Below are 115,343 nucleotides of genomic sequence, written 5' to 3'. Positions count from 1 at the left end.
ATGATGCGCGAGCTGTTACTGGAGAAGTTTCCGGAGTTGGAGAATCATCAGCCGACGTACGTCGACTTTCGCAAGGGCGACGTGCGGCATTCACAGGCGGATATTACGAAAGCCACCAAATTACTTGGTTTTGAGCCGTCCCACCGCATTGAGGAGGGACTCAAGCAAGCGATGGACTGGTATATCGCTCATCTTACACCTGAGAAAGAGAAAACAGACGTGTCGACATGCCTTCGCATTGATTGCACGTGAGTCTTCGTCAGTCAAGCCGACATTTTTTCAAGCTATTCATCCCATTTTCCCGCTTGCTTCAACTGGTTCTTCAAGCCGGGTAACGGGAATTCCAGTTCATACGCTTTCTTTGCATAAGTTTTCGCCTGCTCGTAATCTTTCTGTTTCAAATAGAGCAAGCCGAGATTGTAGTTGATAGTGGCATTTTCGGGCTGGAGGTCGATCGCTATCCGAAGCTGTTCGGTAGCTTCATCAGCTTTTCCAGCTTTCAGCAAATAATTGCCGTATACCATTCTTACTACGGCATCGTTTGGTCTGAAGCGGATGGCGCGATCAAAGAAGCATCCGACAGAATATTTTGCCCCAACGGGTTTTAAGGTTTTTTCTCTCAGAGAAAGCTTGCCGAATGCTGCGAGCGCGCGGTGATGGTTGGGGAACATCAAAAGGGTATAACTCAATTCTCCCCCAAGCGTTCCGCTATTTCCATAGCGCAAATTTTCTATGTTGGGCGTAAAATGAAAATCCTCAACCGTTTTCAGGTTCTTTTTGATTTCTGGATCCGTATAATCGCCTCCTGCTCCTCCGACTATCACTTCTCCACAATAAGGAGGGGTCGCAGCCTGAAGAGTTGTGGAGGCTGTTAAAATTATCAGTGTTGCAATGCTCAATATAACTTTCATAGTTGCTCCTCTCAACTTTCAATTAACCTGTTTTGACCTGGATCGGGCTATGCAAGCGATAGATAAACCCTGCATCCCTCTGGCTTATCAAGTAATAGCAAATCCTCATCCCCGGTAGCGAGTTTCTCAACGTTCTTTTCTATAGTCTTTCGGCGCCAGTCTTTATTGTTTGCGCGAGAAAGCAATGGGTGAGAGTATTTTTATAATGCCATCCTCCCGGAGCAAATATTCCTCCGTCTTTAGCATCCCTTTGTCAAGCTACGGGTGGTACTCAGTACATGCTAATATTAGGAGAACTTGCTGGAATCTGCTGGAAATGATTTTAAGAAATCCCTTCTCAGCAGGTATCTCTGATACAGTCCTCTTAGAAATCCCCGTGGCAACTGTAGGGATGACCAACTTTGCAAAAGTGGTTTATTCGAAAGGTCTGGTGAGGTAAGGTAGATAAGCGCGATTATCAGTACATGTATCACCATGACTGAATCCAGTGGCGCGTATGGACTGCTACCTCATCTCGCCACTTTCGCCGGGAAAAAGTGTGGTTCGCTTCCGGTAATTCGAGACTCGATACGCGTGGAGACGCCAGGAGTTTTTTCCACTCGTGCGAACTCTTGACCAGATCCAGAAACTCACGCGCTGTGAGGTCATTGCCACTTATAACCACGAGTACTTTCCCTTCAAAACGGCGAAGACCCTGAAGCATCCGTTCCGGCAGTGGGGCAAGACTGGAAGATTTATCATAAACTGTTTGCTGAACAGCGGCGGTAGTTTTTTTTCTTCTCTCAAGGGCTTCCGCGATAATTCTTGAAAATGACCGAACTGCTGCGGAATAATGAAAATTTCCCCGCCATATCTTGCTCCAGAGTTCTGCTTCAAAAAGGCGGGCCCGATAGTAATGTTTCAGATAGGTTTTAGCGACACCTTGATTCGTTCTTACCCATGGATTTAGCAAAGCCAGCCCGGTTATCCGCGGGTCTTTGTAAGCATAGAAAAGGGCTGCCGACGCTGCATCGCATAGTCCCCAGATTATCAGGTCGTTGAGCGCCGGAACTTCCTTGAAAAACTGATCAACCGCGCAGCGCAGGTCATCCTCGAAATCTTCAAAAGTTCTCATGTCTCCTTCGCTATCCCCCATACCCCGACAATCAAAGCGCAGGACGGGAACTCCATGAGCGGCAAGATCTCGGGCAAACAGGGTGAATTGGCGATGACTTCCCGCTCGATATTGAGGGCCGCCTACCACCACCAGCACGCCGCGGCACGAGACTTGCTCAGGTAAACTCAGGATTCCGTATAACCAGGAATCATTACATTGAAAAGTAAGGGCGCGTTCCTCGAAAATCATAGCGACTCTTCAGCAATAATATTTGCTGTTGCCGAAACTAACTCAGCACATTCGGCAATCTCCTGGGTGGCCCAAAACGGTAAACAAGGCACGAGGTGCAAATGCAGATCAACTTTTTTCTGCTTCCATGCCGTTACAACTTTGGCTCCAGCAGGTGTCATGGGTCGCCCGGGTTCGGACACGATTTCGAACCAATGAATCGGTCGCTTCATTACGATCAGTTCAGCTGCTCTAAGGCTATCAATAGCTGCCGCCAGATCTGGGGCAAGCTCATAACCAGCCACTTCAAGCGTATTTCCAGCTTTCAGGGAAATGCGCATAGTATTCGTTCCCGCCGTTTTTTCTATACCGGCATCGGCCGAAAGAATTTCATTTGCTAGCCGGAGCCGCAAGAATTGGTTAAGGAAGGATTCTCCGTTGATTACCGGTTGCCACAGAATGATCCGATCGATTGTGCTGTCCAAACTCCTGGCAAAGTCCAGCGCAAGTAACGCGCCCAGCCGCAGACCCCAAAGACTGACTGGAACTGAAATCCTCTCTTCGAGCCAATTCTTCGCAATGGCCAAGTCTTGTTTCCAAATGTTCCAACGCGCATCCCGGAATTCGCCGCTGCTATCTCCACAACCGAAGAGGTCCATCTGCAGTACGCCAAACCCCATCGCCGCGAACGTTCTTGCCTGCATCGCAGCCATGCGGCGGGATTTGTTCATTTCCTCACCGAAGGGGTGAACGTAGATAAATACTCCCCGGCATTCCCTATAGGGACGGGGATTGTGGTAAAGACAGAAACGCATCCCAGAGTCTACCTTGAGGAAAAAGGGCTCTGCAGGAGCGGCCTGTGGAATTCCCTTCATTCAGCCAGTTTCTGCTCGACGAACTGGGCTAGACTGCCAACAGTTTCAAAAGTTTTTGCGCTGATCTCATCGTCATCCACCGTAATGTCGAAGTGCTCTTCGAGAGCAGTGATTACGTTAACAACTGCCATCGAATCCAATTCGGGGATGCTCCCCAGCAAGTGTGAATCCTCTTTGAGGGAATTCTTCCGCTCACCGAGACTCAATACATCCGATAGAATGTTTTTCACTTCTTCAACGTGCTGCATGCTTACTCCATAGTAGGTTTATCTTCGTAGGTTTCAGATAGTTGTCCCGAGGCCTCGCGTGTCAAGGCGAAACTCCGGAAACGAGTCGGGGTGGGAAGACAATGAAAATAGGGTGATATAGAGGCGAAAGTGAATTGCCACTGGCCTGCAAAAAGATTTGCTACCCAGAGGCAAAGTTCCAAAATGGGCATGAGCATGGGCATGGAGCGAGCCCGAATTGAATGCTGAGATGCGACACGACGTAAAATACCATTTTCAGTCAGGATGCGGCTTGCCTCTTCCCATAGACGCGGAAAGGCAAGCCCGAGCCGGAACTCCGGTGCTACGTACATCGAAATCCCAAGCCGTCTGTTCTGCCGGTAATGGACTATAACGGGCACCACCCCATCTTCCTGAAAGTAGTGGCAGCTATCATGTAATAGCCACAGGAAGCCAATAAAGTGCTGTTTCTTCAAGGCTACAAGGTACTTTGCGCCTTGCCTGAATCTCGCCCCAATCTTGTTGGCCGACTTGGGAAATTCCCACACAATCTCGTCCTGCTATTGATGTCATTGCACATATCAAAAACTTAACTCAAGAATTCCAAATACCGAAACTGCCAAACTTTATTAGGATTTCGCATCTTGCATGCTTACGGTAGACGCTACTCGTATTCTTCGTGAACTTCTGGTACGTGGAATACCAAATCAAGGGGTATTTCATGCATGTTTTTATTATTCTCGGCAAGTTCGGTAACTCCATTTCTGGCCCCGGCTAATCGGCGATCGATACTCCCTTGTCAGAAAAAAATGCAGTTCCCACTATAGGATTTCTCCATGCTTTCTTCTTGATGCTGGCAATTTTGCTGCTCTTGATAAAAATCCGTTAATAGTACTATAAGTCACGCAGCGTTACTTCTTGAAGGTAAAAACCGCTTTACTTTTCAACAGATTTTCTTGTACCCTCCAACTCATCTTTGGGGAGGAAACAATAGCATGAAAAAACTGGCGGTATTCAAAAAGAAAAAGCTGGGAGAGGACTCAGCAGGTCGGAACAATGTTCGTTCGGCTAATCTAGCGCTTCCTGTTTTACTCCTGAGCGCTTCTTTCCCGCTGTTTATGGGGCAGGCAAGTGCCGAAACCTCCTTCGAGCGTTTGTCGGCGTTGCTGGCGGCAACGCCTCCAGGTGGGTGGGTCAAGGCAAACACCAATTTTTATTCTGATGCCTGGGCAACTGGTCTCGATGCGGTACCGAATAGTTGGCCTGTTCCCGTCGTTCGCGCCTGGAGTTCATTCGCCTGGGATTCCACTCGTGGGGACCTGCTGCTATGGGGCGGCGGCCACGCGAATTATGCTGGTAACGAGATGTATGTGTGGGATGGCGCCACAGGGAAATGGGGGCGTGGCTCTCTAGCAAGCAGACTGGACGCAAATGGTTTTGTTGTCGACAACGCAGCGCCGCAATCCGCACATACTTACGATAATAATCTCTACCTTCCCGTCAATGACATGTTTCTTACTTTCGGGGGAGCCGCAGCACCGGGGGGAGGAACTTTCCAGAAAAAGGAAGGGACGACGGTAAGCCGTGCCGGGCCTTATCTGTGGGATCCGACCAAAGCGGATCCGAACAAGGTCGGTGGTACAACCGGTTCGGGTTGGAACACTGTCAATATCGCGGAAGGCGGCAATATGTGGATTGATCGCCAAGGGAGGTGGACGGGAACTGAGGCACCGGGATACATTAACGGAACGACTGCCTACCGCACTGAAAACGGTAAGGATACGGTCTATCTTACAGCAGATGCGTCTGCATCCGGATTTCCCTCACTTTACCGCTACACGTTGGGAGACGTGAGGAACGGCGGCCATGATACATGGGAAAGAGTGGGCACTACATGGAACACCGCCGGATACCAAGGTGCTGCAACAATTGATCCAACACACAGCCTTTACATTAGAACAGCTAATCCCAGGCCCAACTATACATCAGACTTGGCAGTATGGGATTTGGACAACTCCAATGCTGCCAATCCCAACGCGAATGCCGATATCGGCATAAATCTGGTAAAGGCCGATGGGAGTGACTTCGTAATGACATCGCATTTCGGTATTGCCTATGATTCAGCCCATAACACAATCGTGCTGTGGGACAGTTCCAGTGGCGGTGGAACGGTTTGGTCCGCTGATGTTCTCACCGATACAAATGGCAACATCGGGTCCAACACTACCTGGATTATTCACGAAATGGAGAGTGCCACAGTAGATCATCCTCATGGCAATTTCCAGGTTGGGGTTCTTGGTAAATGGAAATATGATCCCGTGCTGGGGGCATTCATAGCGCTCGATGAGGTTGTCAGCGAGAAGGGAGGGGCGCAGGATGCTGCCGTATGGTTATACAAACCGGCCGCAGCAGTTATTCCAGAACCGGAGACTTACAGCCTTTTACTCGCCGGGCTCGGTCTTATCGGGTGGGCTGCTTACAGACGTGGTGCTCAATTGTGATACCTTGACAGTAAAGAAATACGGGTAATTACTGGGCGGTATTTATAATCGATTTTGAGACATCGAAACTCTCAACATGTCGAGAGTGATCAAGCGCGAGTGCTTACTAAGTCCTTACTTCCAGCTTATCCGGGTAGGGACTAAATTTGACCCCTTCCATAGCAGCACGAAATATCGTATTTGTTGAATGATGGGTTCTCTCCCGGAGTGTTAGTATCAGCAAATGGTCGAGTCTCCTGGTTCTCACGCCGAATTCCTTGTCCGTAGTGTTACCGCCAAACTTCTACAGATCTATCCTACGGCGTTAGATTTCGCTCCTGAGAGTTATCTTGACGAACTCACTGCGGGTCGAACTTATGGGGGATATCACAATATCCCTTCAGCATTCCATGCCGCCAGCGCCGCAATTGAGCTGGAGGTAGGCTCGACTGCGGTCGAGCTCTATCACAAGCTGGTGGTTGCAATATTGATTGTCCATTTCTATGAACAGCCTAGGTGGAAACTCATTCCAGCCTCGGTTGCGTCGCAGTATGACGTCGAGTTTAGACGTATCCTTGCCCAGTTCGACACAAACCCGAGCGGATTTTATACTCGCGAGAACGATTTGTTCATGAAGGACTTGGCGATTTGCCGGGGCAAGTTAATCCCATGCGGAGCGGAGCTTGTGGACGAATTTTCGGGTGTGCCTAGAAGAATTACAGTTCGCGCCGGGCCGAAGCAGTTCATTTCTGCCCTCTGGTTTTTCACTGGGCGAAGTGGAGGTTTTCGTCCATTCTACGAACTGCATATGGATCCTAGGGCCCGTAGAGAGTTCACAGCCGAAGGTTGGGACCGCTGCTTTTTAAGAATCGCAGATCTGCTTGAGATACACGTGGAGATCAAGGGTGTTTTTGGCAGTAGCTGGTGGTACGACCCTGAGATAGAGAGGATTACTCCTCGCATTGGGTATCTGCGCCGCCGGCCTCTGGAAAACGGGGCCTCTATTTTCCGGATGGGAAGTGATCAAGCTGCGGTGATAAACGCCACCAGTTTTTCACGTCTCCGCAGGGAAAAGTATGCAACCGGAGAATACGTACCGACGAACTATCTGATGGTTTGGGGCCGTGATGATTTGCTTCGTTGGGCAAAACGCTCACGTGCGGAAGGCCTTCGAGCATAGACATCCATGTCGCTGCGCCATTCCGTACTGACCTTAGTCAAATTGCTTGGTGGCTTCGCCTTAGCAAGGAGAATGACTGCTAGAGGACTACGTATACTTTGTTATCACGGCATATCAGTTCATGACGAGCATTGTTTCCAGCCTAAATTATTCGTTCGCGAAGATACATTTCGTAAACGGATCGCGTATCTCAAGCGGCAGCGCTACTTGGTACTTCCGCTTAACGAAGCCTTGGCGCTAATGTATCAAAAAGCTCTTCCGCCCCGGACATTGGTCATAACGTTTGACGATGGGTGGCTTGGGATCGGCCTGAAGGCAGTGCCTGTATTGCGGAAGTATGGATTCCCTTCGACTCTATATGTGACCACTCGGGATGTTGTGGACGAGACCCCTGTCTTCGATGTTGCGCTACGTTATCTGATCTGGAAAGGGCGAGGAAAAGCTTTGGATCTGGGTTTACTCGGTCTGGGGCCCGGGGCCATCGCTTTGAACTCACCTGAAGAAAGGGAACATGCAGCATGGCGCCTCAGCCAGGCAGTCATGGAAGATGGCAGCGATAGGAAAGTTTTGCTTGCGAAACTCGCAGAGGCGTTGCGTGTGGACTGGAACCAAAGTGGAACCTGTTCTCTTTTTCGGCTGATGACCATGGAGCAACTCGCAGGACTTCCCGCCCAAGGTATGGATCTGGAACTGCATACACATCGCCATCGTTTCCCGGTTGACGATCCCGAACGCATCGAAATGGAGATCAGCGATAACCGCGCGGTGCTCCAGCAAATTGCCAATAACCCACTCCGGCACTTTTGCTACCCTAGCGGAGAATTTCATCCCTCGCGGTTTCCATTACTGAGAGAGTTGGGGATTGAAAGCGCTACCACCTGTCTTTCCGGATTCAACTATGCGAATACCGAACCGCTTGAGTTACGGCGTTTTCTTGACGGTGAGAATATCTCACAGGTGGAGTTCGAAGCCGAGGTATCAGGGTTTCTCGAGCTTATGCGAAGGTTCCGCCGGCTCATCCGTCCCCGGCGAGGTAAGACCGAACATGGTATTATTTCCTACTAATAAACTTACGCGTGTTTAGGACGTTATTCCTCGGACCGGGCGAATACGTTCATCATTACCATGCGCAAGCAACCGCACTCAGTCAGTTGATCCTATTTGTACTGCATGGCTTCAGATGATTGCGAAGGTGGCTTTGACAAGGCGCTGTGGACGATGCAGAAAATTCCGCCCCTGAGTGCTTCAGTCTATTGAAGTCCCAGTAACAATCCAGCTTTTTACTAAAACTGGTCACACAAGTTAAGGAATTGCCTCTTTCCGTGGATACTCTATGGCAGCTTTAAAAGTTGTAGTGATTTTGCCGACCTACAACGAGCGGGATAACATTGGCAGAATGATTGATGCGCTACAGGTTCAGGCTCGGGAGTTTCCTCATGATATGCACATTCTTGTGGTGGATGACGATTCACCTGACGGCACGGCAGAGGTGGTTCGGGCGAAGCAGGCTACACATCCGAATGTGCATTTGCTGATGGGAAAGAAGGCGGGGCTTGGAGCTGCTTACATTCGCGGGATGATACATGCGATGGATGGGCTTCATGCCGATGTCGTGTTCGAGATGGATGCTGATTTCTCGCATAAACCCGAGGATGTACCTCGGCTTATGGCTGCGCTAGATGGGGGAGCAGATTTTGTAATCGGCAGCCGTTATGTGAAGGGTGGTTCCATTCCGAAGGAATGGGGTTTTTTACGCCGCATGAATTCCCTAGGCGGTAATATCGTTGCACGCTACGTTGCCGGGATATACAAAATTCGAGACTGCACAGCAGGCTTCAGGGCGATCAAAACCTCTCTCCTCAGAAAAGTCACCTTTGACGATCTTCGAGTTCAGGGATACGCCTTCCAGGTTGCCCTGCTGCACAAGGCCGTATCTCTCGGTGCAATCATAAAAGAAGTTCCCGTGGACTTCGTAGATCGTACCAAGGGTGAATCGAAGCTCGGAATCTCGGACATCATCGAGTTTATCCTGAACGCCTGGTGGATACGTCTCCACAGCTCAAAGACCTTTATCAAGTTCGCCATAGTAGGATTGTCCGGCGTTGTTGTGAATCTTGGCGTGTTTACACTGCTCCTCCAGGCAAATGTAAATAAATATATCGCTTCCCCTATCTCAATCGAAATATCGATTATCACGAACTTTCTATTGAACAATTACTGGACTTTTCGCTGGCGCAAGTCTCAAGATCACATTCGCGTCAAGGGCCTGAAGTTCAACATGGTGTCTCTCGTATCTCTGGGGGTAAGTTATTCCACTTTTGTGGTCCTATCGGTTCTGTTCCCTGGGACTTCCCCGGAGCTTCACCAGCTTGTCGGTATCGCCCCCGCCATGCTCATAAATTACTTCCTGAATTCTTATTGGACATTCAAGAATGCTCCCGCTTCCAGGAATTGAGCTAACTGGAAAGAGTGGATTTTCGCAAACGTTTCCAATTGCTTTCGGTTCTTTATTCAATAAAACCCTATTAAGCAAGTCAGATCTCCTTGTCAATACGCTGGGTCAAAGTGGGCTTCTCTCGCAGTCCTTCGGCCCCATCAGATCGGGGTTCTGTCAGATAAAATTCTACGGCCTGATCGCTGGGAGAATGATCAATTTGCACTCGACCAGGCAAGGGTAAGGCGTATTACTACAGAGCTACGCACGTCGTGTGCTACGATCCAACCAGACGCATTCTGACTGCCAACTTGCAAACTGATTAATGGTTTCTTACCTGAAAAGTACCATATGAGCTCGATCTTTACCTCATCCATGAGCGCCAGGCTTTACAATATTGCTATCCTCGGTCTTGGCCTGCTATTAATCTGGGAGTTTCAGGACTTGGTAAAGTTTCATTCGACGCACTTATTGCCGAATGGACCGAGCTCTGACTTCTCTGTGTATTATTACGCAGCCCAGAGGGTTCTCAACGATTCAGCAAGCCTATATGAATTCGGAGCAACTCTTAATCTTGCCGGTTATACTTACCCTCCTCTCGGTGTTCTGCTCTTCGCTCCTTTTACTCTCTTTGACTATCACACTGCCTATATCCTGTTCCAATTCGTCAGTGTGATGGCGTTAATGGGAGCTATCTGGTGCGCCCTGGATGTGCGAAACCGTATTTTTCCCCAACTCCCCATCGATTACTCGCGGTCTACATTTTTCGCCTTGCTGATACTGGCAAGCGGTCCCGCATTTACTACCTCTGTCAGTGGTCAAGTCAACTCTATTGTACTCGTCCTATGCCTTGGCGGAGTCTTGATGGGAATGCTGCGGAAACCGGCAGTCGGGGGGATGGTGTTGGCATTCGCATGCTGGATCAAGATATATCCCGTGCTGCTCGTTGTAGCAATGCTGAGCATCAAGTCCTTGCGTCTTACGGCATTCGTCTCCGTTATGGCCTGTGTACTCTTACCTATAGCGATGATCCCGTTGATTCCCCTCGTGCTCTACGATCAATATTTCTTACAACTGCTCCCTGTTATGGCAGGAAAGGTCACTAGTAACCTTTCCAATCAGTCCATTACTGCGACCATTATCCGCTTTTCGGTACCTGTCGATCAGTGGAGTGAGTGGATAAACGTTGATGTTCCTAGTTGGGTCAGGGGGTTAAACGGGTCCATCCTCATTGGGGTAATGGCAATGTTTAGCTTCACTCGGATTTCTAAGTTTCCTGATCCTCTTCTAGTAACCCTTTTATCGCTCGCTTTCATTCCATTGATAGCACCATTGGGTTGGGGGCATTCGTACTTGTTTTCCATGCCTCTGGTCGCCTACTGTATCGTTTATTGCGAACAGATGGCAATACGAGCCGTAGCAGCAGTTGCCTGGCTTCTTCTACTAGTTCCTGCATATTCGATATTAAGCCCATTGCGCGAGTTCGGGGCGCCTGTCGTGGAGATTTTGTATTTTCGATACTTCATAGCCGTGTGGGCAGTGATTTTGTTTGCACTGGCATGGGTCTACAATCCCAAAAGCTTGTCTGTTGAGGGACGCAGTAAATGCTAATGGTGCATGCAACAACATAGTAGTAAGTGGAGAGAAATGGGCCGTTGCAATGAGGAATAACGCTGCTTTATATCTCCGTCACTTTGTTAATAGGTATTCGCTCGTTTCATGAGTGCCCACAGCTTTGAACATACTTCCAAATCCACATAGTAACAGTAACATCGAGGGCGCCAATCGTTTTCAACGTCAGCACGCAGTTGCTGCTCCCTTGTTTCGCCTCCTCGATTCGCCCGTTTTCCTACCGGTGTGCTTCATACTTTTCGTGGCATTGCGCGTAGCTCTGATTTTCTTTGTGCCCATTGAGATGACTTCCGATGCAAGCTGGTACTTCAGCCGGGCGGTTAGCATAGCGAGTGGCGAGGGCTATTCGGAAGCTGGATATCCAACAGCATATTGGCCGGTTGGCTATCCTGGTTTTCTTGGTATCCTTTTCTATCTTTTCGGCCAGAATCAACTGGTCGGACAGATAGCTAATTTAGTCATGGCGGCGATCAGTTTTTTTTTGCAATTGGAACTGACAAGACGAATTTTCCGGAGTGAAGCCGCAGCGCGCCTGGGCGTCCTCCTGCTTACCCTATACCCGAATCATGCAGCTTATACATCTTTCATATTAACTGAAATTTACTTTACCTTTTTACTGCTTCTGGGCGTATACCTCTACATCACAAGGAGTCACTGGTTCTGGATATGGATTTGCGGCATTGTCTTCGGGCTGGCAGCGCTGACTAAACCGCAAGTGGTGTTCTTGCCTGGCCTGCTGGTACTTTTTCATGTATTCAGCAGGGAGAGAAAGGATAAGCTACGACATCACCTCATCAAGGGATTTGCAATCTATCTTACAATGGCCATGGTGCTGATTCCATGGGCAATACGGAACACTCAGATTTTCGGGGAGCTCGTCCTGATCTCCACTAACAGTGGCGCAACGCTCCTGACTGGTAACAATCCCACAGCGAGCGGAGGCTACGAGGAAAATGATCCGTTGGTAGCCCAGCGCGATTTCTCGGTTCAGGATCAGGTGGAATCGGACCGCCGCGCGAGGAAGCTGGCAATCGATTGGATAAGAGAAAACCCCATGCGGTTTGTAGAACTTGTCCCTTTGAAGATATGGCACCTGTGGTCCAGAAATGGCGAAGCTGAGTGGGCCTATCAGACGGGCTACCGGTACTATGAGCAATATAGGGATGCGTTCCGTACTGTGAGATGGGTAAACCAGATCTTTTATGCTCTGCTGCTTGTGGGCTCGTTCGCAGCAGCTTTCCTGTTGATAAAGCATCGCGATAAAGTCGTCTGGCCTTGGGTGCTTATCGGATATTGCCTGATGATTTACCTGACCCTGATATCGATAGTCTTTTCCGGGCAGCCCAGATTTCATTTTCCGGCCATGCCATGGATCATCATGTATGCAGCCTGGGCAACCATTACAATTACGATAGGTCAGCCTCGGGAACGATATGACGTCTACGTATCCTGAACATCAGATTTCTAGGGCCTGCAACCCCTTTGAGACGAGCAGGCATCCGCTTGACGAATCGAATGCAGTTCACCCGGTAAAGAGGGCGCCATAATCCGATCTTTTCCAGATCGCCCCATGCAGCGCGTCTCTTTGTTCAGAAAAGTAAATCGTATCCATTTGAAGCCGTAATTAAGTAGTATTTGATATCAAGACGCAGAAAGATGAACAAGGAATCCGGATCTGACCATATGCTACCGGAAATCAGCATTGTCTCCACCATGTACCGGTCACGACCGTTTCTTGACCGGTTTCTTGCCGAGTGCCTGCAAGCCCTGTCAGACATAAGATGTGATCATTTTGAGATATTGCTCGTCAATGACGGTTCACCGGATGACTCCCTGGCTTACGCGGTCGAGCGCCGGGCAAACATTCCGCAATTGGTGGTGATCGATCTTTCGCGGAACTTTGGGCATCACCACGCTATACAAGCTGGATTATGGCATGCGCGGGGAAATCTCGTTTTCCTCATCGACTGCGACCTGGAAGTGTCGCCCCTGGTGCTGGTAGAGTTTTACGCCAAACTATGCGAGACAAAATCCGACGTCGTTTTTGGCTATCAGGAAATGCGCAAAGGGGGACGGTTTGAACAGATGAGCGGAGGACTATTCTGGAAGGGGTTCAACCTGCTCAGCGATGTAAAGATCCCCGAAAATATTCTTACGGAACGGATCATGACGCGCCGTTATGTGGAAGCGCTACTGCAGATGGGCGACCGGAATCTTTTTCTCGGTGGAATGATGAGTTGGGCGGGTTTTCAGCAAATTGGCCTGCCTGTCGTCAAGAAACAGCGCAAAGGCCAAAGCACATATACTCTCATGCGACGTATCGGACTGATGATCAATGCAGTGAGTTCGTTCTCCGCTCAACCGCTGATCTGGCTATTCAATATAGGCATAGCTATTACCCTGTTGAGTTTCTCATTTGCATTCTATCTTGTATTACGAAAGCTGGTTTTTGACGACACCCTCATGGGTTTTACTTCAGTAATGACTATGATGATGCTCAGCCTCGGCATTATGACCACAGCCATCGGGGTTGTAGGTATTTATCTGGGAAAGGTATTCAACCAGGTGCAGAACCGGCCAACGTACATCGTCAAGGATATTTACCGCTAACATCGCAAATTTATTGACTTCAAAAGCTCCACTATCTTATTTATCCGCTTCCTTCACATCCACGGATGGTTATGAGTCAACAACAAGACGACCGTTACTATGCAAGAGAAGAACTTGAGGGAATGGGGTTCAGGAAGCTGGGGCGCGATGTACTGATAAGCCGGACTTCCCGGCTATATATTCCGGAATATATATCTATCGACGATTATTCCATTGTGGACGATTTCTGTATCGTATCAGGCAATGTCGAGTTGGGCAGAAATGTTCACCTCGCGCACGGGTGTAGGGTGATCGGAGGCCGCGAAGGAATAAGAATGGATGATTTCTCAGGTCTGGCATTCGGGGTAACGATATTTGCCCAATCGGATGATTATAGCGGCGACGCACTGACAAACCCCACAGTACCGATGAAGTTCCGCAAGATTATGAGGGCACGCGTTGAAATCGGGCGGCATGCAATTGTGGGCGCAGGCAGTATCATTTTTCCGGGTGTGATATTGGGAGAGGGGTCATCGGTTGGTTCATGCAGCATGATCACAAAGTCGACTGAGCCGTGGGCTGTATATTTTGGGGTTCCTGCAAAAAAGATTAAAAATCGCCATCGTAATCTTCTGGACCTGGAACAGGAATATTTAGCGGAGCAGCTAAACGAAGCTCGAGACGCGATGGAGCCAGATCAGGCTGGCTCAATTTCGCATTAGATAAATCGTTAAATGCTTGATCATGCATCGTCGAGGAGTTTTGAGTTTCCCTGTCCATAAGCCGTTGAAGCACGATGAATGAAACATTAAATGAAAACCGGATAAAAGGGAGCGTCGCAAAAGCAGAACGCCGAGTCGCCATCCTACAATCCAACTATATACCCTGGAGAGGCTATTTCGATCTCATCCACGACGTCGACCTTTTTATCTTTTATGACGACGTCCAATATACGCATTCCGACTGGCGCAACCGCAACAAATTGCTGACCGAGAATGGACCGCGATGGCTGTCGATACCTGCTGGCCACAATCTGAAGAGTCTGATCTGCGAAGTGGAAATTCCGGATCAGCGCTGGAAACAGCAGCACAGAAGCATAATCGAACAGAACTACCGAAGTGCTCCTTTCATCAAGGAATCACGATCGCTGCTGGATTTTCTGTATGAAAATTCGATAACAAATCTTTCCGACTATAACCAACGCGTAATCAGGCATCTGTCCGATATCCTTGGTATTCAAACCCAATTTACTGATAGCAGGCTCCTTGGAATCAATGGCAGGAAAACTGAGCGGTTAATAGGCATTCTCGAGAAAGTCGGGGCAACGACATACATTAGCGGTCCTTCGGCACGGGATTATATCGATGAATCTCTGTTTGATGAGGCTGGTATCAAGCTGGACTATAAGGAATATCCTGCTTACCCCACTTATCTGCAATGTTTTTCGCCATTTGCACCGTTTGTTACTATCCTAGATCTGATTCTGAACGTGGGGTCCGATTCGCCTCGTTATATCTGGGAATGGCGTAAGCAAATATAAAGAGCGGCCGTAATTGACCCAGGATAAGTGATACGATTAAAAGTTGCGTCAACGTGATCTCTGGTTCTGTTCCATCCGATGATCCACTTTCCATAAGCTGCTGCGCCTGAGGTAAAGATGAAGGAACGATTCGATATGGCAGGACATATTTATATCCTGTTAACCCTGCTGTTTACCGTGTATGGTCAACTGGTGCTCAAATGGCAGATGGGGCGGAGCGGCAGCATGCCGGAAGGAGGAGTCGATAAGGTTCTTTTTCTGCTCCAGCAGTTTCTCAACCCATGGATCATCTCGGGTTTGTTTGCGGCTTTTCTTGCCTCGCTTGCCTGGATGGCAGCCATGACACGTTTCGAGCTCAACTACGCTTATCCTTTCATGAGCCTAGCGTTTGTCATCGTCATGCTCTTCTCTGTGCTTTTCCTCAATGAATCGCTCACTCTCCGAAGTGTCCTGGGCACGGTTATGGTTGTCAGCGGGTTGATTGTCATAGCGCGCGCCTAAGAGCGGACCTTACCCAGACACGCCTTTCATCCATGATTCCCTTTAATAAGCCCTATATGACTGGCAAGGAGCTATGGTATGTCAGCCAGGCTCATGCCAACGGACATCTTGCCGGCGATGGAGTTTTTACGAAAAAGTGCAACGCATGGCTGGAACGCCGCATCGGGTGTCAAAAAGCATTGCTGACGCATTCCTGTACGGCCGCGCTGGAGATGGCAGCCATTCTTGCGCAGATCGGAGCCGGTGATGAAGTCATTATGCCGTCCTATACTTTCGTCTCGACCGCCAACGCATTTGCATTGAGAGGAGGTGTGCCTGTATTCGTGGACATCCGGCCTGATACGTTCAATATCGACGAGGCCTTGATCGAGGCTGCCATCACCCCGAAAACCAAAGCGATCGTTGCTGTCCACTACGCAGGAGTGGCATGCGAGATGGATGTCATCATGTCAATCGCCGAACGACACGGTCTGCTGGTGATCGAGGATGCCGCGCAAGGCATTATGTCAACCTACAAGGGGCGGCCCCTGGGCAGTATCGGGCATCTGGCGGCGTTGAGTTTCCACGAGACCAAGAACATTATTTCCGGGGAAGGGGGGGCTTTGCTGGTGAATGACTCCCGTTTTGCAGAGCAAGCGGAAATAATCAGGGAAAAAGGCACTAATCGCAGTCAGTTTTTTCGCGGCCAAGTGGATAAGTATACCTGGGTGGATTTTGGCTCATCCTATCTTCCCAGTGAACTCATTGCTGCCTTTCTCTGGGCCCAAATAGAAGAGGCGGACGCAATCACCCAACGCCGCCTCGACATCTGGGATGTTTACCACGATAATTTCGAGGTTTTGGAAAAACAGGGCAAGATCCGGCGCCCGATTATTCCTTCCGATTGTGTTCACAACGCGCATATGTACTATCTCCTGTTGCCGGACCTGGATAAACGTACTGCTTTTATCGAGGCACTCAGGCAAAAAAAGATAGGAGCGGTCTTCCACTACGTTCCTCTTGACAGCTCTCCCATGGGGGAAAAGTGGGGTCGCAAGTCAGGTGTATTAACGCAGACCCAACAGCTGAGCGACCGCCTGGTGAGATTGCCGTTATGGCTGGGGCTGGAAGAGCATCAGAGTGAAGTGATCCGGCAGGTTGCGGCGGAGCTATAAAAAAATGATCCATCCATATCCTGCGGATACCAGCCTCGACCAAGCCTCATCCAGGTGGCGCTTGGATTCGGGTGATGCGCTATCCTTATTGATCCTGTGGATAGGAGTCTGCCTCCTTTTCTGGAGGGCGCTCGATGCCGGAGAGTTCTGGTGGACAGATGAATCACGTCACGCCATGAACGGCGTTTTCTTTCTTGATCTCTGGCGCGACCTGCCCTTCCAGAAACCTTACGAATATGCGCTGCAGTATTTCGCCCAATACCCGGCACTGGCGCTCAACTGGTATCCTCCTTTCTTCCCCATGGTGGAGTCGGTTTTTTTTGCGCTGTTTGGCATCACGGAATCGGCAGGACGAATCACCGTCCTCATGTTCGCTCTGGCGGGAGCCACGGCGTGGTATTGCTGGGCGCGGCCTATCTGGGGCCGAGAAGCCGCGGCACTCTCGTGCCTGCTCTATCTTTCCGCTCCCGGGGTGCTGGACTGGACCCGTTCTGTCATGCTGGAGGTCCCTGCGATAGCGATGATCATTATCGGGATATGGGCGTTCGAACGCTATTTGAACCAGCCCCGCCTCCGTCGAGCAGCCGTTGCCGGTCTATCACTCAGCTGCATGCTGCTGCTCAAGCAGACTACGGTTTTCATCCTGCCCGCTCTTATTGCGTATGCGCTGCTAACCGGACGGGCGCGTCTGCTTTGGCGGAGGGAAGCGGCAATAGCTTATGTCATGGTAGGTATGGTTGGTCTTGCACTCGCTCTCCACGCCATGAAATTTGGCGCGGTGCCGGTAAATGCACTCGCCGATCAGTTCGGCTCCAACCGCGCGCAATTGTTCAGCCTCCGGCGTTGGACCCATTTTTGGTCGGCGCTGTGGGATGTCTCAGGGCCAGGCCTCGGTATCGCTATTCTGGTGGGAATTCTATTCCGCTTGCGAGTGAAGGGGGTGCCTCAAGACCTGCTGTTATTTTTGTGGCTGGCGGCGTCGTACCTGTTTACGACGGTGGTGGTCGGCAGCGGTGAAGGAAACGTTCCTCGCTACACGATGTACGCTCTGCCTGCGCTGGCGTTGCTCGCCTGCATGCCGGTCAGCCGGGGCATATTGAATAACTCCACTGTCCGCCTGATTGCATTCGTACCTTTGGCGATACTCGCCGGGTGGAACGTGTATGCAGATTCCGTCAAACCCCACCCCTATGTTTCCGGATACGAGCGTGCAGCCGAGTTTGTCGCGCGCCAGGAGGATCCCGGTATGATTCTGTTTGCCGGAAAACATGATGGGGACTTTATTTTTCACCTCCGCGCACTGGACCCGGAAAAAAATAAAGCAGTGCTTCGGGCGGACAAGATACTAGTTTCGATGTCAGTGCATAAGGCGTTCGGAATGGTCTCCTACGTCGAATCCGTGGAGGATGTCATCGCGCTGATCGACCGTTTCGGAGTGGGTCTCGTCGTTATAGAGAGCCGTGATGTGGTGGATTTCCCTGAATTCAAGCTCCTGGCCAAAGCCGTGGATGATCCGCGGTTTCGCCTCATCAACGAGACGCCCGTATTGACCAACGTGCCGGAGTTTGCCGACTTGTCGGTCAAAGTTTACCGTTACCTCGATAAAAAAGAGCAGGCGGGCGATCTCGTGATTCCTATGCCTCACATGGGCATAGAGATCAAGCTGAAAGCGAAACCTGGTGCTTCCGGGTGAATTGTTCAGGGGTTCCTTAGGTAAACTTTCATTGATGCGCATCCTTCACATTCTCGACCATTCCATCCCGCTTCACAGCGGCTATACTTTCCGCACACTCTCAATTCTCCGGGAGCAACGGGCTTTGGGGTGGCAGACTTTCCACCTGACGAGCTCCAAGCAGGAAAACTGCAACGTGTTGCAAGAGGATGTCGAAGGCTGGCATTTTTATCGTACCCTCCCGCGGCGCAACTTGATGGGGCGCCTGCCCGTCCTGAACCAGCTCGCGGTCATAAATGATCTGAGCCGCCGACTGAGCGATGTAGTCCGCATCGTCAAACCTGATATCCTGCACGCCCATTCGCCGGTGCTCAACGCAATACCCGCCTTGCAGGTGGGTCGCAAATTAGGCATTCCGGTCGTCTATGAGGTCCGCGCGTTCTGGGAAGATGCCGCCGTAGATCACGGTACCAGCAGTGAGTGGGGCATCCGCTACCGCTTGACCAGAGGGCTGGAAAGCTACGCACTAAAACGGGCCGATGCGATCACCACGATCTGTGATGGATTGCGTCGCGACATCCTCGGGCGCGGCATAGGGCCGGAAAGGGTAACGGTCATTCCTAATGCCGTAAATATCGAGAACTTCAGTGTGAGCCAAAAGCCTGACCCGGATATCGCACGGGCGCTTGGACTCGCGGGTAAACAGGTGCTCGGCTTCATCGGTTCGTTTTACGCTTATGAAGGGTTGACGATATTGTTATTGGCGTTGCCGAAAATGCTGTCGGCCAACCCGAACATTCGGATTCTGCTGGTTGGCGGAGGACCGCAGGAACAACAATTAAAGGACTTGACAGTCGAACTGGGTTTGCAGGATCACGTCATCTTCACGGGCCGCGTGCCTCACGCTCAAGTGGGGCGCTATTATGATTTGATCGACGTGCTGGTCTATCCAAGGCTGTCAATGCGGCTTACCGACCTCGTCACCCCCCTCAAACCTCTGGAGGCGATGGCGCAAGGAAGATTGGTTCTGGCCTCGGATGTGGGAGGGCATCTGGAGCTTATCGAAGATGGAAGAACGGGCCTCCTTTTCAAGGCGGGAGACCCGGATGCGCTGGCAGCCCGGGCACTCTCTCTTCTTGCAAGCCCCACTCTCTGGCCTAGCTTGCGGGAGGCGGGCCGGAGCTTTGTGGAAATACAGCGAAACTGGCCAGCGAGTGTCGCCCGCTACAAAGACATTTACCGCTCTCTTGTTCCCTCGAGATGAATTCGATGAAAGCGACAGGCTTGCGCATCGGGCTGGTTGGCCCCCTGCCGCCCCCTTCGGGAGGGATGGCAAACCAGACGCAGCAGTTGGCCAAGCTGCTGCGCGGAGAGGATGCCGAGGTGGAACTGATTCAGGTCAATGCTCCTTACCGTCCGCGGTGGATTGGAAGATTCAAGGGAATCAGGGCAGGGTTTCGTCTACTACCTTATCTAATTCAACTCTGGCTGGCCGCAGGCAGGGTTCAGTTATTTCACGTGATGGCCAATTCTGGTTGGTCGTGGCATCTGTTTGCCGCTCCCGCCATCTGGATAGCGAGACTCCGGGGCAAGCCTGTCGTCATCAATTACAGAGGAGGCGAGGCGGACGCTTTTTTCAATAAAGCGTTTTTCTGGGTGAAACCTAGCCTGTCGCGGACAGCGGCCATTATCGTTCCTTCCGGTTTTCTCGAGGCTGTTTTTGGAAAACGGGGCTTCTCGACCAGCATCGTGCCCAATATTATCGACCTGAGCCGCTTCGGGCTGGAAGGATGTCTTGCGCTATCAGCGGAAACTGATCTCGAAGATAGTCCCGAAACCAACTTTCCACACATAATCGTCACACGTAACCTGGAGCCGATTTACGACAATGCCACTGCGGTGCGTGCTTTCCAGATTGTGCGGCATTCATTCCCTAGTGCAAGGCTGACCCTGGCCGGCTCGGGGCCGGAGCGTGAGGCGCTGGAACAACTGGCAGCTACGCTCGGGGTGGCCGATGCGATCACATTCACCGGACGCGTCGATAACCACGGCATGGCTGTGCTCTACCATAGCGCCCATGTCATGATCAATCCTAGCCTGGCCGATAACATGCCCATTTCCGTGCTGGAAGCCCTGGCAAGCGGTGTTCCGGTAGTCAGCACAAACGTGGGTGGCGTGCCCTATCTCGTGGAACACGAAAAGACTGCCTTGCTTGTGCCCCCACAAGATCCGCAAGCCATGGCAGACGCTGTACTCGGATTGCTCAAGGATTCTGCGAGGGCGAGGCGCTTCAGCGAGGCCGGGATCGATGCCGTGCAGCGGTATACGTGGCCCAAGGTGCGTGACCGCCTGCTCTGTGTTTATCAACAGGTTCTCGCAACGTCAGATAGAACCATGGCGAGCACCAAAGCCGGGCAATGAGCAGCAGGGATTGGTATACGCTGTTTGTTTCGGGCGCACTTTTTCCGCTTCATGAGCGTATCAAGCAGCATGACACCGTATCGGTGCGCAAGGCTCTTGAGGTCTCTCAATGGTGGGATCAAAAGCGTCTGGAGAAATTCCAGTTCTCGAGGTTGCAACAATTGCTCTCGCACGCCGAAAGATACGTGCCCTATTATCGGAGCTTATTTGCGGAGATAGGCTTCGAGGCAGGCAATATATCATCTCTTGCCGATCTCGCAAGCTTGCCTCTCCTCGATAAAACCAGGATTCGTGCCAATACTGAAGCATTGAAATCTGAAAAGGCCCAAGGTCTCAAGCGCTTCAATACGGGGGGTTCCAGCGGTGAACCGCTCATCTTTTACATTGGCAAGGAGCGCGTCAGCCATGATGTGGCCGCTAAATGGCGCGCTACGCGCTGGTGGAACGTGGATATTGGCGACCCCGAGGCCGTGGTCTGGGGCTCCCCTATCGAACTCGGCGCCCAGGATGGCCTTCGGGGACTGAGGGACCGCTTGCTCAGGACAAGGCTTTTTCCCGCCTTCGAGATGTCGGAACAAAAGCTCGACCGCTTCCTCGAAGAGATCCAGGCTATGCGCCCGAAAATGCTCTTCGGCTATCCTTCAGCCTTGTCCCATATTGCGCATCATGCGGAGGCAAAACAGCAGCGAATGGACGATCTGGGTATCCGTGTGGCTTTCGTTACCTCGGAGCGGCTCTACGATGAACAGCGACAGCAGATCAGCAAGACTTTCGCATGCCCGGTTGCGAACGGTTATGGGGGCCGCGACGCGGGATTCATCGCGCACGAATGTCCGAGTGGCAGCATGCACATCACTGCCGAGGATATTATGGTTGAGATTGTGGATCAACAGGGTGTGCCGTTACCCTGTGGCAAGGTGGGCGAGATTGTCGTGACGCATCTTGCTACCGCGGATTTTCCCTTCATCCGCTACCGCACTGGCGATATCGGTGTTCTGGATGACAAATCCTGCGGCTGTGGAAGGGGGCTTCCCCTCCTCAAGGAAATACAGGGCCGCAGCACGGATTTCGTCGTCGCGCAGGACGGTACGGTCATGCACGGCCTCGCGTTGATCTACGTCCTGCGTGATATGCCGCAGATACGCACCTTCAAGATCATCCAGGAAAGCCGAGATCTCACGCGTGTCTGCCTCGTTTCAGAGGGAGGATTGACCCCGGAGTCAGCCGCGGAAATCGAACGAGGCTTCAAGGCCAGGCTTGGGAAGGCAGTAAATATCAGTATCGAGGAACTGGCGGAAATTCCGGCGGAAAAATCAGGAAAGTTTCGTTATGTGATGAGCAAGGTGGCAACAGGTTGATCAGTAAAATAATAAGGTCATAACGGTTCGAAATCTAGAAAGTAATGTCTCATTCGAGGGTCTGACATCCGCTTTTTGATTACCTGTGCTCGACTGTCGTCAAATCCGACGCCCATCGCTACAATTCGCGAGCACGCTGTGCCGATTGGGTCATGGTATCCTCGCGTAACAGCAGTAGGTCGCGCGAGAGGAGTTGGCCTTTGAGTTCTAGCTGGAGGGAATCGATCTATTGAGTCGGATTTTCCTTCATTACGTTCTGCCCATAAATCACATCACAAAGGGGAAGTTTGATGAATTTGCGAGCAATGATCGCTTCCATCATCGATACCGCCGCTGATCGCGCATTTTGGCGCCTCAGACCACAGCTCAGGGTTCATAAGGATGACGATTTGCTGCTACATTGGCTGTCACAGTGGGTTGACATCGGGGAATTCGCCTATCCTGGGCTTTATATTGAATTTTTCCGCCAGTGGACCGAGGACACTACCTGCCATATCAAGCAGATCAAGGGAAGCCCAAGCGGGCGGTACGCCCTGTTGCTTGAGCAGCTTGCATCGCGCATACCGGTAGCGCCGATCAATATCGCGAACGAAGCTGCGAAGATAGCCGACACGATTATGGATCGAAGGGAGATTCTTACCCAGCGTAACTGGTCTGCAGATGTCGGCCTGCACTTTCAAATCTCTTCGTCGCTTGGCAGGAAAGGACGTCTGCTTTGCGCAGCGACGCGCCTGCTCAGGCCGACCAAGTGTCTCGAGATAGGCACCGCATATGGAATGTCTGCATTTTTCATTGCAAAAACTCTGGCCTCCTTGGGTGGAGGGTCGTTAACGACGATCGAAATCGGAGCGCAACAACATGCAATCGCGCAACAAACGCTGGTAGGACTTGACGTGGACAGCCGCCAAGGACCATCCGCTCAATGCTTGGCCCAGCTCAGCGCGGAGCGCAGAACCTTTGATTTTGTATTCCATGATGCGGGTCATTCATATGACGATTACGTGAATGACTTCGAAGCCATGATTGACATGCTCGCGCCGGGAACCGTCCTGATCATGGATGACATTCGGTGGGAGGACAGCCGATTTTTCCAAGGTGGTGCACGCACTTATGAGGGCTGGCGCAAAGTCGTGGACCACCCCAGGGTTATAGCGGCGGCCGATATCGATGAGTCTTACGGCATTGCCTTGTTGGCGTAAGTGTAGGTTGCTCGAAGCGAGCTGGCAAAAGTAATCAATACAACTGCTGAAAACGTCTCGGAGAGTTTGCCCGAGCAATATTTTGATTGCGTGGTATTCAACGACTCACTCGAACATCTAGGCTCAGGACCTATTAATTTTGGGATTCACGGAAGTGAGCGGATGTGATTCACTTATGTCAGGAGGAGTTGCCATGAGTGATCTTTTTATGCTGTCAGAGAAACAATTCAACCGCATAAAGCCTTATTTTCCCTTGTCCCATGGGGTGGCGCGTGTGGATGATTTGCGGGTGCTCAGCGGGATTATTTACGTGATAAAGAACGGCCTGCAATGGAAGGACGCTCCCAAAAGCTACGGCCCGCACAAGACGCTCTACAATCGCTTCATGCGCTGGAGCAGGATGGGTATATTCAACCGCATTTTTGCGGAACTGGCTGGCAAAGAGGAAACGCCCGATCGGCTAATGATTGACGCCACACATCTGAAGGCGCACCGTACGGCAGCCAGCCTTTTAAAAAAGGGGATGTTCCCCGCCGTATCGGTCGCACCAAGGGCGGCTTGAATTCAAAACTCCATGCCGTGTGCGACAGCATGGGCAAGCCTGTTGTCCTGCTGCTCTCCGAAGGGCAGATGAGCGATTACAAGGGTGCGGCCCTGTTGTTGCCTGTTCTACCCAAGGCAAAAGAGTTGCTGGGGGATCGCGGCTATGATGCTGACTGGTTCAGGGCAGCCCTCAGAGAAAAGGGTATTACGCCCTGCATTCCCCCGAAGAAGAACCGTAAAACCCAGATCGAATACGACAGGGAACTCTACAAGCAACGCCACAAGGTAGAAAATATGTTCGCCAGGCTCAAGGACTGGCGACGCATCGCCATGCGTTATGACCGTTGCGCCCACACCTTCTTCTCCGCCATCTGTATCGCCGCTACCGTCATCTTCTATCTCAATTAATGAGTCCTGAGCCTAGTTGATCCACGGGAGGTGCTAAGTAAACTAAGGCTAAAATTAACCAAGGGGGCGAAAGTAGTGGCATCGATCCTCAATGTTCGGTATTTCTGGGCGATAAAACATTGCTGCAGGAAGGTGATTTTCAGTATGGGCCTTGGGGCGTGCTCGATAAGACACATCTGCGGTTCTTCACCAGGAAAAGCATGCAAAGGCTGTTTATGGAGAGCGGCTATTCAGTTGATCAGATTGAAGGGATTAGGCCCATCACTTTTCCCTGGAAGTTCGGATTACTGAACCTTTTGTGCCGCAAGTCTTTAGAAGATGCAAGGTACGAACGCTTTACTGTATTAGCGAGTCCTGTAGACACGTGATTCTTCTGAGTGCTGGGTCTATCGCCTGAAAAAATCCCGCAAACTCTTAAAAAAAGAGGCGGAAACTTTGGGCTCTCGATCCCAGGTGGCATGATTGGCGTCCTTGACGGGGTGCCATAAAAGATTCGGCTCAAAACCAGGGGCTTCCATGGGTGGCCGAAATACGAAAGTGCCGGGACTCAGCGATTTATCGAGCCGGTTGTTGCGGTAGTAGCGGTTTTCCCTTCCACATGGCACAAATTCGCCCTCGCCACCGATATCTTCTATTTTCAAGCCTCGATATGCCAATACGGTGGGCACGACGCACTCCGAATGACCAGCCCAAGGGTGCTGACGGTACTCCGCTGTCAAGGTCTCCAGAGCTGTGCGTGACAGGCGCAGTATGGGGTTGAATGAGCGTAACCATTTCTGCCGGGGCAATACTATCCCATCAGGCAGCTCCAGCGACTTCCAGAGCGGCCAGTCAGGGATGTGATCATGACGGGCGATACTGGTGCTGAGCATATCTGCCGAGTTGTCGGCAAAATCGGCGAAGAAATTTTCCCAGTTGCCCGAGTACACCACGTCGTATTCCAGATACCAGTAGTTGTCATAGCCGGGCAAGCGGTGAAAGGCGCTCAGGAGCATCCCATCCTCATTACCGGGGATCTTGCTCGGAAAGTAGCGGCAGGCTCGCTTGTATTGCGGCCAATCGTGGCTGCCATGACCAAGCGCCGGGCCCGCATGGCGGGTTGCCTGCGCATGGTGGAGCCTGGTTTCATCATAATAGAAGAAAACGTCATGATTCGCCGGCACCTCGGCGCGCAGCTTTCCTAGCCTGCCAAGCACGGTATCCCCCAAAAGATGGCTGCTGAACAGAACCGCGTTACGTTTCATAATCCTAAAGCTGACAGTTGAACGGGGCCTGCGGTTTTTGGGGGCAGGGCAAGGCGCAATGACTTTCCATCACTGCTGCTGCACCAGTAAATGCTCTTTGAGCGGGGCGCTCGCATCCAGCTCGTCGTCGGACGTATAAAGGCGCATCTGCGATTGGGAAGGCAGGAGAAACTCGTGTTCCTTCGCTGTCGCTCTCCAGCCGTGGGCGCCCGTTTCTGTGGGATCGTACGATTTTTTCACATATTTCTGAATGGCGTGATCCAGGCTCAGCACAATGTAATGCTTGAGCTTGAAGTCAACCGGATAAGGCTTGATTCCGGGGAATTGAATCACATGCCCGCCGCTGTCTCTCAGGTTTACGGATGGTGGCATGCGGCGGTTGCGGATCTGTTCCCGCAAAAAAGTCTTGGCGCCGGGCCAGCGGCGGCCCTGTTTTTTCCACGCATTCAGCCGATGTGGGTGGCGTTGCCCGAAGGGATAATACCAACGCATCGTTTTCTGGAATTCGGCATTATCGTGGTTTGGGGACTCGCGCACCGGCAGGAAGGTGTATTCCATAAAGTTGACCGCGTTGTAGCCTTTCTGGTCCACGTCGGCAATGGCCTCCGCCAAGGTTTGGGTAGAGCTTGGCGGGACCCGGATTTCATCCGGGTCAGCATGCATCAGCCAGTCGGCCTGGATCTCATCGGCCAGCTCCTCCTTGCGCATCAGGATTTTTTGCCATTGGTACATGCCCTGCCGGGGAATGTGTTCAATACCAATCACGTTACGGCCAAGATACCTGCGGGCTATCTCTACTGTATCATCAGTAGAATCATTATCCAGTAGATAGACATCTACGCCTTGCTGCAGGTAGTGTTCAAGGCAAGCGCCGATAAATCTCTGCTCGTTGTAGCTTGCGAGTATTGCGACAATTTTCATAATCAGGCGATATCGTGGGGCTTATTTGTCGGTGCGTAAGTCTCTCTTCCAGTAAATGAGAAAGGCTGATTTACCGAGTTCAAGCTTTATCTGATCCCATCAAACTCACTGGGATAACGGAAGGCCGTATTGGTTACTGAAGGGATAAAGTCGAAATTATAATCGCTGGCCGGATTCGAAGTTCGATGCGCAAGCGCCGGAATAATGGGACAAGTGGGAGCAAACAAACTGCTTTTTGAGACCGTGCAGGGAGCGCCCTCAGGAGTGTATCAAATTTTTTCATGCGATTACCATCGTCTTCCAGTCCATGCTTAATCCCCTCTCGGGGCGAAATACAGGTTCGGTTTTTCTGCCTTGGTATCACCTTTGAGAGTCAAGAAGCATCCAAGTAAAATATCTTCGGGACATCGCATCTTGGTCAGCTAAAATATTGTTAAGCATGGCCGTTATATTGTCTGGAATCAGAGCATTCACATCATGCGACTTGCACGTTAAATAATCTTCTTGGATTTCCGCGCTACTATGAGTTTTCTATCCCCAACCCGACGCCCTCACTCAGACTCAGGCTCTCGCTTGGCAGAATGCCAAAAACAGAAACAAAGAGATTTTTAAATGCAGTCGAATGAGAGTAAACCAACTGAACGCCCGCTGGCGAGATTGATCGCTTTTTATCTGCCTCAATTCCACCCTATCCCCGAAAACGATGAATGGTGGGGCAAGGGCTTCACGGAATGGACGAACGTTGCAAAAGCGAAACCGCTTTTTCCGGATCATTATCAACCACATGTTCCTGCTGACTTGGGCTTCTACGACTTGCGCGTTCCCGAAACAAGGATGGCGCAAGCGGAGATGGCGAGGGAATACGGAATAGAAGCGTTCTGCTATTACCACTATTGGTTTGCAGGACGAAGAATTCTGGAACGGCCGTTTAATGAAGTGCTGGCATCCGGCCAATCGGATTTTCCTTTCTGCCTTTGCTGGGCGAACGACACTTGGTCCGGGATCTGGCATGGCAATCCAGGAAAGATTCTGATCGAGCAAACCTACCCCGGGATGGCGGATCATCACGCGCATTTTTATTCCTTGTTGCCGGCGTTCACGGACAGCCGATACTTGAAGGTGGATGACAAGCCTGTTTTTCTCCTGTATAGGCCGAGAGAAATGCCCGATCTGGAAAGGGTGGCTGATTATTGGCGCGAACTGGCACTAAAGGAAGGATTGAAAGGATTGTATTTCGTGGGCGTAGATAAGGATCCCGCCTGGCCCCAGACCCACGGTCTCGATGCCTCCGTTACCCCGTATCTCCCACCTATTGGCAGGGGGCAATACACATGGCATAGGCCTATCCACAAGCTTAAGTTTCTGTATCGAACCGCGAGAGGCAGGCCCGCGGTATTCTCATACCGGGACGTGCTCCCCAATTTCGTCAGGGAGACACCGCCGCATATTAAAAATTTGCCCTGCCTCGTGCCCAACTGGGACAATACACCCAGAAGTGGTAAAAATGGTTTGGTACTGGACGGGTCCACGCCTGAGCTGTTCAGGATTCAAGTAAAAAAGGCGATTCAGGTCACCGAACGCATTGATTATGAGCACAGGCTTATTTTCATCAAGTCATGGAATGAATGGGCAGAGGGCAATTATCTTGAGCCGGATTTGAAGTTTGGAAAATCTTATCTGGAAGTTATCAGGGAGGAATTTTCCTCCGGGGCTTTCCCGAGAACGCAATTGGAGCAGAATTGAGCGAAGTCGCATGATCCATCCTAACGTTCATGGCGCTGGCGCCACCCCTGATGATGAAAGAAACTATGGGGTGGAAGGTGTCGGGAAGAGGTCGCGCAATTTTTTGGCGGATCAACCCCGTACCCTAACGTGACCCGCCGAACTGACTCGCACCCCGGATTGCTTCCATAGAGAGCGCACGTTAAACAGGCCATTGGCGACTTGTCGCTTCAGGCACTTTCAGTTCTGGCACCTGCCACCTTCCACTTTCAAGTGGAATTCGAAAGGAGGCGACATGGAACTGGTGGCACTTCATAAACGCGTTATCGGACTGGATGTTCATCAGGTGACTATCCCTTCAACGCCTTGCTCAGAAGCGTTGCGAGTTCCGCCACTATTCCAGCTCGATCATACCTGGATGCGACTGCTGCCCACGCTGCGGCCCCGATCATTCGTGCGGCATCAAAGTTCGAGAGGAGTTCGATGCAGGCTTCCGCGAAATTTCCGGGTGAGTCTCGTAGCAGAATTTCTTTTCCATCGATTAAATCGATTCCCTCAACTCCCACGGTCGTCGACACTACTGGCCGCGCGTAGGCTGCCGCTTCCATGATCTTGACCCGTGTCCCACCCCCGGACAGAATGGGGCAAATGACAAGGCGTGCCCCTCGATAGAGCGTGTCCAGGTCCTCTACAAATCCCGGAAAGATCACCCTCGCGGGAGGGCGTGCGTAATGCTGGATTGTGTCGACCCGATGGCCGGCAAAGACAGCCTCGGCGTCAGGGCAAGTGGAAAGGATCAGGGGCCAGACCCGGTTCAGGAAGAATTCAGCGCCCAACCGGTTTGGTGCATATTCATAATTGCCCAGCATGACTATTCTCCGCTCACATGAGGGGTCGGTTACCTCCCGGAGGGCTACGGCATTAGGAATCGTAACAATGTTGTTGGTGTGAAAAAGACGTGCAAGCTTGTGCCTGTCGAGATCAGAGCAAACCAAAGTTGCGTTTGATAATTTGACTGCTTTACGCTCACCCCATATAAGTGCGGGAATATGTAAGTACCCCAGTTTTTTTCGCCACCAATGCGGAGGCTGCGATAAATGGCGTAGCATCGCGACATGTTCGATGTCATCGAGATCGAAGAAAACGGGCGGCAAGACTTGCCTGGTCTGCATGAGAGGGGGCATGCAATGCAGGCGGTGAATGAAGACAAGGTCTGGATTTCGTGCCAGGCACTCATCCAAAGCAGCGACCTGCCGGGGCCCGGCCAGCTCGCTATAACCGGGTAATCGAAAGAAGCTGCTCGACGATTTCAGACATGCATCCAAGCGTTCCAAATTCCCGGGGGGATCGCGCCGGCAAAAGAACGCGTGTACACCAACTCCCCAATGTCTCGATAGATCGCGTTCAATTTCCCGAGCTTGGGCGGGCGCAGGATTGCTATCATGATGAGGTAGATAAAACAGCGCCTCGACCAGCGAGCAATTCCGTTTTATCGCGTCCATCATGATTGTCAGCCGACGATACAAACCGCTTTGCAGAGCGCCTGGCCTTCCAGGATGCCACGCGGAGACGAGTAATGCCTTTCGCCGCACTGCTATCAAATGGATTCTCTACTGGTGCGTTGACCCCGCCACATTTTTAAGTGTGATAGCGCAGTGACGATTTCTTCAAACAGAGGGGGCATAAATAACCAGATAGCGGCGATCCAGCTTAACCCGATAACTGCGACCAGCGCGGCCAAATTGAGCAGAAAAGCGAACGGCGCGCTACCCCAGCTCAGAAGCGCGACCACGGAGGGGATCAGGGTGATGCCGGTCACCAGCATATTTTTGGCGTAAATAGGGACGAATGCCAGAAAATGAATGCTTAACGCGCGTTGCCCGACGATTTGATATATGCCCAAGTTGACCGCGTTCATCATTGCTGTTGATGAGGCTACCCAGACCAGGCCGTGCGGGGCAGAAAGGAAAACTGCTATGATCGTCAGTACATGTGTAATGAAAATGATTCGAAAAGAAAGATCTATGCGGCCGGAGGATCTCAGTACCTGATCGACCAAAACTGTGGTGTACCCTAATATCGCGCTGAGACAAAGAATGCGCAAGACCGGGATCGATTCCAGCCATTGTTCGCCAAACAGCACCCGTATCACAGGCTCAGCCAGCACTGCAAGTGTTGCAAAGAAAGGCCAAGCCACAGAGGTTACGCAGGCAATCAAAAAAAGATACTGATCCTTGTCGATCGCGCCATCACGGTGCTGTTTCGAAAAGTGGGGCAGTATGACGCCCCACAGTCCTTCCAGGAAAGCTTTGCTGAAGATGTTGATTGTACCCAATGCCCGGCTATATATGCCTACCGCGCTCATATCCAACAGTTTGCCGAGTATCCAGTCCGGTGCCGTCTGCCCGGCGTGGATGATGAGTCCGCTGGTTCCGGCATAGCGGCAAAAAGCGAAAACATGAGGAATCTCGCGTATACCGGGCAGAAGCAGCATTCCCTTGGGGCGAAATACAAACGTAAAGAGCACGCTCATCGCGGTTCCCGCGATCGCGCTCCAGACAAGACTACGGTAGGCCTCTCCGGCAAGGGCGGAGAGTATGCCTACCAGTGAGGATACAATAACGCTTGTCACCTGGATTACCATGGTGTGCTGGAATCGCATATCGCGCCGAATGTGCGCGAAAGTGATGGCACCGATGGGTACCAGCAGGAAATTGATGCACAGTAACCCGATCACCTCCCGGACCGCCTCGCTGTTGTAAAAATTCCCGATAGGTGTCCTGGCAAAAAACAAAACGATCGCGATGCCCCAGCCGAACAACATATTCAGGGTAAAGGCGGCTCGCACACGATCGGGCGTCAGGTCTTTTTCCTGGACAATGTATTCGTTGATCCCGAACTCCCGCAGCAAATGGCCTAGCCCGACAAATACCGCGGCGACCGTATAGATGCCGATATCAGTCGGCGTAAGAAGGCGGGCAAGTATGACGGTCGTCACAAAATGAATGACGAGCGTCAGATATTTATTCAGGTAGGAATAAGCGAGCGATACTCTTAAGCTGGCCACGGTTGGTCGTTTTATATTGTTCAGGATTTCTTGTTTTCAGCCTGGAATTAGCGCTTCAAGGTAACGCTTGGCGCAGTTAAGACAATGCGTTCTCGCATCATACCGAACTTGACGACAAAAAGGAGTTGGACTAAAGGTCAAGAGCCGGTGCACGCCCGGTGGCATATAATATTGAGACACCCGCTTCCACTACGAGCGATCATTTGCATTTTAGGGGTTGGTAGAACCTCTTTTCGATTCCTGATAAAGCCTCATAAGTCCTCATAGCATGGCAGCCAGCCCAACTGTCTCGGTTATTATCCCCACCTATAATTGCGAGACTTATATCGCCGAGACGATCAATAGCATCCTTAATCAGACTTTCAAGGATGTGGAGGTGATCGTGGTGGACGACGGCTCCGCCGATCGCACACGCGAAATCGTTACTTCCTACGGTCCGCAGCTGCGGCTCCTGAGTCAGGCGAACTCCGGCGTATGTGCTGCCCGCAACTACGGAATCCGGGAAGCGGCCGGGCGCTATATCTGTCTGATGGATCATGACGATTACTGGTTTCCCGAGAAGCTGGCGCTACAGTTGGAACAAATGTTTTTGCATCCGGAAGTTGGCCTCGTCTACAGTACGTTCATCTGGTGGCATCCCGACGGAGAGGGCGTGTTTCCCGATCCGGAGAGCTTCAATATTGACGGGATGCGAGGGGGGATAGACGAGGAATTTTCAGGCTGGATATATCATCTGCTTCTGCTCGATTGCTGGATTTTGACCAGCGCTGCGTTGATACGTGCGGAGGTATTCGATAAATGCGGGACCTACAACGAATCTCTTCCCTACAGCGAAGATTGGGATCTCTGGCTGCGCATTTCCCGGGAATATCCGGTTATCAAGCTGAATAAAGGACTCACTCTATATCGGCAGCATCCTGAACAGGGAAATCGCCTCGCCAGGGAGATCGACTATCGGACCGAGCTGCTGCGAGATGCCGCTGCAAGGTGGGGATTATGCAGCCGCGACGGCCGATGCATTTCGAGACGTGGGTTCACGCAAAACATCGCTCGCTATCAGATGGAATTCGGGCTGAAACATCTTGCTTCCAACAATTTGAAGACCGCCATCCACTCCTTATGGAAGGCTTGGCTGAAACATCCTGCCAACCTGAAAACCCTTGCCTACGTCCCCGCCGGACTCCTGGGATGGCGACCGAAGTGGTGATCTTCAGTACCTGCGTAACACTTTTTCGATCAACCAGAAAGGTTTGACCAGCAACCAGCTCAATGATCGGTAAATGCGGAAAAATTTAATCCGGTAGTCCGCATGCTCCTGATTGAGATAACGGATATGCTCAATCAACTCCGGATTCCATTTTTTCTGATAGGAAGCAAAATCCACCGCGACTCTGTCAATCCGCTCATCCAGATTCCCACTATGGGAGCCTCCGCTTTCAGCAGCTTTTTCACTGAGGGCGCTGTACAGCTCATAAGCCATCAATTCAAGCCCTTGGTACCGTGTTACCCCGACATCGGTCTTACCGGCTTTATGATGACGGAGGTCAGGAGAAACAAATCCCCCAATTTTCTCGTTTGCTTCGTTTACCGGTATGGGGAAGACAATGCCACCCTCTCGTTCTATTGTTTGCAGTACCCGGATCGGGTCAGTCACCACCTGGTCGAAGTCGATGAAAATCCGTGGTTGTCCCCTTGAATACGACTCAGCGGATAACGTGTGGCTCAGCCATAAGACCAGCGCCTTTTCCCTTGAGAACCGGTCGCGTTTTTGCAAGGATGCGATCACCTCGAACGGGTTCCGGTTCATGGAAATAAAAATTGGCCTGATCTGCCTCGCTTCGAATATGGGCATCCACAACGGCAGCAGTCGGCACATTCGAGGATCCTTCAACGCCCACACATGGGCCTCCGAAAAATCTCGTTTCACCAAGCTTTGCAGGCGGGCAGCAAACGGCTGCACCATCTCATCTTCCCACCACTTGTCGTTCAAAGGCAGCAAATCATCCCATTGCGAACGCAGGTGCAAAAGCAGTTCGTCATGCGTGTCGACAATATCTTCGTGCTCCCAGAAGCCTTTCTCGTTTACGCCTTTTTGAGGGGCGTACAGACTTCGCCCCATCCTGACCCCGACCTGACCCAGTAGTCCCGTTAACAATGATGTGCCGCTACGGTGCATTCCCAGGATGATCAACGCAGCATTATCTTTCACTCAATCTCCCTGTTTTCATCCTTGTTCCTGTGAGGCTCCGGATATACCTGCGGTATGAAACGTTCGTTATCGAAACTATTTGAAACAGCAAATCCTTCCCTGATGAACGACCAATGAGCGGTAAACCCGGATTTTATGGGATTTTATGCCACGTTGTCGTTCTTCTTCGAAAGCCGGTCAGGACAAGGAAGCGGCCAGGTAATGAAAGAGTTGAAAGCAACCGATAATTCGAAGTTGTGGACCTAACGGCTTGCTGCCATAATTACTTGAACCCACTGTGTCCGCTTCAGTTTTTTTGTGCGGTTTTCTGCCGTAATCTGGATCGTAATCAGTTCAGAATGAGACCGGGCGTCAGGAAAACTCTAAAGACTTCCATCAACAAAGGTTTCCCCCTATCCTGGATATTGCGGCAAACTGATCAGTGCGAAGTTACCGATTACACTCCTATTCTTCTCTATCTTGTACTTCAGTCCAGATATAAATCCGGATCGCTGCCGATATAATTCGTTTATCCAAAAATCGGAGTCTGAGATCGGAATATGAATACCAATACCGTATGGCACAATGCCATCGTTACTCGTGCGCACCGGGAGAAGCTGAATGTGCACCGCTCGGCGGTACTGTGGTTTACCGGGCTTTCCGGTTCCGGCAAATCGACGTTGGCGCATGCAGTGGAGGAAAAGCTTTACGAGTTGAACTGCCGCACGTTTGTACTCGACGGGGATAATGTCCGTCAAGGCTTATGCTCCGATCTGGGGTTTTCCGTAGAGGATCGTTCCGAAAATATTCGCCGCATAAGCGAGGCAGCCAGGCTTCTGATCGAGTCGGGCGTCATTGCCATGACTGCTTTTATTTCACCTTTTCGGACTGACCGGCAAAAGGCGCGCAGCATTTTTCCTCACGGGGATTTCATCGAGATTTTTTGTGAGGCCAGCCTGGAGGTATGTGAGCGGCGCGATGTGAAAGGGCTCTATAAGCGGGCTCGGGCCGGCGAGGTCAAAGAATTTACCGGCATCTCATCACCCTACGAGGAGCCTGCGAATCCCGAGCTAATTGTCAGGACGGGCGAGTTGGAACTTAAGGATTGTGTTGCACAGGTAATCGAATTCATGGAGCAGCAGAATATCTTCAGAGGAAGCTTCAGTCGCGATAACACGAAGGATCTTTCCCGCTCGACCATCGATGCAGCCAAAGCATGATAGTTGGGTCTGGGTAAGGCAGGGCCGCCTGCACTGCGGATAAAGGGATTTTCGGTGTTTTTATGACAAAACAAAATTCAGAGAGTGCAGTACGAACATGAGGGACATCCTCGTTACCCTGATTGTCTTCGGATGGTTGCCCGCTGTCTTTAAAAAGCCGTATATAGGCGCGTTGATGTGGGTGTGGATAAGCGTTATGAACCCTCACACCCAGGGGTGGGGATTTGCTACCACATTCCCCTTTGCGGCGATTATTGCCGGAGTCACGATAACAACTCTTCTAGTTACAAAAGAGCCAAAAAATCTCCCTCTAACCACTGTTATCTGGATTTTCATAATTTTCGTGTTCTGGATGAATCTGAGCACGATCCTTGCTATTTATCCCACCGAGGCGTACGCCCAGTGGAACAAGGTTATGAAAATCATGTTGATGAGCTTTGTGGTCACCATGCTGATCAAGACACAAAAACAGATCGATTATCTCATCTGGATCATAGTGATCTCGCTCGGGTATTACGGCGTCAAGGGGGGCATTTTTACGCTGGTGGGAGGAGGGGTGGATATGGTCATGGGACCGGAAAGCACTTTCATCGAGGGAAATAATGAGATTGCCCTGGCGCTTATCATGACCATTCCTCTCATGCATTATATTCAGACGATTTCCCCGAAGACGTGGGTGAGGCACGCCCTGACGGCCGCCATACTGCTATCCGCCATTGCCGCGCTGGGCACCTATTCACGGGGCGCCCTGCTGGCCATTGCTGCAATGGGGGCGTTTCTATGGCTCAAAAGTCAGCATAAAGTGCGCATCGCCCTCCTGGTTGTTCTCGCTATTTTTCCGGCGATTGCATTCATGCCGGAGAAGTGGGCGGAAAGAATGGACAGCATCAACACGTATGAGGAGGACGGGTCGGTTCAAGGGCGTTTCAATGCCTGGTGGATGGCCTACAATCTGGCCAAGGACCGGCCGCTCACCGGCGGCGGTTTTGAGGTTATTACCCCTGAATTATTTTTGGCTTACGCCCCCAATCCGGAGGACGTACATGCTGCCCATAGCGTCTATTTTCAAGCGCTCGGTGAGCATGGTTTTGTCGGGCTGGGACTTTACTTGCTGCTCGGATTACTCACCTGGCGAACAGGCTCATGGATTATACGCAGCACCAGAAAGCTCGAAGAGTTCAGATGGGCTTCCAATCTGGCAACGATGATTCAGGTATCGTTCATTGGCTTTGCTACGGGAGGTACTTTCCTTAGTCTTCTTTATTTTGATGTTCCCTACTACCTCATGGGGGCAATGGTTGCAACGCGTGTTCTGGTGGAAAAAGAACTCAAGCAAAAAGCCTTGTCGGCAGTCACTGCAAAAGCATCAGGTTCTCCGCGCCCGCTTGGGCAGTTGAATCCCCCCCAATCGCAGCCGATAGCCGGGGATTCAAGCTAGGATATGACGTCGAAGAGTTCATTGTGTAATAAATCTGCTGCCCGTGTTTCCGCTTTTCTCCTATGAGAACCTCTGAATATGATCACGTGGACAATCTGGTAAATCAGGTGCCATTTTGGCCGCTGTTGATGGGCCGTGCAATGTTGCATCTGCTTTCCCCCGGGGGGCGGAGCGCCCGCCTGTCCATACTGATTTATCATCGGGTGCTGCCCTGCCAGGATCCACTTTTTCCGGAGGAGAGTCACGCTCAGTCCTTCGATCAGCAGATGGAGCAGCTTACGGTATGTTTCAGGGTCATATCTCTCAGGGAGGCGATTCGTGGGCTCCGTAATGGAACCCTGCCTCCACGTGCTGCCTGTGTCACTTTCGATGACGGTTATGCCGATAATGCGGAAATCGCTTTGCCGATTCTGAAAAAACGGGGCATTCCTGCCACTTTTTTCGTGGCAACCGGTTTTCTTGACGGAGGACGGATGTTCAACGATACCGTGATAGAATTAATCCGTCGTGCGCCGGGAAGCACCGTTGATCTCGACAGCCTGGGCCTGGGAAGGTTTTCGATCGGAACTATTCCCGAGCGTCGTCAAACTATTCATCAACTATTGGGCAAGCTCAAGTATCTGCCTTCCGAGTCACGGCAATCGACCGTGGAGGCGATGTCGGCGTTGATTCCAGTCATGCTGCCTGACAATCTCATGATGACCTCCGAGCAGGTTAGAGTGATGCACAATGCAGGAATGGAAATAGGTGGGCATACCGCCAGTCATCCCATCCTGACACAAATGGAAAACAGCGCAGCCTGTGCTGACATTGCTGCCGGCAAAGAGATGCTGGAGGACATTATTCGTGCTCCAGTGCGATTTTTTGCCTACCCGAACGGGAAGCCGGGGAGGGATTATTTGCCCGATCACGTCCGGATGGTAAAGAAGCTGGGATTTGATGCGGCAGTCTCAACTGCCCATGGAGCAGCGAGAAAAGACAGCGACCTCCATCAGCTCCCTCGTTTTACTCCCTGGGATCAGCGCCCGCTGCGATTCCCCCTTCTGATGGCGCGAAATATGCTGAAAACTGGAGAAACAGTTTAACGATTGATCATACAGGGACTCCTGGTTTTTTCTTTACCCTCGAAGTTAATGTTGGCTTCTCTGCAACGGAAGGAAAGCCTGGAAATTCTCTCTTCTTTGAGAAGTTCATATAAGTCAAGTTTCCCACGACCATTTGCTCAACCTATGGAAAGACCTATTACAGGATTTGATACCGATAGTGAGGGAGATCCGATCGCAATTCTGACTTGCGGACACGCCCAGCATATACGGCATAATCCGCCGTTTATCAATCGCCCCTGGATTACTTCCGAGCAGGGACGTGAAGGCATGATGGGAAAAACGCTTAACTGTGTCCGCTGCGATCAGTTCGAGTTGCCCGACTACTTTGTTCCATACAAGCGGACGTCCGTCTTCACTGAGGAAACGGTGCCGGCAGCGTTGAGAAAAGACCACTCGACCAAAACCGGCGTATGGGGGAAGATCCTTGTGGAAGCGGGAAAGCTCCGCTATCGCGTCGATATGCTGAATGTGGATACGGAACTGTCGGCAGAAACGGTTGGAGTAGTGGTGCCTGAGGTTCTCCACAATGTAGAACCTCAAGGCCCGGTCCGCTTTTTCGTCGAATTTTACCGCGCTCCGGATAAAGAAACCTAAAGAACCGCTGAATAAATCCTTCGTCGCGCCTGCGAGGGATTTGGTCAGTGCTTCTCTATCTCTACCTCCCTTCCTTGTCTGCCCATGGGAAACTCCATGCATTCTCGTAACGATGTAGGGGGAAATGTAAATACCGATTGATGGTTCAATGGTATTTCCGCTTTTAACCGCATTCCACCTCTCGATGCCCGTATCCTGAGTCTTCACCATATTAAATTTTTTGCAGGGTTTCCGTGAATGAAAAGAGGTCTTTCCATTGACTGTTGTGCGCAAGCAGATTAGAATCCGCGTGTTTTAAATAGGTCAGCCGATTTAATTATTCAGGAGACCTGGAAGAAGGAAACAAGCCGCGCTGGCCAAGGTAAGGAATTAAAATCAGGTCTTCCACGAACACACGTTCAACGAGCCAAGGTCACTCTCAACATCTGTTTTTGTGACTGGCGCTTTCCGACGAAGCTCAGCAAATGCCCTGGATACGAAACAAGCCGGTACGCGTTGTCATGCGTTGGCAACTGATTGTCACACTGGCGATGGTGCTAACGCTGGGTTTGTTATGGGGATTCCACGGCGCAGCCTCGGCTTTTCTGGGCGGTGTGGTCAGCATTGTTTCTGCCGCGGCGTTTTCTGCAATTGTCTCCAGGTATCGCGGCTCCACCGCGGGCGGCATACTGGTCACGGCCCTGAAAGCAGAAGCGGTAAAAATAGTTATCACAGTTGCATTGCTCTGGCTGGTGATGACGCTCTACAAGGACGTCGTGGCGGTCGGCTTTATCGGGACCTTCATACTTACGGTTCTGATCTTCGGGCTGGCATTGTTCGTAACGGACGATGCAAAGGTTGCGCAAATAAAGCAGTAAACAGTTTGAGATAGGCAAATAAATGGCATCAGGCACAGAACTTACCCCAACTTCCTATATGTCGCATCACCTGACCAATCTGACCAGTTCGATCGGTGAAGGTGATTTCTGGACGCTGCACGTGGATACGCTCGTCATGGCGGCGCTGACCGGTATCGTCAGCCTCGGTTTTCTCTGGTGGGTGGTGCGCGGGGCGACTTCGGGCGTTCCCAGCAAGCGGCAGGCATTCGTGGAGCTTGCCATCGAATTCATCGATAATCAGGTCAAAAGCACTTTTCACGGAGACCGGCATGCATTTGTAGCACCTGCTGCGCTCACGGTGTTTGTGTGGGTGTTCATGATGAGCGCCATGGATTTCCTGCCGATCGATATCATGGCGAAGGTATACGAACTGGTGGGGCTGCATAACTGGCGCAGCGTCCCGACCGCCGACGTGAATACGACGTTCGCGCTGGCGCTCTCCGTGTGGTTCCTGATGATCTTCTTCAACATGAAAGTCAAGGGCGTGGGCGGCTGGATACACGAACTGGTCTGCAGCCCCTTCGGCAAGAACCCTTTATTGTGGCCGGTCAATATCCTGTTCAATCTGGTTGAATACATCTCCAAGCCGCTTTCGCATTCATTGCGGCTGTACGGGAATATTTATGCCGGAGAAATCATTTTTCTGCTGCTCGGCATGTGGGCGGCAACCGGCCTTGTCGGGACATTTTTCGGCACGCTGCTGAATGCAGGGTGGGCCATCTTCCATATCCTGATCGTCACATTGCAGGCATTTATCTTCATGATGCTGACGGTGGTTTATCTTTCCATGGCGCACGAGTCACACTGATTCTGCGTCGCTGTTCTTAACCAATTTCAATTACTACTAGAGAGGAAAACCAGATGGAGAATTTGCAATTCCTGGCCATGATTCAGGCATACACGGGCATTGGCATCGGCCTGATGATCGGTCTCGGCGCAGCCGGTGCCTGTATCGGTATCGGCATTATGTGCAGCAGCTTCCTGGAAGGCGCCGCACGCCAGCCGGAAATGATCCCGACGCTGCAAGGAAAAGTGTTCCTGCTGCTCGGTCTGATCGACGCGTCGTTCATTATCGGCGTGGGTCTCGCGATGCTTTTTGCGTTCGGCAACCCGTTGCTGGCTGTGATCAAGTAATAGTGATTGCTCCCGGTATCATTCCCAGAGGCTAGCCATGAACATAAACTTCACGCTTATTTCCCAGGCAATGGCGTTTGCCATCTTCATCTGGTTCACAGTCAGGTTTGTGTGGCCTCCATTGATGCGCGCAATCGAGAATCGCCAGAAAACGATCGCCGAAGGTTTGGCTGCGGGCGAACGTGGCAAGCGCGAACTCGAACTGGCAAGTCAACGCTCAGGCGACGTCGTCCGGGAGGCCAGGCAGCGAGCGTCCGATATCATCGCGCAGGCGGAAAAGCGTGCCGCGGAGATCGTGGATGAAGCCAAGGTAGCCGCAAGAGAAGAGGGCGGCCGCATTCTTGTGGGCGCCAAGGCAGAGGTGGAGCAGGAAGTGTTTCGCGCAAAGGAAGTTTTGCGCCAGCAGGTGGCGGACTTGGCGCTGGCGGGCGCCGCAAAGATCCTCCGGCGCGAGGTGGATGAAAAAGCGCACGCCGAACTGCTTACATCCCTCAAGGCGGAGCTCTAGCCAATGGCCGAAACTCGCACGATTGCCCGGCCTTATGCGGAGGCTGTCTTCAAACTTGCAAAAAACCAGAACGATCTCGCCCGTTGGGCGGACACACTACAGTTGGCGGCCGCTGTCGCAGCCGACGAAAATATCCGTTCATTGATCGGCAACCCCAAGGTATCTTCCAGAAAACTGGGCGAGCTTTTTTTGGGTGTTTGCGGGGACAGACTCAATGAAGAAGGTCGCAATTTCATCTTACTGCTGGCGGAAAACGGCAGGCTTGAAATTTTGCCGGAGGTGAATGAGTTGTATGAGCAACTCAAGACCCGTTATGAAGGCGTGCTGGATGCCAAAGTTACTTCTGCTTTTGCCATCAGTGATGCTCAATTGAGGGATCTGGTGACTGATCTCGAGGCCAAATTCAAGCGCAAGATAGAGGCAAAAGTGAGTGTCGACGCGGATTTGATAGGCGGCGTGATAGTCGAAATAGGCGATGAGGTGCTTGACGCCTCCGTGCGAGGAAAACTGGAAGCCATGGCTGTTGCACTTAAAAGCTAGGAGTTAACTGAAAAATGCATTTAAATCCATCCGAGATCAGTGAACTGATCAAAAGCAGAATTGAAGGGCTTGAAGCAACCGCCGAAGTCCGGACACAGGGTACGGTGGTTTCCGTGACCGACGGCATCGTGCGTGTCCATGGGCTGTCTGATGTGATGCAGGGCGAAATGCTTGAGTTCCCTGGTAATACCTTCGGTCTTGCGCTCAATCTGGAGCGCGATTCAGTGGGTGCCGTTGTTCTGGGTGAGTATGAGCACATTACCGAGGGCGACACCGTCAAGTGCACGGGTCGCATTCTTGAAGTTCCGGTAGGAGAGGAACTGATCGGCCGTGTAGTCAACGCGCTAGGTCAGCCGATCGATGGCAAGGGGCCGATAACCACCAAGCGCTCCGAGCCGATAGAAAAGATTGCGCCGGGCGTGGTGTGGCGTCAATCGGTGAATCAGCCGGTGCAAACCGGACTGAAAGCGATCGACGCAATGGTTCCCATCGGGCGCGGACAGCGTGAATTGATCATTGGAGACCGTCAAACGGGAAAAACGGCAGTGGCCGTGGATGCAATCATCAACCAGAAGGGTGAGAACATGATTTGCATCTACGTTGCGATTGGTCAGAAAGCGTCATCGATCAGTAACGTGGTGCGGAAGCTGGAAGAGCATGGGGCGATGGAATATACCATCGTCGTGGCTGCCACCGCTTCGGAGTCTGCCGCGATGCAGTTTATTGCACCTTATTCCGGTTGCACGATGGGCGAGTATTTCCGCGATACCGGCAGGGATGCGCTGATTGTTTATGATGATTTGACCAAGCAAGCGTGGGCTTATCGCCAGATTTCCCTGTTATTGCGACGCCCTCCTGGTCGGGAAGCCTATCCTGGAGATGTGTTTTATTTGCACTCGCGACTGCTGGAACGCGCCGCCCGTGTCAGCGCGGCCTATGTGGAAAAAGAGACGAATGGCGCAGTCAAAGGCAAGACGGGTTCGCTGACAGCCTTGCCTGTGATCGAAACCCAGGCGGGTGACGTGACTGCATTCGTTCCCACCAACGTTATCTCCATTACTGACGGCCAGATTTTTCTGGAGTCCGACCTGTTCAATGCAGGTATCCGGCCAGCTATCAACGCCGGTATTTCAGTCTCTCGCGTAGGGGGGGCCGCGCAGACCAAAGTCATCAAGAAACTGGGTGGTGGCGTGCGTCTCGCATTGGCGCAATACCGGGAGCTCGCTGCATTTGCCCAGTTCGCTTCCGATCTGGATGAAGCGACACGCAAGCAGTTGGAGCGCGGTAAGATGGTGACGGAACTCATGAAGCAGCCTCAGTACTCCACGCTGAGCGTGTCTGAAATGGCGCTTACCCTGTTTGCCGTCAACAAAGGGTACCTGGATGATGTGGAAGTGAGCCGTGCATTGGCCTTTGAGTCTGCGGTGAGGAGCTTCGTCCGTAGCAAGTATGGGGCGATTCTGGACAAGATAGAGACCACCAAGGATCTGGATGCGGAAACCGAGAAGGAACTCGATGCGGCAATCCAGGATTTCAAGAAGAACGGAACATACTGACCGATGGCAGGCAGCAGAGAAATACGCAACAAGATCAAAAGCGTGAAGAACACGCAGAAGATCACGCGCGCGATGGAAATGGTGGCTGCATCCAAGATGCGCCGGGCACAGGAACGCATGAAAAAAGCCCGGCCATACGGCGAGAAGATTCGCAACGTCGCAGCCCACATGAGCCGTGCTTACACTGAATACCGCCATCCGTTCCTGATAGAACGCGATACGGTAAAGCGCATCGGCATCATTGTGGTTACCTCTGACAAGGGTTTGTGCGGTGGACTCAACACAAACGTGCTGCGCATGGCGGTAAGTAAGATGAAAGCCTGGGAAGCCGAAGGCGAGCAGATCGAAGTGTGCTGTATCGGCAACAAGGGGTTGGGGTTCATGAACCGTATGGGCGCCAATGTCATCTCGCATGTCGTGAGCCTCGGCGATGCGCCCGATCTGGAGCGGCTGATCGGTGCAATAAAAATATTGCTGGATGGTTATAACCAGGACCGTTTTGACCGCGTATATCTTTTTTATACCCGTTTCATCAATACCATGAAACAGGAACCGGTGATGGAGCAGCTGCTCCCGCTTTCCGATGAACGTCTCAGAGCCAGCGATGGACCGACCGGACAGCGCGGCGTGTGGGATTACATTTATGAACCCGAAGCCAAGCCCGTCATCGATGACGTCATGGTGCGATACGTCGAGGCGCTGATTTATCAGGCATTGACGGAAAATATCGCATCCGAGCAATCTGCGCGCATGGTGGCGATGAAGGCTGCCTCGGACAATGCCGGGAACGTCATCAACGAACTGACGCTGATTTACAACAAATCGCGGCAGGCTGCCATTACCAAGGAATTGTCCGAAATTGTCGGTGGCGCGGCGGCCGTTTGAATAATTTGAATTGATTTTTTAGGGAACAATATGAACCAGGGAAAAATTGTTCAGTGTATCGGCGCGGTGGTTGATGTCGAGTTTACACGTGAAGAGATGCCCAAGGTATATGACGCGCTCGTTCTTGAAGGATCGGAACTCACGCTCGAAGTGCAGCAGCAGTTGGGTGACGGCGTCGTTCGCACGATTGCGCTCGGGTCCTCCGAGGGGTTGCGGCGCGGCATGATGGTAACAAACACCGGTGACCAGATTCGTGTTCCTGTCGGCACCAAAACCTTGGGGCGGATCATGGATGTTCTGGGTACGCCAATAGACGAAATGGGACCTATCGGCGCTGAGCAGAACAGATCAATCCATCAGAAAGCCCCTGCTTTTGACGAATTGTCCGCGTCTACCGAGCTGCTGGAAACAGGGATCAAGGTTATCGATCTCGTTTGTCCCTTTGCCAAGGGCGGCAAGGTGGGCCTGTTCGGCGGCGCCGGCGTGGGCAAGACCGTGAACATGATGGAGCTGATCCGCAACATCGCCATTGAGCATAGTGGATATTCTGTATTTGCGGGTGTGGGGGAGCGTACTCGGGAAGGGAATGACTTCTACCATGAAATGAAGGATTCCAACGTGCTCGACAAGGTGGCGCTGGTATACGGCCAGATGAATGAGCCGCCCGGCAACCGGTTGCGGGTGGCGCTTACAGGTCTCACCATGGCGGAACACTTCCGTGACGAAGGCAGGGACGTGTTGCTGTTCGTGGACAATATCTATCGCTTCACCCTGGCCGGTACGGAAGTATCCGCGTTGCTGGGCCGGATGCCATCGGCTGTGGGTTATCAACCGACGCTGGCTGAGGAAATGGGCCGTTTGCAGGAGCGCATCACCTCCACCAAGTCGGGCTCCATTACCTCCATTCAAGCCGTGTACGTGCCTGCGGACGACCTGACCGACCCATCACCCGCTACAACCTTCGGTCACCTGGATGCTACCGTCGTGCTCTCGCGTGATATTGCTTCGCTGGGGATCTATCCAGCGGTTGATCCTCTCGACTCGACCTCGCGTCAGCTTGATCCTCTCGTGGTGGGCGAAGAGCACTACTCGACTGCCCGGGCCGTGCAGCAAACCCTGCAACGCTATAAGGAATTGCGCGACATCATTGCAATTCTCGGAATGGATGAACTTTCTCCTGAAGACAAGCTGGCTGTGGCAAGGGCACGCAAAATTCAGCGGTTTCTTTCACAACCCTTTAACGTGGCCGAAGTGTTTACCGGCGCACCGGGAAAATACGTACCTCTGAAAGAGACCATCAAAGGCTTCAAGGGCATTGTGTCGGGAGAATACGACCACTTGCCCGAGCAGGCGTTTTACATGGTTGGCGGCATAGACGAGGCGGTTGAAAAAGCCAAAACCTTGCAATAATCGAGTTGATGAATCGGATGACCGGATAAAACAGTCATCCCGATTCAATGATGAATGGGAACTAAAATGGGCGTGTTTCACGTTGATATCGTCAGCGCGGAGGAATCCATTTACTCCGGGCCCGCTGAATTTCTGGTTGCGCCGGCAGAAGGAGGTGAGGTGGGCATTTATCCCCAGCATACTCCCATGCTGACGCGCATCAAGCCGGGATCAGTACGCATTAAGGCGCCGCTGAAAGAAGAGGAATTGGTGTATGTTTCCGGCGGCATGCTTGAAATCCAGCCGGATGTCGTCACTATCCTTGCTGACACCGCGGTACGCGGCGCCGACCTCGATGAAGCAAAGGCCATCGAGGCCAAGAAGCGTGCGGAAGAAGCGGTGAGGGATCGAGCCTCCGCTCTGGATTATGCACGGGCACAGGCAGAACTGAGCGAAGCGATCGCGCAACTGGCCGCTATCCAGAAATTACGGAAACGCGGGCACTGATATTTAGAATCAGAACTGAAAAAGGGCGGTATTTCCGCCCTTTTTCAGTTCTGCGCGAATCAATTCCTGAAATTCAACTGGCGAGGAGTCAATAGCTTACGCTTAATTGAATCGCCTGCTTCCCGGAAAGGCATCAGTATCTCTGCTTCGAGGCATAGCCGGACTTGAGTATGCCTGGTCTCGTGTCCCCTGTTCATTGCTGGAAGTCCGGGCAGAGATACTTCAATCAGGCCAGCTTGACCGCACGGCTCCAGTTGGACACTCCATTTGGATTTGTGCCAGCTATATGATAAATTAACCTGGTTTTCATTCGTAAATTCCGCTTCAACCTTAACTTCCTGCAGCTGATTTGCCTTTGCGGGTCGAATATTACACGTTCCCGCATGTCCTGATATCTTCATGAATGTGTCCAAACTGAACATCGTCGTTCTTGCTGCCGGTCTCGGAAAACGCATGTACTCTGTGCTGCCGAAAGTGTTGCATCCCCTGGCAGGCAAGCCTCTCCTGATGCACGTGCTCGATACCGCCCGAGCATTATCGCCCCACACAACTTGTGTTATTTACGGACACGGGGGTGAGACAGTCCCGCAGACGATAGCCGATGAAAGCCTTGTCTGGGCGCAACAGGTCCCGCAACTCGGCACGGGCCACGCTGTAATGCAGGCGCTGCCTCATATCGAGAAAGAGGGCGTTACACTTATTCTGTATGGCGACGTGCCTCTGACCAGCGTCGAAACATTAAAAAAGCTGATTGCGACGGCGGGAGAGCAAACGTTAGGTTTGCTGACGGTAGAACTCCCTGATCCATCCGGCTACGGCAGAATCGTTCGGCATAGCGAAACGGGTGAAGTTGCCGCCATTGTCGAGGAAAAAGACGCCAGCGAATCCCAGCGCAGCATCGGTGAAATCAATACGGGCATCATGGCGGTTCCGAATCGCTATCTTCACGGCTGGTTATACAAGCTTGAAAACAACAACGCGCAAGGTGAGTATTACCTGACCGATATTGTCGCGATGGCGGTGAAGGATGGGGTAAAGGTAGAAACGGTCACTCCCGCTTATGTATGGGAAACCACCGGAGTCAACAGCAAGGTTCAGCTCGCCGCGCTGGAACGCATCTATCAGACAGCGCAGGCCAATAGGTTGCTGGAGCAGGGTGTAACGCTCGCTGATTCGTCGCGCATCGATATCCGCGGTAAACTTTCTTGCGGCAGGGACGTTATGATCGATATCAACTGCATATTTGAAGGTGACGTTCAACTGGATGATGGTGTAAAAGTGGGTGCTCACACCATACTGAAAGACGTGCGGGTAGCCGCTGATTCGATAATCGCGCCATTCAGTTTGATAGAGGCTGCGGAAATTGGTCGAAATTGCCGTATCGGTCCTTATGCTCGTATTCGTCCGGGCACCCGGCTGGAGGACGAAGTTCACATCGGCAATTTCGTTGAAGTCAAGAACAGCGCCCTTGCGGCCGGCAGCAAGGCAAACCACTTGAGCTACATCGGGGATGCCGTAGTGGGCAGGAGCGTCAACATCGGCGCGGGGACGATTACCTGCAATTATGACGGCGCCAACAAATACCAGACCATCATCGAGGATGATGTCTTTGTCGGCTCCGATACCCAGTTGATAGCACCGGTCAGAGTTGCCCGCGGTTCCACTATCGGCGCGGGTTCGACCATTACCAGGGATACGCCGCCCGATATGTTGACGCTTTCGCGGGCGAAGCAGTTGAGTATCGATGGGTGGAAACGTCCGGTAAAAAAACCGAAGCCTAAAAATTGAGCATAGCCTTTTACCTTTTTCCACCGGTTTTCTTGAACCACGCCAATTGCTGGTATCTGTAAGAAAGGAGTCTTTTGATGTGTGGAATCGTCGGTGCAGTCGCAAAAACCAATATCGTTCCCACCCTGATTGAAGGCCTGCGCCGACTGGAATATCGCGGATATGATTCAGCCGGCATTGCCCTGAACAATGGTCGCCTGCACCGGTTACGCACCACAGGGCGAGTCGCTGAGCTCAGCAAGCTTGCGGATGAGCAGCACTTCAGCGGGGACGTAGGTATTGCCCATACCCGCTGGGCCACGCACGGTGCTCCATCCGAGCGCAACGCCCATCCTCATTTTTCCGGAGAGACGCCCAAGGTGGCGGTGGTGCATAACGGCATCATCGAAAATCACGAGGTACTGCGCCAGCGTTTGCAGGAGGCAGGGTTTGAATTCAGTTCCGATACCGATACGGAAGTCATCGCTCACCTCATTTCGTCTCATCTCAGGGAAAACCCTGATTTATTCGAAGCGGTATGCCGCTCGGTGGGCGAGTTGCGTGGTGCCTATGCAATTGCAGTAATGGAGGAAGCAAGGCCGGAGCGCCTCATCGTTTGCCGCAATGGAGCGCCATTGCTGCTTGGTTTGGGCGAAAACGGGATCTACGCCGCTTCTGATGCTTCCGCCTTGCTGCAGGTTACCCGGCGCATGATCTATCTGGAAGAGGGCGATGTCGCCGAATTGCGCCAGGATGGCTACCGCATCGTCAATTGCCGTTACGACGGTGCACGCGCAGTGGTCGCACGAGCGGTGCAGGAAAGTGAGCTGACAAACGAGGCGGTGGAGTTGGGTCCGTATGCCCACTTCATGCAGAAGGAAATATTCGAGCAACCCGGCGTCGTGGCGAACACGCTGGAAATGGTGCTCAATGCGCAATCCATCTCTCCGCGCCTGTTTGGCACCGAGGCGGAGAACATCTTCAAAAATACCAGAAGCATCCTCATCCTGGCTTGCGGCACCAGCTATCACGCTGGCGTTGTCGCCCGCTACTGGCTTGAAACCGTGGCGGGAATCCCCTGTAATGTCGAAATTGCGAGCGAATATCGCTACCGTAACCCGGCGGTTGGAGCCGACACCCTCATCGTGGGCATCTCTCAATCCGGAGAAACGGCGGATACCCTGGCCGCCTTGAGTTATGCAAGATCACTCGGGCATCGTCACAGTCTGGCGATCTGCAATGTGGCCGAAAGCGCGCTCGTGCGCCAGACGGATTTGCGTTTTCTCACCCGGGCAGGCCCGGAAATCGGTGTGGCCTCGACCAAGGCATTCACTACCCAGCTTGCCGCGCTGATGCTGCTCACCATGACCCTGGCGAAATTGAATGGCAAACTGTCGGGTGAGAGTGAGCGTCAGATGATTGCTGCACTGCGCCACCTGCCTGTCGCACTCCAGCACAGCCTGCAAGTGGAGCCGCAGGTGAAAGCATGGGCGGAAAAATTCGCCGAAAAACATCACGCCCTGTTTCTTGGGCGTGGGATGCACTACCCCATTGCACTGGAGGGTGCGCTCAAGCTCAAGGAAATTTCCTATATCCATGCCGAAGCCTATGCTGCCGGGGAATTAAAGCACGGTCCGCTTGCTCTGGTGGATAAGGATATGCCCGTGGTGGCCATAGCTCCCAACGACGCACTGCTGGAAAAACTCAAGTCAAACCTGCAGGAAGTACGCGCCCGTGGAGGAGAGCTCTACGTTTTCGCCGATGCCGATTCCCACATTCAGGAAAGCGAAGGCGTGCACATCATTCGTCTGGCGGAACACGCGGGACTGCTCAGTCCCATCCTCCACACCATTCCTCTGCAGCTTCTCGCCTACCATGTCGCGTTGCAAAAAGGTACGGATGTGGATAAGCCGAGAAACCTGGCGAAATCAGTGACAGTGGAGTAAGAAGTATCTATTGAATTGACTGTTGGCTAAAGCCGGTTATTCGGACATATTAGTCGCCATCCTGGTGGCGGTGCATCAGTGAGCACTTAGGGCCTCACGCGCTTTGTTCCAGGAGGGTACAGAGATAGTGTACCGCCTCATCCCCGGCGTGGTTGTACCGAACCTTCGCGTCATAATACAGGGCTATAACCGCGGATACGCTGTCCTGATAGATTTCGAACCCATCCACATCTGCTTCACGAAAGAAAAATTTTCCATCCATCGCGGTGACATCTTCGGTCACGGAGCCGCGTTCTCGCGGATTATCTTTTTCAAATTCCTGCAAGTGTTCGTTGTGCATTACAAAGTCATCAGAAACGGTGAAACAACCATTTTCCTCGACTGCGTGGATCAGGCACGACAGCAGCAGGACAAGCCTTCTCCTGTCGAGTCCCGATACTTGCTCCCGGGCTTGCCGGCGCACATAATCATCCGGGTACATCAAACGATCCACCACTGCGTTGATTACCGCATCTTCCATGGCAAAAAAAGACCACGCATAGCGCGGCACAACGGTAACGATAGTGGCATCTGCCTTCAGTGTCTCGATAATGGGCTCAATTTTTTCCTGCTGTCTTTCATCGTCGGTACAAAGCAGCAGGAAATACCTTTCCAGCAGCGCGTCGTAATCTTTCTGCAATTCGCGAATCTGAGCGCCTATTTTTGACGCCTGATTATCACCTGCCGCCAATTCATCGCTCGAGATCAGGCGCATCCCGATGAACCGGTCCGTACCTCCTGAAAGAGATTCGCTCGAGTATCTCATCCCTATGTCCGTTCCGCTCTCTCCTGCGCGCCAGAGGTACCAGGTCAGGGGAATATACTTATCGAAGGAGGTGAAGATACGTTCCGCTTTGGCATAAAACCGGCCATATAGATCCTGACAATTTACGTGACAGAAGCCCTGAGTATCCGCAGGCTGCGCTCGTGCATGACTGACCAGTTCTGCAAGAATCGTTGCCGGCGTAACCTGATCCCTGATCTGCATTTATCCGTCCTCATAACCGTGAATAGGAATTGCCCGAGCAAAACAGCCGCTTACATACCATTCTGCCCGCCTGAAGCGGAAAATTAAAGCGGAAAGTTCAAATCGGGAATCCTTCTACCGCTGCTTGGCTGCCAGCAACCGCCGGACAGGGAGCAGGTTTTGCGCCGCTCCGCGGTGAAGAGAGATGTACGGCTTACCGCCTCAGCAGCACCGGCCTGATAGACAGCGCTTCGGCGATTTTGTCCGCATCCTTTCTGGCCAGGACACGGTCTGGATAAGGACCCGCATGGACCTTGAACAGGCCGTCCTTTGCAACGATATCCAGGCTGGTCATCAGCGACGGTAATTCATTTCGCATCCGGACGATAAAATTATCCGCATTGTCATACGCATTGAAGGCCCCCAACTGCAGGTAGATCCCCGCAGGAACGGCAGCAGGTGTTTCAGGAGATGGGACAGCGGCGCCATTTCCGGTATGGCTGGCGGCAGGCGTATCAGCTACTGCCGGCGCAAAAGCAGCCTGAAACAGACCCGGCTGCGCTTCAGTGGACTCCGTTTCGGTAGTAATCACTACTGATTGGTCAGCTATGGTTCCTGTCTCCCCATTTGGACTAGCAGGAGAGCCGGATGGAGACCTGGAAGTGCGGGATGTTGAACCTGGATACTGGGCAGGGGCTGCTGCGGCAAGCCGCGTGAAACTACCCGTTCCGGGCACAATGGATTCCACTTCGACCAGGCTGCTGCCCCCACCCAGTACATCCAGTTTGTATGCAGCCGTATAGGAAAGATCAATGAGGCGACTGGAGAGGAAAGGCCCTCTGTCATTGACACGCACCACCACGGATTTTCCGCTCGCCACGCTTGTCACGCGTACGTAGCTCGGAATGGGGAGGGTGGGATGTGCGGCCGTCATGGCATACATATCATAGACTTCCCCCGAAGCAGTCTTCTGCCCGTGATAGCGGCGCCCATACCAGGACGCCATTCCCCGCGTTTTATAGCGCTCGTGACGTGTCATCGGTTTATACCGTTTTCCGAGAGCCGAATAAGGCCGCATGGTGGAGGCGCGCAGAGGTTCTTCTCGGGGAACGGCATCAGGAATCAGATGGAGATCGGCAGGCGGATTGTCACCGGGACCATCATCCAGATAATAACCGCCTTTTTTCTTGCCGCCAGGCAGAGTGGAGGCCGATGAAGGCGATGAAGGCTTCGCGTTCTTCTCCTCACTTTTCTCCAGCTTGAAAAAGGTGCCGCAACCGGTAAGCAAAACGGGGATGGCCAGTACAGCCATCCAGGTGGCACATCGCCTGGCAATCGGTCGCGCTGCTGACTGCGTAGTTGGCCGCGCAGTTGACTGTAAGGGGAGCCGGCAGGCAGGGTCTGTATCCATAAGTATCACGTCTTAACAAGCTTCGGATGAGTCTGGATACTCATCAAAATACCAAATCCCAGCAACATTGTCACCATTGATGTGCCGCCATAGCTGATCAGGGGCAAAGGCACCCCTACCACGGGCAGAATGCCGATGACCATGCCCATGTTGACGAAGATGTAGGTGAAGAAAGTCAGCGTGATGGAGGCGGCGATGAGGCGGGTAAACTGGGTTGAAGCGTTGGCGGCAATCACCATCCCGCGGGCGATGAGAGTCAGATACAACAGCAGCAGCAGCAAATTACCGAGCAGACCGAATTCTTCGGAGAATACCGCGAAGATGAAATCAGTGCTTCTCTCCGGCAGGAACGCAAGATGGGTCTGGGTGCCTTGCTGCCAGCCCTTGCCCAGCACGCCCCCGGAGCCGATGGCAATAGTGGATTGAATGGTATGGTAGCCGGCGCCGAGCGCATCCTGCGCCGGGTCAAGAAGCGTCATGACGCGCTTGCGCTGATAATCATGCAACATGGACCAGAGCAGCGGAAGGCTTGCTCCCCCCGCAATCGCCACCGTCGCCATGATGCGCCAGGATAACCCGGAGAAGAACAGGACATAAAAACCGCTCGAGGCAATGAGCAGCGCGGTTCCAAGATCAGGCTGGCGCAGGATCAACAGTACCGGAGCCAGCAGCAGCAGGGTGGCCACGCCGTAATCCCGCAGCCGCAAGGTTGTCTCGTGCTTGTCGAAGTACCAGGCCATCATCAGCGGCACGGCAATCTTCATCAGTTCGGAAGGCTGGATGCGGGTTACGCCCAAGTTCAGCCAGCGCCTCGCGCCATTGTTGACCTCTCCGAACAGCGCGACACAGAGCAGCAGGAAAAGGCCGACCGCGTATAACGGTACGGCGATCCGCATGATATGCTCCAACGGAATGTTGGCCACCAGCCACATCACGCCAAGCGCGACCAGCATATTGATCGCCTGACTCGTGACGCGCGCGCTATTGGCATCCGTTGCGCTGAAAAGCGTGATAAGTCCCGTTGCCATGAGCAGGAGAATTCCGCAAAGCAGAAACCCATCGATGTAGCGCGTAAAGTAGTGCCCTGCGTGCGGGAGTCTAGCCATGCCCGCCCCCCCCGTCCTGCTGGTGCTCCTCATCCTCCTCTTCGTCCACCTGATCGACAGGCTGCGCAGCCGCTTCCTTAGGCAGTTTACCCAGCAGATAGTAATCCATCACTACACGGGCAATCGGTGCCGCTGCCGCACCGCCATGGCCACCGTTTTCCACCAGTACGGACAGTGCGATTTTGGGGTTTTCAGCGGGGGCGTAGCTTACAAAAAGCGCATGATCACGATGCCGTTCATTGAGCTTGCTTTCCTCATACTTTTCCCCCTGTTTTACCCCAACCACCTGCGCAGTCCCCGTTTTTCCGGCAAAAGTATAAGCAGCACCTGCACCGGCAACCGCGGCTGTTCCGCCCGGCCGGGTTACATCGACCAGCGCATTATGTACCGCCTTCAAATTGGCGGGGTCCAGCTTGAGCCGGTACAGCGGACTTGTGCCAAATTCACGTACGACCCGGTTGTTGCTGTCCAGGACCTGCTTGACGAGATGGGGACGGAACGCAGCGCCATTGTCGGCGAGAACAGCGGTTGCAAATGCCAGTTGCAGGGGCGTGGTCAGATTATAACCCTGCCCAATCCCGACAGAAATCGTATCGCCGGGAAACCATTTCTGTTTATGTCGTTCCATTTTCCATGCCTGGGAGGGCAACAGGCCGGCGACTTCGCCTTCGATATCGATCCCGGTTTTTTTTCCCAACCCGAACTGACTGGTAAAATTGTAGATATTATCGATCCCGAGGTCATGAGCCAGTGAATAGTAATAGGTGTCGCAGGAGATAACCAGCGATTTGTGCAGGTCCACGAGACCGTGACCGCCGGCTTTCCAGTCTCGAAAACGGTGGGTGCTTCCGGGCAGGCTGAAGTAGCCGGGATCGCTGATCGCGCTTTCCGGCCAACGCTTTTTGAGTTCCAGGCCAGCCAGAGCCATGAAGGGTTTGAATGTCGAGCCCGGTGGGTACAACCCGCGCAAAGCGCGGTTGTTCAGCGGTCGGTCGATGGAATTATTCAGCAATTCCCAATTCTCCGTGTCGATCCCGTCTACGAAAAGATTCGGATCGAACCCCGGTCTGCTCACGAATGCGAGTACGTCTCCCGTTGCCGGTTCTATGGCGACAAGTGCACCGCGCCGGTCGCCAAACGCCTTTTCCGCGACTTCCTGCAATTTGGAATCGAGCGATAGCTTGAGATTCCTGCCCGCAGTCGGCGGCGTGCGGGATATGACGCGAATTGCACGGCCGGCTGCATCGGTTTCCATCTCCTCGACTCCGGTGATGCCATGCAACTCTCTCTCGTAGCTCTGTTCGATGCCGATTTTCCCCATTTGCTGGGAACCGCGGTAATTGGCGAGTTCGCTGTTAGCCTCCAGTCGTTCCAGATCCTTGTCATTGATGCGCCCTATGTAACCCACCACATGAGAGGCGAGCTCGCCTTTGGGATACTGGCGGAACGGCCGCGCCTTGATTTCCACTCCCGGAAAGCGATAGCGGTTGACAGCGAAGCGGGCGACCTCCACGTCCGATAGTCGCGTGCGGATAGGCAAGCTTTCGATTCTTCTGTTCTCCTCCATCAATTTCTTGAACCGCTTGCGGTCACGCGCAGATATCTCCACTACCGTCGTCAACTCGTTGATGAGGCGCTCGAGATTCCCGATCCTGCTCGGAACGATTTCGAGCGTGTAGGCAGAATAATTATGAGCGAGCACGACGCCATTGCGGTCAAAAATCAGGCCGCGGTTGGGAACGATCGGCGCAATGGAGATGCGATTGGCTTCCGCCAGGGTGTGATAGTGTTCACGCTGAGAAACCTGCAGGTAAAAGAAGCGTGCGAACAGCAGCAGGAAGAGCAGCAGCATGAAGCCGGCGCTTATCGCCAGCCGCAGGCGGAAATTTTGTAACTCACGCGAGTAGCTTCGAAGCTCGATTCTGTGATTCATCTTGCATCGGAAGCAGACCAGAGTTTCTGTGGTGCCCTCAATATGGCTGAGAGAAGCGGCCACAGTAACATGCCGACAATGCTGCCAAGAAAGAAGTTCCAGCCGGGAAAAGGAGAACCGGCAAAGAGGGCGGCAAGAAGTGTGACGATCTGTCCTGAAAGCAGAACCAGTCCTATCTGGGGAGCTTGTTTATACCCGTCGAAGATGCCCACGCGTCGGTTGAAGACCAGTGCCATGAACGCCATTACACTGTACCCAAGCGCGTGCTGCCCGAAAGTGCTGGCATTGCTGAGATCCATGAGCAGACCCATCCAGAATGCCATGCCGATGCCGACACGCTGGGGTTCGTTGACATACCAGTAAAGCATCACCAACGCGACAAAATCGGGCTGCAGCGTCCGCGCAGTGCCTGTCAGCGGTATGAGATTCAGGAGTAGCGCCACGATCAGGCTGAGCATAATAAACCAGCCTTTGACCGGCATCAGGATTTCGTGCCTGGGTGAGTTAGTGAGCGTCACTGTCTTCTCGCTTCCTGGCGTGACTTCATTTTGGTCGCTTCTGCTGGCGTGGAAAGGATTAACAGTTGCCGGTTCTGATTCACACCGGAAGCAGGCGTGCAGGTGATGCGCGCAAAGATATAGTTGGGATTACGGTCGATCTGGGATACTACAGCAACGGGAAGCCCCGGAGGATAGACGCCATCTATCCCGGATGTAACCAGCGCGTCCCCTTCCTGAATGTCAGTGTTGATTGCCATATACCTCAACTCCAGTACTCCTTCCCTGCCGGTGCCTGATATGATGGAACGCAGGCCATTGCGTACCACCTGCACAGGAACGGAATGGTCTCTGTCCGTGAGGAGAGTCACTTCCGAGGCCAGCGGGTAATTGCGGGTAACCTGTCCCACTACGCCGATATCGTCCACGACGGCCTGGCCCGCCTCGATTCCGCTCCTACTGCCCTTGTCAAGCAATACCTTGCGATTGAATGGATCATGCGGCACGCGCAGGATTTCCGCCACCGTTGCCTTGTTTTTAATACGTTGCGTCGCATTCAGGAGCTTGCGCAGCTGGGTATTCTCGGCTTCCAGCGCACGCAGCCGGAGGAGCTGGCCTTTGTCAACGAGATGCTGCTGCTTGAGATGCGCATTTTCCTCCGCTATCTCGCTATGCTGGAAGAGTTCGCTTGCGGCATCGTACATCGACATAGGCACCTGAGCCAGTTTCTGCAGCGGATAAACTATCACGGAGAAAATTTCCCGCGCGCCGCCGAGATATTTGAATCGGCTATCCAGTGCCATCAGGAGCAGTGACAGTATGACAAAGAAAGCCGTTCGAGCCAGTAAACTGGGGCTATGCCTGAAAAACCGGGGGGAGATTTCTATCATGTGCGAGATTTTATGTTCCCGATTTTCAGGTACTGGAAGGTACAGTGCATTGAAGGCGATAGTGAAAGCTGGCAGTAGCGCAGCTGCAAAGGTTATCAGTCACTGGCGAATATGCCAACCAGTTGATCCATGTTTTCCAGTGCGATCCCTGATCCACGCACGACGGCAGTTAGAGGGTCTTCTGCGATGATAACGGAAAGCCCGGTTTCCTCCATGAGCAGCCGGTCGATGTCGCGAAGCAGCGCGCCTCCGCCCGTGAGCACCAGGCCTTTTTCGGCGATATCGGCTCCGAGTTCAGGCGCCGTATGCTCCAGTGCGGATTTGACGGCGCTTACAATGTTGTTCAATGGCTCGGTCAGTGCTTCAAGCACTTCATTGCTCGAAATGGTAAAGCTGCGTGGAATACCTTCTGCCAGATTACGGCCCTTGACTTCCATCTCGCGTACTTCCGATCCCGGAAATGCGGAGCCGATTTCCTTTTTGATCAATTCGGCGGTTACTTCACCGATCAGCATCCCGTAATTGCGGCGTATGTAGTTGATGATGGCCTCGTCAAACTTGTCTCCTCCGACGCGTACCGAGCTCGAATAAACGACACCCCCCAGCGAGATCACACCGACTTCGGTCGTGCCGCCACCTATATCGACCACCATGGAGCCGGTCGCTTCATCGACCGGCAGATTGGCGCCGATGGCAGCCGCCATCGGTTCCTCGATCAATTCCACCTTGCGGGCGCCCGCCCCATAAGCCGCTTCGCGAATGGCGCGGCGCTCGACCTGGGTCGAACCGCAGGGTACGCAGATGACAATCCGCGGGTTGGCGGAAAACAGCCGCGGAGGATTTACCTTTCTGATGAAGTGCTTCAGCATCTGCTCCGTAACGGTGAAATCCGCAATGACGCCGTCTTTCATTGGCCGGATGGCCGCGATGTTGCCCGGCGTGCGTCCGAGCATCTGCTTGGCAGCCAGCCCTACTTGCTGGATGATTTTCTTGCCGCTGGGACCCCCATCCTGGCGTATCGCTACCACTGAGGGTTCATTGAGGACAATGCCTTGGCCGCGCACGTAGATCAGAGTGTTTGCCGTTCCCAGATCTATCGCCATGTCGGTCGAAAAGTAACCCTTCAATACACTGTTATTTAAAAAATTAAGCATGATTTACGGAATCCGTCGCGGAGGATAGTGATTAAAAGCAGGTGAAAAGAATCGGGCTATGATACTCTATTAGCTATTTGAATATAAGGGTTATAAAGGATTTCGCCGGAAATGTCTCTGTCTCTGGATGATGTGAAACGTGTTGCAAATCTGGCGCGCATCGAGATCAGCGAAGATGAGGCGCGCAAGACATTGGCCCAGTTATCAGGCATATTTGGCCTCATCGAGCAGATGCAGGCAGTGGATACCTCGGCGATCACCCCCATGTCGCACGCGCAGGATGTGATGCAGCGTCTGCGAGCAGATGAGGTCACGGAAATCGATCAGCGCGAACTGTTCCAGTCGGTAGCTCCCCAGGTAGAAGCGGGACTTTATCTGGTGCCTAAAGTTATTGAATAACGCCACGCAGGATCTCTGCGGGCCGCTCCCCTGTAATTCCTATTCTCCTTCCAGGAGTCTTTTCACGTTTTGCTTCATTTTGCTTCATCCAGCGAAAACCAGCCATGTTGAACGCCAGCCTCAAGCAACTTTCCGCGATGCTTGCCGCAAGGAAGATTTCCAGCGTTGAGTTGACCAGCGAATTTCTCAAGCGTTCCCGGGCGCTTAATCCCGCATACAATGCCTTCATCACTCTCGATGAAGAGACGAGCCTCGCCCAGGCGCAGGCTGCGGATACCTTGATTGCATCCGGGCGCGGTCAATCACTGACCGGCATTCCCATTGCACAAAAGGATATCTTCTGTACCAAGGGCTGGCTCACTACCTGCGGGTCGAAAATGCTGTCGAATTTCATCTCGCCCTATGACGCCCACGTGATCGGGCGCTTCAATGCCGCGGGTGCGGTCAATATTGGCAAAACCAACATGGACGAATTCGCCATGGGTTCCAGCAATGAAACCTCTTTTTACGGACCGGTAAAAAATCCCTGGGATACCGCGGCCGTGCCAGGGGGAAGTTCCGGCGGTTCCGCCTGCGCAGTGGCAGCACGCATGGCGCCTGCTGCGACCGGCACGGACACCGGTGGCTCAATCCGGCAGCCGGCGGCGTTATGCGGCATTTCGGGTCTCAAGCCGACATACGGGCTGGTATCGCGCTATGGCATGATAGCCTTCGCATCCAGTCTCGATCAGGGTGGACCGATGGCTAAATCAGCGGAAGACCTGGCGCTGATGCTCAACGTCATGGCAGGCTTCGATGCCCGCGATTCAACCAGTCTCGAACGCGAACAGGAAGATTACACGCGCGACCTGGAAAAGCCGCTCGAAGGTCTGCGCATTGGCCTGCCGAAGGAGTATTTCGTCAAGGAAATAGACGAGGATGTGGCACGCGCGGTAGAAGCTGCCATCGGCCAATATCGCAAGCTGGGAGCCAAAACGGTGGAGGTGTCGCTGCCCAACACGAAGCTTTCGGTCCCGGTTTATTACGTGCTTGCTCCCGCCGAAGCTTCGAGCAATCTGTCGCGCTTTGATGGCGTACGCTACGGCTATCGTGCTCCCGATTATCTGGATCTCAATGACATGTATCGGAAAACCCGTGCACAGGGCTTTGGCGCAGAGGTGAAACGCCGCATCCTGATCGGCACTTATGTGCTGTCGCATGGGTATTATGACGCGTACTACATCCAGGCGCAGAAGCTGCGCCGCCTGATGGCGCAAGATTTCGCCGAGGCATTCGAGCAGTGCGACGTCATCATGGGGCCGACTTCCCCTACCGTGGCATTCAACCTCGGAGAGAGAAGCAGCGATCCGGTTCAGATGTACTTATCCGATGCCTACACCATTGCAGTCAATCTGGCAGGCCTGCCCGCCATGTCCATTCCGGTTGGCTTCGGGCATAAAAACAGACCGGTTGGATTGCACATTATCGGCAATTATTTTGCCGAGGCACAAATGTTGAACGTGGCGCATCAATATCAGCTTGCATCAGATTGGCATACGCGGATGCCAGGGGAGTAGGGGAGCAGATTTGGTCAGTTGTGGCGAGTGCCTCAGTTCAAACTGCTACTCGTCTCTCTAAAGCATCTGTATCAGAAAAGGGTATTTTAAAATGCAATGGGAAACCGTTATCGGTCTTGAAGTTCATGCCCAGCTCTCGACCGAGTCCAAAATATTCTCCGGCGCTTCGACCGCTTTTGGCGCCGCGCCCAACGCGGAAGCCTGCGCTGTCGATCTCGCGCTGCCCGGTGTGCTGCCGGTATTGAATCGCGGCGCGGTGGAGCGTGCAATCAGGTTTGGCCTGGCAGTGGGAGCAAAAATCAATTCACCTTCTATTTTTGCCCGCAAGAATTATTTTTACCCTGACCTGCCCAAGGGTTATCAGATCAGCCAATACGAATTGCCGGTGGTCGAGGGGGGGCACATCCAGCTTCAGATCGTCCAGGATGGAAAGGAACAGGAAAAAACCGTCCGTCTCGTGCGGGCACACCTGGAGGAGGATGCCGGCAAGTCGTTGCACGAGGATTTTCACGGCATGAGCGGCATCGATCTCAATCGCGCCGGCACACCTCTGCTTGAGATCGTTTCCGAACCGGATATGCGCAGCAGCGCCGAAGCCGTGGCGTATGCAAAGATACTGCATTCGCTCGTCCGCTGGATCGGCATCTGCGATGGAAATATGCAGGAAGGTTCCTTTCGCTGCGATGCCAACGTATCCGTGCGGCCGCAGGGGTCGGATAAGCTCGGTACCCGCTGCGAAATAAAGAACCTCAACTCGTTCCGTTTTCTCGAGAAAGCAATCGATTACGAGGCCAGGCGGCAGATCGAAATCCTCGAAGACGGGGGGGCCATACAGCAACAGACGCGCCTCTTCGACCCGGAAAAGGGTGAAACACGCGCGATGCGAAGCAAGGAAGACGCGCAGGATTACCGCTATTTTCCCGACCCGGACCTGCTGCCGCTCGAGATTTCCGGGAGCTGGATCGAGGAAGTGAAGAAAGAACTGCCCGAACTGCCGCAGCAAATGCGAAGCCGGTTCGAGCATGACTATGGGCTTTCCATGTACGATGCGCTCGCGCTCACCGCCGATCGCGACAACTCGGAATATTATGAGGCAGTCGCGGGAAAACTTCCTTCCGACCCTAAACTGTGCGCAAACTGGGTAATGGGGGAAGTATCTGCCTACCTCAATAATGAAGGGAAGTCGTTCGATGTCTGTCCGCTATCTCCTGCACAGCTTGCCCAACTTCTTCTGCGCATCAAGGATGGAACCATCTCTGGAAAGATCGCCAAGGATGTGTTCAGGCAGATGTGGACGCAGGCGAGTGCGGAGAGCATTTCGTGGAAGAATCGCAAGGAAGTGGATGAGAGCCTTGCAGACCGGATCATCGAATCACAGGGGTTGAGACAGATATCCGATTCAAGCGCATTGGAGAAATTGGTACAGGAGGTGCTGGCAGCCAATCCGAAATCGGTGGAGGAATTCAAGGCGGGCAAGGAAAAAGCCTTCAATGCCCTGGTCGGTCAGGTGATGAAGGCCGCCAAGGGCAAGGCGAATCCAGCACAGGTGAATGAGATATTGAGGAAGAAACTGACGGAATAGGTCAATGATTGGACTGGACGAACCGGGAAACGAGCAGGAATGCTTTATCCGCACCCTGATAGAAGCACTTGCCAGTCCCATAGTCCCATGGAATGGATGCCGGGTCAGGCCCGGAATGACGGGATTCATAATATTTTCTGGCCGGGTCAATAACAGTCTTCCCTGCTGCCTGCTATTGCCGTATTACCATTACGCAGCGACCGTCACTCCAGCGAACATCGTTCGCCGCCTCAAGCTTCGTCAGCCATTCTTTCCGAATCTCAGAAGAAATTCCTTGAAGGGAACCTAGCTGATCAATAAGTGTCTACACAGTATTATCACAAAAAAATAACAATTTCTTAACAATACAGCTATGATAAACGTATCTTTCACCACAAGGAGAAAGGGCGATGAAAATGGGAAAACTTCTTACTGTTTCATATTTTCTGGGTATGACGGTAGCACTGGTGGCGGCAGCGTTCCTCTGATCTTGAGACCGCGACGGGGAAGGACTCCTCCTCCTGTAACCCCTGAATGGTCCGGATTGTAACTGCTGGCAGCACACCCCATCCGCTTTCATAGGGATGGGGTTTTTGCTGTAAAGCCGGCAGCCAATGAGTAGCCGGATGACTACCTGTTTGAAGGTTTACCAGCCCATCACTCTACTTCGCCCAGAAGAAAATTTATTTAATGAAACTAGCCATTATCACTACTGCTGTTGCGATATCGAGTACTGTGATTGCCGCATGGGTATTGGCCGCAGCCCTGCGTCACAGCGTCTTTTTCTACACAGCGGACGGATATATGTCACCCAGAACCGCAGTACGCGTAGGCCTCATGAAAGATGAAGAAGCTTCATTCTCTGGCGGATTGGCGTTCAGAAAGACCGGCGGCGGTGGTTATGATTACCGGGAAGAAATGGCAATTGCCTTCATCGATCGAACAGGCCACACTGATATTGATTTGCTCGCCGAATGCGAACGTCTGGGGGATTGCGAATTACGAAAGTGAATGCGCCTTCTATCTCCTATGAGACGACAGACACGTTGCTGTAAATTCTGATGAAGGCCTGATGAATGAATGGTAAGGCTCTGTCCAGCGAGGGCTTCCACAGGGTTATCCCTGGATTCAGCGAGTTCCCGTGCTTCATCACAAGCATAAACCTTCCTGACTCCCGCTCGGCCTTGGCCTGATTATTCAGGGAATCTTCTTTCAAAACCCTTTACTGGCACTGGCCTTATGACCAGTTGACCAGTGCTGCCCTCGCTCTTCTATTCACAGAAAAGCAGTTCCAATATTGCCCACAATCCAGTAATACCTGAGCTTGACTTACCGAACAGGCGAAGTGAGTCGAGCCAGAGCAGGAGTAGAGGCGTGGGTAGAGAGCTCGGAGAAGCCTGGGGCAGAAATCAAAGAGAAGCTGGGACAGGGAGAACAGGGGCCAGGAGCGGGAGGCCTTGAGCCGGGTAGAGCATCAAGTACGTTTCCGCTTGCGCTCTGATCTCCTGAGCCTTCCCGGGCTTTCCAGTGATGTACTACACTATCATCCGAGATATCGAACACGTCACCCGGGAATATGCGCTGCGTTTTTTCCAATAAGCAAAAAATATCAGTCAATTTATAAGCTATCCACCGCGCGAACATTCTTTAATTTTTTTAATATATATAGCCCCTGAAAATCATGATATGGGGTCAGAGGATAATCACGATTGGCGGACAGGGGAAGGACAAATGACAGCTCAATATAAAAGGGTGGATAAAATGAAAGAAGAACTCGACGCGTTGCGCAAATATCGGGATACGCTCCCGGCAGTTTTCAAATTCAACCGCCAGGAGCCGGTGGCACGAAATCAAGAAGACCACATGAGCACCCGGCTTGAACCCGAAGTAATCAACGAGATCACCGTCCGTCTCGGTCCGGATATCGACGAGCGGCTAACCCGGCTCGTGGAGGAATACGGCCATAACAAGCAATATTATCTGATTGAACTCGCGCGAAACGGCATCGAGGCGCTGGAAGATGCGCTTGAAGCTGACCGGGTAGTCATGCTTTCCCGTCTCAAAGGCGAAAAGATGATTCCGCTTGAGGACATCATGAGGAAGTATGACATACAGGATTAGTTTCAATCCGGCTGCCCAACGGGATCTGGATAAGATCGACTCTCAAGCACGCCAGCGCCTTCTGAAATACCTGAACGAGCGCATCGTACTCCTGGAAGATGCGCACTGCCTCGGCGAACCCTTGCTTGCTTCTCAATTTTTCGGCTACTGGCGCTACCGTGTCGGAGATTACCGGATCACCTGCGACATCCAGGACGAAGAGTTGCACATTCTCGTCGTGAAAGGGAGCAATCGGCGCGTGGGTGGCGTTGGCTAACTTCAACTACATAAGGAATTTTTGCTCTTATCAGAATGAAAAGGGCGGTGAACAACAAGCTATTCCGCTATTGCCCCGGTTGCTGAATGTGAGCGCCGCGGGGGCTGCCAGTTGCATAAAGAATTTGCGATGTGACTCATGTATGGAGGTGGATTTATTTATTGGTCCGCGACGAATTTCAGGACGTTTCCGTTGATGCAATAGCGCTTGTGGCTGGGTGGCGGTCCGTCATGAAATAGGTGGCCGAGATGAATGCCGGAGCTTGCGCTCCGTACTTCAATTCGTTTCATGCCGTGAGAGTTGTCTTCGTGCAGGGTAACGGCGCCTTCCACGGGTTCAAAGAAACTGGGCCACCCCGTTCCGCTTTCAAATTTGCTATTGCTGTAAAAGAGGGTTGCGCCTGTGACAGGGTCGACAAATCTTCCCGGACGCTTTTCATCCAGATTGGACGCGGTAAAAGGAGGCTCGGTACCTTGCTTGAAGGCGATCTTCTGCTGCTCGGGCGACAGCAGTTGAAAGCCCAGCCATTTCCAGAAATTGGATTTCTCGCCGTTGTATCCTGTATAGCGAGCAACCTCCTTGCCGTTCTTGAACAGCACGATGGTGGGTGCGGCGAACAAGGGCTTTTCCAGATTCCAACCGCTGGGCGGATTCGAGTTCAACGTCCTGGCAATCGGCACTTCCGCTTGCCAGTGGCTCACTATGTCTTTTTCGAAGCGCTCGCAAAATTCGCAATGCTCGGCCTCGAACGCCACCAGTTGCCGGGCAGGATTCAGATCGTCGCTCTTCAGGGGCTCCGCGCCCGGTTTGGACGCCGCCAGGGCTGAAGAAGTCCCGGAGGAGATCGAGGATGCATGCGTCTGCGCAACTTTCCTGGCTGAACCGGGGTATTTCACTCCGGTACCACCCAGGCCGCAATACCCATCGGGGTTCTTTTTCAGATAGTTCTGGTGATATTCTTCAGCGGTGATGTAATTCTTGAGTGGCAGGATCTCAGTGGTGATTCTGCCGTAACCCGCAGCATCGAGTGCTTTTTGATAAGCAGTCCGGGTTGCCAGTCCCGCAGCCTTCTGGCTCTCATCATGATAATAGATCGCACTGCGATAATTACTGCCGATATCGTTCCCCTGGCGGTTGCCCTGGGTGGGGTCATGGCTCTCCCAGAATTTGGCCAGCACTGTTTCCAGCGTTACCTGGGCTGGATCGAAAACCACCTTGACCACTTCCGCATGATTGCGCGCTGTAGTTTTACCGGTGCGAAGCGCTCTTTCATGATTCAGGATGTCCTGGTAACCAGCGCCGGAAAGGTCGCCACCTGCATAACCGCTTTCCACGTCGACGACCCCGGGAATTTCTCCCATGCGTTTCTCCGCACCCCAGAAGCATCCCATCCCTAGAACGACGTAATCCGTTGCCTGGCCCGGTGTCGTGATTTTTTCCACTGCATATGCACCCATAATAATACCCAAGGCCGCTGCCATAGCTACAACCCTTTTCATTTCAAGATGCCCCCTTAAATCCTGATCATAAGATCTCGATCTCGTTTTCTACTCCCAAATACTTCCAAGCTGTTCCCTTCAATCGTCATCTACCATTAGAACAGGTAATGCCAAGGCATGGCCCATCCAGCATATCCATTGATCTCATGAAAACGTTTGCATATCACATGGAAGCAGTGAGCCTATCCATGAATTTGAAACCTGAAATGAAAATAAATTCCCCTGAGTATGAAGGTCGGCGGGGAGGGCGGCAGCGTCTGCGGTGAAGGGAAGCCAGTTACTCAGTCTTTTTGATATTGCTCAGAAATCATTTGCTCTCACACGCTCTCTTAATGCTGTGATAGGGAGTCGATCATAAATCAAACTGATGTCTATTGAGAGGCTTTTAGGAGGATTAAACTACCTCTCACTGGGGCTAGGGCTAGTGAGAGATCGATCTTTCGAGAGAGGAGGCAGACGTGAAGCTGAGATCAAGGGCGTGATCCGCCTGATTTCGTTTTCTGATCTTGGTGAATTGGTAGTAGTCCAAACCTCAACAATGGCCTCTTGATAATATTGAAAAAGCGTCTAAAAATGAATATGGAGGTAGTAATTAATCATTGTGCGTTATTGCGGCTGCCCAGTGTTTCTTATTCTATAAGCCATGATTGCTCTCTTCTCTCTTATTCCTTTGTTATTGACAACGGTAGCGATGGCTCTGGCTCTGTTAATGCCGTCATTTTGCTTGGCCGATCCCACGAGCGCTCCAGGAGAAGTAGCTGAAGGAATCTTTGGAGAGAGCTCCACGGGTCGAGGAGAAGTGGATAGTAGGTCAGGCGCCATGACTTATAACTATCGTTTTGATTTGGCCGGGGCGCGGGGACGGCCTCAGCCAAGGCTCACATTGACTTACAACTCCTTCACCCGCGATCGTGAGGCGGGCTTTGGTTGGGGACTTGATTTGCCCGTAATAGAGCGTAAACCCCTTTCAGGCAATCCGTGTTTCACTAAGGAGGGTGAGCCAATTGCCTGTGGTGAGCGTCGAACAAAAGACGAGTCTGGTGCCCTCGTTACCGAAGAACGCTACACTTTTAATGGACAACCGCTTGTCTTCATCTGCCGCTTGCCGGGCGGGACGAAACCTAACGATCCCGAATGCGGCGACAAAAACGACCAAAAGCAACCCGATTGGACTCATATTCCGGATTGGAAATCGGGCGACGGGTGGCGATATTATCGGCTTCAAGTTGAAGGCCAGTTTGCGCGTTTTTACCTTTCAAGGGATAGAAAGTATTGGCGAGTGCAACTCAAAGGAGGGGAAGTACTGGAATTCGGCCACGCCAACGGCAGCGGTGTAGAGCATGTTGGGGACAATAAGAAGGCCATTATCCGTTGGCATCTCTTTCGTCATCTCGACGAACTACATTCGTCGGGTGGCGTACCCAACTATGTTGAGTACCGATGGAAAAAACTTGGCAAGCGAGGACTGTTATACCTGACGGATATCTTCGACACGCCTCGGGCTGATGGTCAAGGCGACGATAAGGGTTTTGCTCATCATACCCAACTATTTTGGGAGTTTCCAGATTTTCCCCAGACATTTTATGCTGATTCATACAAGGCAACACCCGACCTTCGCCTCTACCGGGTCGCCGTAACTAGTATGCCGTGGTCCGGTACTGGTCCTCGCGAAGTCATGCGATCGTATCGGCTCTATTATTTTCCCACCCAAGGTGTCTCTCCTTTAAAAGTAGGAACTGAATCAACAAATTTAACTTATCTACTCTGGCATCACTCGTTCCTTAGAGAGATTAGTATGCAAGGGCGGTGTGAACAAAAACAATTTGAGGATGCGAACGGCGATATTCCGCCTGAATCAGCGTGTAGGTCCCCTGATGATAAAGCGCGCGGGATAATGAGGGGTAATGTCTTACCTTCAACAACTTTTGAGTATAAAAGGAACGCTGTTGGTAACTTTGGTGTTGCTTTCTTGAGCAAGGTGGAAGGGAAGCCCCCTACCCCCTTTGATGAAAATCGCGTGCTCCCTTACCTAAACAGCGTAGGTATAGTCGATTTTAATTTGGATGGATTTCCCGACATTGTACAGAGTTGGAATACGGAACATTGTCCGGGCAATCTGATCAACGAAGATAGTATAGGTGATAACAATAGCATCGAGATTAACGCACAATCCGGACTTCTAGAATGCAAGCAAAGCTTTGACGAAGGGCAGTTGATGGTACCCTTTCAGAGCGCACGCCCGATTACAGGCTATATCAATAAAGGATGGTCTCTCACCCAAATCAATCTTTCCTATCAATGCATGGACGCCGGGGGAACTGGCGTAACGGATAGGTCTCTTGGCCTAACCGTCGATGTAACAGGTCTGACTCACTTTAACGCGGGACGCCCCCCTGGTTTTCTTTCTAATAGAGGAGGGGCAACGCTCGTAGGGAAATGGAGTGAAGGCGTCGTCGCTTGGAGCAACGCGCAATTCGCACCCTTTCGTGCCAAGCCTCTCATGATGGGAGTGATGGGATATGCCACCACCCTTGGCAACACGCCGAGCAGTACTGCTTTGGCCGGTGGTTCTGGATGTGACCCCGACAATTTCGTGGAAAAGGACTTCCACCCTGCCTGGAAATGGGAAAAGGCACAGGTGGATTACGATTGGGCACAGCTTGCCCTTAATGATCCCGATTTCACACTCTCTACTACCAGTAATTATGGCTCAAGGCCCCCGCGCTGGTTTGCAGATATTGATGGGGATGGCCTCGTCGATCGCTTGGTCGGGACTGGCAAAAGCGCCTCCCCCGATTTGGAAATCGCATACGTGGAATCGACACGTCGTTATGCAAAAGACGGACCTTTGCCTGTCGGTTACAGTAACGCTCCAGCGGAGATTCCCTTCGTTTACGATGGAAAAAACGACGCTATAAGTTTAGCCCCAGCGGTAAAGCCCTCGGAAAAAAAAGCCTATTGTGGGGACAAGCTACCCGACCCTGCGATTGGAACTGTGCACCCGGAGGATTTACTTGTCCCCCCCGATCCTGCAACGGGGAAATCGGCAGAATGGATGTGTAGTTATTATACGAAGTTTTCTTACGTCGACATCAATGGCGATGGTTTTGTCGACCTCGTCACACACAACCCTGCAGATACCGGGGGACCTATGGTTCGGCCAGGAAATGGAACCGGCTATTTTGGATGTGTGGATGCTCTTCAACCGTGGCCCTGTAAAAGGCTACCTCCTGAGCCCACTTCTGCTTACGAGATCCAAACGCTAGGGACCGTCAGGCCCTGGCCTTTTACACCAGAGACGTTTTTCCACGATGTAACCGGAGACGGCTTAGCTGACATCATACGGTATGACATGGAAACAGGAGGGGTATATCTATGGGTTAATCAAGATGGCAACACGTTTGCGTGTTTATTAGAAGGCTGCGGAGTTTTTATTGTATGGAATGAGCAAAAGGGCTCAAGGGATATAGGTCCACACAAGATAACTTTTGCTGACATGGATGCGGATGGCCATGACGACATCGTAATTCTTACGAACAAAGGGGCTTATATCGGTCATTTTATGAAAAGCGCGGGCGCGTACTACCCGCTTGACCGAGGAGAGGCCCCGCAGACAGGGTTACTTATTCGTATCCGTAATGGATATGGGGCCACCACGGATGTGCAATACGAGACGATTCAACATCTAGATATGAAAGTACGAGATACACCAGCTGCGTGGAGCTATCATTCACCTTTGATACAAAGTGTTGTAACAAAGATCGCCGTCGTCGACAGCCCAAGCGAGGACAACAGATGGAGCTCAAAGCGAGCACCATTCCCTTTCCGCTTCGATTATGTTTCTAAGTATTTCTACAAGGATCCCGCCTATGATAGGTGGTCGCGGAGTTTCGTAGGATTTCGAAAGGTCGCGGTGCACCGAGGAGACGAAGACGCGGTAACAGCGACAACCTATTGGTTCGGGCCATGCCAAAACAATGGATTAAACGCTCGGCTGGCAGGCGCGGAATATTCTCCGCTCTGTCCTCAGGGCAGCGATGACGACGAGTACAAGTCGTGGGCGGGGCATATCGCACGTATTGATCGGATGAGCTTCGATCGGTGGTCGCAAGGGCTTGTATCGACTCAACCGGGGGGAGAGTCTCACCGGGAGCGGGTGGACCCTTTGCGCGTGAGACAGGATTCCCTTCTTTGGACAAAGACTTTCGAGTACGCTCGCTATAACCTTTACGAGCGATCCGATCGGCACGTGTCCTATGCATACCCAACCAAGATAGATACCTACCTCTACGACGACGCAAAACCGGCAGTAGGAAGTGGTACCCAGAAATTGGTAGACGGCGGTGACGATCTGGAGAACCCTAGTAGGCAGCCGGGAATTCGCAGGCACTTACGGCAGTCCGTCGAACACGACAAGCACGGGAACGTTAAAAAAATTGTTCAAGAAGGAGCTGTTAAGGATGAGTTGGGTGATGAAGCAGATCCAGTCTCGATCACCCTTTTCTCTCCAGATCATCCATATGATGCAGACGGACCAACTGGTCCAGACGATTCTCCCGCGACGATTCCCTGTAATGCCAATTGGCAATGTCTACCAAGATATGTATCGGTTTGGGATCCGAAACGGCCATTTAATACACCTTTGAGAAAGTGGAGGTATAGCTACACTAGGGCTGGAGATATTCAGTCCGTTGAAGGCTGGCTCGATCAGGCCCAGGCGCTAGAGCGACATCATGCTGTCCCCGGCGCAGGCTTCGCGCCAACTGCTCCAAATCAATCGTTGAAACTTGGTTGGCATTTGCTCAGCACGATAACTTACGACACTGTTGGCAATCTTAGTCGCCAATCTGATGGGCGATTGTCTGACGGCAGTCCGCTTCAATGCACGGGTTATGTTTACGATAGCCCTTATTTGCATTTGCCCATAACGGTTAATCGCTTCCATAAGGGATGCTCCGGGCAGGGGCTAGCCGAACAGCTGGCATACGATCGCGGGTTCGGGAAAGTGGTAAGTGTAACAGACCCAAATGGTAGCTCTAGCAGGATCGTCTTAGACTCTTTTGGACGAGCCATCAAGGTATATGCCCCCGCTCCGGATGCGCCTTTAACTGCGAGTCCAATCTTGGCGGCTACCTTTGCTTATTATGACTCCTCTCCACGGAGCTTCGTCGAGGCCCGGGGCTTAATCAGGGGCAGTATAGCTGCTCGGTCTGTAACAATCTTAAATGGCCTCGGAGAGCCGATCCTTAATTTTGACCGACAAGGGGATAAAGAATGGGTACTTAGCGGCTGGATGGCTAGGAATAGGGCGGGACAACCACAACAATTGCGACGCCCGTGGTTGTTTGTCGGCAACCCTCTCGATTTGGTATTTGTCCCGCTTTCGTCTGATCCTATTCCTGCTCCCCCTAGGAACTGGCTGAACCGAGTCCAGTACGACGGCTTTGGACGAGTAAAATCGGTATGGAAACAGGAAAACGCCATCTCGTACGAACTTCTACGAAATACTTATTTTCCTCTTACGGTTGAAAGCCGGGACGCTGAGCAAGTGAAGGTAGGCGGAGCACACGGGAACGCGCTGAGTCGTCTTGAACTCAACGGTTTTGGGCGATCAAAAAGAAGTATTGTACATATCGGCAATCCAACCTCCGAGGACGTAATTACCACTGTTGGCTACCTTCCTACAGGGGAGGCGAATGTGGTCACCCGCACACGTGCTGGAGGGGTTTATACGCGAGAACTGAAATACGATACGTTCGGGCGACTTGTACATAACCTAGAGCCCAATACTGGCAACAACTGGCGTTATGCCTGGGACGACGCCGGCCGCCTCGCTGGCACTAGCGATGCTCGGGGCTGCGGTGTTAATCTTTACTATGATGGGCTCGGGCGGGTTTTGGGGGAGGATTATTCCCCATGTCTGGCTGTTCATTCGCCCTACACCCCACCTAATCTGAATACCGGTTCAGGTCTCGAGGTCTTTTACCAGTACGACGCGTATGAGAGCGGTCAAATCAAGGCAGAACCTGGATTTGATGATCAGCCAAATTATGCATTGGGCAATCTTGTCGCTGTTCGTGATCGCGGCAGTCATACTCGTTTTAACTACGATGCTCGTGACAGAATTCGTCGTGTGTCCAGGCAAGTAGCAAAACCGGGAGCTGGGGGCGCGCCTACGTCATATGCCCCACGCTGGTATGCTACACGCCTCGATTATGCTTTAGACGATCAATTGGAGCGCCGCACCACGGGAGTGGATGAGCCAGCTCTGCTTATGAACGGGGCTAGTGAAGAAAGATATACTTACTTGCCATCTCGTCGCCTGCTGGGAATTGATAGTTCATACGGGCCCATCGTCAAGGAGATGTCGTACGACGTGGAAGGCGCTCCCACCCGTATTCTCTACGGTGATCCCTTGGGTACGACGGCAATGTTTGAATATGATGAAAGGCGCCGTTTAAAGAGATATACATTATCCAATCCTATCTCCCCAATACCCTATTTGAGGAAATGGATTGAAATCAATCATTTTGATTATCAGTATTCCTTTGATGATGTTGGCAATCCCCTTTCCATCGTTGATGCGACTAATCCTCTTTCATTTCTCGGGCTACCATCGCAGGCGAAACCGGTACTCAGACGGGACATGGCCTATGATGACCTGTATCGGTTAACTGATATAAGGTACAGCTATAGAGACAGTAGCGCCAATAACGCTTGGCAGTCTCCATTTGCGGCAGAAATTAATGCTAACGACAACCGTCCCATACCGCAGCGTGCGGTATCAAGTCGAATTTCCCATCAAACATTTCAGTATGACGGCAGCGGGAACGTCACTGGGTCGGAAGACGATCTCAAAACCCGTTACGATCGCTCATTGGGCACTGGATTAGGCTATGGTACAGCAACGTCCGGACCCCACCAGCTCCACACAGGCGCCGGTTTGACCGCGCAGTATGACAAGGCGGGCAATTTATCCGAACTCAAAATCGAGCGTCCTGGCGTATGTCCAAATGGCCAAGCAAGCAAATGCGCTCAGTGGTTTAAATACGATTGGGATGAAGTAGGACAGTTAGCGCGCGCTCGACGTTGGGATTTCAACGGCAACAAGTTACCAACGACGGTACCGCAAACCCAGCCTAGTTGGGACCTAAACTATGATTACTCGTTAGGTTCAAGGGTCCGTAAAAGTGCCCTAAATTCTACAGCCAACGCGACGCATACCCTTGACGTATTCGAGACTCTGCGCCTTGAACGTGTGGGATTTAAATCGGCCATTGGGGATTATGAGGTAAAACCGGAGAACGTTCATGCCTACGTAGGAAGAGCAGGGCATGTCTTCTGGGATCAGCAGAACAATTTACCTCATCAGAGCCCTTTTTCTCGAGTGGCGATGCATTTAATTATTGGGGATCACATAGGATCGAGTTCTACCGTGATTAATCACGCAACGAGCGAACTTGTCGAGAGGACATCTTACCAGCCCTATGGAGCAGTCGAAGGCGACTATAGACCAAGTAAGTGGAATACATTCCGCGAGCCGTATAAGTTTACGGGTAAGGAAGACGATATTGAGGTCGGTCTCACTTATTTTGGCGCCCGATACTACCAATCTAATCTGGGAAGGTTTCTGAGTCCTGATCTAGTGACAATTCATGGGTTGGGGAGCGATCTTAACCCATATGCCTATGTGAATGGGCGTGTAATGACTCATGTCGATCCAGGGGGGTTACAGAGTGAACCGAAGTCGCCAGTCGATTGTCCCCAAGGGGCTATTTGTTTTCCAGATGACACCATAACAGGGACCCCACCCAAACCGCCTGAACCGCCAATCGTACCAGAAGTTCTTATTGATGAAACAGCACGGCCAGCAGCCTCCTCTCCCTCTACAAGGGATATTACGTCGTTCGAACGGGAATACGCTCGGCCTAATAGAGATACTCTTAGGGAGGCTACCCCAGTTTTTCCGTTCTTCTTTCCAATGCCTCCCGAGTACATACGTCCTTTTCAGTCAGCGCCACAAGGGGCACCGCCTGGTCTAGATGTGCTTCGTCGACTAAACGGGCAACCAGGTGTAGGGGTAGCGAATTTCTCGCGTAATCAAGCACCGGGTACAGATGTACGAACGTTGACCATGCTAATGGCATCCTTGGCGGCATCGGTGGCTGCAGATGTTAGCTCAGTGGGGATGGTTGCTGCTCGTACGGGCCCAGGGATAGTTAAGTACTCTGCCAGTTTCGCAAGCACCCAACAATGGGAGCGCCATTTTCAAAAGCACGGAGCAGAGTTTGGTGCTAGAACGGCGAGCGACTATCTCGACATTGGGAGAGATATAATAGATAAGGGATATAAGGTTCAATATGCGTACAAAGGTGAAACGAGAGTTGGTTATATAATGTTCATGGGTAATAGTCGAAACGGTACTTCAAAATTTGGTTTTGTTGGAACAAACGCTGAAGGTTTTATTACCACGATTCATGTGGAAAGCGGTAACAGCTTTTGGAGGATGTTGAACGGAAGGTTGGAGAAGTTATTTACTCCCCTGATTAAGTGATCTAATGTCTTGCAGAGCCACAGTCCTACGGATTGACGACAATATCGAAGAGGAAGTAACCCTCCTCGTAAATGGTCTTAAGTTCGTATGTTTCGCAAATGTTTGCCCTTATCCTATTCGGGAAGGCAGCACCTATCCGGTTTCATTGAGCTTATTTATACTAGACGACTATCTTGTTAAGGAAACGGAAGAAACGGAATCGTCAATTGTCCAGCTTGACAGAGGGTTTTCGCACATTCTTACCGGCAGGCTGTCTGGGAACGTTTTAAATGTAAAAGAGGTTTTATTCCAAGACGACTTTTTGCGATCCGAATATGGATATCTAAATAATAAAATGATTTCTATAAAGGTCGATAGAATAGATGCGGAATTTCTTGTAAACGACACTGACATTGTATAGATGGGCCGACGGAACGAACAATAGCCGCGTTACGGGCATTGGCCGAGTGGTGATTTGGGTCAACGGCAAGGAGATGGCGACCGATGCTCGTCCGCGCGGAGCCGATTCGAGTGCTAAGTCGTTGTCGCTCGAATTGCGCTTTCCGCCTACAGCCGCTGGCTCAAGCCCGGAGAGAAGAACCGCATCGAGGTGATGGCCTACACAATGCAGAGGGCTATCTTGCTAGCCGCAAGGGGGAAGTGATCTACCAGCCTGAGGGCGAGGCCGCGTTGCCTGAAATTACGTTGCGGGCCATCATCGTTGGGGTCTCGGATTATGCCGGAGGAGATCAAATCGACCTGCGGTACGCCGCGAAGGATGCAGAAGACATCGCCAAGGCCGTTGAGCTGGGCGCGGATCGACTCTTTGGGGCCAAGCATGTGCGAGCGACCAGCCAAGCCAGCGCCAGCGAGCAGCCGACCAAAACCAACATCAAATCCGCCTTCGAGGTCTTGGCCGATGCCAAGCCCGACGACAGGCTTGGCTTTTATATTGATAAAATAGGTTATCGGTAATCACGCGATCGAAAAATTCCAGAGAATTCTTCTAAAATTTACCGAGTGTAATGACAGAAGAATATTTCTTCTCGCACTCGTGCCAGTCGAGCCTTTCATTTCGCTTCTTACCGTTACGCTTGCGTCTTATCCTCCAAGGCCGGAATTTTCAACAACTACACAGGGTTGGTATGAGAAGGATTTCGACGTCTAACGATTTTTGCAACCTTGCTACAGATTCACACTCCGCCCCCCATCTACGGCAATGATCTGGCCGGTGATGTAAGGCGCATCTGCAATCAGGAAAGCAACGGTCCGGGCAATGTCGTTCGGTTCCCCCGTTCGTTTCAGCAGGGTTCTGTCGATGATGTGCTGGCGTGAAGCTTCGTCTGCCCACGCACCCGCTTCCGGCCAGAGGATGGGGCCGGGTGAGATGCCATTTACCCGGACTTCCGGCGCAAATTCTTGCGCCAGCGATCGGGTCAGCGAGGCAAGTCCGCCCTTGGCGGCGTTGTATACCACGTAATTTTTGAGCGGCCATTCCGAATGAATGTCGACGATATTGACGATGCAGCCGTGCTGTTTTCTTAATTCGGGGGCCACCGCCTGGGATAGAAACAGGGGGGCTTTCAGGTTGCTTCCCATGAGGTCATCCCACATCTCTTCGGTGATTTTGCCCAGAGGGGTGGGGAAAAAGCTGGAGGCGTTATTGACCAGTGCATCGAGCTTCCCGAATCGCTCTACGGTTTCAGCTACCAGTTGTGGCAGGCGTGCAATATCCAGCAGGTCGGCTTGTACCAGGGCAACTGAACCGGGCCGCCTCTGGTTCAGTTCGGCCTGCAGTGCCTGCGCCTCCTCGATCGAGCTTCTATAATGCACGGCCAGATTTGCTCCCTGTGCGTGCAGGCGGCGGCAGGTGGCGGCGCCCACGCGCCTGGCTCCCCCTGTGACGAGTATCACTTTCCCATGCATCGCTATCTCCTCTACACTTGCGGATTGATTCGATTTTTCTTTTATTGCTGTCATGAAAATGGTTAGGGAATATCTCTGGATTCCCGCTTTTGCGGGTATGACGACGCTTCTGTTCGATGGCTGGCTCTATATCAAAGCGTAGCATAGCGCCAATGCAGCCACAGCCGCCACTTCCCATACCAAACGAGGCAGCGCTCGAGCATAGTCGCGTACTGACAGAACTCATTCATGGGGAAATCAGTGCCGCTGGCGGCTGGATTTCATTCGAGCGTTACATGAGGCTGGCGTTGTACGCGCCGGGCATGGGTTACTACAGTGGCGGTGCCGCAAAATTCGGCCAGGAAGGCGATTTCGTCACTGCGCCCGAAATTTCCCCGCTGTTTGGCAGGACCGTGGCGCGCCAAGCCAGGCAGATACTCGAGTTGACGGGTGACGGCAGCGGTATCCTCGAATTTGGCGCCGGGACAGGTAAGTTGGCGCTCGATCTGTTGATTGAACTGGAAAAACTCGGCCGTCTGCCACAGCAGTATTTCATTCTCGAAGTGAGCGCAGAACTCCAGCAGCGTCAACGGCAGTTGCTTGAACAGTTTGCGCCGCATCTCGCCCCCCGAGTCCACTGGCTGAAACATTTGCCGGAGCATTTCGATGGCCTGATACTGGCCAACGAGGTGCTCGATGCCATGCCGGTGCACCTGATCGTGTGGCGCGGTAAGACATTACACGAGCGCGGTGTCTCCTCAGCCGGCAATGAGTTTATCTGGAGTGAACGCCTTCTTGCAGAAGGAGTACTCTTCGAAGCGGCGCGGAAATTGACGGATCGAATCCGTTCCGGCGGTAATGAAGGTGAATATGTCAGTGAAATCTGCCTGGAAGCACGCGGTTTCATTGCGAGTCTCGGCAAACTGCTGCAACGAGGGGCGATCCTGCTGATCGATTATGGTTTCGGGCGGAATGAGTATTATCATCCTCAGCGCAGGCAGGGAACATTGATGTGTCATTACCGCCACCACGCCCATGACAATCCGTTTTACCTGCCAGGTCTGCAGGATATAACCAGCCATGTCGATTTCAGCACCGTTGCCAGTTCGGGCGTCGAAGCGGGCCTGGAATTGCTGGGCTATACGACGCAGGCGCACTTTCTCATCAATTGTGGAATAACGGAAGTTCTGGCGGAGATACCTGCCGCGAACGCAAAGGACTATTTGCCGCTGGCAAACCAGGTGCAGAAACTGGTGAGCCCGGCTGAAATGGGGGAGCTATTCAAGGTTATGATCCTGGGCAAAGGGATTCACAGGAATCATCCACCTCCTGTCGGCTTCACGGGCGGCGACAAGAGCCGCCTGCTATAGAAGATCCAACATGAGGAACAGCTTCGCATCACTCTCGGCTTTTCATACGGCATGCTATGATTGGATGGGTATGATAAAGAAATTGCATGCTTTGAAGCCGAGGTGGGGAGGGTTGATCCATGGCACTCGTAAGGCAATTACTGGAAGGCAAAGGGTACGAAGTCGCGAGCATCGAGCCGGATAAATCGGTATATGAGGCCATGCACTTGATGGCGTCGAGAAATATCGGCGCGTTGCTGGTGTTGCACCAGGGAAAACTGGCGGGCATTTTTACCGAGAGAGATTATTCCCGCAAGGCATACAGTCTGGATCGGTGCGCGAAAGATATCCAGGTGAAAGAACTCATGACCGCGCAGGTGGCGTATGTGAGTCCGGATTATTCCACCGAAGATTGCATGGCATTGGTGACTAAAATGCGGGTTCGCCACTTGCCAGTGCTGGAGGATGGTAAAGTCATGGGCATTATCTCCATCGGCGACCTGGTCAAGGATGCGATCTCGGGCCGCGAATTTATCATCCACCAGCTCGAGCGTTATATATACGGGACACGCGGCCCGGAATAAGCCATATTGTACTACTCCTTGATATTACTCCTCTGCGGCTTCGATCCAGGGTTCGGAGACTGCTCCGCCTCGATGAAACACTGTCTCCCATCCGATCGGCAGGTACGATTAGGAGAGTACGCGTCCTGCTCTCCTAATGATTTTGACGCAGTCTTCGCCCTGCCGTGAGGGGACGTGTTGCATGTCGGCATATCTTCTCTTCATCCTCGCAGCTAAAATTTTTTGAATTTGAACGGTTCTGACAAAAGCAGGTCTACCGTCCTTGACTGCTCCCCTGTCTGAAGACGGAGATTCCCACTTCACAGAACCTTGCCTATTCACACAAACGACATGCAGACAGGTCTTACAGCTTCTCCATGGGCTGACACCGAGAGCCCCTCGGCCAGAACAACCGGTACTTGGGCGTGCTTGGTTATCGCAAACCCATTGGGTCGATCATACCACAACACGATAGGCGCAATTCCTCCCGCGACTAAAGTCGCGGGAGGAATTGCGAGAAATCTATGAAGCCGGATGACCTTCCTTCCGATTTTTCTTCGGATCCATTACTGCGATTGCGCCGCGAAATAAGCGATGAAGCCAGCCAGTGCGTCTCATGCGGTCTCTGCGTTCCGCATTGCCCCAGTTATCAGGTCACACTGTCGGAAGCTGATTCGCCGCGCGGACGAATTGCATTGATGAACGGCGTTGTCACGGGGCGTATTCCAATGAATCCACGTTTCGCATTGCACATGGATCGTTGCCTTACCTGCCGCGCCTGCGAAGCTGTCTGTCCCAATCACGTACGTTTTGGTCAGTTGATAGACGATGCTCGGGAGATGATTTCGTCACCATCGCTCGAGGTGGGGAGGAACTATCGGGGATTCCGGGTATCCAGGTTTCGGAAATGGGTGGAGCGTGAACTGATCGCCCAGCCCTCGCGTATCGATGTGTTACGGCCGCTTCTGCGTTTTTATCAGCGAAGCGGCTTGCAGAAATGGGTGCGCAAATCCGGTTTGCTGGGCAGGACGAAACTCGCCTTGCTGGAAGCCCAGGTTCCGTTTATTGACCAGCCCGGTTCTTCGTCTTGGTCGGCTGTTTATCCTGCTGTCGGCAAGCCGCGGAGAGAGGTCGGGCTGTTCCTGGGTTGCGTCGCGCGCGTGGCGGATGCAACCACATTGGAAGCAGCCCTGTTCGTACTCAACCAACTGGGCTATACCGTGCACGTACCCTCCGCGCAGACTTGCTGCGGAGCACTTCACCGGCACAGGGGCGACGCGGATGCGGCGGAGCAACTGGAACGTCAGAACGTACAGGCGTTCGCTGGATTGGATTTAGGTGCGATTATCACCACGGCATCCGGTTGCGGCGCGCAGTTGTCCGAATATTCCTCTTTTTCTGGCTGGCAGCGCACGACAAGGGCGCCAGCGGTAGGCCCACAAGCAGGGGGCGAAACCCCCAGGCGCTCGCCGCCGAAGGTCCTGGATATCAGTGAATTCCTGGCGGGGGCGGAAGGATGGGAAGATGTCAGGCTCCAGCCCTTGCCGTACAAAATTCTGGTACATGAGCCGTGCACCTTGCGCAATGTATTACGCGCGTCCGCATACACCTATAAACTGTTGGAGCGCATCCCCCAAGCGCAAGCAGTACCCCTTGCCGGGAATGATCAATGCTGCGGTGCCGCCGGAACCTATTTCCTGGATCAGCCCGAGATATCGGCGGCACTGCTTGAGGACAAAGTGACGGCCTTGAAAGCAGGGCAGGCATGTTACCTTGCGACATCCAATGTGGGTTGCGCGCTGCATATCGCTGCCGGCTTGCGCAAGGAAGGGTTGGAGATCGAAGTCATTCACCCGGTTACGTTAATAGCAAGGCAAATGGGGATGCAGTCGCGGAAATAGCTTTATCGTTCAGTCCAGCGAAGCTGGGAGCGTAGGCGTGTTCAGAATTTAATTTTCCCTGCCCGTGGTAAAAGTCCTGGAAGTGGCTGCCTCTGCTACCGCTGACCATCCAGGATATCATCTTTTCCAGTTTCCTCATCTGGGGTTCCTTATTGCATCACGGCAGACCATTCCTGTAACTGGTCAACTGTGGTGCTGATACCACCACACACGATAATCAATATTTTTTTGTATCCGGATAAAGCTGGAACCCTTTCATAAACCGTTGCCAGCGCTACGCCGCAAGCAGGCTCAACCACCGCATGATGATCGTGCAGGAATTGCATGCACGCAGAGACGGCGAGCTTGTCCGGTAATACGACGCTCTCAATGCGATGTTTTCTCGAATATTCCAATGCCTGCTTGCAAACCGCACTTGCCCCTAATGTTGTCGCAATGCTCGATATCCTGGGCAGCTCCACAAGCGCTCCAGCACTGAGTGCCTGCGCAAATGAGTCTGCGCCTTTGGTTTCGACGGCGATTATGGGTACGTCCTGCCACTCATTCCGATTTAGTCCCTCTATAACCCCGCACAGAAGGCCGCCTCCGCCAACGGACAGGACGATCACGTCGGGTTTTGGGCCTGTATTGACTACTTCGTCAATTATGCTGGCATGACCTGTCCAGATGAGCGGATCATCAAAGGGATGCAGAAAAGCGTCCTCGGGTTGCACGAGCGATAGCGCAAAAGCATTCGCCTCACTGAGAGATTTTCCCTGGATTATCACTTCTGCCCCCTCTCGCGCCATCAGTTCCCTGGCGCGCTTTGAGGCGGTTTCCGGCACGACAATAATCACGGGTACGGACAGATTACGCCCGGCAAAGGCAACCGCAAGGCCCGCATTCCCGCCAGATGATGAAATAAAGCGTCTTGCCCCGCGTCGGAAATATTCTTCACACGCATGCCCGATTCCCCGGGCTTTAAAGGAGCCGGAGGGTTGAGCGATTTCCATTTTCAGCCAGACTGAATGGCCGATTCTATCGCTTAAAGGGCGCGATTCGATTAATGGTGTTTGGATATGTAGAGTCATTTATACGATCTTCGGTCGAGCTGAGCCATGAGAATACATCATAAACGGTCTTTCAGGCCAAAGCTGAAGACTTTGTTGATTGGAGAATTGACGGTAGTGAACTTGAAAAAAAGCATTGACGGGCGGAACCAGGGGTTGAGAATATCCGAAGTGCTCACCTTGCTACGTTAACAGCAGGGCGAATGGGTATACAATTGCAGAAAAGGCAGCATTATCATTCTTACCGTTTCCATTGCTTTCTTTCTCAGAGAATCTTATGCCCAATCTGGACAAGCTCATCATTGGTTTCGACCACGCGCTGCGCACCTTGTCGACTCCGGCGCAGACACTGCGGCCAGTGCCCGGGACCCAACTGCCGGAGGCGGAACTGAATGATCTGGAGAAAAGCGAGTCGGCGGCACTGATGCGTGTCAACCACGTGGGCGAGATCTGTGCGCAGGCCCTTTATCAGGGACAGGCGCTGACGGCCCGGGATGCCGAGGTCCAGCAGACACTTGCCCAGGCGGCGCGCGAGGAAACCGAACATCTTGCCTGGACGGAACGGCGCATTAACGAATTGAGCGGACGCAAGAGTCTATTGAATCCATTATGGTATGGCGGTTCATTTGCCATTGGCGCTTTCGCCGGATTGCTGGGCGACAAGTGGAACCTGGGGTTTCTTGCGGAAACCGAACGCCAGGTGTCCGCTCATCTCGGGGGACACCTGAGTCGTTTGCCGCACGCCGACGAGAAGAGCCGCGCCATTGTCACCCAGATGCAGATCGATGAGGCCGGACACGCCACCACCGCCATGGCACATGGCGGCGCTGAACTGCCGATGCCGGTGAAACTGGTGATGAAGGCGGCGTCATCGGTGATGACCCGGACTGCCTACTGGGTCTAACGAGTATAGCAGGTCTAAAGCCAATACTGAGGGGCGAATGCTTCACGCTTCCACGATTTCAAAATCGTGGGTCAGTTCTGCTGTTTTTGCCAGCATGATCGATGCGGAACAGTATTTTTCAGCGGACAAGCTGATTGCGCGTTCGACCTGTTGCGGATTCAGTTTTTTTCCGGTCACGATGAAATGGAAGTGAATGCGGGTAAACACTTTCGGCTCTCGTTCGGCCCGTTCCGCTTCAATGCGCACCTCACAATCGCAGATATCCTGACGGCCTTTTTTCAGAATCAGCACAACATCAAAAGCTGCGCAGCCCCCGGTTCCCATCAACAGCATCTCCATCGGGCGGGGTCCCAGGTTTCTGCCTCCTGATTCCGGCGGCCCATCCATCAGTACTGTATGACCGCTGCCTGACTCGCCCAGGAAACTTGCTTCGCTCTGCCATTTAACGCGTGCTTTCATGCCGCTCCTTTCCAGAATTCGATTACGCTATTTTAGTCGTCCCTGAAAAACCTGTTTTTAGCGGACAAGCATCAGGAACTGATGGGTGTGTTCACTTTGTTTATGTTCCAGGCATTGCAGAATGTAGGCGTACAAAAGCGCCACTCGGCGCAGAATCTTACGCAGATTGTGCCCAGCACCGCACAAGAGAGCATTCATGGCATCACCTGCTGTACCTTTGAGGAAGTTTCTTGCCAGGCGCCCATCGGCTTTCATATGCCCAATTACGGGCTCCACGGCATTACGGCGCTTTAGCTTCTTCCTGATGGGTACCGTGACACCTCGTTTGGCGCCGGCAACCCATACCTTTATCCGATCTGAAGCAATGCCATGACCGCGATAACCCCGATCCACGTACACTTGCCTGGGCACCCGTCCAGTCAGCCGCCGTGCCTGCGCCAAAGATGCTTTAAGCGTGTGTCCGTCATAGGGATTGCCGGGTAAGGCTTGCATGCCGATGACGAAGCTCTCCTTGCTGGTGGTGACCACTCCTACCTTGACGCCGAATTCATAAGGCTTGTGGGCTTTGCCTTTGGCAATGCATTCGACTTCGGGTGCATGCACGCTGTACACCTTGCCTTTGTCGTGGCGTTGTTGTGCCTGGATACGCTGGCTAACCTCCAGCAATCGCTTGAGCTTGGACTGTTCCTGTTCCCCTGGTATTTGCCCAGCCGCCACTTTGCGTTCGATGTCACGGATCACTCGTCCAAGATAGGTCTTGAGCCGCTTCTGTTCACGTTTGGCGCGCTGCATCTGCCGGGCATGAGCATAGCGCCCATGTTTGGCTAGCGCTACTTTGGATAAGCGCTCATAGCTCTGACGAAGCCCAATGCCCATACCTTTGGCCATTCTCACCAACGCGCCTCTGGCTTTGTGGTAGAGCCTGGCATCGGTCGGAAATGCAATGGCTTTGTCTTGCACTGTGGTGTCCACATTTACCACGGCCAGCGAGGCTCTGGATACGGTCCTGGTTTCAAGTCCGGCCTTAACCGTAAGAGCAAGCATGAATTCACAACCCTGCTTGCCGATCCGCTGCCGAAACCGCGTCATCTGGCTCGGATCAATCGGCAAGGTGTGACGGAAGTATTCTTCCCCGCAGAAGTATTGCCAATAAGGATTTTCTACCCAGCGTGCCACTACGCTTTCATCCGATTCGTTAAAGGCGTGTTTGAGGTAGTGCAATCCCACCATGAGCCGGATCGCAATACCAGGACGCCCTTCCTCGGCATACAGCCTGCCAAAGCGCGCTTCTGCTGCATTCCAGTCAATCTTCTCCGCCAGCCGATACAACGCATGCCGTTGATCGAGTATGTGTTGCAAACGCAGGCGAAACATGTCATCACACGCAGGCCTCTCTTGCTTCTTCGGCTTCATGAATTCACCAGAAATCCAGGGAAAATATTCCCAATTCTGGCAATTCCATCAGCCGCTGTATACCCCTCAATGCTAATATCTATAAGGATTAGGCCGTATTTCAGGAGCGACTATTTTAGCGACTTCCGGCCGTGCTGAGTGTAATGACCCTCAATCCGGCGCAGGCGTCAGGCGGTACCACAACATGCCAATGACCTCGTGGAAGAACAGGCTGCTTTTGAGGAGCGCACCGGCGTTTGGAATGAATGTAAGCAGATCGGTCTTGTAGCGCCGCGTGTATCCTGTGGCAGCAGGAGTAACCTCGAATCCGGCCTGTTCGAATTCCCGCGCCGCTCTCGGCATGTGCCACGCGTGAGTGACAAGCGCGATCTGGCGGATACCCCGTTTTTGCAGGATGGCAAAGCTCTTATAGGCGTTTTCCCGGGTATTGCTCGATGCCTCCTCTACCCACTCGACTGGAACGAGAAACTCCTCTTCCAGCACTGCCTTCATTTGCGTGGCTTCGGACGAGCGATTGCCGAGAGGGGCACCCCCTGCGGCCAGCATCGGTTTGCCAGTTGCGCGATACATCTTCGCCGCATAGCGAACACGTTCCAGCGTGTATCTGCCGACCGTATGATCGCCATATTCTGGCGCATAATAGTAGGTTCCCCCGCCCAGCACGACGATGGCTTGTATGCTGTCGTCAGGCGGGTTCTTTTCCGGGGGCGCTTCCAGTATCTGCAACAGGGCGTCCGCGACGATCGGAATGGAAAGAAGGTAAAGCAGAGCAAGTGCAGCAGCTACCAATGTCATCCCTGTTCCCTGTCGGCGTTTCAGGAGCAGAATGCCTGCGGCGCCCAGTAAAATAAGGTTGAACGGGGGGAGAAGAAATGCGCTTGCGAAATTGGTTGCAAACCAGCTCATGTGCCTTTGGCAGGGACAAACAAAATAAAAAAGCCGGCACTTGCCGGCTTTTTTAGCGGAACTGGGCTTATTGAGTCAGAACCCACTTTGCCAGAGTCTTGGCATCTGCCTCGTTAACCTTTGCATTTGGCGGCATGGGAACAGGCCCCCAAACTCCTTGGCTTCCTTTCTGGATTTTTCCTGCCAGATAGTCCACGGCTTTCGGGTCAGCCTTATACTTGGCCGCTACATCCTTCAACGCAGGGCCGACCAGCTTTTTGTCCACCATATGACAATTCAGGCAACCGCTGCTTTTCGCCAACTCGGGACTCGCCTGCGCGGTACCGACAATCAACAAAGCTGATGCCGCAACCATTCCCATCCAGACAGATTTCATTACACACACTCCTTTTATCCGTTAATTATAGAAAAGGGATCTTATCTTACCTCGAATTTCGCTGATACGCAGCAATTCCTGCAAGTCAGTGATCTCCGGTAAGCACTTAACGCCATGACAGACCCAGGCGTTGACACCGATCCCTGATGGAAGGGGCTTGGCAAGATTCGGCGGCAGCGTTGCGGTTGTCCCGCGATCAACGGGCAGCGCGAGCACAAGAGCGATGGGGGCGCGCTGACGCAAAGCGTTTTCCCATCTCACCAGCGCGTCCGCTTTTCCCCGCAGTATGACAACGGTGGGGGGTATGAGCCACTGCTCAAGCGCCAGAAGCAGGCTGCAGCAGGAATCGGGATGCCGGATCAGGGCAGGGTAGAAGAGCTGCAGTGCGCGTTCTGCCGCGTGCAGATAACGGGATTCCCCCAGCAGATAACCCATGCGCTGAAGAGTATAGATCGCGACGCCGTTGCCGGATGGTGTTGCATTGTCATAACCAGGCTTGGGACGATGGATCAGATTTTCATGATCATGGCTGGTAAAGAAAAAACCGCCGGCTTCCTTGTCTTCAAACTGGTCCAGAAGAACGTCGGCCAGCGCAATGGCAAAATCCAGGTCCACAGGGCGAAACGTTGTCTGCATCAGTTCCAGTAATCCGTCCAGCAGGAAAGCGTAATCGTCGAGATAGGCATTGAGATGCCCATTGCCGTCCTTCCAGGTTGCCAGCAGGCGCCCGTTTTTCCAGAGTGTGGAGCGAATGAAATCCACGGCACAGATAGCCGAGCGCACCCAGTCGTCGCGACCGAATATGCGTCCGGCTCGAGCCATGCCCTTGATCATCAGTCCATTCCAGCTGGTCAGGGTTTTCTCATCCCGTCCGGGAAGAACACGGCGCTGGCGCTGTGCAAGCAGCTTCTTGCGCGCTGATTCAAGCCATTGTCGTGCGTTTGCGCAGGTGACACCGAAGTTTTCAGCTATCTCGGGCAGCGATTGGGTCACTGCCAGGTGCCAGTGTCTGTTCCCGAAATTCGCTCCCTGGGACAGACCATAGTAATCGGCGGCTACGGCATATTCACGACGTGAAAGAATATGCGACGCTTCACTGCGATCCCATACGTAGAACTTGCCTTCGACGTTTTCCGAGTCGGCATCCAGGGTCGACCAGTAGCCGGCTCCCGTTCTCTTTTCATCCGCTTCATATCCTGGCTGCATTTCGCGCATGACCCAGGTAGCGGTTTCTTCCACAATCTGGGCAAACAGCGGATTTCCGGACGCGATCCAGGCATCTGCATAGAGGTGCAGCAGGGGCCCATTGTCATAAAGCATTTTTTCGAAATGCGGAATCTGCCACTGCTTGTCGGTACTGTAACGATAGAACCCGCCGCCAACCTGGTCGTAGATGCCGCCTTCTGCCATTTTCTCCAATGTCAGCGTGGCCATGTGCAATGCCTCGCTATTGCCGGCAGTGAAGTAGCGCCGCAAACAGAAATCCAGTTCGGTCAGGTGCAGGAACTTCGGCGCCTCGCCGAAACCACCGTTTTCGAAGTCGAACCGGTTCTTCAACTCAGCCAGTGCCTGTTCCAGGGGACGCTCAGAAAATACCGGAGCCTCCGGTGCTTTTGAGGGCAGCATATCGGCAAAGGATTTGAGCAACGATGCGCTCTGGCGTTCGATCTCCGGGCGACGAACGCGGTAAGTTTCCGCCACCCGCGGCAATAAATCGAGGAAACCCGGCAGATCGTGACGCGTCGTTTTGGGAAAGTAGGTGCCGCCGAAGAATGGTTTTTGATCGGGCGTCAGAAAAAGCGTGAGGGGCCAGCCGCCGCTGCGCTGTGTCAGCATGTAGAGCGCGGTCTGATAAATCTGATCGATATCCGGGCGTTCCTCGCGGTCCACCTTGATATTGATGAAGTGCCGGTTCATGACTTCGGCGACTTCCGCATCTTCGAAGCATTCGTGCGCCATCACATGGCACCAGTGGCAGGCAGAATAGCCGACGGATAGCAGGATCGGCCTGTCTTGCGTGCGGGCGAGCATCAGTGCTTCTTCTCCCCAGGGATACCAGTCGACAGGATTGTCTGCATGTTGCAGCAGGTAGGGGCTGGTTTCACGGGCAAGATGATTGAGCATGGCTTCTTTGTGGTGGGAAAGAACGGGTTAGTCGGTGATCGCTCCCCGGCTGGCACTCGAGACGAGCTTCGAATATTTAGCGAGCACTCCCCGTGTGTAGCGCGGATGGGGCGGTTGCCATTCAGTCCGTCGCCGGGCCAGTTCATCTCCGGGAACGTTGAGCTGCAGCAGCCGTTGCTCGGCGTCTATGGTGATCGAATCGCCTTCCCGCACCAGCGCAATGGCGCCGCCTACAAACGCCTCCGGCGCCACGTGTCCAACCACCATTCCATAGGTGCCCCCGGAGAACCGTCCATCGGTGATCAGGCCCACGGAATCTCCGAGTCCCTCGCCAATGAGCGCGGAAGTGGGAGACAGCATTTCCCGCATGCCGGGCCCGCCCCTGGGTCCCTCGTAGCGTATCACCACCACGTCACCGGGCTGGATCTCGCGCGCAAGGATGGCTGCCATGCAGGCTTCTTCCGAGTCGAATACTCGTGCCGGTCCGGTAATTTTTGGTGTTTTCACCCCGGTGATTTTCGCCACGCACCCCTCTGTGGCGAGATTGCCCTTGAGTATGGCGAGGTGGCCCTGAGCGTACAACGGGTTGTCCCACTGGCGGATGACATCCTGATCCTTGCGAGGCTCTGACGGTACATCCTTCAATATCTCGGCAATAGTCTGCCCGCTGATGGTGATGCAGTCGCCATGCAGCAGGCCGTGATCGAGCAGCATTTTCATTACCTGGGGAACGCCCCCTGCCTTGTGCAGGTCGGTGGCGACGTATCGTCCCGAGGGTTTGAGATCGCACAGTACCGGCACTTTGCCGCGCATGCGTTCAAAATCATCGATCGTGAGTGTCACTTCGGCCGCATGGGCAATGGCGAGGAAATGCAAAACAGCATTGGTGGAACCACCCACGGCCATGATCACCGCGATCGCGTTTTCAATGGACTTGCGGGTAATGATGTCGCGCGGACGAATCTGTTTCCTGATTGCGTCCACGAGCACTTCCGCGGAACGTGCCGCGCTGGTGCGCTTCTCGCCATCTTCCGCAGCCATCGTGGAAGAATAGGGAAGGCTCATGCCCATTGCTTCGAAAGCGGACGACATCGTATTGGCCGTGTACATGCCTCCACAGGAGCCCGCTCCGGGACAGGCGTGGCGCTCCACTTCGAGCAGTTCTTTCGCGTCTATCTTATGGGAGGTGTATTGCCCGACGGCTTCGAAGGCACTGACAATAGTGAGGTCCTTTCCTTTATAGTGACCCGGTTTGATCGTTCCGCCATAAACAAAGATTGCGGGAACATTCATGCGCGCCATAGCCATCATTGCGCCCGGCATGTTCTTGTCACAGCCCCCGATGGCGATCACGCCGTCCATGCTTTCGGCCTGCACCGCCGTTTCAATCGAATCGGCAATGACTTCGCGCGATACCAGGGAATACTTCATGCCTTCCGTTCCCATAGAGATGCCATCGGAAACGGTGATGGTACCGAACATCTGGGGCATCGCACCCGCCTGTTTCAATGCATGCTCGGCATCCAGCGCCAGCTCGTTCAATCCCTTGTTGCAGGGTGTGATGGTGGAAAAGCCATTGGCCACGCCGACGATGGGTTTGTCGAAATCGTTGTCGCCGAAACCTACAGCCCGCAGCATGGCGCGGTTGGGGGTACGTTCCGCTCCCTGGGTGATTGCCCGGCTGCGCTGGTTATCTGACATGAATTACTCCTTGAATTGAAAAAACGGGAATGCAGGCAAATTCTGGCGAATTCCGGTAGTCAGGGGAAGAAGCGGCCGAGGCGCATGCGAAGCTGTGAGGAAAGAAAAAGCAGTTCAAAGTCGCTCTTTTCCGCGTTCTCCGCGGTGAATAATCGTTGCCGTATGTATAATGAGGGGAAAACGAGACTCGTCATTTTATTCCTGCCCAACTCTCCGCCAGGAAGGACTTCTGCTTTCCCTGCCGGTTTTCGCCGGTATGATGTTTTAATGCTGCGCTCGTAATGCTGCGCTCGATAAACAAGCTATTTTACCTGAAAAAAATGCAAGCCCATGCTCGTTCATCCCCAGATTGATCCCATTGCCGTTCAACTCGGACCCCTCGCGGTTCGATGGTATGGGCTCATGTATCTCATCGGATTTGCTTGCTTCATTCTGCTGGGGCGCTACCGCATCAAACGAAACCCCGAGGGTGCGTTCACCATCAGCATGCTGGACGATATGCTGTTTTACGGTGTGCTCGGCGTGATCGTGGGCGGTCGCCTGGGTCACATATTTTTTTATCAGTTCGGCTATTATCTGGAGCATCCTCTGGAAATCTTTGCCGTCTGGCAAGGCGGGATGTCATTTCACGGTGGTTTTCTGGGAGTGATAGCCGCTATGGCCCTGTTGGCGCGCAAATATCACCTGCGCTGGCTCGCCGTGACGGATTTCATCGCTCCATTGGTGCCGCTGGGGCTGGGGGCGGGGCGGATCGGCAATTTTATCAATGCCGAGTTATGGGGGCGGCCCACCGATGTGCCTTGGGGCATGATTTTTCCCTATGTCGACAATGTTCCGCGTCACCCTTCCCAACTGTACGAGTTCGCTCTGGAAGGGTTGGTGTTTTTTACATTGATGTGGATTTATTCCGCGAGGCCGAGACCGGTTGGAGCGGTTTCCGGGATGTTTCTGATCGGTTATGGCGTATTCCGCTCGTTTGCGGAGTTTTTCCGCGAGCCGGACGAAGGTTTCATGGGCATGATGACACTCGGTATCAGCATGGGGCAGTGGCTGTCGCTACCCATGATCCTGGCCGGGGTAATCATGCTGGTCTGGGCTTATCGTACCCAGGCCCCTGTGTCCCCACGGGGGAAAGCCGGCAAAGCTGGCAAAGCCACCAAAGCCACCAAAGCCGCAATCGCGGGCAAGCGCGGCAGCAAATAGAAATAGACAATCAGACAATTTTGTATGTCTTTGCGCCGTTCCTACAGTCTGATCGCTCCGCTTTACGATGCCTTGCTCGCCGGGGCGGGTACGGGACTGCGGGCGGCCAGCCTTGAGCAATTGCCGCGGCAGGAGAACCTCGACATTCTCATCAGCGGCATCGGTACCGGACTCGACCTTCCGCATGTTCCAGCGTGTCATCATTATGTAGGACTGGACCTCACCGCGGCCATGCTGAAGCGGGCAAAACCCAGGATAGGAAACCTGCATGTAGACCTCGTCCAGGGGGACAGCATGTCTCTGCCGTTCGTGGACGCCTGCTTCGATCACGTGGTGCTGCACCTCATTCTGGCGATCGTGCCGGATGCCCGCGCCTGTCTGAAAGAAACAGCGCGGGTGTTGAAACCGGGCGGCAGTGTGCTGATACTCGATAAATTTCTGAAGCCCGGGGAAAACGCGGTGCTCCGGCGGGTAGTGAACCTGCTGTCTCAGCACATCGTGACGCGTCTGGATGTGGTTTTCGAAGAGGTGCTTGCAAGTGTTCCGCAACTGAAAGTGGAGTCAGACCAGCCGCTTCTGGCAGGAGGCTGGTTCCGGAGCATTCGACTCGTTAAAGCCGGTTAGGACGTGACCGGGATATGCGATAAGGGTAGAATTTCTACGGGAGGCGAAATCGTAATCTCATCTTCAGCCGGAATGCCATGCGCCCTATTGCCGCTTTCACCGTCGTCCTTGCCATCATTGCTGTGGTCGCAAGCGAAGCGACCGGCTTGGTGTCGGCGGCCCAGGTAGAGAGGACAGGCAGGGTGAACAGCCCGGGACTGGATTGGACCGAGGCTTATCACAAAAACGGCCTTGTCATTTTTACAAAGGACATAGCGGAGGGACGCCGGGTAATCGCGGTTTCCGAGGTGGAGGCTCCGCCCGAAGCCGTTTTCAATGTTCTCGTTGACTTCGAACATTACCGGGAATTCATGCCGTACGTGGAAGAATCGGAAGTGCTCAGCCGTACCGGCGATAACGAGGTGGTGACCTATGCGCGCATCGCGCCGCCGTTTATCAGCGAGCGCGACTATCCCCTCAAGGTTCGGCTGACGCGCAGCTCGGCGGCAGGTGACGGCACACGCAAGGACAGCGCCTTCAAGGTCGAGTGGACTGCGCTGCCCGAAGCGAAGCCCGAGGTCGAAGGCGTGGTGCGCGTCAAGCTCAACGAGGGTTCGTGGCTGGCGGAGCCCCTGGAGGGCGGCAGGCGTACGCGTCTCACTTATACATTGCTTACCGATCCGGGTGGACTCATTCCGGATTTTGTGTTCAACCTTTCGAACACTGTCGCGATACCTGAACTCTTCGATGCAGTAAGGAAGCGTTCCGCCGAAGCAGTTTCTGGACGGAAGTAATCAGGCCGACGGCACGCTATCCGCCTGTTCCCGTGGATTTTTCAGGGCAATAGATTAATCCTATGTTTGAGCTGAAGACCTTGTTTCTCTTCCTGGCTACAGCGCTTGCCGAGATCGTTGGTTGCTATCTGCCCTACCTTTGGCTTAAACAGGATGGGAGCGCCTGGCTTCTTGTCCCTGCTGCTGCAAGCCTTGCACTGTTTGCATGGCTTCTCACGCTTCATCCGACGGACGCCGGTCGTACATACGCGGCTTACGGAGGTGTTTATGTTTTCGTAGCAGTACTTTGGCTGTGGGCTATTGATGGGGTCAAACCGACTGCCTGGGACATGGCAGGTTCTCTTCTGGCGCTGACAGGTATGGCAATTATCATGTTCGGCCCAAGACATGCATAATTTACCAAATTTGCGTGGAAAGCTCCCCCATTCATGGGGGAGATGGATAGCGCGGACGCTGGAAGCGTCCATCCAAATTTATAATTTGAGCCATGCAACGACTCCAGGCCTATAAATTCGAGCTAAAGCCCAACGGCGAACAGCAGCGCATGTTGCGCTGCTTCGTCGGTTCGTGCCGGTTCGTCTATAACAAGGCGCTGGCGTTGCAGAAGGAACGCCACGAGCAGGGCGAGAAGAAGCTCGGCTATGCCGGGTTATGCGCGTTGCTGGTTGAATGGAAGGCAGATGCCGCCACGGCGTGGCTGACGGAAATCCCCTCCCAAGCCCTGCAACAGACACTCAAGGATCTGGAGCGGGCCTACGCCAACTTCTTTGCCAGGCGTGCGGACTTCCCGCATTTCAAGAAGAAGGGTCGGAGCGACAGCTTCCGCTATCCGCAAGGGGTGAAGCTCGATCAGGCAAACAGCCGCATCTTCCTGCCAAAGCTGGGCTGGCTGCCCTATCGCAACAGCCGGGACGTGCTCGGCACGGTGAAGAACGTCACCGTCAGCCAGTCCTGCGGCAAGTGGTACGTTTCGATCCAGACCGGGCGGGAAGTCGAGCAAGCGATACCGAAAGGCTGCGCTGTCGGCATCGACATGGGCATCGCCCGCTTCGCCACGCTGTCGGACGGTACGTTCTACGCGCCGATCAACAGTTTCAAGCGACACGAAACAGCATTGCGCAAGGCGCAACAAGTCATGAGCCATAAACAGAAGTTCAGCAACAACTGGAGACGGGCGAAAGCCCGTATCCAACGTATCCATTCCCGCATCGGCAACGCCCGCCGCGACTACTTGCACAAGGCCACGACAGCTATCAGCCAAAACCACGCGATGGTGTGCATCGAGGATTTGCAGGTTCGCAATATGTCCAGGTCAGCGGCAGGCAGCACTGAACAACCGGGTAAAAACGTTCGGGCCAAGTCTGGTCTGAACAAAAGCATCCTCGACCAGGGATGGTTCGAGTTCAGGCGTCAGCTGGACTACAAGCTGGCGTGGAATGGTGGCTGGCTCATCGCCGTACCACCACAGAACACCAGCCGCACATGCCCATGCTGCGGCCATGTGTCCAAAGACAACCGCCAGACGCAAGCCAGGTTCGAGTGTGTGGAATGCGGTTTCGAGGGAAACGCCGATGTGGTTGGTGCGATCAACATTTTAAGGGCGGGACACGCCCGGTTCGCCTGTGAAGTGAGCGGTGCGGTAATGCCGCCAGCAGCAGGAACCCACCGAAGCGACCCAGGCATTCGCCTGGGCGCTGTAGGAATCTCCGGCCTTTAGGCCGGGGAGGATGTCAAATAAGCCCAAGAGCGATTTGCAATTTTTCAACAGGAGAAAATAGATGGTCACGAGAAGGATGATCGCCTTGCCGGGCCTGCTGTCAGTGGTTTTGTTTGCCGGCTGTTCGGCGATTTCAACGACACCGGAGGGCAGATCCGTTGAGCTTGTCACAGAAAAACCCAGCGGTAATTGCAAGCCGCTGGGTGACGCGGTCGGCTCCCAGGGTAACTGGATTACCGGCGACTACACTTCGAATGAGAACCTCCTCATCGGCGCCAGAAATGACCTGCGCAACAGGGCTGCGAAAATGGGTGGAAACTACGTCTGGGTGCAGAACTCCGCCAATACGAATGCATGGGGCAGCAAGGGCACGACAAACACGACAGTGCTGGGTGTCGTTTATCGCTGCGAATGATTCCTCGCACCTGCGTCCCGGATACTTTAGCCTGAATTTACTACTATGTAGACAGAGCGCCGCGTAAATGTCCAGCAAGGTTTACTATAACAGTGCATGTCCCGTCTGCAATGCGGGCATAAAAGAGCAGCGCCGCCGTATGGAAGCATGCGATATCAAGGACATTGAATGGGTCGATGTGCACGCGCACCCGGAAGCCGTTGCAGAAGTAGATGCTTCGCTGGAGCAGGTGCGCGAGCGGCTGCACGTAAAAAGACAGGATGGCCGGATTGACGTAGGCGTGGATGCCTTCACGCAACTCTGGTCACAAACACCGGGGCAGCACTGGCTGGCGAGGCTTTTTCGGTTGCCCGTGCTCCGGCAGCTTTCACACCTCGCATACAACGCTTTTGCCGGAAGGTTGTACCGATGGAATCGCGCCAAGAAACACTGGTAGGCCACAAGCACGCGAGTCAATCCACAGGGAAGTGTCAGCGATATAACGAATCAGTGCTTGCTCGAAAGCTGGTTTTCCCTGAAGGACTGGAAGTTTAGGGATAAGCAGGAGGTAACGCCGAGTCGCTTTAGAGGTCTTTAGTTATTGAAATACAATGTTGCGTTTGCGATACAATGTATCTCAAAGATTAGAGAGGAGCTTATCATGGCTACAACCACAATGATTCACGTTCGCGTGGACGAACAGATAAAGGCACAAGCGACTGAAGCACTCGCCTCGATGGGGCTTTCCGTCTCTGACGCCGTGCGGGTATTCCTGACACGCGTCGCAGCGGACAAGGAATTGCCCTTCACGTTAAAAGCGCCAAATAGCGAAACACGTGACGCGATGAGCGAGGCTAATGAGATTAGCCAGGCTCGCCGCGCTCGTTTCAGCACTGCTGCTGAGCTCTTTGATGACCTCGAAAAGAACATCCAGAAGTAAACGAGCATCACTGCCCCGTGTTATCGACTATACCAAAGCGTTTCTTAAAGATTGGGAAAGACTCTCGCGCTCTGGTCGGTATGATATGAACCGGTTAAAAGAAGCGATGATGCGCCTGGTCGCCAATGACGCTCCTTTGGACAGGAAACAGTTCACGCAGCTATTTCCTGATCAGGAAAGTTTGGTGAAAATTCTGTTTCGACGCTAATTCTCGTTTTTACCCAGGATCCAGGTAACGTTTTCCCCGGCCCGGAATGGAATCAGGCTTTCGTCGCCAAATTCCAGTTGCGCAGGCACACGCCAGCTTTCCTTCTTCAATGTAATCCTGTTCCGGTTGCGTGGCAACCGGTAGAAATCCGCGCCATGAAAACTGGCAAAGGCTTCCAGTTTTTCCAGCGCACCCGCCTGTTCGAACGCTTCCGCATAAAGCTCGATCGCTGCGTGAGCAGTATAGATACCGGCGCAGCCGCAGGCGTTTTCCTTGGCCGATTGCGCGTGCGGGGCGCTATCGGTACCGAGGAAAAATTTCGGATTGCCGCTGGTAGCGGCCTCGATCAGCTTCTGCCGGTGGGTTTCCCGCTTGAGGACGGGCAGGCAATAGTGGTGAGGTCGAATACCGCCTTGAAAAAGGGCATTCCGGCTGATCAGGAGGTGGTGCGCGGTGATGGTGGCTGCGATAGTTTCCGGTGCGCTGATGACAAACTCTACCGCTTCCCGCGTGGTGATATGCTCGAATACTACGCGTAGTTGCGGAAAGCGCCGGGTCAACGGGATCAGCACCCGTTCAAGAAAGACTTTTTCCCTGTCGAATACATCCACATCCGGATCGGTCACCTCACCGTGCACCAGCAGGGGCATATCCGCTTGCTCCATGGCTTCCAAAGTTTCATGGCACTTGGCAATGTCGGTAACTCCGGCTGCGGAGTTTGTGGTTGCACCGGCAGGATAGTATTTGATGCCGTAGATTGCTCCGCTTCTTTTTGCTTCGATGATTTCCGAAGGGGAGGTGTTATCGGTCAGGTAGAGGGTCATCAGCGGTTGAAAACGCACGCCGTGCGGCAGGGCTGCAAGAAGTCGCTCGCGATACGCCAGCGCTATTTGCGTGGTGACGACGGGAGGCTTGAGGTTGGGCATGACGATTGCACGAGCAAAGCGGCGGGCAGTGTCCGGCAGCACCGCCCGCATGTGCTCGCCGTCGCGGAGATGCAGGTGGAAGTCATCCGGGCGGGTAAGCGTGAAGGTATTCAAGATAGCTGCGGCACCTGTTTTTTTCGGGAAAAATGCCATGAATTTCCCATTGAAGACTCAAGCAGACTCAAGTTTGCTATTCCCGGAATACATCATTGGAAATTGCAGGAGGGGCAAGCGAAGCACACCCTCGCAGCAAATGATGGTCCGGGTCCCAGCCTCCCCCCATCCTGCGCTACTGTTTCCTGTTCTAGTCCTTGATGCGGCCTAGCAGCGTCTCGCTCGTGCAGGGTTTCTTTTCGGCAATCAACTCGGTGGCGGCACCTACCTGTCCCCAGGTATTCCAGAGCAGGACACCGCGTACGAGCCCATCGCGCAGGTAATAAATCACGCCTTTGCGGAAGGGCTCTACCCAATCTTCGATAATATCGAGACTGGAATCGAGTTCACCGACTGCTTCATAGCCAAGATCAAACAGGTCGGAATAAAAGAAGGGCTGGTGATGATAGGGCTCGGAGTTCCCTGCCATGTTTCGTCCCGCCGCTTCTCCCATCATGTTTGCGTTGTCTTCATGCTCGACCCGCATGCGCTGGTCGAGCAAGGGGCTATAGAAGTTGGCGACGTCGCCGGCGGCATAGATATCGGGATTGCTGCTGCGTAGGAATTCATCCACCACGACGCCGTTGTCAACCGCGAGCCCGGCCTGGACAGCCAGTTCCGTGTTAGGAAGAATACCCAGTCCTGCCACTACTCCATCAGCGGAAATCTCGGTTCCACTCCCCGTGGCAACAACTTTTTTGGTCCCATCCGTCCTGATCGAAGTGACAGTTTCGGAGGCGAGCACGGTTACACCCTTTTCGCGATAGTAGGAATTCAGGAATTCGACGAGGGATTGCGGATAAATACGCGAGCTGATACCGTGCTCCGGAAAGATCATGGTGACCCGTTTATCATTCATGGCGAGTGCGGCAGCAATCTCCGAACCGATGAAGCCGCCGCCGATCACGATAAAATCCGAACCCTGATTGCTCAATTCCCGCAGTTTGAGGTAATCGTCCGCCGTCCGATAGTAGATTATCCCGCTGTCGAAATGGGGAAAGCGGCGCACCTCGCCCCCCGTGGCAAGCAAAAGTTTTTCATAGGCGTAGACGTTGCCTGCATTGTCCGTAGCCGTCTTGTTTGCAGGATCCAACGCCACTATTTTTTTTCCGAGATGCATGGCGACGTTCAGCCCATGCTCGCTTCGCCAGATCGAATCATAGGGTGAGTCCTTCCATAGCGCCTTGGAAAGGGGGGGGCGGTTGTAGGGACGATGCAACTCCTCCCCGATGACGGCGATTGCGCCATCGGGATCAATCTTACGGATACCGTGTACAGCAGAATCGGCGGTCATTCCGCCCCCGACAATAAGGTATTTATGGTGTTTCATGTTGGTTTCCTTTGCAGGTATATGAAGCGCAGGTTAAAAATTGACCCGTTGTTATGTTCCGAAACCTTTTGTGTGACAATGTTGCGCGTAGAGAGCGGAACTCTGTAATAGCGAACCTATCCAATAAAATCGGAAACTTCATAAAACCTATGTAAACTTTTATCCCTCTTCAAGAGGAAATTGCCGGTGCATGCAAGGATAGGCCGGCAGCAGGGCAAGTCCCATTGCCCGATAGATCGCAGAGAGGCTGTGCCTCATTATTCAACAATCCTCACGCCAGTATATAATGGGTTCCTCCATGAATTCAAAGCCAAGCTGGGCATGTCCGGAAATTGAACGATGACTGAAGTGAAAACGGATTCAGAAGCAAGCACGATTGATATGTGCGTACAACACGCACGCGAGATACTGGCGTCCCAACTCCCGCAAGTTAAAGACAAAGGGTATGATTTTGCGCCTCTTTTCAGGCAGATGACCATCCAGTTATATCTGGTGGGCGTGATGTGGCGGTGCAGCGAAAGACTCGGAGTGGCGGGAGATGCTCGCGATCATGCCTTTGAAGCGATGCAATCCATGTTCATAGCCGATGGCATGAAAAAGAAAGAAGCTCAACAGCGTATCGTGTTCCTGCGCAACATGTCGCGGGTGGAAGACGGAACAGACACTCTTGCCGTATCGACCGGCTATGAGGCGGTTCCGAACGATGACAGCATGGTGCGCCTTTTTGATGAGTACCGCAACGAGGCGCGGGTTTCCGGTTCGCTATGGCGCCTTTTTGAGCGCGGTAAAAAGATCATGTTTATCGGCGGTGCAGTGGCGGCCTTTATAACGATCTGGGTCGTAACCATCTTTCTACCGAAAACCGAGGGAATCGACATACTGGCAGCCGGCCTTCTGGCTGCCACGCTAGTTGTCGTTCCGACATTTCTGGTCGGGCTGTTGATTTATCGGACGAAGATGAAAAAATCCAACCCCCCTGCGTCTTCGCAATCATGATTGGACGAAGAGGCATGCTTATGTGGCGGGGCACAGTTTCCAAATCAGGGTTCTGGTGAGCCAGTCTGCTTTGGGCGCCTATGAGCGAATGCGGGGTTTCGTAGGATATACAGCCAGGGTGAAAGATACGAACAGGCAAGGCATCATCCGTCATCTGCTCGTTCCCTGGCCTGCCGCGTCACAATCACAATGAGCGCGAAGATCATCGATGGCAAGAGACTGAGCCAGGAGGTGAAGGCGGAGTGTCAGGCGCGGGCAGCGCGCCTGGCGGAAAAAGGTACCCAGCCGGGGCTGGCCGTGGTTATCGTGGGAGACAATCCGGCTTCCTCTGTGTATGTGCGAAACAAGGCCAAGGCCTGCAGCGAAACGAGCATCTATTCCGAAATCCATGAGTTCGCGGAAAGCACTACCGAGGAGGAGGTGATAAGGCGTATCCAGGAACTGAACAGGGACGCCAAAATCCACGGCATCCTCGTCCAACTGCCGCTGCCTCGACATTTTGACAGCAGTAAAGTCATCGCATCTGTCGCCGTGGAAAAAGACGTGGATGGCTTCCATCTTTATAATGTAGGCGCACTTGTAACCGGTAGCAGCATTTTTCCGCCTTGCACGCCCAACGGCGTGATGAAAATGCTGGAAAAATATGATATCCCGATTGAAGGGCAGCATGCGGTAATAGTAGGCCGCAGTAATATCGTCGGCAAACCGATGGCGCTGATGCTGCTGCACAAAGGCGCAACCGTTACCATCTGTACGTCCAGGACGCGGAACCTGTGGGAACACACCAGCCGCGCCGATATTCTGGTAGTTGCCGCTGGGAAGCCGCGTATGATCACTGCTTCCATGGTGAAACCTGGAGCGACAGTAATAGACGTCGGCATCAACCGCCTGCCTGACGGAAAACTGGCGGGGGACGTGGACTTTGAATCGGTCAAGGAAAAGGCGGGTTATATCACGCCTGTGCCGGGAGGAGTGGGACCAATGACCATAGCGATGCTGTTGTGCAACACCGTTGTAGCCGCGGAGCAGGCACACGTCCGGCTGCAGGGGAGCTAATCCCCCTCTATCATATTGGGCAAGCGCCCGACAATTTCGAGACAAGACATGGAACCTATACCCGATATAGATCCTACTGAAACGCAGGAATGGCTGGAGGCGCTGGAATCCGTCTTGACGCACGAGGGGACGGAGCGGGCACACTACCTGCTGGAGAGGCTGGTGGAAAAAGCGCGCCGCTCAGGCGCCTATCTTCCCTATAGCGCCACCACAGCCTATATCAATACCATTCCTCCAGGAAAGGAGGAGCGGTCGCCGGGTAATCATGCGCTGGAGCATCGCATCCGTTCCTATGTGCGCTGGAATTCCATGGCCATGGTGTTGCGCGCCAACAGGAACTCCAATGTGGGGGGGCATATTGCCAGCTTTGCCTCGGCCGCTACGCTATATGATGTAGGCTACAACCATTTCTGGCATGCCAGGTCGGAGAATCACGGCGGCGACCTGATATTCGCACAGGGACATTCGTCGCCCGGTCTTTACGCCTATGCTTTTCTGCTGGGAGAGCTGACAGAGGAGCAACTCAATAATTTCCGGCGGGAGGTAGGTGGAAAGGGATTGTCTTCCTATCCGCATCCGTGGCTGATGCCTGACTTCTGGCAGTTCCCGACGGTATCAATGGGACTTGGGCCGCTGATGGCGATATATCAGGCGCGCTTCATGAAGTATCTGGACAGCCGCGGACTGGTCAAGACGGAGGGCCGCAAGGTCTGGGCCTTCATGGGTGACGGAGAAATGGATGAGCCCGAATCAATGGGTGCCATCTCGCTTGGTTCACGCGAGAATCTGGATAATCTGATTTTTGTCATCAATTGCAACCTTCAACGTCTCGACGGACCGGTGCGTGGGAATGGCAAGATCATTCAGGAACTGGAAGCCGCGTTTCGCGGGTCCGGCTGGAATGTCATCAAGGTAATCTGGGGCTCATACTGGGACCCGTTACTTGCCAAGGACACCAAGGGATTGCTGCAGCAACGCATGATGGAATGCGTGGATGGCCAATATCAGACTTTCAAGTCACGAGACGGCGCCTATGTGCGTGAACATTTCTTCGGCAAATATCCGGAACTCCTCGAAATGGTGGCGAATATGTCCGACGATGACATATGGCGCCTGAACCGGGGCGGACACGACCCGCATAAGGTCTATGCCGCGTATTCAGCGGCGGTGAAGCACAAGGGCCAGCCCACCGTAATCCTCGCCAAGACGATCAAGGGTTACGGGATGGGTGAAGCGGGCGAAGCCCAGAATATCACTCATCAGCAGAAAAAGATGGGTACCACTTCACTCAAAGCGTTTCGTGACCGTTTCGGCCTGCCGATTAGCGATGATGAGATCGACTCGGTACCCTACCTGAAATTCGATAAGGATTCGTCGGAATCCGTCTACATGCACCAGCGGCGCGAGGCATTGGGAGGCTTCATCCACCGCCGCCAGCGCACAGCCGAGCCCTTGCAGATACCACCGCTGTCCGCCTTCGATACATTGCTCAAGGCAAGCGGTGAGGGAAGAGAATCTTCCACCACCATGGCTTTTGTGCGCATCCTCAATATCCTCATAAAAGACAAGAACATCGGCAAGCGGGTCGTGCCGATTGTGGCGGACGAGTCGCGCACCTTCGGCATGGAAGGCATGTTCCGGCAACTGGGCATCTGGTCTTCCACCGGTCAGCTCTACACGCCCGAGGATGCCGAGCAACTGATGTACTACAAGGAAGACAAGAACGGCCAGATCCTGCAGGAAGGCATCAATGAGGCGGGGGCCATGTCGTCATGGATGTCCGCGGCAACCGCCTACAGTTCTCATGGCGTGCAGATGATCCCGTTCTACATTTACTATTCGATGTTCGGCTTCCAGCGCGTGGGGGATCTGTGCTGGGCGGCGGGAGACATGCGCTGCCGCGGCTTCCTGCTGGGCGGCACTGCCGGCCGCACCACGCTGAATGGCGAGGGGTTGCAGCACGAGGACGGCCACAGCCATCTGGCGGCATCGACTGTTCCCAATTGCATATCCTATGACCCGACCTTTGCCTACGAGCTTGCAGTCATTATCCGGGATGGTCTGCGCCGCATGTACGAAATGCAGGAGGATGTCTATTACTACATCACGGTGATGAACGAAAACTATTCGCACCCGGAAATGCCTGCGGGGGCGGAGGAAGGAATTCTGAAGGGCATGTACCTGTTCCGTGAAGGCAAGCCGGCAGGGGAAAAGGGTTCCGGGTTGCGGGTTCAATTGCTCGGGTCCGGCACCATTCTGCGCGAGGTGATCGCCGCGGCTGAAATACTGGAGAAGGAATTCGGCGTGACTGGTGATATCTGGAGTGTAACGAGCTTTACCCAGTTGAGACGCGAGGCACTGGCGACAACGCGCTGGAACATGCTGCACCCTTCAGAACCGGCAAGGCTGTCGCACGTCAGCACGTGTCTCAAGGACCGGGAAGGTCCAGTGGTGGCGGCTACGGACTATATGAAGATTTTTGCCGACCAGATACGTGAATTTGTTCCTGGGCGATACAAGGTGCTGGGTACAGACGGATTCGGGCGTTCCGATACGCGCGAGCAATTGCGTCGCTTCTTCGAGGTCGACCGTCATTACATTACGATAGCCGCCCTGAAAGCGCTGGCCGAAGATGGCAGAATCGAGGCGGAAACGGTGGCGCAGGCCATAGGCAAATTTGGCCTGGACCCCGATAAACCCAATCCGGCAACCGTATAAGAAGGCGGCATCCTCCTGCTGTGATCATTTCGTTGTTGAAAGCCGGGATTATCAAATACGAGAAGGAAGAGGCGTGGCAGAGACTAGACAGGTATTGATTCCCGATATTGGCGACTTTAAAGACGTTCCCGTAATAGAAGTGCTGGTGAAGCCCGGCGATTCGATCAAGGCGGAAGACTCGTTGATTGTGCTTGAATCGGACAAGGCCACCATAGAAGTGCCTTCTCCCTTTGCCGGCATAATCAAGGAATTATCCGTGAAGGTGGGCGACAAGGTATCGGAAGGTTCGTCCATCCTGACGGTGGAAACTTCAGAAGCGGAGCAGGCGCCGCCCGCTGCGCAACGGGAAGCGGCCCCCGCTCCAACGCCGGCTCCCGCCTCAACCGCTTCTCCATCTGAGCAGCCGCCCCAGCCGGCGGCACAACCTGCCGCGCAACCCCAACCCGCCGCGCAATCCCGACCTTCGGGTTCTTCTCCACGCTCCGCATTCGCTCCTTCCCCGACAGATGAAACTACATTTGCGAAGGCACACGCCAGTCCTTCGGTTCGACGCTTTGCGCGCGAACTTGGCGTGAATCTGGGGCTGGTAAAGGGTAACGGGCCCAAGCAGCGCATCCTCAAGGAAGACGTGCAGGCTTTTGTCAAGGCTGAACTCTCCAGGCCAAGCGGTGGCGGTACCGGGCTCAATCTGCTGCCCTGGCCTCAACCCGATTTTGCGAAATTCGGTCCAGTGGAATTTAAGCCGCTATCGCGGATCAAAAAAATATCCGGGGCGAATCTGCACCGCAACTGGGTCATGATTCCACACGTGACACAGTTTGACGAAGCGGACATCACCGAGCTGGAAGCCCTGCGCAAGGAAACAAATGAATCTTCAAAAGAAGAAGGTGTGAAAGTCACCCTGCTCGCTTTTCTGCTGCGGGCTTCGATAGCGGCCCTAAAGAAGTTTCCCGACTTCAATGCCTCGCTGAACAGTGAAGGCGATGAAATGAATCTCGTGGTCAAGAATTATTACCATCTCGGCTTTGCAGCGGATACACCTCATGGACTGGTGGTCCCCGTGATTCGGGACGTGGACAAGAAGGGAGTGATCGCCATTGCCAAGGAAATGTCTGATCTCGCAGCTTCGGCGCGCGTGGGCAAGCTCAAACCCACCGATATGCAGGGAGCCAGTTTTACCATTTCCAGCCTGGGGGGCATCGGCGGCACTGCGTTCACGCCCATTATCAACGCACCAGAACTGGCGATTCTCGGTGTTTCGCGCGCAGTGATGAAGCCCGTTTATAGGAATGGTGAATTTGTCCCGCGCCTGATGCTGCCATTATCCCTGTCCTATGATCATAGAGTGATCGACGGTGCGACAGCAGCGCGCTTTACGACATACCTGGTCGAGGTGCTGGCTGATCTGCGTCGTGTGCTGTTGTAAAAAACAGATTATTCAGAGAAGGCGGGGAAGACAGGTGGAGACAGCCGTGGGCGTGTTTTGTCCGCTTGAGCAGCTTCGCATATTCAGCGTTTTTCCCGCCGATAATGAATGATTTCCCTGTTCCTCCGATCGGTGTTTTTGGGGGTACCTTCGATCCCGTTCACTACGGGCACTTGCGAATCGCCGAAGAAATTGCCGAACTGGCCGGCTTGAGGGAAATGCGTTTTGTTCCCGCCGGAATTCCCCGGCTACGCCGCGGTCCGGAAGCATCATTGGAACACAGGGTGGAAATGGTTCGCCTGGCCATCGAGGGAAATTCCCATTTTATTCTCGATGAACGAGAGGTAATACGCGGGGGGGTGAGCTACAGCGTGGATACGTTGCGCGAACTCAGGCAGGAACTGGGGAAGGATGCCGTACTCTGCCTCGTTACCGGAGCGGATGCATTCATAAGGCTGGCCGAGTGGCACAGGTGGCGGGAGTTGTTCGATCTGTGTCATTTCATTATTGCGGCTCGCCCCGGCCATTTGCTTTCCACGGAGGACAGAGCGTCGCCCGGAGCGCTGCCGCAGGAACTGGAAGCGGAATGCAGAGATCGCTGGACATCGAGTGCAGAGAGTCTTAAATATGCATCCGGGGGCTTGATCTTTACTGCGCAGACGACATTGCTGGATATTTCGGCAACGGCTGTCCGCGCGCGCGTCGCTTCGGGGAAAAGTATCCGCTATCTGGTTCCCGAGGATACTCGGGATTATATTGCTGCTAATGATCTGTACCGGGAACAACGATGACGCTGGCCAAATTGATAAAAACCGTTGTTGCAGCGCTGGATGAAATCAAGGCACGCGACGTGGAAGTACTCGATGTCAAGAAACTGACAGCCTTGTTCGATCGGATGATCATCGCCAGCGGGGATTCCACGCGACAGACACGGGCAATTGCGAACAATGTGGTCGAGAAAGTCAAGACGGCGGGCGGCATGGTTTACGGTGTGGAAGGCGAGGATAACGGGGAATGGATATTGGTTGATCTGGGTGACGTCCTGGTGCATGTCATGCAGACCGCGGTGCGCGCCCATTACAACCTTGAGGAGTTGTGGGCACAAGCTGCCAGGATCAATAAAATATCCGAAAGCTCGAGCAGGAAGAAGCCGGCCGCAAGACCGCCTGCTGCTGAAGAGGGGGAGGTCGCACCCGCGACCCCTGCCAGGACCAGAAAAGCCAGAGCCACAAGAGCGAAGACGAATCCGGACGACGAGAAGTGAAGGAAATATGGGAGCGAGTGCCAGTTTCTCCAGTGTGTGAAGTCTCTCGAACAAACTCTTCCCAAAGCACGGACAGATATGTTTTCAGCATGAAATTCCTTCGCATGAAATTCCTTGCATGAAATTCCTCGTTTATGCGGTTGGGCATAAAATGCCGGAGTGGATTGCAGCGGGCTTTCAGGAGTATGTCAAGCGCATGCCACGTGAAGCGGGCATCGAGCTTCTGGAGATCAAACCTGAGAGACGGGACAGCGGCAAAAAAGTGGAACAGTTGCTGACTGCCGAGGGCGCACGTATCCGCGCGCTGCTGCCTTCCAATTGTCGGCTTGTGGCAATGGATGAGCGCGGGAGCCAATGGACTACCGCCAGGCTGGCGCACGCCATTGGCAGCTGGATGAAGGATGGAGGTGATACCGCGTTCCTCATTGGGGGTGCCGACGGGCTGGACCCGACACTCAGGAATGCGGCGAATGAAGTCCTGGCGTTATCTGCCCTGACACTTCCTCATGGGCTGGTTCGAATTCTGTTGGCGGAACAGCTCTACCGCGCGATATCGTTGATCAAGGGTCATCCGTATCATCGCGCATAAAAATAACGACGTAACAGAAGTAACTGCGCTCCCGTAGCATTCATCCTGCCATGACTTTTGTGGAAAATCGCATCTATCTTGCTTCCCGCAGTCCCCGCCGGCAGGAATTATTAAAGCAGATCGGCGTGGATTTCATGGTTTTACCGTTGCGCGAAGCTTTGTCACGGATACCGGATGTGGATGAAACTCCGCTGCCGCAGGAATCGCCGCCGGAGTATGTCGAACGGATTGTGCGCGTTAAAGCGGAAACGGGACGAAAGCGGATGAGCGAGCGAGATTGGGCAGATTTCCCGGTTTTGGGAGCGGATACAGCGGTAGTATTGAACGGCAGAATTTTTGGCAAGCCGGAAAATCCTCTCCACGCAAAGCAAATGCTAGAGGCACTGTCCGGTCAGCTTCATCAAGTTTTGACAGCGGTGGCCGTGGCTGCGGGAAATGGAACCCGGGTTTGCCTGTCCAGGTCGAGTGTCCGGTTCCGCAATCTCAGCGAGCAGGAAATCGATCATTACCTTGCTTGCGGCGAGGCATATGACAAGGCAGGCGCTTATGCAATCCAGGGCAGGGCGGCGGTTTTTATTTCGGAGATTTCCGGCAGTTATAGCGGTGTCGTCGGATTGCCACTGTTTGAAACGGCGCAATTGCTTGAAGAGTCCGGTATAAGAATATTTCAGTGAACCGCAATAAAAGCTGGATCTCTCATGTCCTGTGAAATTCTTATCAATGTTACTCCCCAGGAAACGCGTGTCGCGGTGGTCGAGCACGGCGCTGTCCAGGAGTTGCACATAGAGCGCACCAGCAATTGCGGTATAGTCGGCAATATATACAATGGGCGTGTAATCCGGGTGCTGCCCGGCATGCAGTCCGCTTTCGTGGATATCGGTCTCGACCGCGCTGCCTTTCTCCATCTTGCTGATATCTGGCGCTTGCGGCAGAGCGAAGACGCTGATAAACCGATTGAACAGCTGTTGCACGAGGGAAAAAATATCCTCGTCCAGGTTATCAAGGATTCCATCGGCGCCAAGGGTGCCCGCCTATCGACTCAGGTCAGTATTGCGGGCCGTTTGCTGGTTTATCTGCCACAGGTATCGCATATCGGTATTTCCCAGCGCATCGAGGATGAAACCGAACGGAAGTCGTTGCGTGAAAAACTGAAACATCTGTTACCGGCCGGGGAAAAAGGAGGGTTCATTATCCGTACCGTGGCGGAAGCGGCAAGCGAACAGGATCTGCAAACGGACATCGAGTACCTGCACAAGCTGTGGCGTGACATCAAGGAAAAATCCCTGATCGCCCAACCCGCGCTGCTGTATCAGGACCTGAATCTCAGTTTTCGCGTCTTGCGCGACTTCATCAGTGATGATACGACCCGCATCCTGGTGGATTCGCGTGAGACTTTCCAGAAGATGGCGACCTTTGCACGAGTGTACATGGCCAATGTAGTGGAGCGGCTCGACCATTACGCGGGTGAGCGCCCCTTGTTCGAGTTGTATGGGGTGGAAGATGAAATCGAGAAAGCCCTGGCGAGACGCGTCGACCTGAAGTCCGGCGGCTATTTGATCATTGATCAGACCGAAGCGCTTACCACCATCGATGTGAACACTGGAGGATTCATCGGCGTACGCAGTTTTGACGATACCATTTTCAAAACGAATCTCGAAGCAGCCCAGGTCATTGCGCGCCAACTCCGTCTTCGAAATCTGGGGGGCATTATCATTATCGATTTCATAGACATGGAGAGCGCCGAACACCAGAACGCCGTTCTTGGCGAATTCAAGAAGTCGTTGATGAAAGACCGGACTCACATGACGGTGAATGGTTTCACCGCCCTCGGACTGGTAGAAATGACGCGCAAGCGGACGCGGGAGAGCCTGGCGCACATTTTGTGCGAAACCTGCCCGAGCTGCCAGGGCCGCAGCAAAGTCCGGACGGCCAAGACCATGTGCTATGAAATCCTGCGGGAATTACTGCGGGAGTCCCGTCAGTTCGATGCACGGGAATTCCGCATCGTGGCTTCACAGCAGGTAATCGATCTGTTTCTCGATGAAGAATCCCAAAGCCTGGCGCAACTTGCCGACTTTATCGCCAAACCCATCAGCCTTCAGGTGGAGGGGACGTATACCCAGGAACAATATGACTTGATTCTCATGTAGCAGGTTTCACGGCAATAGTCACCTGAGGTCTGCTCTCCGAATGTTCATTTTCTATCCCGGGCAGGCTGTTTCCCGTTTCCGGAAGGTTCCTTTTTATATCCTCCGCGATAACGTCATAGAGCGGCCGCAGGTTGGGTCTCATACCTTTTATCGTTCCGCTGACACTCATCATTGAGGGAACGCGCATGCCGTGGTGCTCTATGGGACTGCCAATGTATTTGTGGCTGAAGCCCAGCTTGGAGAAGTGGTTGGCGAGCCGTTCCTCTGTCAGGACGAAAACCGTGTCTATCCCATTGAGACGGGCCAACTCGGTTGTTGCGAGGTAGAGTCCGATCGGGATGAACGGAAAGCGGGACTGGGCCCGAGTGCCAAAATCCTCACTGGAAATGCTGACCGGACTATTTTCCTCCCCTTTACGTCGCCGGTAGCCCGTGACAACCGCAAGACGTGAGACCTCTGCGACGTTATCGCGGGGCAGTTTTGTGGGATCGACGATAGATCGGTCCAGCACTGCAGCGCAGGTATTTTCAAAGGGAAGCTTATATTGCGGGTCTCCTGGGCGGCTCCGCACGATTCTGGTACAACCGACAAACTCCTCTGTCTTTACACTGCGCATCAGGATATGCAGTGAGTTAACGTCGTGCTCATCGATTTCCCGCCGATCGGGGCGGATTGATTCAAATTCGAGGTCTTCGCAATAAACCTGATGCCGAATGCGATAAACCTCCTCTTTCAGTGCGTTCGAGAATGCCGGTATGATTTCGAAGTATTGTTTGAAGGCATTGCCCAGATTAAATTTTTCGGGTGAGAACATGTTTCGCCTCTGCAACCGCTTTTTATCTGGCGGAATGGGGGTTGTCAGATCAAGATCATTTGAAAGGTTTGCTAAGGTAGTAAATGACAACCAATTGCCGACCTTTCTGCGACCGGCCGAGATCAGCAGCCGGATTTGGTTTTCTTCGACCAGCCATGCTTCTTCGCGATAAGGATGCAGGGCAATTTATCGGGATAGCATACACTTTTTTGCCAGCTTATATTTCGGTCTGTACTATTTAACGGAACTGAATCAGGTATCTTGAGTATTTTCATTCATTGTTCCCGCATTTTTTCTGTGGGCGTCCTGCGACTCCGAGCAAGACAGCAACGATAAATCAGGCGGTAAGTGGGAGTGAGGGCGGCGGGGACTTGAGTGTTAAAACTGGTAGAGACCGGTTGTTTTCTACGGGAACAGTGATTTCAGCAGGGGATATAGTTCTACCAGGAGGAGGCCTTGGGCAAATGCGAGCAAAAAAGTACTCGTGCTCGATCAGGATTTGGCTCTTCCTGTAATGCTCTTCGTCCGATCTGGGAAATGGAAAAAATTGCGCTCGAAATGTGATAGCAGCGGGGGAAACAGTGCAGAACAGGGCATGGGACTGATCCGTATCCTGACTGACCGTGGCACCGAATACTGCGGGAAACCAGAGATCCATGATTACCAGCTCTACCTGGCGATCAATGACATCGAGCACTCCCGGACCAAGGCCAATCACCCGCAGACCAACGGTATCTGTGAGTGCTTCCACAAGACGATTCTGCAAGAGTTCTACCAGGTGGCGTTTCGCAGAAAAATATATCGCTCAATCGAGGAATGGCAGATGGATCTGGATGACTGGCTGCACAGCTACAATCATGACCGTACCCATCAGGGCAAGATGTGTTGCGGCCGAACACCCATGCAAACATTAATTGACGGAAAGGAGGTGTGGCACGATAAAATCACATTACTGAACAGCTGAATCTGATCTGACACTTCGCACCTCTTAAATCGGGTAACTGTCAGATGAAGTCGCGACTACTACATCTAATGACTGTCAGATCCTGTTTCGATACCCTCAGCCGCGGCGGCGATGTTGGCGATGTCCAGGGAATGGCGCGATGCTTCGCGGGATCATGCAGCCTGCGAATACATCGCACGTTCTCCTGACAACCAGAACATCACTGTTCCAGTTTTTTCAAATAATCCTTAGTAAAGATTTTATCGGGAAGGTCGCGCAGCTTCATCTCTGAATATTCAAGAACCGATTCCTCCTCAGTGCGAAGCGCATCCGTCATCACGAGACGAGTCGGTCGTTGCTTTCCCAGTATCGGTTGAAAGTTTTCATACCGCGCGGTTTTAAGCAAGCGCTCGGACAGCGAGTAGAACTCAGCTTTATATGGCCAAAAATTCGATTGCTGTACCCAGTATAAGACTTTATGATACGTAACCCCCCGGTCAACGCCGATAAGTTCCAGCACGTAATACTTTTCGCCATCGATCGTATCAGTGCGTAATATCCTGGGATTGTAGTCCCCTGAGAAGTTCGCCCGCGCGAGATCCCCATTAGCAACCTGGCCCGTCAGTCTCTGTGACAATGAAAGGCGAATCGGCTGGGAAACCTCAGGCATGAATACCCACAGATCACGCCCCTTCATGAGTAGAATCTGGCCGCGTTCCGCAGCAGGAGTTGTGGTCATCACCACGCTGTTTTCGTTGCCCTTGGATAGAACTCGAAACTTATGCACGTCTTCCGGTTGGCTTGGCGCCGTAGTCGTGACAGTTATGTCGACCTGGAAGCTTTCGCGTGGGAACCGTATCAGGTCCGATTTTTCCAGTATTTCCCGAGGCAGATTCGCATCATTGGGCTGGGCAGATGCGTCAGATTGCGCGGATGCCGAGGTAACAAACAGAGAAAGTAGCGTGACAACGCATTGCAAAGATTTAGATTTTTGCATTTTCGCTCCTATTTATGGATATGCATCACACCCAAGCCTTTCGGGCTTACGCATTTTAGGATAATTTGCATGAACATTGTGTGGCTTGAGCACGTTTTTAAAGAGTACGCCCTGGGTGAGCAGCGCGTCCAGGCACTTAGAGATATTTCGCTGAATGTTGAAAACGGCGCTTTTCTCGCCATAGCAGGCCCTTCCGGTAGCGGCAAATCGACATTGCTGAACCTGATTGGTTGCATTGATACGCCATCGCGCGGAAGAATATTTATCGAAGGTCAGGACGTCAGCGGACAAACACCAGATGAGCTATCGGAACTCAGAGCGCGTACCATTGGTTTTATCTTCCAGACATTCAATCTGTTTCCGGTTCTCTCCGCTCAGGAGAACGTGGAATACCCTTTGCTGCAGCTCAAGGAGTTGAGCGAGACGGAACGCCGTCGCCGCGTTTCCGAATATCTTTCTATTGTTGGTTTGTCAAAGTTTGCCAATCACCGCCCCAATCAGCTTAGCGGAGGCCAGCGGCAGCGGGTAGCGATTGCACGTGCCTTGGCGACACAACCGAAGATTGTGCTAGCGGATGAACCTACCGCTAATCTCGACCATAAAACCGGGGAAGGCATTCTTCAGTTGATGAAAGATATTAACGACAGCTTCAAGACAGCCTTTATTTTTTCCACTCACGACAGACGTGTCATGGAGATGGCAAACCGGCTGATACACATCGAAGACGGGGAGATTCTGCGGCAGGATACGGCAGCGGAAGGAAGAAGCGAAATCATGCCTGGGTAGTATGAGCGATGGAAGACAGGATCCCTGGATGCGGATACAGACACATCGGATGGAGCCAAGACGTCGCATTAAATACCTAGTCCTCCAGGTAGTATCGATTGTTATCTTTTCGCCCGTGCCAAGCTTTGCGGAGGCTCCTGTAATTCCCGGGCTCATCGGGGGGGTCACAAAGCCCTCTCATTCGCCTGTGAAAAACCTGGATGAGGCGCCTTTATCCTTATCCTTGTCCTCATCCATGTCCTCACCTTCAACTCGACAGGTTGGAAAACCAACGGATGAGAGCGATATGGTCGTTGAGAATAGAGCCGGGGCGAATGAGGAGACCAAAGACGAGCCCCTGCTTATGTCTTTGTCCCCATCCCTTTCCTCACTCTCGATCCAACTGCTAACTACGGTCAGTGAGCCTGTTTTAGTGGCACAAGCTAAAGATAACGCGGAAAGCGAATTCACAACCCGTGAGTCGCTATTTGGTGACGATGAACCTCAAAAGAAGAAGCCACCGGAGCCCGTCTGGAAGAAGCTGGTAATGGGCTGGAGAGGTTTTTCTCAATTTGAACTCGCTGATAACTACAGTAGTCCAGAGCATCTTTCCAAAGCCAAGCTACGCACGGAGCTGTCGCGCACGGGCCAATTCAACGAATACATAAAGTGGAAAATAAGCGGCCGATTCGACTACGACGCCGCGTATGACCTATCCAATTTCTATCCACCGGATGTTCGCAGCGATCAACGCTATGAGTTCTTTGTGCGTGAGAATTATCTGGACATTTCCGCTGGCGATTTCGATTTTCGTCTTGGCCGTCAACACGTAATATGGGGAGAGATGGTGGGCCTGTTTTTTGCCGATGTCGTATCAGCCAAAGACATGCGCGAGTTCCTCCTGCCGGCCTTCGATATTTTGCGCATTCCCCAGTGGGCGGGGCGCGCGGAATATTCGAAGAATGACACTCATGCTGAACTGCTGTGGATTCCTGTACCCACTCTTGACGAAATCGGCAAGCCGGGTGCAGATTATTACCCAGGCCCGCTACGAGGAATCGCCTCTTATCTGCCCGAAGATCGTTCTGGACGCAATGTGGAGAACTCGAATTATGGAATACGGTTATCCCAGCTCATAAAGGGCTGGGATATTTCCGCCTTCTATTACCATAGTCTCGATGCTGCTTCCACGTTTTACAGGGTTAGCGGACCGACCGAGCCACTGGTCTTTCAACCGCGCCACGATGTAATAGACCAGGCAGGCGCAACTCTTACAAAAGATTTTGGTTCTGTTGTATTGAAGGGCGAATTGGTCTATACGGATGGGCGAAAGTTTAACGTCTTTCGGCCGAGCGCGGTGGATGGATTAGCCAAGCAAAATACGCTCGACTACGCACTTGGTCTTGATTTCAGCTTGCCGGCTGACACGCGCCTGAATTTGCAGTTTTTCCAGCGCGTGTTTTTTGCCCACGACCGCGATAGCTTTACAGACAGCGTGGAGAATGGCGCCAGCATTTTTCTTCACGTTAAGCCTTGGCCCAAATGGGAGACACAAGCACTGCTGGTCCACAGCCTGAACCGGAGTGACTGGATGTTTCGCCCGCGCATCTCATGGAACTTCGAGAAGAATTGGCGATGGGCATTGGGCGCAGACGTTTTAAGTGGGGAGCCGACAGGCTTTTTCGGTCGTTTTGAGCACAATGATCGTGTATACACGGAAATGCGCTACTCATTCTGATCTTCTTGCTGCCATCACCTCCCGACCGTAGCAACACGGGCAACAGCGCAAAGGTGTCGAAGTAGATGGCACGATCCTTGCGCCGTGATCAGAGATTCTGCCGCAGTGCCTCAACCACCTGAACACGGGAAACATGTCTTGCAGGAAAGACAGCGGCGAGTACGGTTGCCAGGATTCCAATGGAAAAAGATATCAGCAGAGTGGAGGGAACAACCTGGATATGCGCGATGTAGCCCATGTTGGCATTGGGCGGCGGCGGCATCGGAATCCCGATTGCAGATATAATCAATGCCAGCACCACCCCGACGGCAAGCCCAATGGTGCTGCCCAAGACGCCGAGCAATGCGTTTTCAATCATGATCATGCGAAAGATATCACTGCTGCGGTTGCCAAGCGCCATCATCGTACCAAACTCTCCCATTCGCTCGAAAATGCTCATGTTCACGCTGTTGGCTACACTGAGTAGAACCATGACAAGAATGACAAGTTGCAGCACACCGAATTGGTCTTTGTACAGCTCTACCGTTTTTTCGTAGAAATCATTCAGTTCGACCCAGGTCTTGATTTCCAATCCGAAAGGTCCAAGCTGCTCCTTCAGCAGAGTGGCGATGCGGCCGGTATCGTCGGTTTTTTTGAGCGTTACAACGAGTGCGTTTACGTCCCGGGTGCCAAGTAATTCCTGCGAGGCTGCTAAAGGGATTTTTATCGCTCGCGCATCGTAATCATTGGAGAAACTCTGAAATACTCCAATCACCTCCAGATCGATACTGTTCAGGGCGCCTTCAAGAGTATTTGCCAACAGTGTGACGTCATCCCCCGGTTTCAATTTCAACCCTTGCGCGACACCCTGTCCAAGTAGCACACCGAAAGTATCCTTGTCCTCGAGTTGGCGTCCGGCGATGATCGAAACAGAGCTTCCCAGTCTTGCTTCTTGCGCTGGTTCCACGCCTTCGCCGATGATGGGCAAATCGCTGCGGCCGTTGCTAAGAAGGCCGGAGAAGTTCAACCGCGCCATCACATTTTCGACACCCGTCTGGGCAGCGATGCGTTGTTTGATCGCATCCGGATCGGCAATCAAATACCTTTCAGGGGCACGGGTTCCTTCAGCAAAAAAACCTTTTTTATAGACTTGCAAATGCCCTGATTGAGAATGAATCAGGGCCTCTGACAGGGTCACGAAAACGTCATTCACCCAGCCCCCGGCAAGAATAAGGCCTGCGACTCCAGCCATGATGGCTACCAGCGTCATCGCGGTATGCGACTTTTGCCGAAAAACACTGCGTAGGGCAAGCTTGAACATCGCTGTCGGCGCTATCGGTTATGCCGCAACGCATCAACAATGCTCATGCGTGAAGCGCGCCAGGCCGGATAGATGCTGGCAGCGAGAGTGGTGCCAATCGCAAGCGCCAACGATTGCAGTGCTATGTCCAGGGTAACCAGAATCTCTCCGGTATAACCTCTCGCCATACCGGGGGGAGGGGGCATGGGAATTCCAATGCTGGAGATGATATAAGCCAATAACAGCGCCAGCAGCACTCCCAGGATGCCGCCCAAGCAGCCAATGAGAATGCCTTCGGCCATGAAGAGGCGCATGATACCCATGCGCTTCACTCCAAGTGCCAGCGAAGTACCGATTTCACCTATCCGCTCCATGACATTCATTGTCATCGTGTTGGTAATGCTGAGAAGGATGATTGCGGCAATAATAAGCCTGATACCATAAATCTGCTTGGTGAAGAGTGTCACCGTCTTGTTATAGAAATCTGAGAGGTTATACCATGGGACAATCTGGAATTTGTCTAGCGGGAGTATGCTGCTCAGCTGTGCTAATGTGCTGTCGGTTTGTTCGGTCTCGTTCAGCAGTACCATCCAGACATGCGCTCCATCGGTGCGGAGTAATTGTCGTGCTGTTTCGATAGGCATACGCAGAGCCGAATCGTCATAAGACTTGGTGACGGTAGAGAATAAGCCGCGAATCCGCACCTCTATGGCATTGACCCCCCTCGTAGCAGTATTTGCCAACAGTACCACATGGTCTCCCACATTAGCGCCGAGATTACGTGCCAGTCCTTCACCGACGATAATACCCAGTGGATCATTGGCAGAGAGATGCTGACCTGCGGAAATCTGCAATGCATCGCCAAAAAATCCCTGTTGACGGGCATCGTCGCCCTCGCCTATAAACGAGATAGTTGCATCATTCCGACTGATCAGTCCACTAAAGGAGAGTCGGGGGGCCACGGCTTTGATTCGTCCTGATCCATCTGTACTTTCTAGTTCAGGTACCAGATTCGGCAGGAGAAAAGCATAAGGGTCCGCCTTTCCCGCTTCATGGTAGCCTGGGCGGACAATTTGTAGGTGGCCTAATTGTGACTTAATTGTGTGTTCGCGAAATGCCAAAAATATGTGTTCGATAAAGCCACTTGCAAGGATGAGAGCGATAGTGCCAAATGTAATTGAGCCCAGCGCAATGGCGCTACGACGCTTTTGACGCTTAGCGTTACGAAGCGCTAGGGAGAAGTCCAACCACAGCGTATGCATATGTCAATTAATCGAAAAGGAGTGGCTTCGGCTGGAAGGCTGAATAGCTGTCCATGGAGAAATGAAAGATGGTAAATTGTACAACAGACGAGACCGGTATAAAGGCAGCGAGCGATAATAACGCGTTCAGCTACGAAAAGGCATTCTCACGAAATATTGGCTGGGTGACGGAGGCCGAGCAACAGGCGCTACGTCGAAAGTGCGTCGCCATCGCAGGGCTCGGGGGAGTCGGAGGTTCCCATCTGTTGACCTTGACGAGGTTGGGGATTGGTGCGTTCCACATTGCGGATTTCGACACGTTCGATCTGATCAATTTCAACCGTCAGACTGGAGCAACTATAGGGACTTTAGGCCATGGCAAGCTTGAGGTCATGGTCCGGGAAGCGCGGAATATCAACCCCGAGCTAATAATCAAGGGTTTTGGTCATGGTGTAAAATCTGACAATTTGGATGATTTTCTTGAAGGCGTGGATATTTATATAGATGGTTTGGATTTCTTCGCCTTTCAGGCTCGTCTGAAGGTTTTTGCCGCTTGCGAATCAAAAGGTATTCCCGCTGTTACCGCTGCTCCGCTAGGGATGGGTGCTGCGGTACTCAATTTTTTTCCAGGCCGTATGAGTTTTAATGATTATTTTCGGTTGGACGATGCCCCTGAGGCAGAAAAGCCATTGCGCTTCCTGATGGGGCTGGCGCCCGCCCGCCTGCAAATGGGTTATCTAGCTGATCCTTCAACGGTTGATTTGGCCGGCCACAAGGGTCCCTCCACCATGATGGCTTGCCAGCTCTGTTCCGGTGTGGCGGCGACCGAAGCTCTAAAAATTCTACTCGGCCGCGGCCCTGTCTTGGCAGCACCCAGAGGCTATCATTTTGATGCCTATCACAAGAAGCTCGCTCATACATGGCGCCCGGGCGGCAATCGCAATCCTTTGCAACGTCTCGCTATTGCCATTGCTAAACGAAAACTAGGATTGTAAGTGAACTCTATTCCCCAGCCGCTCGCAGATATTCTTCAACTCGCCCGTTGGGCCCCAAGCGGGGATAATACTCAACCATGGCGATTTGAAATCATAGACGAACGGCATTTGGTCATCCATGCGTTCGACACGCGCGACCATTGCGTTTATGATCTCGATGGTCATCCCAGCCAAATTGCATTGGGCGCCCTATTGGAAACTCTGGCTATAGCCGCCAGCGGACATAGCATGCGAGCGAAATACAAACGATGTATTGGATCATCCGATGCACACTTAGACTATTTTGTCGAACTGCTCCCGGACAACCAATTGCCTTCAGATCCCTTGCTGCCCCACATCAAGAATCGTTCCGTCCAGCGCAGGCGTTTTCGTACCACTCCCCTATCTGATCTGCAAAAGCAGGTACTACAAAAGGCTGTCGAAGAATTTTACACAGTACGCTGGTTCGAGGGCGGAAGTCAACGCTGGCGCTGG

Annotated in this window: 102 protein-coding genes and 1 pseudogene (2 of these 103 running past the window's edge); 71 read left to right on the top strand and 32 right to left on the bottom strand. The window is 53.0% G+C overall.

Annotated elements, in window-relative coordinates:
* Positions 1 to 252, top strand: the 3' end of a protein-coding gene (locus ACZ5BW_RS13440; protein ID WP_464540793.1) for an SDR family oxidoreductase. It extends 828 nt beyond the left edge of the window; only the last 252 of its 1,080 coding nucleotides appear in the window; its start codon lies beyond the left edge, outside the window; it ends in the stop codon at positions 250 to 252.
* A 32-nt stretch (positions 253 to 284) separates the two neighbouring features.
* Here the strand turns inward: ACZ5BW_RS13440 and ACZ5BW_RS13435 are convergent, their stop codons facing one another.
* The 5 genes from ACZ5BW_RS13435 to ACZ5BW_RS13415 form a co-directional block, all read right to left on the bottom strand.
* Complete coding sequence (locus ACZ5BW_RS13435) at positions 285 to 911, bottom strand: tetratricopeptide repeat protein (RefSeq protein ID WP_464540791.1); 627 nt, start codon at positions 909 to 911, stop codon at positions 285 to 287.
* A gap of 469 nt (positions 912 to 1,380) precedes the next feature.
* Entirely contained in the window at positions 1,381 to 2,256 is an 876-nt protein-coding gene (locus ACZ5BW_RS13430; RefSeq protein ID WP_464540788.1) for a hydrolase 1, exosortase A system-associated, read from the bottom strand.
* Positions 2,253 to 3,110 (bottom strand): hydrolase 2, exosortase A system-associated, encoded by an 858-nt coding sequence (locus ACZ5BW_RS13425; protein ID WP_464574172.1) that lies wholly within the window; start codon positions 3,108 to 3,110, stop codon positions 2,253 to 2,255. The genes ACZ5BW_RS13430 and ACZ5BW_RS13425 overlap by 4 nt, the downstream gene beginning before the upstream one ends.
* Positions 3,107 to 3,358: an acyl carrier protein gene (locus tag ACZ5BW_RS13420; protein ID WP_464540786.1), complete on the bottom strand. Its 252-nt coding sequence runs from the start codon at positions 3,356 to 3,358 to the stop codon at positions 3,107 to 3,109. The genes ACZ5BW_RS13425 and ACZ5BW_RS13420 overlap by 4 nt, the downstream gene beginning before the upstream one ends.
* 2 nt (positions 3,359 to 3,360) lie before the next feature.
* Positions 3,361 to 3,885, bottom strand: a complete 525-nt coding sequence (locus ACZ5BW_RS13415; protein WP_464540784.1) for a hypothetical protein — start codon at positions 3,883 to 3,885, stop codon at positions 3,361 to 3,363.
* A 447-nt stretch (positions 3,886 to 4,332) separates the two neighbouring features.
* On the opposite strand from ACZ5BW_RS13415, the gene ACZ5BW_RS13410 reads away from it, so the two are divergent.
* The 17 genes from ACZ5BW_RS13410 (at position 4,333) to ACZ5BW_RS13330 (ending at position 24,448) form a co-directional block, all read left to right on the top strand.
* Positions 4,333 to 5,838 (top strand): PEP-CTERM sorting domain-containing protein, encoded by a 1,506-nt coding sequence (locus ACZ5BW_RS13410; RefSeq protein WP_464540782.1) that lies wholly within the window; start codon positions 4,333 to 4,335, stop codon positions 5,836 to 5,838.
* Between the two features lie 223 nt (positions 5,839 to 6,061).
* On the top strand, positions 6,062 to 6,997 hold the full coding sequence (locus ACZ5BW_RS13405) for a hypothetical protein (RefSeq protein ID WP_464574171.1): 936 nt from the start codon (positions 6,062 to 6,064) through the stop codon (positions 6,995 to 6,997).
* Positions 6,998 to 7,237: 240 nt separating this feature from the next.
* Positions 7,238 to 8,062, top strand: a complete 825-nt coding sequence (locus ACZ5BW_RS13400) for a polysaccharide deacetylase family protein (protein ID WP_464540775.1) — start codon at positions 7,238 to 7,240, stop codon at positions 8,060 to 8,062.
* Between the two features lie 268 nt (positions 8,063 to 8,330).
* Positions 8,331 to 9,452, top strand: a complete 1,122-nt coding sequence (locus ACZ5BW_RS13395; RefSeq protein ID WP_464540773.1) for a glycosyltransferase family 2 protein — start codon at positions 8,331 to 8,333, stop codon at positions 9,450 to 9,452.
* Between the two features lie 330 nt (positions 9,453 to 9,782).
* Positions 9,783 to 11,042, top strand: coding sequence for a glycosyltransferase family 87 protein (locus ACZ5BW_RS13390; protein ID WP_464540771.1), 1,260 nt, complete (start codon positions 9,783 to 9,785; stop codon positions 11,040 to 11,042).
* Positions 11,043 to 11,166: 124 nt separating this feature from the next.
* Positions 11,167 to 12,516, top strand: coding sequence for an ArnT family glycosyltransferase (locus ACZ5BW_RS13385; protein ID WP_464574170.1), 1,350 nt, complete (start codon positions 11,167 to 11,169; stop codon positions 12,514 to 12,516).
* A gap of 230 nt (positions 12,517 to 12,746) precedes the next feature.
* Positions 12,747 to 13,673: a glycosyltransferase family 2 protein gene (locus tag ACZ5BW_RS13380; protein WP_464540766.1), complete on the top strand. Its 927-nt coding sequence runs from the start codon at positions 12,747 to 12,749 to the stop codon at positions 13,671 to 13,673.
* 71 nt (positions 13,674 to 13,744) lie between these two features.
* The gene (locus tag ACZ5BW_RS13375; RefSeq protein WP_464540764.1) at positions 13,745 to 14,374 is read left to right on the top strand and encodes an acyltransferase; all 630 of its coding nucleotides are present in this window, start codon (positions 13,745 to 13,747) and stop codon (positions 14,372 to 14,374) included.
* 74 nt (positions 14,375 to 14,448) lie between these two features.
* Complete coding sequence (locus ACZ5BW_RS13370) at positions 14,449 to 15,192, top strand: WbqC family protein (protein ID WP_464540761.1); 744 nt, start codon at positions 14,449 to 14,451, stop codon at positions 15,190 to 15,192.
* A gap of 135 nt (positions 15,193 to 15,327) precedes the next feature.
* A complete protein-coding gene (locus ACZ5BW_RS13365; protein ID WP_464540759.1) occupies positions 15,328 to 15,693 on the top strand; it encodes an EamA family transporter in 366 nt (121 codons plus the stop codon).
* A 56-nt stretch (positions 15,694 to 15,749) separates the two neighbouring features.
* On the top strand, positions 15,750 to 16,847 hold the full coding sequence (gene rffA, locus ACZ5BW_RS13360) for a dTDP-4-amino-4,6-dideoxygalactose transaminase (protein ID WP_464574169.1): 1,098 nt from the start codon (positions 15,750 to 15,752) through the stop codon (positions 16,845 to 16,847).
* A 4-nt stretch (positions 16,848 to 16,851) separates the two neighbouring features.
* Positions 16,852 to 18,540 (top strand): ArnT family glycosyltransferase, encoded by a 1,689-nt coding sequence (locus ACZ5BW_RS13355; RefSeq protein ID WP_464540755.1) that lies wholly within the window; start codon positions 16,852 to 16,854, stop codon positions 18,538 to 18,540.
* Between the two features lie 34 nt (positions 18,541 to 18,574).
* A complete protein-coding gene (locus ACZ5BW_RS13350) occupies positions 18,575 to 19,783 on the top strand; it encodes a TIGR04063 family PEP-CTERM/XrtA system glycosyltransferase (RefSeq protein WP_464543713.1) in 1,209 nt (402 codons plus the stop codon).
* A gap of 5 nt (positions 19,784 to 19,788) precedes the next feature.
* Positions 19,789 to 20,940 carry a glycosyltransferase family 4 protein gene (locus ACZ5BW_RS13345; protein ID WP_464540753.1) on the top strand — a complete coding sequence of 384 codons (1,152 nt, stop codon included), beginning with the start codon at positions 19,789 to 19,791 and terminating at the stop codon, positions 20,938 to 20,940.
* The gene (locus tag ACZ5BW_RS13340) at positions 20,937 to 22,298 is read left to right on the top strand and encodes a phenylacetate--CoA ligase family protein (RefSeq protein WP_464540751.1); all 1,362 of its coding nucleotides are present in this window, start codon (positions 20,937 to 20,939) and stop codon (positions 22,296 to 22,298) included. Before ACZ5BW_RS13345 ends, ACZ5BW_RS13340 begins: the two co-directional genes overlap by 4 nt.
* Before the next feature lie 290 nt (positions 22,299 to 22,588).
* Complete coding sequence (locus tag ACZ5BW_RS13335) at positions 22,589 to 23,497, top strand: O-methyltransferase (protein WP_464540748.1); 909 nt, start codon at positions 22,589 to 22,591, stop codon at positions 23,495 to 23,497.
* Between the two features lie 193 nt (positions 23,498 to 23,690).
* Positions 23,691 to 24,448 (top strand): IS5 family transposase gene (locus ACZ5BW_RS13330; protein WP_464538886.1). Its coding sequence is split into 2 segments (ribosomal slippage): positions 23,691 to 24,024 and positions 24,024 to 24,448, totalling 759 coding nucleotides; the frame shifts between segments, so codons are not numbered across the junction.
* 386 nt (positions 24,449 to 24,834) lie between these two features.
* Here the strand turns inward: ACZ5BW_RS13330 and ACZ5BW_RS13325 are convergent.
* Positions 24,835 to 25,692, bottom strand: a complete 858-nt coding sequence (locus ACZ5BW_RS13325; RefSeq protein ID WP_464540746.1) for a hypothetical protein — start codon at positions 25,690 to 25,692, stop codon at positions 24,835 to 24,837.
* 69 nt (positions 25,693 to 25,761) lie between these two features.
* A complete protein-coding gene (locus ACZ5BW_RS13320; protein ID WP_464540743.1) occupies positions 25,762 to 26,613 on the bottom strand; it encodes a glycosyltransferase family 2 protein in 852 nt (283 codons plus the stop codon).
* A 612-nt stretch (positions 26,614 to 27,225) separates the two neighbouring features.
* Between ACZ5BW_RS13320 and ACZ5BW_RS13315 the strand changes: the two genes are divergently transcribed.
* Positions 27,226 to 28,356 (top strand): glycosyltransferase WbsX family protein, encoded by a 1,131-nt coding sequence (locus ACZ5BW_RS13315; RefSeq protein ID WP_464540741.1) that lies wholly within the window; start codon positions 27,226 to 27,228, stop codon positions 28,354 to 28,356.
* 329 nt (positions 28,357 to 28,685) lie between these two features.
* Here the strand turns inward: ACZ5BW_RS13315 and ACZ5BW_RS13310 are convergent, their stop codons facing one another.
* Positions 28,686 to 29,204, bottom strand: coding sequence for a glycosyltransferase family 4 protein (locus ACZ5BW_RS13310; protein ID WP_464540738.1), 519 nt, complete (start codon positions 29,202 to 29,204; stop codon positions 28,686 to 28,688).
* 246 nt (positions 29,205 to 29,450) lie between these two features.
* Here ACZ5BW_RS13310 and ACZ5BW_RS13305 point away from each other — a divergent pair, with 246 nt between their 5' ends.
* Positions 29,451 to 29,621, top strand: a complete 171-nt coding sequence (locus tag ACZ5BW_RS13305) for a hypothetical protein (protein ID WP_464540735.1) — start codon at positions 29,451 to 29,453, stop codon at positions 29,619 to 29,621.
* A 311-nt stretch (positions 29,622 to 29,932) separates the two neighbouring features.
* Here ACZ5BW_RS13305 and ACZ5BW_RS13300 read toward each other — a convergent pair whose 3' ends face one another.
* Positions 29,933 to 31,402, bottom strand: a complete 1,470-nt coding sequence (locus ACZ5BW_RS13300; RefSeq protein ID WP_464540733.1) for a lipopolysaccharide biosynthesis protein — start codon at positions 31,400 to 31,402, stop codon at positions 29,933 to 29,935.
* A gap of 268 nt (positions 31,403 to 31,670) precedes the next feature.
* Here ACZ5BW_RS13300 and ACZ5BW_RS13295 point away from each other — a divergent pair, with 268 nt between their 5' ends.
* Positions 31,671 to 32,609, top strand: coding sequence for a glycosyltransferase family 2 protein (locus tag ACZ5BW_RS13295; RefSeq protein ID WP_464540731.1), 939 nt, complete (start codon positions 31,671 to 31,673; stop codon positions 32,607 to 32,609).
* A 3-nt stretch (positions 32,610 to 32,612) separates the two neighbouring features.
* Here the strand turns inward: ACZ5BW_RS13295 and ACZ5BW_RS13290 are convergent, their stop codons facing one another.
* On the bottom strand, positions 32,613 to 33,611 hold the full coding sequence (locus tag ACZ5BW_RS13290; RefSeq protein ID WP_464540728.1) for a sulfotransferase family protein: 999 nt from the start codon (positions 33,609 to 33,611) through the stop codon (positions 32,613 to 32,615).
* Positions 33,612 to 34,150: 539 nt separating this feature from the next.
* Between ACZ5BW_RS13290 and cysC the strand changes: the two genes are divergently transcribed.
* The 15 genes from cysC to glmS all read left to right on the top strand — a co-directional run bounded on the left by cysC (position 34,151) and on the right by glmS (position 49,058).
* Positions 34,151 to 34,810, top strand: a complete 660-nt coding sequence (gene cysC, locus ACZ5BW_RS13285; protein ID WP_464540726.1) for an adenylyl-sulfate kinase — start codon at positions 34,151 to 34,153, stop codon at positions 34,808 to 34,810.
* Between the two features lie 97 nt (positions 34,811 to 34,907).
* On the top strand, positions 34,908 to 36,248 hold the full coding sequence (locus ACZ5BW_RS13280; protein ID WP_464540724.1) for a putative O-glycosylation ligase, exosortase A system-associated: 1,341 nt from the start codon (positions 34,908 to 34,910) through the stop codon (positions 36,246 to 36,248).
* 62 nt (positions 36,249 to 36,310) lie between these two features.
* Positions 36,311 to 37,333, top strand: a complete 1,023-nt coding sequence (locus tag ACZ5BW_RS13275) for a polysaccharide deacetylase family protein (protein WP_464540722.1) — start codon at positions 36,311 to 36,313, stop codon at positions 37,331 to 37,333.
* Between the two features lie 144 nt (positions 37,334 to 37,477).
* On the top strand, positions 37,478 to 37,948 hold the full coding sequence (locus ACZ5BW_RS13270; protein WP_464540720.1) for a DUF3565 domain-containing protein: 471 nt from the start codon (positions 37,478 to 37,480) through the stop codon (positions 37,946 to 37,948).
* A 464-nt stretch (positions 37,949 to 38,412) separates the two neighbouring features.
* A complete protein-coding gene (locus ACZ5BW_RS13265) occupies positions 38,413 to 38,805 on the top strand; it encodes an ATP synthase subunit I (RefSeq protein WP_113068224.1) in 393 nt (130 codons plus the stop codon).
* A gap of 22 nt (positions 38,806 to 38,827) precedes the next feature.
* A complete protein-coding gene (atpB, locus tag ACZ5BW_RS13260) occupies positions 38,828 to 39,634 on the top strand; it encodes a F0F1 ATP synthase subunit A (protein ID WP_464540717.1) in 807 nt (268 codons plus the stop codon).
* A gap of 53 nt (positions 39,635 to 39,687) precedes the next feature.
* Positions 39,688 to 39,960, top strand: a complete 273-nt coding sequence (gene atpE / locus ACZ5BW_RS13255; RefSeq protein WP_011379667.1) for a F0F1 ATP synthase subunit C — start codon at positions 39,688 to 39,690, stop codon at positions 39,958 to 39,960.
* A gap of 37 nt (positions 39,961 to 39,997) precedes the next feature.
* The gene (locus tag ACZ5BW_RS13250) at positions 39,998 to 40,468 is read left to right on the top strand and encodes a F0F1 ATP synthase subunit B (RefSeq protein ID WP_464540714.1); all 471 of its coding nucleotides are present in this window, start codon (positions 39,998 to 40,000) and stop codon (positions 40,466 to 40,468) included.
* 3 nt (positions 40,469 to 40,471) lie between these two features.
* Positions 40,472 to 41,008, top strand: coding sequence for a F0F1 ATP synthase subunit delta (locus ACZ5BW_RS13245; RefSeq protein WP_464540712.1), 537 nt, complete (start codon positions 40,472 to 40,474; stop codon positions 41,006 to 41,008).
* Positions 41,009 to 41,022: 14 nt separating this feature from the next.
* Positions 41,023 to 42,564 (top strand): F0F1 ATP synthase subunit alpha, encoded by a 1,542-nt coding sequence (gene atpA / locus ACZ5BW_RS13240; protein ID WP_464540710.1) that lies wholly within the window; start codon positions 41,023 to 41,025, stop codon positions 42,562 to 42,564.
* Positions 42,565 to 42,567: 3 nt separating this feature from the next.
* Complete coding sequence (atpG, locus tag ACZ5BW_RS13235) at positions 42,568 to 43,449, top strand: F0F1 ATP synthase subunit gamma (protein ID WP_074973956.1); 882 nt, start codon at positions 42,568 to 42,570, stop codon at positions 43,447 to 43,449.
* A 30-nt stretch (positions 43,450 to 43,479) separates the two neighbouring features.
* Positions 43,480 to 44,859, top strand: a complete 1,380-nt coding sequence (gene atpD, locus ACZ5BW_RS13230) for a F0F1 ATP synthase subunit beta (protein WP_074704915.1) — start codon at positions 43,480 to 43,482, stop codon at positions 44,857 to 44,859.
* 66 nt (positions 44,860 to 44,925) lie between these two features.
* Positions 44,926 to 45,345 (top strand): F0F1 ATP synthase subunit epsilon, encoded by a 420-nt coding sequence (locus ACZ5BW_RS13225; protein WP_074973958.1) that lies wholly within the window; start codon positions 44,926 to 44,928, stop codon positions 45,343 to 45,345.
* Positions 45,346 to 45,744: 399 nt separating this feature from the next.
* Positions 45,745 to 47,133, top strand: coding sequence for a bifunctional UDP-N-acetylglucosamine diphosphorylase/glucosamine-1-phosphate N-acetyltransferase GlmU (glmU, locus tag ACZ5BW_RS13220; RefSeq protein WP_464540707.1), 1,389 nt, complete (start codon positions 45,745 to 45,747; stop codon positions 47,131 to 47,133).
* Positions 47,134 to 47,210: 77 nt separating this feature from the next.
* Positions 47,211 to 49,058, top strand: coding sequence for a glutamine--fructose-6-phosphate transaminase (isomerizing) (gene glmS / locus ACZ5BW_RS13215; RefSeq protein ID WP_464540705.1), 1,848 nt, complete (start codon positions 47,211 to 47,213; stop codon positions 49,056 to 49,058).
* A 94-nt stretch (positions 49,059 to 49,152) separates the two neighbouring features.
* Here glmS and ACZ5BW_RS13210 read toward each other — a convergent pair whose 3' ends face one another.
* The 7 genes from ACZ5BW_RS13210 to ACZ5BW_RS13180 all read right to left on the bottom strand — a co-directional run bounded on the left by ACZ5BW_RS13210 (position 49,153) and on the right by ACZ5BW_RS13180 (position 57,055).
* Positions 49,153 to 50,085 carry a hypothetical protein gene (locus ACZ5BW_RS13210; protein WP_464540703.1) on the bottom strand — a complete coding sequence of 311 codons (933 nt, stop codon included), beginning with the start codon at positions 50,083 to 50,085 and terminating at the stop codon, positions 49,153 to 49,155.
* 193 nt (positions 50,086 to 50,278) lie between these two features.
* The gene (locus tag ACZ5BW_RS13205) at positions 50,279 to 51,475 is read right to left on the bottom strand and encodes a septal ring lytic transglycosylase RlpA family protein (protein WP_464540700.1); all 1,197 of its coding nucleotides are present in this window, start codon (positions 51,473 to 51,475) and stop codon (positions 50,279 to 50,281) included.
* Positions 51,476 to 51,480: 5 nt separating this feature from the next.
* The gene (gene rodA / locus ACZ5BW_RS13200) at positions 51,481 to 52,581 is read right to left on the bottom strand and encodes a rod shape-determining protein RodA (protein WP_464540698.1); all 1,101 of its coding nucleotides are present in this window, start codon (positions 52,579 to 52,581) and stop codon (positions 51,481 to 51,483) included.
* Positions 52,574 to 54,514, bottom strand: coding sequence for a penicillin-binding protein 2 (mrdA, locus tag ACZ5BW_RS13195; protein ID WP_464574168.1), 1,941 nt, complete (start codon positions 54,512 to 54,514; stop codon positions 52,574 to 52,576). Before mrdA ends, rodA begins: the two co-directional genes overlap by 8 nt.
* Positions 54,511 to 55,032: a rod shape-determining protein MreD gene (gene mreD, locus ACZ5BW_RS13190; RefSeq protein ID WP_464540694.1), complete on the bottom strand. Its 522-nt coding sequence runs from the start codon at positions 55,030 to 55,032 to the stop codon at positions 54,511 to 54,513. Before mreD ends, mrdA begins: the two co-directional genes overlap by 4 nt.
* On the bottom strand, positions 55,029 to 55,901 hold the full coding sequence (mreC, locus tag ACZ5BW_RS13185) for a rod shape-determining protein MreC (RefSeq protein ID WP_464540692.1): 873 nt from the start codon (positions 55,899 to 55,901) through the stop codon (positions 55,029 to 55,031). Before mreC ends, mreD begins: the two co-directional genes overlap by 4 nt.
* A 95-nt stretch (positions 55,902 to 55,996) precedes the next feature.
* Positions 55,997 to 57,055: a rod shape-determining protein gene (locus ACZ5BW_RS13180; protein WP_464540690.1), complete on the bottom strand. Its 1,059-nt coding sequence runs from the start codon at positions 57,053 to 57,055 to the stop codon at positions 55,997 to 55,999.
* Positions 57,056 to 57,166: 111 nt separating this feature from the next.
* Between ACZ5BW_RS13180 and gatC the strand changes: the two genes are divergently transcribed.
* From gatC to ACZ5BW_RS13145, 7 genes are all read left to right on the top strand, one after another.
* Complete coding sequence (gene gatC, locus ACZ5BW_RS13175; RefSeq protein WP_464540687.1) at positions 57,167 to 57,454, top strand: Asp-tRNA(Asn)/Glu-tRNA(Gln) amidotransferase subunit GatC; 288 nt, start codon at positions 57,167 to 57,169, stop codon at positions 57,452 to 57,454.
* A gap of 104 nt (positions 57,455 to 57,558) precedes the next feature.
* Entirely contained in the window at positions 57,559 to 59,010 is a 1,452-nt protein-coding gene (gene gatA, locus ACZ5BW_RS13170) for an Asp-tRNA(Asn)/Glu-tRNA(Gln) amidotransferase subunit GatA (protein WP_464540685.1), read from the top strand.
* Positions 59,011 to 59,101: 91 nt separating this feature from the next.
* Positions 59,102 to 60,592, top strand: a complete 1,491-nt coding sequence (gene gatB / locus ACZ5BW_RS13165) for an Asp-tRNA(Asn)/Glu-tRNA(Gln) amidotransferase subunit GatB (protein WP_464540683.1) — start codon at positions 59,102 to 59,104, stop codon at positions 60,590 to 60,592.
* A 4-nt stretch (positions 60,593 to 60,596) separates the two neighbouring features.
* Positions 60,597 to 60,881, top strand: coding sequence for a hypothetical protein (locus tag ACZ5BW_RS13160; protein ID WP_464540681.1), 285 nt, complete (start codon positions 60,597 to 60,599; stop codon positions 60,879 to 60,881).
* 380 nt (positions 60,882 to 61,261) lie between these two features.
* Positions 61,262 to 61,582: a hypothetical protein gene (locus ACZ5BW_RS13155; protein ID WP_464540679.1), complete on the top strand. Its 321-nt coding sequence runs from the start codon at positions 61,262 to 61,264 to the stop codon at positions 61,580 to 61,582.
* 720 nt (positions 61,583 to 62,302) lie between these two features.
* Positions 62,303 to 62,692 (top strand): hypothetical protein, encoded by a 390-nt coding sequence (locus tag ACZ5BW_RS13150; RefSeq protein ID WP_464540677.1) that lies wholly within the window; start codon positions 62,303 to 62,305, stop codon positions 62,690 to 62,692.
* The gene (locus tag ACZ5BW_RS13145) at positions 62,676 to 62,948 is read left to right on the top strand and encodes a type II toxin-antitoxin system RelE family toxin (protein WP_464540675.1); all 273 of its coding nucleotides are present in this window, start codon (positions 62,676 to 62,678) and stop codon (positions 62,946 to 62,948) included. Before ACZ5BW_RS13150 ends, ACZ5BW_RS13145 begins: the two co-directional genes overlap by 17 nt.
* Before the next feature lie 158 nt (positions 62,949 to 63,106).
* Here the strand turns inward: ACZ5BW_RS13145 and msrA are convergent, their stop codons facing one another.
* Entirely contained in the window at positions 63,107 to 64,447 is a 1,341-nt protein-coding gene (msrA, locus tag ACZ5BW_RS13140; RefSeq protein ID WP_464540672.1) for a peptide-methionine (S)-S-oxide reductase MsrA, read from the bottom strand.
* A 643-nt stretch (positions 64,448 to 65,090) separates the two neighbouring features.
* Here msrA and ACZ5BW_RS13135 point away from each other — a divergent pair.
* Both ACZ5BW_RS13135 and ACZ5BW_RS13130 read left to right on the top strand, forming a co-directional pair.
* Positions 65,091 to 73,001 (top strand): toxin TcdB middle/N-terminal domain-containing protein, encoded by a 7,911-nt coding sequence (locus tag ACZ5BW_RS13135; RefSeq protein WP_464540670.1) that lies wholly within the window; start codon positions 65,091 to 65,093, stop codon positions 72,999 to 73,001.
* A gap of 639 nt (positions 73,002 to 73,640) precedes the next feature.
* Positions 73,641 to 73,955, top strand: coding sequence for a hypothetical protein (locus tag ACZ5BW_RS13130; protein ID WP_464540668.1), 315 nt, complete (start codon positions 73,641 to 73,643; stop codon positions 73,953 to 73,955).
* 210 nt (positions 73,956 to 74,165) lie between these two features.
* Here ACZ5BW_RS13130 and ACZ5BW_RS13125 read toward each other — a convergent pair whose 3' ends face one another.
* On the bottom strand, positions 74,166 to 74,906 hold the full coding sequence (locus tag ACZ5BW_RS13125; RefSeq protein WP_464540666.1) for a pteridine reductase: 741 nt from the start codon (positions 74,904 to 74,906) through the stop codon (positions 74,166 to 74,168).
* A gap of 152 nt (positions 74,907 to 75,058) precedes the next feature.
* On the opposite strand from ACZ5BW_RS13125, the gene ACZ5BW_RS13120 reads away from it, so the two are divergent.
* The 3 genes from ACZ5BW_RS13120 to ACZ5BW_RS13110 all read left to right on the top strand — a co-directional run bounded on the left by ACZ5BW_RS13120 (position 75,059) and on the right by ACZ5BW_RS13110 (position 78,698).
* Positions 75,059 to 76,255, top strand: coding sequence for a class I SAM-dependent methyltransferase (locus tag ACZ5BW_RS13120; protein ID WP_464540664.1), 1,197 nt, complete (start codon positions 75,059 to 75,061; stop codon positions 76,253 to 76,255).
* Between the two features lie 119 nt (positions 76,256 to 76,374).
* Positions 76,375 to 76,818 carry a CBS domain-containing protein gene (locus ACZ5BW_RS13115; RefSeq protein WP_464540661.1) on the top strand — a complete coding sequence of 148 codons (444 nt, stop codon included), beginning with the start codon at positions 76,375 to 76,377 and terminating at the stop codon, positions 76,816 to 76,818.
* Positions 76,819 to 77,321: 503 nt separating this feature from the next.
* Positions 77,322 to 78,698 carry a (Fe-S)-binding protein gene (locus tag ACZ5BW_RS13110; protein WP_464540659.1) on the top strand — a complete coding sequence of 459 codons (1,377 nt, stop codon included), beginning with the start codon at positions 77,322 to 77,324 and terminating at the stop codon, positions 78,696 to 78,698.
* A gap of 149 nt (positions 78,699 to 78,847) precedes the next feature.
* Here the strand turns inward: ACZ5BW_RS13110 and ACZ5BW_RS13105 are convergent, their stop codons facing one another.
* Positions 78,848 to 79,768 carry a pyridoxal-phosphate dependent enzyme gene (locus ACZ5BW_RS13105; RefSeq protein ID WP_464540656.1) on the bottom strand — a complete coding sequence of 307 codons (921 nt, stop codon included), beginning with the start codon at positions 79,766 to 79,768 and terminating at the stop codon, positions 78,848 to 78,850.
* A gap of 256 nt (positions 79,769 to 80,024) precedes the next feature.
* On the opposite strand from ACZ5BW_RS13105, the gene coq7 reads away from it, so the two are divergent.
* Positions 80,025 to 80,651 (top strand): 2-polyprenyl-3-methyl-6-methoxy-1,4-benzoquinone monooxygenase, encoded by a 627-nt coding sequence (gene coq7 / locus ACZ5BW_RS13100; protein ID WP_464540654.1) that lies wholly within the window; start codon positions 80,025 to 80,027, stop codon positions 80,649 to 80,651.
* A gap of 42 nt (positions 80,652 to 80,693) precedes the next feature.
* Here the strand turns inward: coq7 and ACZ5BW_RS13095 are convergent, their stop codons facing one another.
* The 6 genes from ACZ5BW_RS13095 to ilvD form a co-directional block, all read right to left on the bottom strand.
* Positions 80,694 to 81,110 (bottom strand): OsmC family protein, encoded by a 417-nt coding sequence (locus ACZ5BW_RS13095; RefSeq protein ID WP_464540652.1) that lies wholly within the window; start codon positions 81,108 to 81,110, stop codon positions 80,694 to 80,696.
* 57 nt (positions 81,111 to 81,167) lie between these two features.
* Positions 81,168 to 82,523: an IS5 family transposase gene (locus tag ACZ5BW_RS13090; RefSeq protein ID WP_464540020.1), complete on the bottom strand. Its 1,356-nt coding sequence runs from the start codon at positions 82,521 to 82,523 to the stop codon at positions 81,168 to 81,170.
* 150 nt (positions 82,524 to 82,673) lie between these two features.
* Positions 82,674 to 83,429, bottom strand: a complete 756-nt coding sequence (locus tag ACZ5BW_RS13085) for a YdcF family protein (protein ID WP_464540650.1) — start codon at positions 83,427 to 83,429, stop codon at positions 82,674 to 82,676.
* A gap of 67 nt (positions 83,430 to 83,496) precedes the next feature.
* A complete protein-coding gene (locus ACZ5BW_RS13080; protein ID WP_464540648.1) occupies positions 83,497 to 83,805 on the bottom strand; it encodes a c-type cytochrome in 309 nt (102 codons plus the stop codon).
* Positions 83,806 to 83,826: 21 nt separating this feature from the next.
* Complete coding sequence (locus tag ACZ5BW_RS13075; RefSeq protein WP_464540645.1) at positions 83,827 to 85,929, bottom strand: thioredoxin domain-containing protein; 2,103 nt, start codon at positions 85,927 to 85,929, stop codon at positions 83,827 to 83,829.
* 27 nt (positions 85,930 to 85,956) lie between these two features.
* Entirely contained in the window at positions 85,957 to 87,630 is a 1,674-nt protein-coding gene (gene ilvD, locus ACZ5BW_RS13070) for a dihydroxy-acid dehydratase (RefSeq protein ID WP_464540643.1), read from the bottom strand.
* A 330-nt stretch (positions 87,631 to 87,960) separates the two neighbouring features.
* Between ilvD and lgt the strand changes: the two genes are divergently transcribed.
* From lgt to ACZ5BW_RS13030, 8 genes are all read left to right on the top strand, one after another.
* Entirely contained in the window at positions 87,961 to 88,833 is an 873-nt protein-coding gene (lgt, locus tag ACZ5BW_RS13065; protein ID WP_464540640.1) for a prolipoprotein diacylglyceryl transferase, read from the top strand.
* Positions 88,834 to 88,857: 24 nt separating this feature from the next.
* Positions 88,858 to 89,457 (top strand): class I SAM-dependent methyltransferase, encoded by a 600-nt coding sequence (locus ACZ5BW_RS13060; protein ID WP_464540637.1) that lies wholly within the window; start codon positions 88,858 to 88,860, stop codon positions 89,455 to 89,457.
* Between the two features lie 77 nt (positions 89,458 to 89,534).
* Entirely contained in the window at positions 89,535 to 90,230 is a 696-nt protein-coding gene (locus tag ACZ5BW_RS13055) for an START domain-containing protein (RefSeq protein WP_464540634.1), read from the top strand.
* 62 nt (positions 90,231 to 90,292) lie between these two features.
* The gene (locus tag ACZ5BW_RS13050; protein WP_464540632.1) at positions 90,293 to 90,625 is read left to right on the top strand and encodes a YnfA family protein; all 333 of its coding nucleotides are present in this window, start codon (positions 90,293 to 90,295) and stop codon (positions 90,623 to 90,625) included.
* Between the two features lie 92 nt (positions 90,626 to 90,717).
* Positions 90,718 to 91,947 (top strand): RNA-guided endonuclease InsQ/TnpB family protein, encoded by a 1,230-nt coding sequence (locus ACZ5BW_RS13045; protein WP_464540629.1) that lies wholly within the window; start codon positions 90,718 to 90,720, stop codon positions 91,945 to 91,947.
* A 61-nt stretch (positions 91,948 to 92,008) separates the two neighbouring features.
* Positions 92,009 to 92,362, top strand: coding sequence for a DUF4156 domain-containing protein (locus ACZ5BW_RS13040; protein WP_074704996.1), 354 nt, complete (start codon positions 92,009 to 92,011; stop codon positions 92,360 to 92,362).
* A gap of 67 nt (positions 92,363 to 92,429) precedes the next feature.
* On the top strand, positions 92,430 to 92,798 hold the full coding sequence (locus tag ACZ5BW_RS13035; RefSeq protein WP_464540626.1) for a thiol-disulfide oxidoreductase DCC family protein: 369 nt from the start codon (positions 92,430 to 92,432) through the stop codon (positions 92,796 to 92,798).
* A gap of 204 nt (positions 92,799 to 93,002) precedes the next feature.
* Complete coding sequence (locus tag ACZ5BW_RS13030) at positions 93,003 to 93,281, top strand: type II toxin-antitoxin system RelB/DinJ family antitoxin (protein ID WP_464540623.1); 279 nt, start codon at positions 93,003 to 93,005, stop codon at positions 93,279 to 93,281.
* A gap of 204 nt (positions 93,282 to 93,485) precedes the next feature.
* Here the strand turns inward: ACZ5BW_RS13030 and pyrC are convergent, their stop codons facing one another.
* The gene (gene pyrC / locus ACZ5BW_RS13025; RefSeq protein ID WP_464540621.1) at positions 93,486 to 94,568 is read right to left on the bottom strand and encodes a dihydroorotase; all 1,083 of its coding nucleotides are present in this window, start codon (positions 94,566 to 94,568) and stop codon (positions 93,486 to 93,488) included.
* Between the two features lie 151 nt (positions 94,569 to 94,719).
* Positions 94,720 to 95,898 (bottom strand): NAD(P)/FAD-dependent oxidoreductase, encoded by a 1,179-nt coding sequence (locus ACZ5BW_RS13020; RefSeq protein WP_464540618.1) that lies wholly within the window; start codon positions 95,896 to 95,898, stop codon positions 94,720 to 94,722.
* A gap of 339 nt (positions 95,899 to 96,237) precedes the next feature.
* Between ACZ5BW_RS13020 and ACZ5BW_RS13015 the strand changes: the two genes are divergently transcribed.
* The 9 genes from ACZ5BW_RS13015 to rng all read left to right on the top strand — a co-directional run bounded on the left by ACZ5BW_RS13015 (position 96,238) and on the right by rng (position 106,097).
* Positions 96,238 to 96,894, top strand: a complete 657-nt coding sequence (locus tag ACZ5BW_RS13015; RefSeq protein ID WP_464540615.1) for a hypothetical protein — start codon at positions 96,238 to 96,240, stop codon at positions 96,892 to 96,894.
* Between the two features lie 189 nt (positions 96,895 to 97,083).
* Entirely contained in the window at positions 97,084 to 97,950 is an 867-nt protein-coding gene (folD, locus tag ACZ5BW_RS13010; protein WP_464540613.1) for a bifunctional methylenetetrahydrofolate dehydrogenase/methenyltetrahydrofolate cyclohydrolase FolD, read from the top strand.
* Positions 97,951 to 97,998: 48 nt separating this feature from the next.
* A complete protein-coding gene (gene aceE / locus ACZ5BW_RS13005; protein WP_464540610.1) occupies positions 97,999 to 100,668 on the top strand; it encodes a pyruvate dehydrogenase (acetyl-transferring), homodimeric type in 2,670 nt (889 codons plus the stop codon).
* A gap of 73 nt (positions 100,669 to 100,741) precedes the next feature.
* Entirely contained in the window at positions 100,742 to 102,094 is a 1,353-nt protein-coding gene (gene aceF, locus ACZ5BW_RS13000) for a dihydrolipoyllysine-residue acetyltransferase (RefSeq protein ID WP_464540607.1), read from the top strand.
* 104 nt (positions 102,095 to 102,198) lie between these two features.
* Positions 102,199 to 102,885 carry a nicotinate-nucleotide adenylyltransferase gene (gene nadD / locus ACZ5BW_RS12995; RefSeq protein WP_464540605.1) on the top strand — a complete coding sequence of 229 codons (687 nt, stop codon included), beginning with the start codon at positions 102,199 to 102,201 and terminating at the stop codon, positions 102,883 to 102,885.
* Positions 102,882 to 103,358 (top strand): ribosome silencing factor, encoded by a 477-nt coding sequence (rsfS, locus tag ACZ5BW_RS12990; RefSeq protein WP_464540603.1) that lies wholly within the window; start codon positions 102,882 to 102,884, stop codon positions 103,356 to 103,358. The genes nadD and rsfS overlap by 4 nt, the downstream gene beginning before the upstream one ends.
* A gap of 118 nt (positions 103,359 to 103,476) precedes the next feature.
* Positions 103,477 to 103,947, top strand: a complete 471-nt coding sequence (rlmH, locus tag ACZ5BW_RS12985; protein WP_464540601.1) for a 23S rRNA (pseudouridine(1915)-N(3))-methyltransferase RlmH — start codon at positions 103,477 to 103,479, stop codon at positions 103,945 to 103,947.
* Positions 103,948 to 103,997: 50 nt separating this feature from the next.
* A complete protein-coding gene (locus ACZ5BW_RS12980) occupies positions 103,998 to 104,621 on the top strand; it encodes a Maf family protein (RefSeq protein WP_464540599.1) in 624 nt (207 codons plus the stop codon).
* A 24-nt stretch (positions 104,622 to 104,645) separates the two neighbouring features.
* Complete coding sequence (gene rng / locus ACZ5BW_RS12975) at positions 104,646 to 106,097, top strand: ribonuclease G (RefSeq protein ID WP_464540596.1); 1,452 nt, start codon at positions 104,646 to 104,648, stop codon at positions 106,095 to 106,097.
* Here rng and ACZ5BW_RS12970 read toward each other — a convergent pair.
* Positions 106,090 to 106,911, bottom strand: a complete 822-nt coding sequence (locus tag ACZ5BW_RS12970; protein ID WP_464540594.1) for a PEP-CTERM/exosortase system-associated acyltransferase — start codon at positions 106,909 to 106,911, stop codon at positions 106,090 to 106,092. The two genes, rng and ACZ5BW_RS12970, sit on opposite strands and share 8 nt — an antisense overlap.
* Before the next feature lie 601 nt (positions 106,912 to 107,512).
* On the opposite strand from ACZ5BW_RS12970, the pseudogene ACZ5BW_RS12965 reads away from it, so the two are divergent.
* Positions 107,513 to 107,875: pseudogene (locus ACZ5BW_RS12965) on the top strand (integrase core domain-containing protein); the annotation flags it as partial.
* A 199-nt stretch (positions 107,876 to 108,074) separates the two neighbouring features.
* Here the strand turns inward: ACZ5BW_RS12965 and ACZ5BW_RS12960 are convergent.
* A complete protein-coding gene (locus ACZ5BW_RS12960; protein WP_464540592.1) occupies positions 108,075 to 108,851 on the bottom strand; it encodes an outer membrane lipoprotein-sorting protein in 777 nt (258 codons plus the stop codon).
* Between the two features lie 69 nt (positions 108,852 to 108,920).
* Between ACZ5BW_RS12960 and ACZ5BW_RS12955 the strand changes: the two genes are divergently transcribed.
* Both ACZ5BW_RS12955 and ACZ5BW_RS12950 read left to right on the top strand, forming a co-directional pair.
* A complete protein-coding gene (locus ACZ5BW_RS12955; protein WP_464540590.1) occupies positions 108,921 to 109,637 on the top strand; it encodes an ABC transporter ATP-binding protein in 717 nt (238 codons plus the stop codon).
* Positions 109,638 to 109,923: 286 nt separating this feature from the next.
* Entirely contained in the window at positions 109,924 to 111,354 is a 1,431-nt protein-coding gene (locus ACZ5BW_RS12950) for a DUF1302 family protein (protein ID WP_464540588.1), read from the top strand.
* Positions 111,355 to 111,442: 88 nt separating this feature from the next.
* On the opposite strand, the gene ACZ5BW_RS12945 is transcribed toward ACZ5BW_RS12950, so the two are convergent.
* Together ACZ5BW_RS12945 and ACZ5BW_RS12940 are read right to left on the bottom strand one after the other, a co-directional pair.
* The gene (locus ACZ5BW_RS12945; protein WP_464540586.1) at positions 111,443 to 112,654 is read right to left on the bottom strand and encodes an ABC transporter permease; all 1,212 of its coding nucleotides are present in this window, start codon (positions 112,652 to 112,654) and stop codon (positions 111,443 to 111,445) included.
* Positions 112,655 to 112,665: 11 nt separating this feature from the next.
* Positions 112,666 to 113,895, bottom strand: coding sequence for an ABC transporter permease (locus tag ACZ5BW_RS12940; protein WP_464540584.1), 1,230 nt, complete (start codon positions 113,893 to 113,895; stop codon positions 112,666 to 112,668).
* A gap of 68 nt (positions 113,896 to 113,963) precedes the next feature.
* On the opposite strand from ACZ5BW_RS12940, the gene ACZ5BW_RS12935 reads away from it, so the two are divergent.
* Positions 113,964 to 114,869, top strand: a complete 906-nt coding sequence (locus ACZ5BW_RS12935) for a ThiF family adenylyltransferase (protein WP_464540582.1) — start codon at positions 113,964 to 113,966, stop codon at positions 114,867 to 114,869.
* A protein-coding gene (locus ACZ5BW_RS12930) for a nitroreductase family protein (protein WP_464540580.1) crosses the window boundary here: on the top strand, positions 114,870 to 115,343 show its start. The gene runs 603 nt beyond the window's last position; only the first 474 of its 1,077 coding nucleotides appear in the window; it begins with the start codon at positions 114,870 to 114,872; its stop codon lies off the right edge, out of view. It abuts the gene before it with no gap.

This window comes from Nitrosospira sp. TNL300, assembly GCF_055385915.1.
The sequence above is the reverse complement of the archived record's forward strand: the minus strand, read 5'-3'. Positions and strand labels throughout refer to the sequence as shown.

What these genes read in the sequence shown, in the direction of transcription:
- ACZ5BW_RS13435 (WP_464540791.1), bottom strand. Translation starts at nt 911, where the DNA reads ATGAAAGTTATATTGAGCATTGCAACACTGATAATTTTAACAGCCTCC.
- ACZ5BW_RS13430 (WP_464540788.1), bottom strand. Translation starts at nt 2,256, where the DNA reads ATGATTTTCGAGGAACGCGCCCTTACTTTTCAATGTAATGATTCCTGG.
- ACZ5BW_RS13425 (WP_464574172.1), bottom strand. Translation starts at nt 3,110, where the DNA reads ATGAAGGGAATTCCACAGGCCGCTCCTGCAGAGCCCTTTTTCCTCAAG.
- ACZ5BW_RS13420 (WP_464540786.1), bottom strand. Translation starts at nt 3,358, where the DNA reads ATGCAGCACGTTGAAGAAGTGAAAAACATTCTATCGGATGTATTGAGT.
- ACZ5BW_RS13410 (WP_464540782.1), top strand. Translation starts at nt 4,333, where the DNA reads ATGAAAAAACTGGCGGTATTCAAAAAGAAAAAGCTGGGAGAGGACTCA.
- ACZ5BW_RS13405 (WP_464574171.1), top strand. Translation starts at nt 6,062, where the DNA reads ATGGTCGAGTCTCCTGGTTCTCACGCCGAATTCCTTGTCCGTAGTGTT.
- ACZ5BW_RS13400 (WP_464540775.1), top strand. Translation starts at nt 7,238, where the DNA reads ATGTATCAAAAAGCTCTTCCGCCCCGGACATTGGTCATAACGTTTGAC.
- ACZ5BW_RS13395 (WP_464540773.1), top strand. Translation starts at nt 8,331, where the DNA reads ATGGCAGCTTTAAAAGTTGTAGTGATTTTGCCGACCTACAACGAGCGG.
- ACZ5BW_RS13390 (WP_464540771.1), top strand. Translation starts at nt 9,783, where the DNA reads ATGAGCTCGATCTTTACCTCATCCATGAGCGCCAGGCTTTACAATATT.
- ACZ5BW_RS13380 (WP_464540766.1), top strand. Translation starts at nt 12,747, where the DNA reads ATGCTACCGGAAATCAGCATTGTCTCCACCATGTACCGGTCACGACCG.
- ACZ5BW_RS13375 (WP_464540764.1), top strand. Translation starts at nt 13,745, where the DNA reads ATGAGTCAACAACAAGACGACCGTTACTATGCAAGAGAAGAACTTGAG.
- ACZ5BW_RS13370 (WP_464540761.1), top strand. Translation starts at nt 14,449, where the DNA reads ATGAATGAAACATTAAATGAAAACCGGATAAAAGGGAGCGTCGCAAAA.
- ACZ5BW_RS13365 (WP_464540759.1), top strand. Translation starts at nt 15,328, where the DNA reads ATGGCAGGACATATTTATATCCTGTTAACCCTGCTGTTTACCGTGTAT.
- rffA (WP_464574169.1), top strand. Translation starts at nt 15,750, where the DNA reads ATGACTGGCAAGGAGCTATGGTATGTCAGCCAGGCTCATGCCAACGGA.
- ACZ5BW_RS13355 (WP_464540755.1), top strand. Translation starts at nt 16,852, where the DNA reads ATGATCCATCCATATCCTGCGGATACCAGCCTCGACCAAGCCTCATCC.
- ACZ5BW_RS13350 (WP_464543713.1), top strand. Translation starts at nt 18,575, where the DNA reads ATGCGCATCCTTCACATTCTCGACCATTCCATCCCGCTTCACAGCGGC.
- ACZ5BW_RS13345 (WP_464540753.1), top strand. Translation starts at nt 19,789, where the DNA reads ATGAAAGCGACAGGCTTGCGCATCGGGCTGGTTGGCCCCCTGCCGCCC.
- ACZ5BW_RS13340 (WP_464540751.1), top strand. Translation starts at nt 20,937, where the DNA reads ATGAGCAGCAGGGATTGGTATACGCTGTTTGTTTCGGGCGCACTTTTT.
- ACZ5BW_RS13335 (WP_464540748.1), top strand. Translation starts at nt 22,589, where the DNA reads ATGAATTTGCGAGCAATGATCGCTTCCATCATCGATACCGCCGCTGAT.
- ACZ5BW_RS13325 (WP_464540746.1), bottom strand. Translation starts at nt 25,692, where the DNA reads ATGAAACGTAACGCGGTTCTGTTCAGCAGCCATCTTTTGGGGGATACC.
- ACZ5BW_RS13320 (WP_464540743.1), bottom strand. Translation starts at nt 26,613, where the DNA reads ATGAAAATTGTCGCAATACTCGCAAGCTACAACGAGCAGAGATTTATC.
- ACZ5BW_RS13315 (WP_464540741.1), top strand. Translation starts at nt 27,226, where the DNA reads ATGCAGTCGAATGAGAGTAAACCAACTGAACGCCCGCTGGCGAGATTG.
- ACZ5BW_RS13310 (WP_464540738.1), bottom strand. Translation starts at nt 29,204, where the DNA reads ATGCTGGGCAATTATGAATATGCACCAAACCGGTTGGGCGCTGAATTC.
- ACZ5BW_RS13305 (WP_464540735.1), top strand. Translation starts at nt 29,451, where the DNA reads ATGTTCGATGTCATCGAGATCGAAGAAAACGGGCGGCAAGACTTGCCT.
- ACZ5BW_RS13295 (WP_464540731.1), top strand. Translation starts at nt 31,671, where the DNA reads ATGGCAGCCAGCCCAACTGTCTCGGTTATTATCCCCACCTATAATTGC.
- cysC (WP_464540726.1), top strand. Translation starts at nt 34,151, where the DNA reads ATGAATACCAATACCGTATGGCACAATGCCATCGTTACTCGTGCGCAC.
- ACZ5BW_RS13280 (WP_464540724.1), top strand. Translation starts at nt 34,908, where the DNA reads ATGAGGGACATCCTCGTTACCCTGATTGTCTTCGGATGGTTGCCCGCT.
- ACZ5BW_RS13275 (WP_464540722.1), top strand. Translation starts at nt 36,311, where the DNA reads ATGAGAACCTCTGAATATGATCACGTGGACAATCTGGTAAATCAGGTG.
- ACZ5BW_RS13270 (WP_464540720.1), top strand. Translation starts at nt 37,478, where the DNA reads ATGGAAAGACCTATTACAGGATTTGATACCGATAGTGAGGGAGATCCG.
- ACZ5BW_RS13265 (WP_113068224.1), top strand. Translation starts at nt 38,413, where the DNA reads ATGCCCTGGATACGAAACAAGCCGGTACGCGTTGTCATGCGTTGGCAA.
- atpB (WP_464540717.1), top strand. Translation starts at nt 38,828, where the DNA reads ATGGCATCAGGCACAGAACTTACCCCAACTTCCTATATGTCGCATCAC.
- atpE (WP_011379667.1), top strand. Translation starts at nt 39,688, where the DNA reads ATGGAGAATTTGCAATTCCTGGCCATGATTCAGGCATACACGGGCATT.
- ACZ5BW_RS13250 (WP_464540714.1), top strand. Translation starts at nt 39,998, where the DNA reads ATGAACATAAACTTCACGCTTATTTCCCAGGCAATGGCGTTTGCCATC.
- ACZ5BW_RS13245 (WP_464540712.1), top strand. Translation starts at nt 40,472, where the DNA reads ATGGCCGAAACTCGCACGATTGCCCGGCCTTATGCGGAGGCTGTCTTC.
- atpA (WP_464540710.1), top strand. Translation starts at nt 41,023, where the DNA reads ATGCATTTAAATCCATCCGAGATCAGTGAACTGATCAAAAGCAGAATT.
- atpG (WP_074973956.1), top strand. Translation starts at nt 42,568, where the DNA reads ATGGCAGGCAGCAGAGAAATACGCAACAAGATCAAAAGCGTGAAGAAC.
- atpD (WP_074704915.1), top strand. Translation starts at nt 43,480, where the DNA reads ATGAACCAGGGAAAAATTGTTCAGTGTATCGGCGCGGTGGTTGATGTC.
- ACZ5BW_RS13225 (WP_074973958.1), top strand. Translation starts at nt 44,926, where the DNA reads ATGGGCGTGTTTCACGTTGATATCGTCAGCGCGGAGGAATCCATTTAC.
- glmU (WP_464540707.1), top strand. Translation starts at nt 45,745, where the DNA reads ATGAATGTGTCCAAACTGAACATCGTCGTTCTTGCTGCCGGTCTCGGA.
- glmS (WP_464540705.1), top strand. Translation starts at nt 47,211, where the DNA reads ATGTGTGGAATCGTCGGTGCAGTCGCAAAAACCAATATCGTTCCCACC.
- ACZ5BW_RS13210 (WP_464540703.1), bottom strand. Translation starts at nt 50,085, where the DNA reads ATGCAGATCAGGGATCAGGTTACGCCGGCAACGATTCTTGCAGAACTG.
- ACZ5BW_RS13205 (WP_464540700.1), bottom strand. Translation starts at nt 51,475, where the DNA reads ATGGATACAGACCCTGCCTGCCGGCTCCCCTTACAGTCAACTGCGCGG.
- rodA (WP_464540698.1), bottom strand. Translation starts at nt 52,581, where the DNA reads ATGGCTAGACTCCCGCACGCAGGGCACTACTTTACGCGCTACATCGAT.
- mrdA (WP_464574168.1), bottom strand. Translation starts at nt 54,514, where the DNA reads ATGAATCACAGAATCGAGCTTCGAAGCTACTCGCGTGAGTTACAAAAT.
- mreC (WP_464540692.1), bottom strand. Translation starts at nt 55,901, where the DNA reads ATGATAGAAATCTCCCCCCGGTTTTTCAGGCATAGCCCCAGTTTACTG.
- ACZ5BW_RS13180 (WP_464540690.1), bottom strand. Translation starts at nt 57,055, where the DNA reads ATGCTTAATTTTTTAAATAACAGTGTATTGAAGGGTTACTTTTCGACC.
- gatC (WP_464540687.1), top strand. Translation starts at nt 57,167, where the DNA reads ATGTCTCTGTCTCTGGATGATGTGAAACGTGTTGCAAATCTGGCGCGC.
- gatA (WP_464540685.1), top strand. Translation starts at nt 57,559, where the DNA reads ATGTTGAACGCCAGCCTCAAGCAACTTTCCGCGATGCTTGCCGCAAGG.
- gatB (WP_464540683.1), top strand. Translation starts at nt 59,102, where the DNA reads ATGCAATGGGAAACCGTTATCGGTCTTGAAGTTCATGCCCAGCTCTCG.
- ACZ5BW_RS13160 (WP_464540681.1), top strand. Translation starts at nt 60,597, where the DNA reads ATGATTGGACTGGACGAACCGGGAAACGAGCAGGAATGCTTTATCCGC.
- ACZ5BW_RS13155 (WP_464540679.1), top strand. Translation starts at nt 61,262, where the DNA reads ATGAAACTAGCCATTATCACTACTGCTGTTGCGATATCGAGTACTGTG.
- ACZ5BW_RS13150 (WP_464540677.1), top strand. Translation starts at nt 62,303, where the DNA reads ATGACAGCTCAATATAAAAGGGTGGATAAAATGAAAGAAGAACTCGAC.
- ACZ5BW_RS13145 (WP_464540675.1), top strand. Translation starts at nt 62,676, where the DNA reads ATGACATACAGGATTAGTTTCAATCCGGCTGCCCAACGGGATCTGGAT.
- msrA (WP_464540672.1), bottom strand. Translation starts at nt 64,447, where the DNA reads ATGAAAAGGGTTGTAGCTATGGCAGCGGCCTTGGGTATTATTATGGGT.
- ACZ5BW_RS13135 (WP_464540670.1), top strand. Translation starts at nt 65,091, where the DNA reads ATGATTGCTCTCTTCTCTCTTATTCCTTTGTTATTGACAACGGTAGCG.
- ACZ5BW_RS13125 (WP_464540666.1), bottom strand. Translation starts at nt 74,906, where the DNA reads ATGCATGGGAAAGTGATACTCGTCACAGGGGGAGCCAGGCGCGTGGGC.
- ACZ5BW_RS13120 (WP_464540664.1), top strand. Translation starts at nt 75,059, where the DNA reads ATGCAGCCACAGCCGCCACTTCCCATACCAAACGAGGCAGCGCTCGAG.
- ACZ5BW_RS13115 (WP_464540661.1), top strand. Translation starts at nt 76,375, where the DNA reads ATGGCACTCGTAAGGCAATTACTGGAAGGCAAAGGGTACGAAGTCGCG.
- ACZ5BW_RS13110 (WP_464540659.1), top strand. Translation starts at nt 77,322, where the DNA reads ATGAAGCCGGATGACCTTCCTTCCGATTTTTCTTCGGATCCATTACTG.
- ACZ5BW_RS13105 (WP_464540656.1), bottom strand. Translation starts at nt 79,768, where the DNA reads ATGACTCTACATATCCAAACACCATTAATCGAATCGCGCCCTTTAAGC.
- coq7 (WP_464540654.1), top strand. Translation starts at nt 80,025, where the DNA reads ATGCCCAATCTGGACAAGCTCATCATTGGTTTCGACCACGCGCTGCGC.
- ACZ5BW_RS13095 (WP_464540652.1), bottom strand. Translation starts at nt 81,110, where the DNA reads ATGAAAGCACGCGTTAAATGGCAGAGCGAAGCAAGTTTCCTGGGCGAG.
- ACZ5BW_RS13090 (WP_464540020.1), bottom strand. Translation starts at nt 82,523, where the DNA reads ATGAAGCCGAAGAAGCAAGAGAGGCCTGCGTGTGATGACATGTTTCGC.
- ACZ5BW_RS13085 (WP_464540650.1), bottom strand. Translation starts at nt 83,429, where the DNA reads ATGAGCTGGTTTGCAACCAATTTCGCAAGCGCATTTCTTCTCCCCCCG.
- ACZ5BW_RS13080 (WP_464540648.1), bottom strand. Translation starts at nt 83,805, where the DNA reads ATGAAATCTGTCTGGATGGGAATGGTTGCGGCATCAGCTTTGTTGATT.
- ACZ5BW_RS13075 (WP_464540645.1), bottom strand. Translation starts at nt 85,929, where the DNA reads ATGCTCAATCATCTTGCCCGTGAAACCAGCCCCTACCTGCTGCAACAT.
- ilvD (WP_464540643.1), bottom strand. Translation starts at nt 87,630, where the DNA reads ATGTCAGATAACCAGCGCAGCCGGGCAATCACCCAGGGAGCGGAACGT.
- lgt (WP_464540640.1), top strand. Translation starts at nt 87,961, where the DNA reads ATGCTCGTTCATCCCCAGATTGATCCCATTGCCGTTCAACTCGGACCC.
- ACZ5BW_RS13060 (WP_464540637.1), top strand. Translation starts at nt 88,858, where the DNA reads ATGTCTTTGCGCCGTTCCTACAGTCTGATCGCTCCGCTTTACGATGCC.
- ACZ5BW_RS13055 (WP_464540634.1), top strand. Translation starts at nt 89,535, where the DNA reads ATGCGCCCTATTGCCGCTTTCACCGTCGTCCTTGCCATCATTGCTGTG.
- ACZ5BW_RS13050 (WP_464540632.1), top strand. Translation starts at nt 90,293, where the DNA reads ATGTTTGAGCTGAAGACCTTGTTTCTCTTCCTGGCTACAGCGCTTGCC.
- ACZ5BW_RS13045 (WP_464540629.1), top strand. Translation starts at nt 90,718, where the DNA reads ATGCAACGACTCCAGGCCTATAAATTCGAGCTAAAGCCCAACGGCGAA.
- ACZ5BW_RS13040 (WP_074704996.1), top strand. Translation starts at nt 92,009, where the DNA reads ATGGTCACGAGAAGGATGATCGCCTTGCCGGGCCTGCTGTCAGTGGTT.
- ACZ5BW_RS13035 (WP_464540626.1), top strand. Translation starts at nt 92,430, where the DNA reads ATGTCCAGCAAGGTTTACTATAACAGTGCATGTCCCGTCTGCAATGCG.
- ACZ5BW_RS13030 (WP_464540623.1), top strand. Translation starts at nt 93,003, where the DNA reads ATGGCTACAACCACAATGATTCACGTTCGCGTGGACGAACAGATAAAG.
- pyrC (WP_464540621.1), bottom strand. Translation starts at nt 94,568, where the DNA reads ATGGCATTTTTCCCGAAAAAAACAGGTGCCGCAGCTATCTTGAATACC.
- ACZ5BW_RS13020 (WP_464540618.1), bottom strand. Translation starts at nt 95,898, where the DNA reads ATGAAACACCATAAATACCTTATTGTCGGGGGCGGAATGACCGCCGAT.
- ACZ5BW_RS13015 (WP_464540615.1), top strand. Translation starts at nt 96,238, where the DNA reads ATGACTGAAGTGAAAACGGATTCAGAAGCAAGCACGATTGATATGTGC.
- folD (WP_464540613.1), top strand. Translation starts at nt 97,084, where the DNA reads ATGAGCGCGAAGATCATCGATGGCAAGAGACTGAGCCAGGAGGTGAAG.
- aceE (WP_464540610.1), top strand. Translation starts at nt 97,999, where the DNA reads ATGGAACCTATACCCGATATAGATCCTACTGAAACGCAGGAATGGCTG.
- nadD (WP_464540605.1), top strand. Translation starts at nt 102,199, where the DNA reads ATGAATGATTTCCCTGTTCCTCCGATCGGTGTTTTTGGGGGTACCTTC.
- rsfS (WP_464540603.1), top strand. Translation starts at nt 102,882, where the DNA reads ATGACGCTGGCCAAATTGATAAAAACCGTTGTTGCAGCGCTGGATGAA.
- rlmH (WP_464540601.1), top strand. Translation starts at nt 103,477, where the DNA reads ATGAAATTCCTCGTTTATGCGGTTGGGCATAAAATGCCGGAGTGGATT.
- ACZ5BW_RS12980 (WP_464540599.1), top strand. Translation starts at nt 103,998, where the DNA reads ATGACTTTTGTGGAAAATCGCATCTATCTTGCTTCCCGCAGTCCCCGC.
- rng (WP_464540596.1), top strand. Translation starts at nt 104,646, where the DNA reads ATGTCCTGTGAAATTCTTATCAATGTTACTCCCCAGGAAACGCGTGTC.
- ACZ5BW_RS12970 (WP_464540594.1), bottom strand. Translation starts at nt 106,911, where the DNA reads ATGTTCTCACCCGAAAAATTTAATCTGGGCAATGCCTTCAAACAATAC.
- ACZ5BW_RS12960 (WP_464540592.1), bottom strand. Translation starts at nt 108,851, where the DNA reads ATGCAAAAATCTAAATCTTTGCAATGCGTTGTCACGCTACTTTCTCTG.
- ACZ5BW_RS12955 (WP_464540590.1), top strand. Translation starts at nt 108,921, where the DNA reads ATGAACATTGTGTGGCTTGAGCACGTTTTTAAAGAGTACGCCCTGGGT.
- ACZ5BW_RS12950 (WP_464540588.1), top strand. Translation starts at nt 109,924, where the DNA reads ATGGTCGTTGAGAATAGAGCCGGGGCGAATGAGGAGACCAAAGACGAG.
- ACZ5BW_RS12945 (WP_464540586.1), bottom strand. Translation starts at nt 112,654, where the DNA reads ATGTTCAAGCTTGCCCTACGCAGTGTTTTTCGGCAAAAGTCGCATACC.
- ACZ5BW_RS12940 (WP_464540584.1), bottom strand. Translation starts at nt 113,895, where the DNA reads ATGCATACGCTGTGGTTGGACTTCTCCCTAGCGCTTCGTAACGCTAAG.
- ACZ5BW_RS12935 (WP_464540582.1), top strand. Translation starts at nt 113,964, where the DNA reads ATGGTAAATTGTACAACAGACGAGACCGGTATAAAGGCAGCGAGCGAT.